The sequence below is a fragment of the Massilia aquatica genome (assembly GCF_011682045.1).
Classification (GTDB): domain Bacteria; phylum Pseudomonadota; class Gammaproteobacteria; order Burkholderiales; family Burkholderiaceae_D; genus Telluria_A; species Telluria_A aquatica.
In genome coordinates this window covers 1-113,074 of record NZ_VVIW01000005.1, presented here as the reverse complement: position 1 = coordinate 113,074, position 113,074 = coordinate 1, and the positions used below count along the sequence as shown (strand labels likewise).

110 protein-coding genes and 1 tRNA gene (1 of these 111 cut by a window edge) are annotated in these 113,074 nt (G+C 64.2%); 53 read left to right on the top strand and 58 right to left on the bottom strand.

Annotated elements, in window-relative coordinates; genetic code table 11:
- The 3 genes from F1609_RS11255 to F1609_RS11245 form a co-directional block, all read left to right on the top strand.
- Positions 1-547 carry the 3' portion of a cupin domain-containing protein gene (locus tag F1609_RS11255; RefSeq protein ID WP_167076529.1) on the top strand. It extends 575 nt beyond the left edge of the window, so 547 of the gene's 1,122 nt are visible here — the last part of the coding sequence; its start codon lies beyond the left edge, outside the window; it ends in the stop codon at positions 545-547.
- A gap of 51 nt (positions 548-598) precedes the next feature.
- On the top strand, positions 599-1,078 hold the full coding sequence (locus F1609_RS11250; protein WP_167076528.1) for a DUF7931 domain-containing protein: 480 nt from the start codon (positions 599-601) through the stop codon (positions 1,076-1,078).
- A gap of 317 nt (positions 1,079-1,395) precedes the next feature.
- Complete coding sequence (locus tag F1609_RS11245; protein ID WP_167076527.1) at positions 1,396-1,674, top strand: hypothetical protein; 279 nt, start codon at positions 1,396-1,398, stop codon at positions 1,672-1,674.
- 154 nt (positions 1,675-1,828) lie between these two features.
- Here the strand turns inward: F1609_RS11245 and bamC are convergent, their stop codons facing one another.
- The 11 genes from bamC to F1609_RS11190 form a co-directional block, all read right to left on the bottom strand.
- Entirely contained in the window at positions 1,829-2,998 is a 1,170-nt protein-coding gene (gene bamC, locus F1609_RS11240) for an NlpB/DapX family lipoprotein (protein ID WP_229421825.1), read from the bottom strand.
- 61 nt (positions 2,999-3,059) lie between these two features.
- The gene (gene dapA / locus F1609_RS11235) at positions 3,060-3,944 is read right to left on the bottom strand and encodes a 4-hydroxy-tetrahydrodipicolinate synthase (protein WP_167076526.1); all 885 of its coding nucleotides are present in this window, start codon (positions 3,942-3,944) and stop codon (positions 3,060-3,062) included.
- Between the two features lie 71 nt (positions 3,945-4,015).
- Positions 4,016-4,603: a class I SAM-dependent methyltransferase gene (locus F1609_RS11230; protein WP_167076525.1), complete on the bottom strand. Its 588-nt coding sequence runs from the start codon at positions 4,601-4,603 to the stop codon at positions 4,016-4,018.
- 13 nt (positions 4,604-4,616) lie between these two features.
- Positions 4,617-5,360 carry a site-2 protease family protein gene (locus F1609_RS11225; protein ID WP_167076524.1) on the bottom strand — a complete coding sequence of 248 codons (744 nt, stop codon included), beginning with the start codon at positions 5,358-5,360 and terminating at the stop codon, positions 4,617-4,619.
- A 31-nt stretch (positions 5,361-5,391) separates the two neighbouring features.
- Positions 5,392-6,027: an L-threonylcarbamoyladenylate synthase gene (locus F1609_RS11220; protein WP_167076523.1), complete on the bottom strand. Its 636-nt coding sequence runs from the start codon at positions 6,025-6,027 to the stop codon at positions 5,392-5,394.
- Complete coding sequence (gene htpX, locus F1609_RS11215) at positions 6,024-6,917, bottom strand: protease HtpX (protein ID WP_167076522.1); 894 nt, start codon at positions 6,915-6,917, stop codon at positions 6,024-6,026. Before htpX ends, F1609_RS11220 begins: the two co-directional genes overlap by 4 nt.
- A gap of 140 nt (positions 6,918-7,057) precedes the next feature.
- Complete coding sequence (locus F1609_RS11210) at positions 7,058-7,891, bottom strand: 3',5'-nucleoside bisphosphate phosphatase (RefSeq protein WP_167076521.1); 834 nt, start codon at positions 7,889-7,891, stop codon at positions 7,058-7,060.
- A 98-nt stretch (positions 7,892-7,989) separates the two neighbouring features.
- Positions 7,990-8,865, bottom strand: coding sequence for an alpha/beta fold hydrolase (locus F1609_RS11205; RefSeq protein WP_167076520.1), 876 nt, complete (start codon positions 8,863-8,865; stop codon positions 7,990-7,992).
- Positions 8,866-9,017: 152 nt separating this feature from the next.
- Complete coding sequence (locus F1609_RS11200; RefSeq protein ID WP_167076519.1) at positions 9,018-9,365, bottom strand: type II toxin-antitoxin system ChpB family toxin; 348 nt, start codon at positions 9,363-9,365, stop codon at positions 9,018-9,020.
- A complete protein-coding gene (locus F1609_RS11195; protein ID WP_167076518.1) occupies positions 9,359-9,610 on the bottom strand; it encodes an AbrB/MazE/SpoVT family DNA-binding domain-containing protein in 252 nt (83 codons plus the stop codon). Before F1609_RS11195 ends, F1609_RS11200 begins: the two co-directional genes overlap by 7 nt.
- A gap of 250 nt (positions 9,611-9,860) precedes the next feature.
- Positions 9,861-10,079, bottom strand: coding sequence for a hypothetical protein (locus F1609_RS11190; RefSeq protein WP_167076517.1), 219 nt, complete (start codon positions 10,077-10,079; stop codon positions 9,861-9,863).
- Between the two features lie 82 nt (positions 10,080-10,161).
- Here F1609_RS11190 and F1609_RS11185 point away from each other — a divergent pair, with 82 nt between their 5' ends.
- Positions 10,162-10,548 (top strand): hypothetical protein, encoded by a 387-nt coding sequence (locus tag F1609_RS11185; protein ID WP_167076516.1) that lies wholly within the window; start codon positions 10,162-10,164, stop codon positions 10,546-10,548.
- 96 nt (positions 10,549-10,644) lie between these two features.
- On the opposite strand, the gene F1609_RS11180 is transcribed toward F1609_RS11185, so the two are convergent.
- Positions 10,645-11,805 (bottom strand): hypothetical protein, encoded by a 1,161-nt coding sequence (locus F1609_RS11180; protein WP_167076515.1) that lies wholly within the window; start codon positions 11,803-11,805, stop codon positions 10,645-10,647.
- Between the two features lie 192 nt (positions 11,806-11,997).
- On the opposite strand from F1609_RS11180, the gene F1609_RS11175 reads away from it, so the two are divergent.
- The 4 genes from F1609_RS11175 to F1609_RS11160 are packed head-to-tail and all read left to right on the top strand — an operon-like array spanning position 11,998 to position 14,457.
- On the top strand, positions 11,998-12,522 hold the full coding sequence (locus tag F1609_RS11175) for a gamma carbonic anhydrase family protein (protein WP_167076514.1): 525 nt from the start codon (positions 11,998-12,000) through the stop codon (positions 12,520-12,522).
- Between the two features lie 3 nt (positions 12,523-12,525).
- The gene (gene hslO, locus F1609_RS11170) at positions 12,526-13,482 is read left to right on the top strand and encodes an Hsp33 family molecular chaperone HslO (RefSeq protein WP_167076513.1); all 957 of its coding nucleotides are present in this window, start codon (positions 12,526-12,528) and stop codon (positions 13,480-13,482) included.
- Position 13,483: 1 nt separating this feature from the next.
- Entirely contained in the window at positions 13,484-13,927 is a 444-nt protein-coding gene (locus tag F1609_RS11165; protein WP_167076512.1) for an acyl-CoA thioesterase, read from the top strand.
- The gene (locus F1609_RS11160) at positions 13,924-14,457 is read left to right on the top strand and encodes a GNAT family N-acetyltransferase (RefSeq protein ID WP_229421824.1); all 534 of its coding nucleotides are present in this window, start codon (positions 13,924-13,926) and stop codon (positions 14,455-14,457) included. The genes F1609_RS11165 and F1609_RS11160 overlap by 4 nt, the downstream gene beginning before the upstream one ends.
- Positions 14,458-14,462: 5 nt before the next feature.
- Here F1609_RS11160 and F1609_RS11155 read toward each other — a convergent pair whose 3' ends face one another.
- Positions 14,463-14,630 carry a hypothetical protein gene (locus F1609_RS11155; protein WP_167076511.1) on the bottom strand — a complete coding sequence of 56 codons (168 nt, stop codon included), beginning with the start codon at positions 14,628-14,630 and terminating at the stop codon, positions 14,463-14,465.
- 83 nt (positions 14,631-14,713) lie between these two features.
- Here F1609_RS11155 and F1609_RS11150 point away from each other — a divergent pair, with 83 nt between their 5' ends.
- On the top strand, positions 14,714-15,274 hold the full coding sequence (locus F1609_RS11150) for a putative metalloprotease CJM1_0395 family protein (protein WP_167076510.1): 561 nt from the start codon (positions 14,714-14,716) through the stop codon (positions 15,272-15,274).
- Between the two features lie 29 nt (positions 15,275-15,303).
- Here F1609_RS11150 and F1609_RS11145 read toward each other — a convergent pair whose 3' ends face one another.
- Positions 15,304-16,305, bottom strand: coding sequence for an aldo/keto reductase (locus tag F1609_RS11145; protein WP_370661617.1), 1,002 nt, complete (start codon positions 16,303-16,305; stop codon positions 15,304-15,306).
- 104 nt (positions 16,306-16,409) lie between these two features.
- On the opposite strand from F1609_RS11145, the gene F1609_RS11140 reads away from it, so the two are divergent.
- Positions 16,410-17,288 carry a LysR family transcriptional regulator gene (locus tag F1609_RS11140; protein ID WP_167076509.1) on the top strand — a complete coding sequence of 293 codons (879 nt, stop codon included), beginning with the start codon at positions 16,410-16,412 and terminating at the stop codon, positions 17,286-17,288.
- On the opposite strand, the gene F1609_RS11135 is transcribed toward F1609_RS11140, so the two are convergent.
- Positions 17,285-17,761 carry a DUF3224 domain-containing protein gene (locus F1609_RS11135; protein WP_229421822.1) on the bottom strand — a complete coding sequence of 159 codons (477 nt, stop codon included), beginning with the start codon at positions 17,759-17,761 and terminating at the stop codon, positions 17,285-17,287. The two genes, F1609_RS11140 and F1609_RS11135, sit on opposite strands and share 4 nt — an antisense overlap.
- A gap of 103 nt (positions 17,762-17,864) precedes the next feature.
- On the opposite strand from F1609_RS11135, the gene F1609_RS11130 reads away from it, so the two are divergent.
- Positions 17,865-18,695 carry a helix-turn-helix transcriptional regulator gene (locus F1609_RS11130; RefSeq protein ID WP_229421820.1) on the top strand — a complete coding sequence of 277 codons (831 nt, stop codon included), beginning with the start codon at positions 17,865-17,867 and terminating at the stop codon, positions 18,693-18,695.
- Here F1609_RS11130 and F1609_RS11125 read toward each other — a convergent pair.
- Positions 18,680-19,186, bottom strand: coding sequence for a MepB family protein (locus F1609_RS11125; protein WP_167076508.1), 507 nt, complete (start codon positions 19,184-19,186; stop codon positions 18,680-18,682). The two genes, F1609_RS11130 and F1609_RS11125, sit on opposite strands and share 16 nt — an antisense overlap.
- A 62-nt stretch (positions 19,187-19,248) precedes the next feature.
- A complete protein-coding gene (locus F1609_RS11120) occupies positions 19,249-19,689 on the bottom strand; it encodes an RcnB family protein (RefSeq protein ID WP_167076507.1) in 441 nt (146 codons plus the stop codon).
- 282 nt (positions 19,690-19,971) lie between these two features.
- On the opposite strand from F1609_RS11120, the gene F1609_RS11115 reads away from it, so the two are divergent.
- The 4 genes from F1609_RS11115 to F1609_RS11100 all read left to right on the top strand — a co-directional run bounded on the left by F1609_RS11115 (position 19,972) and on the right by F1609_RS11100 (position 23,639).
- Positions 19,972-20,979, top strand: a complete 1,008-nt coding sequence (locus F1609_RS11115; RefSeq protein ID WP_167076506.1) for a formylglycine-generating enzyme family protein — start codon at positions 19,972-19,974, stop codon at positions 20,977-20,979.
- Between the two features lie 71 nt (positions 20,980-21,050).
- Positions 21,051-22,145 (top strand): sensor histidine kinase, encoded by a 1,095-nt coding sequence (locus F1609_RS11110; protein WP_167076505.1) that lies wholly within the window; start codon positions 21,051-21,053, stop codon positions 22,143-22,145.
- 5 nt (positions 22,146-22,150) lie between these two features.
- The gene (locus F1609_RS11105) at positions 22,151-22,855 is read left to right on the top strand and encodes a LytR/AlgR family response regulator transcription factor (protein ID WP_229421819.1); all 705 of its coding nucleotides are present in this window, start codon (positions 22,151-22,153) and stop codon (positions 22,853-22,855) included.
- A gap of 19 nt (positions 22,856-22,874) precedes the next feature.
- Positions 22,875-23,639 (top strand): DUF3108 domain-containing protein, encoded by a 765-nt coding sequence (locus F1609_RS11100; protein WP_167076503.1) that lies wholly within the window; start codon positions 22,875-22,877, stop codon positions 23,637-23,639.
- A gap of 3 nt (positions 23,640-23,642) precedes the next feature.
- Here F1609_RS11100 and F1609_RS11095 read toward each other — a convergent pair whose 3' ends face one another.
- The 9 genes from F1609_RS11095 to pyrG form a co-directional block, all read right to left on the bottom strand.
- Complete coding sequence (locus F1609_RS11095; RefSeq protein WP_167076502.1) at positions 23,643-25,088, bottom strand: TIGR01777 family oxidoreductase; 1,446 nt, start codon at positions 25,086-25,088, stop codon at positions 23,643-23,645.
- On the bottom strand, positions 25,085-25,702 hold the full coding sequence (locus tag F1609_RS11090; RefSeq protein WP_167076501.1) for a DUF4166 domain-containing protein: 618 nt from the start codon (positions 25,700-25,702) through the stop codon (positions 25,085-25,087). The genes F1609_RS11095 and F1609_RS11090 overlap by 4 nt, the downstream gene beginning before the upstream one ends.
- Positions 25,699-26,151: a cell division protein gene (locus F1609_RS34535; protein WP_229421817.1), complete on the bottom strand. Its 453-nt coding sequence runs from the start codon at positions 26,149-26,151 to the stop codon at positions 25,699-25,701. The genes F1609_RS11090 and F1609_RS34535 overlap by 4 nt, the downstream gene beginning before the upstream one ends.
- Before the next feature lie 8 nt (positions 26,152-26,159).
- On the bottom strand, positions 26,160-26,579 hold the full coding sequence (locus tag F1609_RS34530) for a thiol-disulfide oxidoreductase DCC family protein (RefSeq protein WP_229421815.1): 420 nt from the start codon (positions 26,577-26,579) through the stop codon (positions 26,160-26,162).
- Positions 26,576-27,118 carry a GbsR/MarR family transcriptional regulator gene (locus F1609_RS11080; protein ID WP_167076500.1) on the bottom strand — a complete coding sequence of 181 codons (543 nt, stop codon included), beginning with the start codon at positions 27,116-27,118 and terminating at the stop codon, positions 26,576-26,578. Before F1609_RS11080 ends, F1609_RS34530 begins: the two co-directional genes overlap by 4 nt.
- Positions 27,119-27,351: 233 nt before the next feature.
- A complete protein-coding gene (ftsB, locus tag F1609_RS11075; protein WP_167076499.1) occupies positions 27,352-27,690 on the bottom strand; it encodes a cell division protein FtsB in 339 nt (112 codons plus the stop codon).
- Between the two features lie 49 nt (positions 27,691-27,739).
- Entirely contained in the window at positions 27,740-29,023 is a 1,284-nt protein-coding gene (gene eno, locus F1609_RS11070; protein WP_167076498.1) for a phosphopyruvate hydratase, read from the bottom strand.
- Positions 29,024-29,136: 113 nt separating this feature from the next.
- Positions 29,137-29,991 (bottom strand): 3-deoxy-8-phosphooctulonate synthase, encoded by an 855-nt coding sequence (gene kdsA, locus F1609_RS11065; RefSeq protein WP_167076497.1) that lies wholly within the window; start codon positions 29,989-29,991, stop codon positions 29,137-29,139.
- Complete coding sequence (gene pyrG, locus F1609_RS11060; RefSeq protein ID WP_167076496.1) at positions 29,988-31,667, bottom strand: CTP synthase; 1,680 nt, start codon at positions 31,665-31,667, stop codon at positions 29,988-29,990. Before pyrG ends, kdsA begins: the two co-directional genes overlap by 4 nt.
- A 230-nt stretch (positions 31,668-31,897) precedes the next feature.
- Here pyrG and F1609_RS11055 point away from each other — a divergent pair, with 230 nt between their 5' ends.
- Positions 31,898-32,299, top strand: coding sequence for a PRC-barrel domain-containing protein (locus F1609_RS11055; protein WP_167076495.1), 402 nt, complete (start codon positions 31,898-31,900; stop codon positions 32,297-32,299).
- Between the two features lie 392 nt (positions 32,300-32,691).
- Here the strand turns inward: F1609_RS11055 and F1609_RS11050 are convergent, their stop codons facing one another.
- Positions 32,692-35,853, bottom strand: coding sequence for an error-prone DNA polymerase (locus F1609_RS11050; protein WP_167076494.1), 3,162 nt, complete (start codon positions 35,851-35,853; stop codon positions 32,692-32,694).
- A 90-nt stretch (positions 35,854-35,943) separates the two neighbouring features.
- On the opposite strand from F1609_RS11050, the gene F1609_RS11045 reads away from it, so the two are divergent.
- The 3 genes from F1609_RS11045 to F1609_RS11035 all read left to right on the top strand — a co-directional run bounded on the left by F1609_RS11045 (position 35,944) and on the right by F1609_RS11035 (position 39,894).
- Positions 35,944-36,741 carry a PhzF family phenazine biosynthesis protein gene (locus F1609_RS11045; RefSeq protein ID WP_167076493.1) on the top strand — a complete coding sequence of 266 codons (798 nt, stop codon included), beginning with the start codon at positions 35,944-35,946 and terminating at the stop codon, positions 36,739-36,741.
- Positions 36,742-36,835: 94 nt separating this feature from the next.
- The gene (locus F1609_RS11040) at positions 36,836-39,220 is read left to right on the top strand and encodes a TonB-dependent receptor plug domain-containing protein (RefSeq protein ID WP_167076492.1); all 2,385 of its coding nucleotides are present in this window, start codon (positions 36,836-36,838) and stop codon (positions 39,218-39,220) included.
- 122 nt (positions 39,221-39,342) lie between these two features.
- Positions 39,343-39,894, top strand: a complete 552-nt coding sequence (locus tag F1609_RS11035; RefSeq protein ID WP_167076491.1) for a hypothetical protein — start codon at positions 39,343-39,345, stop codon at positions 39,892-39,894.
- Between the two features lie 77 nt (positions 39,895-39,971).
- Here the strand turns inward: F1609_RS11035 and F1609_RS11030 are convergent, their stop codons facing one another.
- From F1609_RS11030 to F1609_RS11015, 4 genes are all read right to left on the bottom strand, one after another.
- Positions 39,972-41,354, bottom strand: coding sequence for an ATP-binding protein (locus F1609_RS11030; protein ID WP_167076490.1), 1,383 nt, complete (start codon positions 41,352-41,354; stop codon positions 39,972-39,974).
- Positions 41,351-42,013, bottom strand: a complete 663-nt coding sequence (locus F1609_RS11025) for a response regulator (RefSeq protein WP_167076489.1) — start codon at positions 42,011-42,013, stop codon at positions 41,351-41,353. Before F1609_RS11025 ends, F1609_RS11030 begins: the two co-directional genes overlap by 4 nt.
- Before the next feature lie 42 nt (positions 42,014-42,055).
- Complete coding sequence (locus tag F1609_RS11020) at positions 42,056-43,612, bottom strand: DegQ family serine endoprotease (RefSeq protein ID WP_167076488.1); 1,557 nt, start codon at positions 43,610-43,612, stop codon at positions 42,056-42,058.
- A gap of 253 nt (positions 43,613-43,865) precedes the next feature.
- Complete coding sequence (locus tag F1609_RS11015) at positions 43,866-44,321, bottom strand: Hsp20 family protein (protein WP_167076487.1); 456 nt, start codon at positions 44,319-44,321, stop codon at positions 43,866-43,868.
- A 627-nt stretch (positions 44,322-44,948) separates the two neighbouring features.
- Between F1609_RS11015 and F1609_RS11010 the strand changes: the two genes are divergently transcribed.
- Both F1609_RS11010 and F1609_RS11005 read left to right on the top strand, forming a co-directional pair.
- Complete coding sequence (locus tag F1609_RS11010) at positions 44,949-46,871, top strand: M61 family metallopeptidase (protein WP_167076486.1); 1,923 nt, start codon at positions 44,949-44,951, stop codon at positions 46,869-46,871.
- 133 nt (positions 46,872-47,004) lie between these two features.
- The gene (locus tag F1609_RS11005; RefSeq protein ID WP_166882241.1) at positions 47,005-47,355 is read left to right on the top strand and encodes a hypothetical protein; all 351 of its coding nucleotides are present in this window, start codon (positions 47,005-47,007) and stop codon (positions 47,353-47,355) included.
- A gap of 115 nt (positions 47,356-47,470) precedes the next feature.
- On the opposite strand, the gene F1609_RS11000 is transcribed toward F1609_RS11005, so the two are convergent.
- From F1609_RS11000 to F1609_RS35055, 8 genes are all read right to left on the bottom strand, one after another.
- Positions 47,471-48,232: an alpha/beta hydrolase family protein gene (locus tag F1609_RS11000; protein WP_167076485.1), complete on the bottom strand. Its 762-nt coding sequence runs from the start codon at positions 48,230-48,232 to the stop codon at positions 47,471-47,473.
- Between the two features lie 64 nt (positions 48,233-48,296).
- Positions 48,297-49,793 carry a Y-family DNA polymerase gene (locus F1609_RS10995; RefSeq protein WP_167076484.1) on the bottom strand — a complete coding sequence of 499 codons (1,497 nt, stop codon included), beginning with the start codon at positions 49,791-49,793 and terminating at the stop codon, positions 48,297-48,299.
- Positions 49,723-50,430, bottom strand: coding sequence for a translesion DNA synthesis-associated protein ImuA (gene imuA / locus F1609_RS10990; protein ID WP_167076483.1), 708 nt, complete (start codon positions 50,428-50,430; stop codon positions 49,723-49,725). The genes F1609_RS10995 and imuA overlap by 71 nt, the downstream gene beginning before the upstream one ends.
- A gap of 152 nt (positions 50,431-50,582) precedes the next feature.
- Positions 50,583-51,191: a hypothetical protein gene (locus tag F1609_RS10985; RefSeq protein ID WP_167076482.1), complete on the bottom strand. Its 609-nt coding sequence runs from the start codon at positions 51,189-51,191 to the stop codon at positions 50,583-50,585.
- Between the two features lie 61 nt (positions 51,192-51,252).
- Positions 51,253-51,879, bottom strand: coding sequence for a hypothetical protein (locus tag F1609_RS10980; RefSeq protein WP_196785427.1), 627 nt, complete (start codon positions 51,877-51,879; stop codon positions 51,253-51,255).
- Positions 51,880-51,942: 63 nt separating this feature from the next.
- The gene (locus F1609_RS10975) at positions 51,943-52,290 is read right to left on the bottom strand and encodes a hypothetical protein (protein WP_167076481.1); all 348 of its coding nucleotides are present in this window, start codon (positions 52,288-52,290) and stop codon (positions 51,943-51,945) included.
- A gap of 58 nt (positions 52,291-52,348) precedes the next feature.
- The gene (locus F1609_RS10970) at positions 52,349-53,467 is read right to left on the bottom strand and encodes an extracellular catalytic domain type 1 short-chain-length polyhydroxyalkanoate depolymerase (protein ID WP_229421813.1); all 1,119 of its coding nucleotides are present in this window, start codon (positions 53,465-53,467) and stop codon (positions 52,349-52,351) included.
- Between the two features lie 29 nt (positions 53,468-53,496).
- On the bottom strand, positions 53,497-53,619 hold the full coding sequence (locus F1609_RS35055; protein ID WP_267876784.1) for a hypothetical protein: 123 nt from the start codon (positions 53,617-53,619) through the stop codon (positions 53,497-53,499).
- A gap of 223 nt (positions 53,620-53,842) precedes the next feature.
- On the opposite strand from F1609_RS35055, the gene F1609_RS10965 reads away from it, so the two are divergent.
- Positions 53,843-54,346 carry a PRC-barrel domain-containing protein gene (locus tag F1609_RS10965; protein ID WP_167076479.1) on the top strand — a complete coding sequence of 168 codons (504 nt, stop codon included), beginning with the start codon at positions 53,843-53,845 and terminating at the stop codon, positions 54,344-54,346.
- A gap of 89 nt (positions 54,347-54,435) precedes the next feature.
- Here F1609_RS10965 and hrpA read toward each other — a convergent pair whose 3' ends face one another.
- On the bottom strand, positions 54,436-58,791 hold the full coding sequence (hrpA, locus tag F1609_RS10960; RefSeq protein WP_229421811.1) for an ATP-dependent RNA helicase HrpA: 4,356 nt from the start codon (positions 58,789-58,791) through the stop codon (positions 54,436-54,438).
- Positions 58,792-58,845: 54 nt separating this feature from the next.
- Here hrpA and argA point away from each other — a divergent pair, with 54 nt between their 5' ends.
- Complete coding sequence (gene argA, locus F1609_RS10955) at positions 58,846-60,156, top strand: amino-acid N-acetyltransferase (RefSeq protein WP_167076478.1); 1,311 nt, start codon at positions 58,846-58,848, stop codon at positions 60,154-60,156.
- Positions 60,157-60,189: 33 nt separating this feature from the next.
- The gene (locus F1609_RS10950; RefSeq protein ID WP_126074017.1) at positions 60,190-60,462 is read left to right on the top strand and encodes an oxidative damage protection protein; all 273 of its coding nucleotides are present in this window, start codon (positions 60,190-60,192) and stop codon (positions 60,460-60,462) included.
- Positions 60,463-60,512: 50 nt separating this feature from the next.
- Here F1609_RS10950 and F1609_RS10945 read toward each other — a convergent pair whose 3' ends face one another.
- Both F1609_RS10945 and rpiA read right to left on the bottom strand, forming a co-directional pair.
- Positions 60,513-60,854: a hypothetical protein gene (locus F1609_RS10945; protein WP_167076477.1), complete on the bottom strand. Its 342-nt coding sequence runs from the start codon at positions 60,852-60,854 to the stop codon at positions 60,513-60,515.
- A gap of 75 nt (positions 60,855-60,929) precedes the next feature.
- Positions 60,930-61,607: a ribose-5-phosphate isomerase RpiA gene (gene rpiA / locus F1609_RS10940; RefSeq protein ID WP_167076476.1), complete on the bottom strand. Its 678-nt coding sequence runs from the start codon at positions 61,605-61,607 to the stop codon at positions 60,930-60,932.
- Positions 61,608-61,804: 197 nt separating this feature from the next.
- On the opposite strand from rpiA, the gene F1609_RS10935 reads away from it, so the two are divergent.
- Genes F1609_RS10935 through F1609_RS10925 form a run of 3 tightly spaced genes read left to right on the top strand, consistent with a single transcriptional unit; the run spans position 61,805 to position 63,760 of the window.
- On the top strand, positions 61,805-62,170 hold the full coding sequence (locus F1609_RS10935) for a response regulator (protein WP_167076475.1): 366 nt from the start codon (positions 61,805-61,807) through the stop codon (positions 62,168-62,170).
- Positions 62,167-62,793, top strand: a complete 627-nt coding sequence (locus tag F1609_RS10930) for a chemotaxis protein CheC (protein ID WP_167076474.1) — start codon at positions 62,167-62,169, stop codon at positions 62,791-62,793. The genes F1609_RS10935 and F1609_RS10930 overlap by 4 nt, the downstream gene beginning before the upstream one ends.
- A gap of 1 nt (position 62,794) precedes the next feature.
- Positions 62,795-63,760 (top strand): sensor domain-containing diguanylate cyclase, encoded by a 966-nt coding sequence (locus F1609_RS10925; RefSeq protein WP_229421810.1) that lies wholly within the window; start codon positions 62,795-62,797, stop codon positions 63,758-63,760.
- A 4-nt stretch (positions 63,761-63,764) separates the two neighbouring features.
- Here the strand turns inward: F1609_RS10925 and F1609_RS10920 are convergent, their stop codons facing one another.
- Entirely contained in the window at positions 63,765-64,232 is a 468-nt protein-coding gene (locus tag F1609_RS10920) for an Lrp/AsnC family transcriptional regulator (RefSeq protein ID WP_167076473.1), read from the bottom strand.
- A 128-nt stretch (positions 64,233-64,360) separates the two neighbouring features.
- On the opposite strand from F1609_RS10920, the gene F1609_RS10915 reads away from it, so the two are divergent.
- Genes F1609_RS10915 through F1609_RS10895 form a run of 5 tightly spaced genes read left to right on the top strand, consistent with a single transcriptional unit; the run spans position 64,361 to position 68,640 of the window.
- Positions 64,361-64,633 (top strand): hypothetical protein, encoded by a 273-nt coding sequence (locus F1609_RS10915; RefSeq protein ID WP_167076472.1) that lies wholly within the window; start codon positions 64,361-64,363, stop codon positions 64,631-64,633.
- Between the two features lie 58 nt (positions 64,634-64,691).
- Complete coding sequence (locus F1609_RS10910; protein WP_167076471.1) at positions 64,692-65,900, top strand: efflux RND transporter periplasmic adaptor subunit; 1,209 nt, start codon at positions 64,692-64,694, stop codon at positions 65,898-65,900.
- Positions 65,900-66,670 (top strand): ABC transporter ATP-binding protein, encoded by a 771-nt coding sequence (locus F1609_RS10905; protein ID WP_308609365.1) that lies wholly within the window; start codon positions 65,900-65,902, stop codon positions 66,668-66,670. Before F1609_RS10910 ends, F1609_RS10905 begins: the two co-directional genes overlap by 1 nt.
- Complete coding sequence (locus F1609_RS10900; RefSeq protein WP_229421809.1) at positions 66,667-67,890, top strand: ABC transporter permease; 1,224 nt, start codon at positions 66,667-66,669, stop codon at positions 67,888-67,890. Before F1609_RS10905 ends, F1609_RS10900 begins: the two co-directional genes overlap by 4 nt.
- A gap of 6 nt (positions 67,891-67,896) precedes the next feature.
- Positions 67,897-68,640 (top strand): hypothetical protein, encoded by a 744-nt coding sequence (locus tag F1609_RS10895; protein ID WP_167076470.1) that lies wholly within the window; start codon positions 67,897-67,899, stop codon positions 68,638-68,640.
- Between the two features lie 75 nt (positions 68,641-68,715).
- On the opposite strand, the gene F1609_RS10890 is transcribed toward F1609_RS10895, so the two are convergent.
- The 3 genes from F1609_RS10890 to F1609_RS10880 all read right to left on the bottom strand — a co-directional run bounded on the left by F1609_RS10890 (position 68,716) and on the right by F1609_RS10880 (position 70,444).
- A complete protein-coding gene (locus F1609_RS10890; protein ID WP_167076469.1) occupies positions 68,716-69,096 on the bottom strand; it encodes a hypothetical protein in 381 nt (126 codons plus the stop codon).
- Positions 69,087-69,443, bottom strand: a complete 357-nt coding sequence (locus F1609_RS10885; RefSeq protein WP_167076468.1) for a hypothetical protein — start codon at positions 69,441-69,443, stop codon at positions 69,087-69,089. The genes F1609_RS10890 and F1609_RS10885 overlap by 10 nt, the downstream gene beginning before the upstream one ends.
- A gap of 533 nt (positions 69,444-69,976) precedes the next feature.
- The gene (locus F1609_RS10880; protein WP_167076467.1) at positions 69,977-70,444 is read right to left on the bottom strand and encodes a hypothetical protein; all 468 of its coding nucleotides are present in this window, start codon (positions 70,442-70,444) and stop codon (positions 69,977-69,979) included.
- 363 nt (positions 70,445-70,807) lie between these two features.
- Between F1609_RS10880 and F1609_RS10875 the strand changes: the two genes are divergently transcribed.
- Positions 70,808-71,353: a dihydrofolate reductase family protein gene (locus tag F1609_RS10875; protein WP_167076466.1), complete on the top strand. Its 546-nt coding sequence runs from the start codon at positions 70,808-70,810 to the stop codon at positions 71,351-71,353.
- Between the two features lie 58 nt (positions 71,354-71,411).
- Here F1609_RS10875 and F1609_RS10870 read toward each other — a convergent pair whose 3' ends face one another.
- From F1609_RS10870 to edd, 5 genes are all read right to left on the bottom strand, one after another.
- Positions 71,412-71,921, bottom strand: coding sequence for a GNAT family N-acetyltransferase (locus F1609_RS10870; protein WP_167076465.1), 510 nt, complete (start codon positions 71,919-71,921; stop codon positions 71,412-71,414).
- A 45-nt stretch (positions 71,922-71,966) separates the two neighbouring features.
- Positions 71,967-72,452, bottom strand: a complete 486-nt coding sequence (locus tag F1609_RS10865) for a Rhs element Vgr protein (RefSeq protein ID WP_167076464.1) — start codon at positions 72,450-72,452, stop codon at positions 71,967-71,969.
- A 262-nt stretch (positions 72,453-72,714) separates the two neighbouring features.
- A complete protein-coding gene (locus F1609_RS10860; protein WP_167076463.1) occupies positions 72,715-72,912 on the bottom strand; it encodes a hypothetical protein in 198 nt (65 codons plus the stop codon).
- A 184-nt stretch (positions 72,913-73,096) separates the two neighbouring features.
- Positions 73,097-73,720 (bottom strand): bifunctional 4-hydroxy-2-oxoglutarate aldolase/2-dehydro-3-deoxy-phosphogluconate aldolase, encoded by a 624-nt coding sequence (gene eda / locus F1609_RS10855; RefSeq protein ID WP_167076462.1) that lies wholly within the window; start codon positions 73,718-73,720, stop codon positions 73,097-73,099.
- On the bottom strand, positions 73,717-75,633 hold the full coding sequence (gene edd, locus F1609_RS10850) for a phosphogluconate dehydratase (protein ID WP_167076461.1): 1,917 nt from the start codon (positions 75,631-75,633) through the stop codon (positions 73,717-73,719). Before edd ends, eda begins: the two co-directional genes overlap by 4 nt.
- 275 nt (positions 75,634-75,908) lie before the next feature.
- Here edd and pgi point away from each other — a divergent pair, with 275 nt between their 5' ends.
- Together pgi and F1609_RS10840 are read left to right on the top strand one after the other, a co-directional pair.
- Entirely contained in the window at positions 75,909-77,552 is a 1,644-nt protein-coding gene (gene pgi, locus F1609_RS10845; RefSeq protein ID WP_167076460.1) for a glucose-6-phosphate isomerase, read from the top strand.
- Positions 77,552-78,460 (top strand): SMP-30/gluconolactonase/LRE family protein, encoded by a 909-nt coding sequence (locus F1609_RS10840; protein ID WP_229421807.1) that lies wholly within the window; start codon positions 77,552-77,554, stop codon positions 78,458-78,460. Before pgi ends, F1609_RS10840 begins: the two co-directional genes overlap by 1 nt.
- A gap of 218 nt (positions 78,461-78,678) precedes the next feature.
- Here F1609_RS10840 and F1609_RS10835 read toward each other — a convergent pair whose 3' ends face one another.
- The gene (locus F1609_RS10835) at positions 78,679-79,422 is read right to left on the bottom strand and encodes a hypothetical protein (RefSeq protein WP_167076459.1); all 744 of its coding nucleotides are present in this window, start codon (positions 79,420-79,422) and stop codon (positions 78,679-78,681) included.
- 169 nt (positions 79,423-79,591) lie between these two features.
- On the opposite strand from F1609_RS10835, the gene F1609_RS10830 reads away from it, so the two are divergent.
- Positions 79,592-81,148, top strand: coding sequence for an ATPase domain-containing protein (locus F1609_RS10830; RefSeq protein ID WP_167076458.1), 1,557 nt, complete (start codon positions 79,592-79,594; stop codon positions 81,146-81,148).
- Complete coding sequence (locus F1609_RS10825) at positions 81,145-82,368, top strand: sensor histidine kinase (protein WP_167076457.1); 1,224 nt, start codon at positions 81,145-81,147, stop codon at positions 82,366-82,368. Before F1609_RS10830 ends, F1609_RS10825 begins: the two co-directional genes overlap by 4 nt.
- 24 nt (positions 82,369-82,392) lie before the next feature.
- On the opposite strand, the gene F1609_RS10820 is transcribed toward F1609_RS10825, so the two are convergent.
- Positions 82,393-83,427, bottom strand: a complete 1,035-nt coding sequence (locus F1609_RS10820) for a hypothetical protein (RefSeq protein WP_167076456.1) — start codon at positions 83,425-83,427, stop codon at positions 82,393-82,395.
- Between the two features lie 381 nt (positions 83,428-83,808).
- Between F1609_RS10820 and zwf the strand changes: the two genes are divergently transcribed.
- The 3 genes from zwf to tal all read left to right on the top strand — a co-directional run bounded on the left by zwf (position 83,809) and on the right by tal (position 87,226).
- Positions 83,809-85,275 carry a glucose-6-phosphate dehydrogenase gene (gene zwf / locus F1609_RS10815; RefSeq protein WP_167076455.1) on the top strand — a complete coding sequence of 489 codons (1,467 nt, stop codon included), beginning with the start codon at positions 83,809-83,811 and terminating at the stop codon, positions 85,273-85,275.
- Between the two features lie 106 nt (positions 85,276-85,381).
- Entirely contained in the window at positions 85,382-86,236 is an 855-nt protein-coding gene (locus F1609_RS10810) for an SIS domain-containing protein (RefSeq protein WP_167076454.1), read from the top strand.
- 57 nt (positions 86,237-86,293) lie between these two features.
- Entirely contained in the window at positions 86,294-87,226 is a 933-nt protein-coding gene (gene tal / locus F1609_RS10805; protein WP_167076453.1) for a transaldolase, read from the top strand.
- Between the two features lie 47 nt (positions 87,227-87,273).
- Here the strand turns inward: tal and F1609_RS10800 are convergent, their stop codons facing one another.
- A complete protein-coding gene (locus F1609_RS10800; protein ID WP_167076452.1) occupies positions 87,274-87,885 on the bottom strand; it encodes a TetR family transcriptional regulator in 612 nt (203 codons plus the stop codon).
- A gap of 150 nt (positions 87,886-88,035) precedes the next feature.
- Here F1609_RS10800 and F1609_RS10795 point away from each other — a divergent pair, with 150 nt between their 5' ends.
- From F1609_RS10795 to F1609_RS10775, 5 genes are all read left to right on the top strand, one after another.
- The gene (locus tag F1609_RS10795; protein ID WP_167076451.1) at positions 88,036-89,283 is read left to right on the top strand and encodes an efflux RND transporter periplasmic adaptor subunit; all 1,248 of its coding nucleotides are present in this window, start codon (positions 88,036-88,038) and stop codon (positions 89,281-89,283) included.
- A gap of 21 nt (positions 89,284-89,304) precedes the next feature.
- Positions 89,305-92,466, top strand: coding sequence for an efflux RND transporter permease subunit (locus F1609_RS10790; protein ID WP_167076450.1), 3,162 nt, complete (start codon positions 89,305-89,307; stop codon positions 92,464-92,466).
- The gene (locus tag F1609_RS10785; protein ID WP_229421806.1) at positions 92,459-93,868 is read left to right on the top strand and encodes an efflux transporter outer membrane subunit; all 1,410 of its coding nucleotides are present in this window, start codon (positions 92,459-92,461) and stop codon (positions 93,866-93,868) included. The genes F1609_RS10790 and F1609_RS10785 overlap by 8 nt, the downstream gene beginning before the upstream one ends.
- A gap of 54 nt (positions 93,869-93,922) precedes the next feature.
- On the top strand, positions 93,923-94,879 hold the full coding sequence (locus F1609_RS10780; protein ID WP_167076449.1) for a M28 family peptidase: 957 nt from the start codon (positions 93,923-93,925) through the stop codon (positions 94,877-94,879).
- Positions 94,880-94,976: 97 nt separating this feature from the next.
- The gene (locus F1609_RS10775; protein ID WP_167076448.1) at positions 94,977-95,771 is read left to right on the top strand and encodes a substrate-binding periplasmic protein; all 795 of its coding nucleotides are present in this window, start codon (positions 94,977-94,979) and stop codon (positions 95,769-95,771) included.
- Here F1609_RS10775 and F1609_RS10770 read toward each other — a convergent pair.
- Positions 95,761-98,313, bottom strand: a complete 2,553-nt coding sequence (locus F1609_RS10770; protein ID WP_167076447.1) for a GGDEF/EAL domain-containing response regulator — start codon at positions 98,311-98,313, stop codon at positions 95,761-95,763. The two genes, F1609_RS10775 and F1609_RS10770, sit on opposite strands and share 11 nt — an antisense overlap.
- Positions 98,310-101,432, bottom strand: coding sequence for a response regulator (locus F1609_RS10765; protein ID WP_167076446.1), 3,123 nt, complete (start codon positions 101,430-101,432; stop codon positions 98,310-98,312). Before F1609_RS10765 ends, F1609_RS10770 begins: the two co-directional genes overlap by 4 nt.
- Positions 101,433-101,810: 378 nt before the next feature.
- On the opposite strand from F1609_RS10765, the gene F1609_RS10760 reads away from it, so the two are divergent.
- The 3 genes from F1609_RS10760 (at position 101,811) to F1609_RS10750 (ending at position 105,860) form a co-directional block, all read left to right on the top strand.
- Positions 101,811-102,224, top strand: coding sequence for an MCP four helix bundle domain-containing protein (locus tag F1609_RS10760; RefSeq protein ID WP_167076438.1), 414 nt, complete (start codon positions 101,811-101,813; stop codon positions 102,222-102,224).
- 242 nt (positions 102,225-102,466) lie between these two features.
- Positions 102,467-104,086 carry a methyl-accepting chemotaxis protein gene (locus F1609_RS10755; RefSeq protein ID WP_167076445.1) on the top strand — a complete coding sequence of 540 codons (1,620 nt, stop codon included), beginning with the start codon at positions 102,467-102,469 and terminating at the stop codon, positions 104,084-104,086.
- A gap of 175 nt (positions 104,087-104,261) precedes the next feature.
- Complete coding sequence (locus F1609_RS10750; RefSeq protein WP_167076444.1) at positions 104,262-105,860, top strand: methyl-accepting chemotaxis protein; 1,599 nt, start codon at positions 104,262-104,264, stop codon at positions 105,858-105,860.
- Positions 105,861-106,006: 146 nt separating this feature from the next.
- On the opposite strand, the gene hemW is transcribed toward F1609_RS10750, so the two are convergent.
- Together hemW and rdgB are read right to left on the bottom strand one after the other, a co-directional pair.
- The gene (gene hemW, locus F1609_RS10745; RefSeq protein ID WP_167076443.1) at positions 106,007-107,245 is read right to left on the bottom strand and encodes a radical SAM family heme chaperone HemW; all 1,239 of its coding nucleotides are present in this window, start codon (positions 107,243-107,245) and stop codon (positions 106,007-106,009) included.
- Positions 107,242-107,826, bottom strand: a complete 585-nt coding sequence (gene rdgB / locus F1609_RS10740; RefSeq protein WP_167076442.1) for an RdgB/HAM1 family non-canonical purine NTP pyrophosphatase — start codon at positions 107,824-107,826, stop codon at positions 107,242-107,244. Before rdgB ends, hemW begins: the two co-directional genes overlap by 4 nt.
- A gap of 220 nt (positions 107,827-108,046) precedes the next feature.
- On the opposite strand from rdgB, the gene F1609_RS10735 reads away from it, so the two are divergent.
- The 5 genes from F1609_RS10735 to F1609_RS10715 all read left to right on the top strand — a co-directional run bounded on the left by F1609_RS10735 (position 108,047) and on the right by F1609_RS10715 (position 112,754).
- Positions 108,047-109,069: a transporter gene (locus F1609_RS10735; protein WP_167076732.1), complete on the top strand. Its 1,023-nt coding sequence runs from the start codon at positions 108,047-108,049 to the stop codon at positions 109,067-109,069.
- A gap of 38 nt (positions 109,070-109,107) precedes the next feature.
- Positions 109,108-110,061 carry a DUF3616 domain-containing protein gene (locus F1609_RS35050; RefSeq protein ID WP_167076441.1) on the top strand — a complete coding sequence of 318 codons (954 nt, stop codon included), beginning with the start codon at positions 109,108-109,110 and terminating at the stop codon, positions 110,059-110,061.
- Between the two features lie 66 nt (positions 110,062-110,127).
- Positions 110,128-110,198: transfer RNA gene (locus tag F1609_RS10725), tRNA-Gly, on the top strand.
- 41 nt (positions 110,199-110,239) lie between these two features.
- Entirely contained in the window at positions 110,240-111,559 is a 1,320-nt protein-coding gene (locus F1609_RS10720) for an SDR family NAD(P)-dependent oxidoreductase (RefSeq protein ID WP_167076440.1), read from the top strand.
- Positions 111,549-112,754: a leucine-rich repeat domain-containing protein gene (locus tag F1609_RS10715; protein WP_167076439.1), complete on the top strand. Its 1,206-nt coding sequence runs from the start codon at positions 111,549-111,551 to the stop codon at positions 112,752-112,754. The genes F1609_RS10720 and F1609_RS10715 overlap by 11 nt, the downstream gene beginning before the upstream one ends.
- Positions 112,755-113,074: the final 320 nt, after the last annotated feature.

Below are 113,074 nucleotides of genomic sequence, written 5' to 3'. Positions count from 1 at the left end.
GGCCGAGGGCGAGTGCATGACGTACTCGATCGGTTTCCGCTCGCCGTCCTACCAGGAACTGGGCGAAGCGTTCCTGCAGTTCATGGCCGACTCGATCGACCTGCCGGGCCGCTACGCCGATCCGGACCTGGACGTGTCCAGGAACCCGGCTGAAATCCCGCGCAACATGCTCGAAGCCATCACCGAAGAAATGAACAAGGTGCGCTTCACCGAGGAAGACATCACCATTTTCGTCGGCGAGCACATGTCGGAGCCGAAGCACAATGTGTTCTTCACCGGCCCGGCCAAGCTGCTGGCCATGGGGCGCTTTACCGAGACCGCCGCCAAGCGCGGCGTGGTGCTCTCGCTCAAGTCGCAGATGCTATATCGTGGCAAGCACGTGTTCATCAACGGCGAATCGTTCGCGGTCGGCCGCGCCGACAAGGCCGTGCTGGACGTGCTGGCCAACGAACGCGCGCTGCCCGGCGCGGCCGTGGCCGGCGCCTCCGACGATGTGATCGATGCGCTGTACACCTGGTACCAGGATGGATGGATCGAACTCGCCTGATCCTGAAGCCTGCTCCTGACGCCTGATCTTGACGCTAACAAGGACACTGCCATGACCGACGCCGCCGTTCACAAGTTTAACTCGCACGCCGAATTCGAGGCGCAGTTGCGCGACTGCGTGGGGCGCGCGCGCCTGACGCTGAAGATGTTCGATCCGGACTTTTCGGTGTTCCCTCTGGGCAGCACCGAGACCGATGCCGCCCTGCGCGGTTTTCTCGCCGGCGGCGGCGCCCTGCAGCTGGCCATGCATCACAGCGCCCATATCGAGCGCCACTACCCGCGCTTCGTGCGCCTGCTGCGCGACTTCAACCACAAGATTGAGGTGCGGGCCACCGCGCGTTCGCTGCATCACCTGACCGATTCCTTCTGTATCGCCGACGGCTCGCATATCGTGCGCCGCTTTCACAGCGACCACATGCGCGGGGAAGCGGCCTTCGATGCGCCGGCCGCTACCGAGCTCAGCCAGGAAAGATTCTCGGCAATCTGGCTTGAGGCGGTGTCCACGTTACATCCGACCACGACTGGTTTGTAAGGGTTTGTAAGGCCCAAAACAGGCTGATCAGAATATAAATCGGAGATGCAGCAATTTAGCCGATGAAATGAGCATAAAGATGCCTTTTATCGCAACATGAATGTTGCCAGTTCGCAAAAAGCTTCCATAAAAGCATCATGGTGCTATTGCGAAGCACCAAATTTAGCTATAATATCGGGTTAGGAAGTTTCCGTTGTCTGTCAAGCACCATTACAGGTACGAAAGCTAACGAGAATTCCCTAACGAGCGATAATTACCGGTAATTATTCATCGCAATATACGTTGTCATCATTTAGTGCATTAACTAAGGAAAACCCATGAAAAAATCTTTGCTGATCGTCTCCCTGCTGGCCGTAGCCCTGGCTGCTTGCACCAAAAAAGAAGAAACCCCAGTTGCTCCAGTTACCCCAGCTGTTGAAGCTCCAGCTGTTGTTACCCCACCACCAGCAGCTGACGTTCCAGCAGCTCCAGTAGCTGAAGCTGCTGCTGCAGCCGCCGCCGCATCGTCGGCTGCTTCCGTAGCGGCTGACGCTGCTGCTGCTGCTTCGGCTGCCGCATCGACCGCAGCTTCGGCTGCTGCATCGGCTGCGCACTAATCAGCACGATCTGAAAAAGACCGGCCTGCGGGCCGGTTTTTTTTCGCCTGGAAATTGGTGAAGTAGCGCACTGCGCAGCAAGGTACTTGCCACTCTCCCGCACAGGACGTAAAAAAACCGGCCTCGGCCGGTTTTTTTACGCTTGCGCAAACGCTTACTTCAACTCGTCGCTCAGCAGTTTCAGGATCTTGGCGCCGGTGGCCGAGGTTTCCGGCTTGCCGTCGTTGCCCTGCACGGTCACCTTGCTCACCGTCGCACCCGTTTCCGACTTGACCGCCACGCGGAAACGCTGCGCTTCCTTGGCCTTGTCGGACGAGGCGCCGAAGCTGAACAGCTTGGTCAGGAAACCTTCCTTCTCGGCCAGATCCGGATCGACATAGCGCACGAAATACACGCCCTGCACCCGGTCGCGGTCTTCCACCGTGAAGCCGACCCGGTCCAGCGCCAGGCCGACACGGCGCCAGGCGCGGTCGAACCCTTCGGCCACTTCGACCGAATCGCCCAGCAGCTTGGCCGTTTGCGGCGCTTGCGGCGCCGCCGCCACGGCCGCTTCGGCCGGCTTGATATCGGCCACGCCGGTCAGCTTGGCCAGCAAACGGCTCAGGAACTGCGCTTCCAGGCCCGGATCGTTCGGGCGCACGGTCCAGGTGGTCGAATCCTTTTGCGTACCGACCAGCACTTCTTCGGCGCCGCGATGGCTGATGTAGATTTCGGTGCCGTTCGGGGTGCGCTCGAGGCGCGTGCGGAACTTGTCGCGCTCACCGGTCGAGTACAGCGAATCGAAGACCTTGCCGATCGACTGGCGGATGAAGTCTTGCGGAATCTTGGCGCGGTTCTCGGCCCAGTCGGTTTCCATGGTGCCGGTGGTGGCCGACTCGCTGATCACGGTAAAGCCCGAATCGGCCCAGAACTGCTTGAGCTGCGGCCACAGTTGCTCCGGGGTCTGGTTGACCACCAGCCAGCGCTGGTTGCCGCTGCGCTCGACGCGCACGGCCTCGGTACCGGCCACGGCGACCACTTGGCCGCCGGCGACGGGTGCCGCCGTGGTGCCCTTCGGCTGCTGGTAGGTCGAGGCCGACGCCACGCCGCGCCCTTCGGGGATCGCGTAGCGGTTGTCGCGCTCGAGCTGGGTCAGGTCGGGCGGAACGTCCAGCGAGGCGGCCTTCTTGGCGCCACGGTAGTCGAGCTTGTCTTGTTGTATGACGGAACTGATCATGCCGCAGCCGGACAGGCTGACCATCAGCGCCGACAGCACCAGGCCGCGCGTCGCTGCAGGAGAAAATGCCGGGGCCTTGGCCATTGTTAATGTATTGCGAATAGTCATGTCGTTACTGAATGAGAAGCTGAAAGGCAGCTGGTGTCTGGGATGATCCGACCCTTGCGGGTCAGGGCTGTGGTAGGACGCCGGCTTCGCGCAGGGCGCCGCGCACCGCGTCGTGGCAGTCTTGCCCGAGCGGCGCCAGGGGCAGGCGTATGCCGGCAGGCATCAGGCCCATTTCCGCCAGGGCCCATTTGACCGGGACCGGATTCGGCTCGATAAACAGTTTCTGGTGCAACGGCATGACGGTATTGTTGATCTCGACGGCGCGGGCGATGTCGCCGCCCATGGCTGCCACGCACAGCTCGTGCATGGCGCGCGGCGCCACGTTGGCGGTGACCGAAATATTGCCGGCGCCACCACACAGCATGAGCGCGATCGCGGTCGGATCGTCGCCCGAGTACACGGCGAACGACTTGTCGACATTGCGCAGCAGTTCCAGCCCGCGGCCGATGTTGCCGGTCGCATCTTTAATGCCGACGATGTTCGGAATGGTTGACAGGCGCACCACGGTGTCGTTGCTCATGTCGGCCACGGTACGGCCCGGCACGTTGTACAGGATGATCGGCAGGTCGACCGCTTCGGCGATGGCCTTGAAGTGGAGGTACATGCCTTCCTGGGTCGGACGGTTGTAGTACGGAACCACCACCAGTGCGGCATCGGCCCCGACTTCCTTGGCATACTCGGTCAGCTTGATCGCTTCGGAGGTCGAATTGCCACCGGTGCCGGCAATGATCGGAATCCGGCCACGGGTGTGCTCGACGGCCAGCTTGACCAGTTCGCAGTGTTCCTCGACGCTGACGGTGGCCGATTCGCCCGTGGTGCCGACGATCACGATGCCGTCGGTGCCCTCGGCGATGTGCCAGTCGATCAGCTTGCGCAGGCCCGGATGGTCCAGACTGCCGTCTGCATGCATCGGGGTGACGATTGCTACTATGCTGCCCTTGATCATATGTAGGTAACTATGCTGGTAGATAAAACCCCGATTGTAGCGGATCGCCCGCCCGAATGGTTCATTGTTGACTAGAATCGCGCCTCGGTCGCCGCCGCGCCCCCGTCAAGCTGCGCGTCCTCCCTGGCAAAATCGGCCCCGCAGGCGCACAGGCGCTGCACCATGGCCGCCTTCGGCAGGCTGGTAAAACCGTCTTCGAAGGCCAGCACGCGCAGCTGATGGGCCGCCGCCTGGCGCAGCAGTTCGCCTTCGTGCAGCAAGAACGCCGGATTGCTCGGGCGGCCGAAGGCTTCGTTGCCGCCTGCAAAGGTCTCGTAAATCAGCAGGCCGCCCGGCGCCAGGCTGCGCACCAGCGCCGGAATCAGGGGCCGGTGCAGGTAATTGGTGACGACGATGACGGCAAAGCGCCCTTCCTCGAACGGCCAGGGCACGGTGCCGTCCTCCAGGTCGAACTCCATGGTGGTGATGCCGGGGCCGGCGGCGGCGGCCAGCGCTTCCGGGTCGCGGTCGAGCGCGACCACCGGGTGGCCGAGCGCGGCCAGCAGGCGCGCGTGGCGGCCCGTGCCGCAGGCCAGGTCAAGCGCCTCGCCGCGCCGCGCCAGCGGGGCGAAACGGGCGATCCAGGGGGAAGCGTCGGCGGCGAGGAGGGCGTCGGTCATCGGAAATCCTTTATCAATGCAGAAGAAATGAAATCGGCGAGGCGATCAGCGAAAACAGCGAGCTTACCATCTGGGTCGCCTTGAGCATGAAGCTGTCGAGCACATGCAGCTTGATCAGCACGATGAGGGTGCAGAACAGCAGCACGCCGCCGACGTCGGTCCAGGTCAGCCAGTTGGCCAGCCGCAGCGGCAACAAACCCGGCAAGACCGGCACCTCGTCCCTGGGAAAGCTCGGCAGCGCCCGCATCACCCGCTCGGGCAGCAGGCCGGCCACGACATTGCTGCCGTCGAGCGGGGGGATCGGCAGCATGTTCACAACGATCATGACCGCGTTGAACGACACCCCGACCTGCACCATGCCGCGCAAAAAGCTGTTGTGCATGCCGCTCGCGCTCAGCAGCAGGCCGGCGATGGCCCAGGCCACGCCCATCGCCAGGTTGGCGGCCGGCCCGGCCAGCCCGACCCAGGCCATGCTTTTTATCTTCGGTTCGCGCAGGCTGTCGTACTCGATCATCACCGGTTTGGCGTAGCCGAACGGCAGCGCGATCAGCCAGTACATCAGCATCGGCAGCAGGATGGTGCCGAAGGGGTCGATATGGCGCAGCGGATTGAGGCTGAGGCGCCCCTCCTTTGCCGAAGAGTCGTCGCCGAGATAGCGCGCCATGTAGCCATGCGCCGCTTCGTGCAGCGCCAGCGCATACAGCACCGGGATCCCGAACATGAGCGCGTTGCGCACGAGCGCGTCGGGGCTGTTCATGGCGCGCCGCTAAGGGAGCCGGCGGGCGCGTTCAGAGTCCGAACGCGGCGGCATCGCCGCGGCCCTGGCGCACCAGCACCACGTCGTCGCCGGTCAGGTCGATCACGGTGGTCGGCTCCAGCGAACAGGCGCCGCCGTCGATGATCAGGTCAACCTGCTTGTCGATGCGCTCGCGGATCGTGTCGGCGTCGGTCAGCAATTCATCGCCCTCGCCCTCCCGGTCGGGCAGGATCAGGGTGGTGCCCAGCAGCGGCTGGCCCAATTCTTCCAGCAGGGCCTGGGCGATGGCGTTTTCGGGCACGCGCAGGCCGATGGTCTTGCGCGACGGGTGCGACAGGCGGCGCGGCACCACGCGGGTCGCTTCCAGGATCACCGTGTACGGCCCCGGGGTGGCGGCCTTGAGCAGGCGGAACTGGCGGTTGTCGACCCGCGCATACACCGCGATTTCGGACAGGTCGCGGCACAGCAGGGTCAGGTGGTGCTTTTCATCGATGCCGCGGATGCGGCGCAGCTTGTCCACCGCCGCCTTGTCGTCGAGGTGGCAGACCAGCGCGTAGCACGAGTCGGTCGGCAGCGCGACGATGCCGCCGGCGTGGATGATCTGGGCGGCCTGCTTGATCAGGCGCGCCTGCGGATTGTCGGGATGGATGGCGAAAAATTGGCTCATGCGGGAGGCAGGTTCGCTGGCAGGTTATTAAGGGCGGCGATGCGTTCTTCCATCGGCGGGTGGGTTGAGAACAGCGCGCCCCAGCCCTTGCCGCCGCCGGCAATGCCGAAGGCTTGCATTTGCGACGGCAGGGCGCCGGGCGCCAGGCCGCCGAGGCGGGCCAGGGCTTGCTGCATCGGGCGCGGGCTGCCCAGCAGCCTGGCGGAACCGGCGTCGGCGCGGAATTCGCGCTGGCGCGAGAACCAGGCGACGATCATCGAGGCCACCAGGCCGAACAGCAGTTCGCAGACGAACACGGTGGCCATGTAGCCGATGCCGGGGCCGCGATCGTTGTTGCGCAGCACGACCTTGTCGACCACGTAGCCGACCACGCGCGCCAGGAACACCACGAAGGTATTGACCACGCCCTGGATCAGGGTGAGCGTGACCATGTCGCCGTTGGCGACGTGGGCGATTTCGTGGCCCAGCACGGCTTCGACTTCATCCCGGTCCATGCTCTCGAGCAAGCCCGTGGAGACCGCGACCAGGGCCGAATTTTTAAAGGCGCCGGTGGCGAAGGCGTTCGGCGCGCCATCGTAGACGGCAACCTCGGGCATGCCGATGCCGGCCCGCTCGGCCAGCTTGCGCACCGTGTTCACCAGCCACAACTCGCCGGCGCCGGAGGGTTGTTCGATCACGCGCGCGCCGGTCGACCATTTGGCCATGGTTTTACTCATCAGCAAGGAAATGATGGCGCCGGTAAAGCCGACCACGGCCGAAAACACCAGCAGCTGGCCGATGTTGATGCCCGACGCATTGACCCCGCGCCCGATGCCGAACAGGTTCAGCACCACGGTCAGGACCAGGATCACGGCAAGGTTAGTGGCAAGGAACAGTAAAACGCGCTTCATGGCAAGCCTCCCGGCTTCGGCATTGGTGGACAGGAGAATAAGATAAGGCTGGTGCGTGACAAATACAAGAGCCGCGCCGCCTTTGCCATGGCAGGGACGGCGCTGTTCAGGACCGCTTAAGCCGGCTGCCTTACAAGCCGTTAAAACCAGTCGTGCCAGACCGGCTTGACGCTGCGCGGCAACGGCGGCAAGGCGGCAAAATCGACGCGCGACTCGCCCGGCGCATGGAAATCGGTGCCGCGCGAAGCCAGGAAACCGTAGCGCCGCGCTTCTTCAGCGTACAAGGGATACTGGTCCGGCGTATGGCTGCCGGTAACCACCTCGATCGCGGTGCCGCCGAGCTGCTTGAATTCATCGAACAAGGCGCCCTGCCCGACAATGCCGAGCTTGTAGCGGCCCGGATGGGCGATCACGGCAACGCCGCCCGCGCCGTGGATCCAGCCGAGCGCCTGCGCCAGGGTGGCCCAGCGGTGTGGCACGTAGCCGGGTTTGCCTTCGACCAGATATTTACGGAATACTTCGGGGATGTTGGCGCACACGCCCGACTCGACCAGATGGCGCGCGAAATGGGTGCGCGAGATCAGGTCGGGATTGTCGACGAACCTGAGCGCGCCCTCGTAGGCGCCGGGAATGCCGGCGCGGGCCAGCTGGGCGGCCATCTCGCGCCCGCGCGCATCGCGTCCGCTGCGGGTGGCGGCCAGGCCCTGCACCAGGCCGGGATTGTTCTCGTCGATCTGCAGGCCGACGATATGCACGGTCTGGTTGGCCCAGGTGATCGAGATTTCGACGCCGGACACAAAGCGCATGCCCAGCGCGCCGGCGGCCTCGCGCGCGGCGGCCACGCCGCCGACTTCGTCGTGGTCGGTCAGGGCCCAGACGTCCACCCCCGCTTTATGGGCGTAGGCGGCAACGGCGGCGGGCGCCAGGACACCGTCGGACACGGTCGAGTGACAATGGAGATCTACATTTTGCATACGCAGGCAAGGCTCGGGATCGGCAACGGGTTGGGTCAGGCTTTATTGTACGCTCACTGAGCGATTGACGCGGCGCGTGGCCGCTTGCCCCATCCCGGCTACGCCAAAAACGCTTCCACCATCGTCGCCAGCTGCTCCGGCTGGTCGTGATGCAGCATATGGCCGGCGTCCTTCATCATGCGCGAAGTGACCGTCTTCAGGTGCCCCAGGCGGCGGTCGACCTCGATGCGCGCTTCTTCGCGCGGCCCCATCCACTGCCACATATTGGTATCCTCGGCCTCGACCCACAGCACCGGCGCGCTGATGGCCGACCAGCAGGCCATCACTTCTTCCACCTGGTAGCCGAGCGGGGTCGGCTTTTTGTGGTTCGGGTCGCCCAGGATTTCCCACTCGCCGGCGTCGTTTTGCGCCGCCCAGTGCTGCGCCAGGAACTGCGCGCGCGCATCAAGCAGGCGCGGATTGGTCTTTTGCAGGCGCGCCGCCACCGCCGCCTGGCTCGGATAGGTGCGCAGCGACGGCGGCGCGCGCATCTCGTCGAGCCACTTGGCATAGCGCGCCGGCGCCTTTTCCGGCCTGGAGGCGGGCATGCCGAAGCCTTCCAGGTTGATCAGGCGGCGCACCCGGTCGGGTCTGGCGCCAGCGTAAATACCAACCACATTGCCGCCCATGCTGTGACCGAGCAGGTTGACCGCCTGGCCCGGCGCGTAATGGTCGAGCATGGCGTCGAGGTCGGCCACGTAGTCGGGGAACCAATAGGTGTCGGAGTGGCTGCGTTCGGACAGCCCGAAGCCGCGCCAGTCGGGCGCAATCACATGCCAGTCTTGCTGGAGGCAATCGACCACGAACTGGAACGAGGCCGACACATCCATCCAGCCATGCACCATGAACAGCTTGGGCGCGCCCTCCCTGCCCCAGTGGCGCACGTGGGTGCGCAAGCCGCGCACGGTCAGGAATTCGGAACGGGAAGGTTTCATGGGAGGACTCGGGAATAAAAAAGAACGACCGTTCGAATTATACCGGAGAACCTTTTATGCGTTGCGGCTGCGTCAATCGATCGGGAGCAACCGATGCCACGATAAAACCGCAAGCGGGCTTGAGGTCAAGCGCTGCGGCTGGGCATCGTCGCTTAATCGATGATGGCGCGCAGGCGTGCCAGCGCATCATCAACGACAAACTCCGGCGCTGTTTCCACCCGCTTGGCGCCGCGCGCTTCCAGGTCGAGCATACGCACCTGATTAACCAAGGCAGTACCTTGGGTTGTCGTGCCGGATCCACTCAAGGGCGCAGCGAAACCAGCATGCCGCGCAAAGTCTCCTTCTTGCGTGATCGGCGCTACCAGAGCGAGGCCCAAGGCGTTAAATACGCTGGTCGACAGTACCAGCGCAGGTCGCATCCCTTTTTGTTCATGGCCTGCGGTCGGGTCCAGATTGACCATGACAATATCACCGCGCCCGAATTTGACGCGTTTTACCACGCCTCGCGCCCGACAGGCTTGATATTGCTCCAGGCGGCGAGATCGGGTGGCTCGGGTGCCGAGAGGTCGCACTGGGCCACCAGATCGGCCAGCGCATAGACAGGCCGTTTTACTTTCAGCAACACCCCGTCCTCTTGCACGTTGACGGTCAGCTTGTCACCCAGAGTCACCTTGAGCACGCTCAATAACTCGGTCGGTAAGCGCACTGCGGCGCTGTTACCCCACTTCTGCACGGATAATTCCATTTTTACCACACTATGTATCTACATTGTAGATACCGTATTTGACTAGTCAAGCAGAGGTTGGTCATGCGCTCTGTCCTTCCCGCTTCATTCAGGCGGATGCAAGCGGGTGTCGAGTGTGCCTGGGTCATTAACTCGGCAAAATTCCACGCTTTGCTGCTTTGCTCGCTGGTCAGAAGCTTGTGCACACCATTCTTGCGCGGCGACGGGCGTCTGCTTATACCCACCGTTTTTGAAGGAATTCCGGATTCCGTCATTCCGGGATGTTCTGCACCAGATACGTCATGACTGCATCGGGAAATCCTTCCATGATGAGTGCATGAACGTCGAGTTTGGTCTCGATTTTCCGCTTCATTACCTCCTCGCCGCCCAGGAACATGACGGTTTGAGGGAATTTGGCCGACTCGTTGGTCGCAGTCGATGATTGAAGCGGGATGCCCATTGGCGTCGTTCGCGTTACTGCTGGTTTCATTGCCCGCTGTCAACAACGGCATCTCTCGTGTCACAGTATGCACGTGTCACGCAGAAGTCAACCGAACCGAGACGGAAAGCCGTTGAATATCAAATCCAACGTAGGCACCAACACAGTCAGGATCGGACATTGTGATGGGCAACGGGATCAGACAGCCCCCGCAGTCGGCCAGCGCTGCATGATCGTCCGTTTCGATTTCCACAATCTGGCCAAGGGCTCGGTACGACCACAGCCCTGTGCGGTGAAGACGCTTTTCCGCGCCAGGATTTCCAGCGAACAGGGATCTCCAGTCCACATGCCCGGACCCATCGAACAGGCAGGAAAAGGCCGGCTCGAACTGCGATCCGGCCGTGGGCCCGACGGCACCATTGTTACCTTGCCAAAGGCAATTCATGGCCGCTATTTCAACGCCATCGATCAGCATTGTCACGACGCCTGTTTCGTCATCGTCATCGTCCACAGTCAATAACTGTACTGTCATAGCCCATTTCACCAATCAATTCCTTGCATGACAATGCGACATGGTTGCCTGGTAAAGAGGCAGGCCATGACCCAATCCGTCATCTCAGTTAGTCCAGTACAAATACCGCAAAAATCCCATGCCCGTATCGGTGCTCGCGGCCTGCTCGGCCATCTGCGGCAGCGGCGACAGCGGATGCGCCTTGTCGATACGCTGGCAACTGCCCGCCGGCAGCCTGGTATTGTGGAAGCTGTAGACGCTACCTGCCGCCGGCGGATGCAGATACAACTTAGCCAAGTTCAGCCCGCTCCCCTCGGGACACAAAGGCGCCATGACCGCCAGCATCCCGCGCCCGCCCTGCGTGGCCGGCAGCAAGGTACGCCCCTGCCACAGTGCCGACATCTCCTTGAGCATCCTCCCCCAGCTGGCAAAGTCGGCCGCGTCGAGCGGCAGCGGGAACACGCTGCCCGCCTGCTTCGGATTGCCGATCCACTCCTCATCGTCATCGGTCTCGGCCAGCACTTCCTGGCGCATTTTCCCCGATAATACAAAGCCGTCGCCGATCAACTTGTGCGCCGCTTTCAGCAATGCCGGACGCGCCAGGATCAGGCCGTCGAATTTGTCGTCCAGCTCGAAGGCACGCAGATTGGTCAGCATGCCCTCGATGAAATGATGGTACGAGAGCGACCATAGAATATCGCTCTGGTCGACGCGGATGACCGCGCCCAGCTTATATTCGCTGTCGTAGTAGGCCTGCTCGTTGCTCGGCGCCGTCACGCGGAAACCCTGCTGACCGCGCTTGGGCAGGGCAAACAGGTATTTCTCCCACAGCTTGACGGTGCCATCGCCGTCGATATCGCGCGCCCACTGCGCCGGCGCCAGCCGCAGCGACTTGCGCTTGCCCAGCTTGATCTGGGCCAGCAACTTGCGCGTGGCGCCGAGTTCGGCGATCACGTAGTCGATCTCCTTCCTCACCTCGACCACGATGGATTCCTCGGGCTTGCGCTGCTTGTCCATCCGCTTCATGCCTTCGCTGGCCCAGGTCACGATCTGGCTGACCAGCGCCGTGTCGCGGCAGATGACGGCGGCCACGCGCGCATCGTCATCCCTGGGAACGGCCCCGCGCGCTACTTCGCGGCAAGCGTCGGCATAGCCAGCGGTGGTGGTGAAATCAGCCGCGCCAGCCGCCGGTGCCGCCAGCGCGCCGCAGATGGCCAGTGACGTGGCCAGCGCGACGGCCAGGCGCGCAACAGCGAACAATCGCATGATGCCTCCAAGGTAATTGTGTCAGAAAAGAAAACAATCCTACGCGAAACAAATACGTTTGCGCCGCCCCGCCTTGTGATTAGAAGAAAACGCCCAACATCATCCCCTCGACGCGGCTGGAAATAGCCAGGCCGCGTCGAAAGCGCCGGGGCGGCGTAAAATAGCGCCATTCCAACGCTTCCAGACACCAATATGGCTATCTACCAACTGGGCGAGCACGCGCCCGAGATTCACGAGTCCGCCTACGTCGCCGATTCGGCCAGCCTGATCGGCAAAGTGACGCTGGAGGCCAATACCTCGGTCTGGTCCGGCGCCGTGCTGCGCGGCGACAACGAGCGCATCACCATCGGCGCCGGCAGCAATGTGCAGGAAGGCACGGTCATGCACACCGACATAGGCTTTCCGCTCACCATCGGCAGCAAGGTGACCATCGGCCACCAGGCCATGCTGCACGGTTGCACCGTGGGCGATGGCACGCTGATCGGCATCCAGGCCGTGATCCTGAACGGCGCGAAGATCGGCAAGGGTTGCCTGGTCGGCGCCGGTGCCCTGGTAACCGAAGGCAAACAATTCCCGGACTACTCGCTGATCATCGGCGCCCCGGCCAAGGCCGTGCGCACCCTGGACGAAGACGACATCGCGCGCCTCGAAGGCAGCGCCGCCAGCTACGTGGCGCGTGCCCAGCTGTTCAAGACGCAACTGAAAAAGATTGGATAAACAATGACTACAGACAATAACAAAGATACCCTGCAAAAATTCATCTTCGACAACGCCGCCGTGCGCGGCGAATTCGTCGAAATCTCAAGCACCTGGCACGAGATCCTGCAGCGCCACAGCTACCCGCCGGCGGTCAAGACGGTGCTCGGCGAAATGCTCGCCGCGGCGGCCCTGCTCTCGGCCAACCTCAAGTTCAACGGCGCCATCGTCATGCAGATCCACGGCGACGGGCCGGTGCGCCTGCTGGTGGTCGAATGCGATTCCGGGCTGCGCATGCGTGCCACCGCCAAGGTGGCCGATGGCGTCAGCGTGGCCGACGACGCCAGCCTGACCGACCTGCTCAACCCGGGCGGCAAGGCGCGCTTCGTCATCACGCTCGACCCGGCCGACAAGATGCCGGGCCAGCAGCCCTACCAGGGCATCGTGCCGCTCGACGGCGACGACATGGCGACCGTCATCGAAAACTACATGCTGCGTTCCGAGCAACTCGACACGCGCCTGTGGCTGGCGGCGGACGACAACGTCGCGCGCGGCCTGCTGCTGCAAAAGCTGCCGCGCCACAGCGGCAAGGACGACCAGATCAAGCAAGAGAGCGAAGCCGACGAACTCGAGACCTGGAACCGCGCCGTCATGCTGGCCTCGACCCTGAAGCAGGAAGAACTGCTCTCGACCGACATCCAGACCCTGATGAACCGCCTGTTCTGGGAAGAGACGATCCGCGTGTTCGACCCGGCCCATCCGCAGTTCCATTGCAGCTGCACGCGCGAAAAAGTCGGCAACATGCTCAAGATGCTGGGACGCGAAGAAGTCGACGGCGCCCTCGATGAACTGGGCCAGCTGGCGATCGACTGCGACTTCTGCGGCAAGCACTACGCATTCGACAAGGTCGATTGCGCGCAGCTGTTCGTCGGCGACACGCCGGTCGAAGTGCTCATTGCCGCCAGCGACGTAAAGCACTGACATGCGCGACTCGCCCCGCTCCGCGTTCCCGCATTTCCTGGCCATTCCCACGCGCTGGATGGACAACGACGCCTACCAGCACGTTAACAACGTCGTCTACTACAGCTTCTTCGACACCGCCGTGAACCAGTTCCTGATCGCGCGCGGCGTGCTCGATATCCACGCCGACAGCGTGGTCGGGCTGGTGGTCGACACGGGATGCTCGTATTTCAGCTCGATCGCTTTTCCGGACACGGTGCATGTGGGCGTGCGCGTGGCCAAGCTGGGCAACTCCAGCGTGCGCTACGAGCTGGCGCTGTACCGCAACGACGACGCGCTGCCGGCGGCGGCAGGGCATTTCGTGCATGTCTACGTCGACCGCGCCAGCAACCGTTCGGTCCCCGTGCCGGACGCGGTGCGCGCCGTGCTGGCCAGCATCGCCAGCGCAGCGCCGGCATCGGCATGACAGGCGCCTGCGCCCACACCATGCGCCTCCTCGCGCAGGGTGACGCCGAGGCCCTGCTGACGTTTGAACTGGCCAACCGCGCCTGGTTCGAACGCCACGTGGAAGCGCGCGAGCCGGGCTTCTATTCGCCCGGCGGCGTGGCGCGCCACATTGCGCAGTACCTGCAAGGCCATGCCAGCGGCGCCTGGCATCCGTGCGTGCTGCTCGATGAGAACGGGCGCATCGTCGGCCGCGCCAACCTGAAGGGCATCGACCGCGCCGAGGGATCGGCCGAAGTGGGCTACCGCATCGCGCGCGACCAGACCGGCAAGGGCCTGGCCACGTTCGCCCTGCGCAATCTGGTCGGGCTGGCGCGCACGGTTTGGCAACTGAAAGAACTGCGCGCCGAGATCACGCACGCCAACGGGGGATCGGCGGCGGTGCTGCGCAAATGCGGCTTCGTGCACGCGCGCGACTTGCCCAATCTTGCCGTCGTCGACGGCGCGCAGGTCGACGGCGCGCTGTACCTGCTCGACCTGGCGCCGGCCTGACGCCCTTATGCGGGCATGGGCTGCAAGCCTGAGCGCTTGTCCTTGAAGAAGGCCCACGCCTCTTCGGCCACCGCCACACCGGCATTCCGGGCACCGGGGAATTTGCTGAACAGCCCCGGATAGCGTTTCAACTTGCCCGGTTCGGCATGGCAGCCGCCCTCGATCCTGATCATGCCACGCCGGCGCGCAGGCGACGTATGCACAGCCCATCAATTTGTTATCATCAAGGCATCCGCAACTCCACACGCGCCCCATCATGAGCAGCGTCGCCGCCAGCGCCAGCGCAGTTTCCGCCGCCACCAGCGCGCGGCCGGCCCCTGCGCGCACCGGACTGACGCCCGAGGCGCTGGCCCAGGTCGACAAGCTCAAGTCGCGCGATGCCGAAGTACGCCAGCACGAGCAGGCCCACCTGGCCGCCGCCGGTGGCTTGGCACTCTCCGGCGCCAGCTATACCTACCAGCGCGGACCGAATGGCGTCAACTACGCCATCGGCGGCGAAGTACAGATCGATACCTCGCCCGGCGCCACACCGCAGGAGACCATCGCTCGCTCGCGCGCCATCGCGGCGGCCGCGCTGGCGCCGGCCGATCCGTCGGGCGCGGACCGCGCCGTCGCCGCCCAGGCCGCGCAAATGGAACAACAGGCACGCGCCGGACTGGCCGCCGAACCAGGCACGCAAACGCCATCGGCCGCCAGTGTGGACAGCGCCGCGCCGGACAGCGCCGCGCCGGACAGCGCCGACCCGCGCCGCCTGGCGCTGCAACGCGCCTACGACAGCGCACCCCGGGCGGCGCCGTCGCTCATGGCAGTCGCCTGACGCCTGCCGGCACCGGCCGCGCCGAGGTCTTACAGCCCGACCATGCCCATCTCTTTCTGGTTGTAGCGCGCGCCCTGCACCGCGCCGCGCGGCACGGCCTCGCCAATCGCCGCCACGTCGGCCGCGCTCAGCACCAGCTGCGCAGCGCCCACGTTCTGCTCCAGGTTGGCCAGCCGGCGCACGCCCGGAATCGGCACGATGTACTCACCCTGCGCCAGCAGCCAGGCCAGCGCCAGCTGGGCCGCGCTGGCCCCGCGTGCGGCAGCCAGTTGTTCCAGGCGCGCCACCAGCGCCGCGTTGGCGCGCAGCGCCTCGTCCTGGAAGCGCGGCAGGCCGCGCCGGTAATCGTCCGCCGCCAGCGCCTCGGTTGACCCCAGCTGCCCGGTCAGGAAGCCCCGTCCCAGCGGGCTGTAAGGCACAAAGCCCACGCCCAGTTCACGGCAGGCCGGCAGCACCTCGTCCTCCACCTCGCGGCTCCACAGCGAATACTCCGACTGCAGCGCGGCGATCGGATGCACCGCGCACGCGCGCCGCAAGGTGTCGGCCGAGGCTTCCGACAAACCCAGATGCAGCACCTTGCCTTCGCGGACCAGATCGGCCATGACGCCGACCACTTCCTCGATCGGCACCGCCGGATCGACGCGGTGCTGGTACAGCAGGTCGATCTTTTCCACGCCGAGCCGCGCCAGCGAGCCCTCGACCGCCGCGCGCACATGTTGCGGGCGGCTGTCCACCCCCGTCACCCGCTCCATGCCCTGCCCCTGCGCGCCGATCTTGAATCCGAATTTGGTGGCGATGGTCAGCTTGCCGCGCAGCTGGCGAAAAGCGCGCGCCAGCAGCTCCTCGTTGGCGTAGGGTCCGTAGACTTCCGCCGTATCGAACATCGTCACCCCCAGGTCGACGGCGCGGTGCAGGGTGCGGATCGACTCCGCCTCCTCGGCGCCGCCATAGGCGAAGCTCATGCCCATGCAACCGATGCCGATGGCCGACACCGACAAGCCGGTCGTTCCCAATGTACGCGTTTTGATCACAGCTAACTCCTCGTGGTTTGAATGAGCGGCCAGTATGCGCGGCCTGGTTTGATCGGATAAGATGCCTTATTGCGCATGCACTACTGAGAAAATTTCATCAATTTATGATCGACCTGCATGAACTTGACGCCTTCGCCGCCGTGGCGCGCCTGCGCAGCTTCCGCAAGGCCGCCGCCGAACGCGGCGTCTCCCCTTCCGCGCTGAGCCACACCCTGCGCGCGCTGGAAGAACGCCTCGGCGTGCGCCTGCTTAACCGCACCACCCGCAGCGTGACCCCGACCGAAGCCGGCGCGCGCTTGCTGGCGCGCCTCGCGCCCGCCATCGGCGAGATCGCCGACGCCCTGGCGGAACTGGACAGCCTGCAGGACGTGCCGGCCGGCGCCCTGCGCATCAACCTGCCGCGCTCCGCCGCCCGCCTGCTGCTCGCCCCCATGCTGGGGTCCTTCGCGGCCACCTATCCGCGCGTGCAGTTAGAGGCCGTCACCGACGACGGCCTGCTCGACATCGTCGGCGCCGGCTTCGACGCCGGCGTGCGCTTCGGCGAGCGGCTGGCCGCCGACATGATCGCCATTCCCTTCGGCCCGCCGCAGCGCTTCGTGGTGGTCGCCTCCCCCGCCTACCTGGCGGCGAACGGGGCGCCGGCCACGCCGCGCGAGCTGGAACGGCACGGCTGCATCGGCCGCCGCTTCCCCAGCGGCAGCCGCTACGCCTGGGAGTTTGCGCAGGACGGACGCAGCTACTCGGTCGCCGTCAACGGCGCGCTGGTGTTCGACGACGACGAGCTCATTCTCCGCGCGGCGCTCGACGGCGCCGGCCTGGCGTATATCTACCACGCCGATGCGGCGGCCCACATCGACGCCGGCCGCTTGCAGGTGCTGCTGGCCGGGTTCGAGGCGGCGCCGTCCCAGTACTTCCTGTACTACCCCAGCCGCCGCCAGATGCCGCCCGCGCTGCGCGCCTTTGTCGATGCCGTGCGCGGCTAGTTATCCAGCGTGTATTCGAGCGCGTAAAAGTGTTTGCCGTCGACCACGCTGAGCGCCAGGCTGCCGCTGATCCCGCTCAACTCCCCGGTGCCCGAATCGGGAACGATGGTAATCGTGGCCTGGCTGGTCCCGCCGCGCATGGTGCCCGCATGCTGGAGCACGAAACTGCCCGTACGTCCCGCCAGCGTGCCGCTGACCCGCTCGATGGCGACGTAGGCGGCAGAACCTTTGACATCGCTCACCGCCGTGAGCATGGTGCCCTCGCCGCTGGCGGCCAGCTCACCCGCGTAGCGCTTGTCGAGCGCCATGCGGGCGGTGGCGGTGCGGCCTTCCTTCTCGGGCGTGCCAGCGGGTATGATCGTGATCTCGAACGGCCCGCTGGCGTGAAGCAGAACGGGCGCCGCCTGGGCGCTGGCTGTTGGCAAGGCGGCTAGAAGGGACAGCGCGGCTGCGCTGGAATGGATCATGGACATGGCAGACTTTCGGATTCAAGTAAGTGCAAGGATGGACGGCGCCGCATTGACACGCGCGGTTGCTCGCAGAACCACCACAGTAAGCGCGAGGACGACAAACATCTTGGATAAACCCGACACCGCCCCATCGACGCCGAAAGGCATCGTCGATCCGCTCGGCATGGCGCGCCGCATCCGCCTGGCCACCTATCCGCCGGCGGCGCCGCTGGCGCTGTTTGTCGACTACTACTGGATCGTCGAATGGAACATGGGCGAGCGCGCGCCCGAGATCCAGCGCGTGCTGCCCTACCCGAACGCGCACCTGGTGTTCGACCGTGGCCGGAGCGCCATCCATGGCGTGGTGCGCGGCGCGTTCGAACGCAGCGTGGCCGGCGCCGGCCGCGTGCTGGGGGTGCGCTTCAAGCCGGGTGGCCTGCGTCCTTTCATCGATCATCCGTTATCAACCCTGGCCGACCGCACCATGCCGGTCGACGAGGTGTTGCGCGTGCCGGGGGTCGAGGCCGAACAGCGCGTGTTCGCTGCCGCCGGCGACGCCGGCATGGTCGGCGCGGCCGAAGCGATGCTGCTCGCGGTGCTGCCGGCGCCGGACCCGCGCGCCCTCCTCGCCGCACAAGCGGTGGCCGCCGCCGCAGCCGTCGATGGCCCGGCCAGCGTGGCCGCGCTGTGCGCGCAGGTCGGCATCGAAGAACGCGCGCTGCAAAGGCTGTTCAGCAATTATGTGGGAGTGTCGCCCAAGTGGGTCATCCAGCGCTACCGGCTGCAGGAGGCGAGCTGGCGCCTGGCCAGGCCGGGAGCGCCGGACCTGGCCGACCTGGCAAGCCAGCTGGGGTTTTTCGACCAGGCCCACTTCACGCGCGACTTCACGAAACTGGTGGGGACGTCGCCGCTGGAGTACTGGAAGTCGCAGCAGGCGCCAGGTCAGGGCGGTGCATAGAGCCTGCGCATGCCTGGCGCATCGGCGCCGGCCGCGACAAAATAAGGGCGCTGCCAGCGCTGCGTGGCCTGCGCCTGCTTGCTGGTCGTGACAACCCATGGCGGATACACGCGGATCGCGCGCTTGCCGCCCTGCCCGCCGCGCGCCACCACATCGCGCGCGCCCAGCAGCGCCGTCGGGAAAACGAACTGCCCGAGCCGTTCGCCGTCGCGGGTGCTGACCACGAACAGGTCGACCGGGTCGCTGTCGTCGAACGGCTGGATCGGGCCGGCGCCGATGCGTTTCCACAGCGTGACGAACTGCCCCACCTTGGTTGGCGTGATTTTGGCAACCCGGAAGCGCACCCTCAGGCCGGCAACCTCGAAGACCGCCGCCGCATAGTCGGCGCTTTCGGCCTCGTGCCGGGGCACGCTCCATGCCAGGCCATGCGCGTCGTATGCCTGCTGGAGCGCGAGCAGGTCGGGATGAAAGGGCTTGTCGTTCAGTGTCATGGAAAACCAGGCAGCATGGCCGGAGCAAAAGCGGCATTCTAGCCGCCGCCCCGGCATCGCCGCTATTGGTTCAACAGTACCTGCGTAATCAGGCCCGTGGCAATCGCCACCAGCGCGTAGTCGCCGTTGTCCTGCACCCAGTGCGATCCACGCGGCGGCGCGCTCAGGCGACGGCTGCGCCAGTCGCTCACCACGTAGCTGCTGCCCCGATAGCGCTGATCCAGGTAGGCGCCGCGACGGAAGTGGTGACGCTGCGCCGGACGATACTCGTGTCCCTGGTAGCCGCCGCGCGGGCCGTCGTAACGGTCGCCGCGGCGATTGTCGTGACGGTCATGACGGTCGTCGCGGTCATGCCGCTCATAGCGGTCATGGCGGTCATTGCGTTCATTGTGCTCGCTGCGCTGACCGTCGTCGCCGCGATAGTCGCGCGATTGGGCGAAAGCTGCGCTGCCGGTGCCCATGCAAACAGCCATGAGGGCGATGATGAGGGCTTTCTTGTGCATATGAACTCCTGTCGTCAATACTGCGTGCAGCAAATGGGCCGCCTGAACATACCGTCTCTTCGGGGACCAGGGCGACTACTGCGTGTCGTCCATGTACCCATTACACCGCGATTGGCTCCTTGCAACCAGCATGCACCGGTAAGAAGTGTTACGGGACGTATCTGCCGGTCCGCAGCGCCGCTCATCCCCGCATAGCGCCGGTCGGCACCTTTTTGCCAAAAGGACAGCACGCTCGCCCAGAATGCGCTTCATTCTCACCACCCCACTTGATGAAGGCACGACATGCAAAGCACCCTCCTGTTCTCCCTGGCCCTGATGGCGTCAAACGGCGCGGCAGCCGCCTCCGGCAGTGGCGCCGGAAACGTCACCGAACCGCCGATGGCCGCCATCAAAGGCGGCACGTTCGCGATGGGCGGCCCGGTCCCGGGCCCGGACAAGGACTATCCGACCGACCAGCCGGTGCACGAGGTGCGCGTGCCCGCCTTCCAGATGGCCAAATATGAAGTCACCGTCGGCCAGTTCCGCCAGTTCGTCGAAGCGACCGGCCACAAGACCCAGGACCAGTGCTGGAAGTTCTCCAGCGCCGAGTGGGGCATGGACATGGGTCCCGGCGCCTGGAACACGCCCGCTTACGCGCCGGGCGACTACCATCCGGTCATGTGCGTCACGTGGCAGGACGCCACCGCCTACGCCAAATGGCTGTCGGCGCAGACCGGCAAGCCATACCGCCTGCCGTCGGAAGCCGAATGGGAATACGCCGCGCGCGCCGGCAGCAAGGGCGACTACTACTTCGGCAACGATGCCACCGAGGTGTGCCGCCATGCGAACATCCGCGATGTCACGGGCAGCAAGGCGATCGCCGCCATCATCGGCCGCACCGGCAAACCGGCCACCTGCGAAGATGGCGCTGCGTTTACCACCGTGGTCGGCATGTACCAGCCGAACGCCTTCGGCCTGTACGACATGATCGGCAATGTGGGTGAATACGTAGCCGATTGCGAACACCTGAACTACGAGGGCGCGCCGGCCGATGGCTCGGCATGGACCACCAACTGCAGCAAGCGCCAGTCGCCGATGATGATGCACCGCGGCGGCAGCTTCTCGTCGCGCGATGTGCGCACGGTGGTGCGCGGCCACGCGGGGGACGATAACGCGAGCAGCATCGGCGAAGGCTTCCGCCTGGCGCTGGGCGGACCGGTGCAGGCGCAGGCCGCGTCGGCGGCGCGCTTCGAGGCGGAACTGGTCACGGCGCGCGCGGCCGAACGCGAACGGCGCAAAGCGGCCAAGTAAGCGGCAACCAGGCCGCACCCGCTGTCTTGCTAGAATGCGCTCTTAGATCATCCACTGGATAAGCCGACCGCATGCCACTTCACTTCTTCCCGCGCCAGCGCGACTTCTGGCTCTACCACTTCAGCGCGGTGGCGGTCGGGCTGATGGCCAGCATTGCCATCGCCGTGGTGTGGGGTTTCATGGTCAGGCTGCAGGTCTACACCAGCCTGACGTGGATTCCGTTCTACACGCTGGCGGTGCTGGTGCTGCGCTGGCTGTACAAGCGGCGCGGCGGCGACACGGTACCAATCGCCAGGCTGATTGCCATCGTGGTGATCTACAGCGCAGTGGCAGGCATGGTGATCGGCGCCTGCGTCACCGCCGTGGTCACGCCGATGTTCTTGAAAGCCATCAGCGCCAAATACAAAGCGCTCAAGATACCGGTGATCCCGTCCGAACTCATACTGAACAAATTCATGGACGAAGCCCCCAAGAGCCAGCTGTTCGTGGCGGTATGGGGCTTCATCTACATCAGCGTAAGCAGCAGCCGGCGCATCAAGAACGCCGAACTGTTCAACCTGCGCCTGCAGAACAACCTCAAGGAAGCGCAGTTGAGCAGCCTGTCGAACCAGCTCAATCCGCACTTCCTGTTCAATTCACTCAATAACATCCGCTTCATGATCCATGAAGATGCGCAGCGCGCCGACGCCATGATTACCTCGTTTTCCGACATCCTGCGCTACTCGCTCGAAAGCAGCCGGCACGAAAAAGTCAGCCTGCATCATGAAGTGGGCATCATCACCAAGTACCTCGCCATCGTCAAGACGCAGCTGGAAGAACGGCTCGACTTCTCCCTTCGCATCGCGCCCGGCCTCGATGACGCGCTGATGCCGCCGATGGTCTTGCAGATGCTGGTGGAGAACGCCATCAAGCATGGCCTCGACCAGCTCCAGGGCGGCGGGGTCCTGAGCGTGGCCGCCAGCCAGCATGGCCAGTGCCTGCTGCTGGAAGTGCGCAACGACGCCCCGGACGCGCCCATGCAGAAGCCCGGCTGCACCGGCATCGGCCTGCTCAATATCGAACAGCGCCTGCATCTGCTGTATGGCGAATCGGCCAGCCTGAAGGCGGCGCACGCCGATGGGGTGTTCAAGGTCACTGTCACGCTGCCGCTGGAGCGCGCGGCATGAGGGTGATGGTGATTGAAGACTCGCGCCTGGCGCGCGAGGGCCTGGTGCGCATGCTCGGCCAGTTCGACGGGGTCGAGGTGGTCGGCCAGGCGGACCACCCGGCAACGGCGGCGCCGCTGATCGCCGAACTACGGCCGGATGTGCTGTTCCTCGACATCCACATGCCCGGCGCCAGCGGCTTCGACCTGCTGGAGTTGCTCGACTACCTGCCGCGCATTGTCTTTACGACAGCGTATTCGGAATACGCGATCCGCTCGTTCGACTACAACACCGTCGACTACCTGCTCAAGCCGGTCAGCCACGAACGGCTGGCCACTGCGATTGCCAAGCTGGCTGCGGCCGATGCCGCGCCGCCCGCACTGGCAAGGCCGCCGCTCGACATCAACAGCAAAATCTTCGTCAAGGATGGCGAGCGCTGCCACCTGGTGAGCCTGGAGACAATCCGCTATATTGAAAGCTGCAAGAACTACGTGCGCATTTTCTTCGGCAGCGAGAAAGCCTACGTCAAAAAATCGCTGAACAGCATCGAAGAGCGCTTGCCGGTCAAGTTCTTCTTCCGCGCCAACCGCCAGTGCATCATCAACCTGCAGGAAATCCGCGCCATCGAAGAATCGATCTCGATGGGTTATGAGGTGACCATGAGCGATGGTAAAGTGCTGGAAATCTCGCGCCGCAATGCCCAGGAATTGAAAGACCTGTTGAGTTTTTAACCTACCGGAGATCGTCGATATGCGCATACCCCGACGGGCATTGCCCGCCCTGATCATGGCCGCCACCCTTGCCCCTTGCAGCTATGCCGCCGTCACCAGCGTCGATGTCGGCCCCGCCCTGCCGCGCGCCGCACTGGTGAAAGAAGGCGTGCACCACTACCTGCGCTACCTGCACAACGGCGACGCCAGGATCCCGCTGGACATCATCACCCGCGAAATCCGATTTTCCACCGAAGATGGCCAGCAGCGCATGCGCATCACGCAACGCTACGACGCGGCGGCGGCGGCGCCGTCGCTGAAAACGGTGACCTCTTGGTTCGATGCCGGCTCGTTCCGGCCACGCACCCACGAGCGCATCGCGGAAAAGGACGGCAAGCGCGTGGTCGAAGGCTTTGTCTTTGCGCCTGATAAAATCACCGGCATGAAGGACCTTGCGGACAGCGTCAACAAGGACCTGGTGGTCGCATCGCCAGAGCCGACCTTCAACTTCGAGACCGACATCGAGACGCTGCAAGCCTTGCCGCTGGCGGACGGCTTCGAGGCGCGCATCAACTTCTACCACCCGGGCAGCCAGCAAGGGCCCGCGCGCTACCTGTTCAAGGTGACCGGATCGGCCAGCCTGCCCGGCCCGGGCGGCATGATCGACTGCTGGGTCGTGACCACCGACTACAACCGCCCCGGCACCATATCGACCTTCTGGTTTGCCAAGGGCAGCCAGCTGATGGTGCGCCAGGACAGCCCGGTGGGCGAAGGCAAGGTCGCCGTCAAGATCCTGATCGACTAAGCGTCATAACAGATTCGCCAGCGCCCCGGCCAGGGCCGGATGGCGGAACGCGAAACCGCTGGCCTGCAGCCTGGCCGGCGCCACGCGCTGGCCTTCGAGCAGCAGGTCGGCCTGTTCGCCCAGCGCCAGGCGCATCGGCCAGCCGGGCGTCGGCAGCCAGTAGGGGCGCTTCAACACGGTGGCCGCCACCTTGTTGAAGTCAGCCTGCGACAGATTTTGCGGCGCGGTGAAGTTCCAGGCCCCGCCCTCGCCCCCGGTCCACAGATGGGCCATGCCGGCGATCAGGTCGTCCACATGGATCCACGACAGCCACTGGCGCCCGCCGCCGAGCGGGCCGCCCATGCCCAGTTTGACCGGCAACAGCATCATCGGCAGCGCGCCCTGGGTGCCCAGCACCAGCCCAAAACGCATGCACGCCACGCGCACGCCATGCGCCGCGGCCGCGTAAGCGGCTTCTTCCCACTCGCGGCACAGGTCCGACATGAACATCGCCTGCGGTCCATCGCGCTCGGTGAGCACCGTATCAACCCCCTGCGCCTGGATGCCGTAGTAACCGATGGCCGACGCCGACAGCATCAGCGCCGGCTTGTGATGGGCCGCCGCAATCCAGGCGACCACCTTGCGCGTGGTGCCGATGCGGCTGGCGCGCAAGGCCGCGCGGCGCGCTTCGCTCCAGCGCCAGCCGAGAATACGGGCACCGGCCAGGTTGACCACCACGTCGATGCGGCGCGCCGGCGGCAAGGCGCCCATGTCGCCGATGCACTCGACGCGGGCGTCGAACATCCAGGCGGCTGCGCGCGGCTGGCGCGTGAGTACTGTGACGCGATGGCCGTCGGCGAGCAGTGCGCGCACCAGTTTCTGGCCGATGAACCCCGTAGCGCCGGTCACCAGCACCGCGCATTCGGCGTCGCCAAAACGCAAGGCGGGTGCGTCCGCCCGTGCCGCCTGGCGCGCAAGCGCGCGCGCCGCGAACGCATCGCGGATGCCGGACAAGCCGACCCCGAGGCCGCACACGAACAGGAAGAGACTCAGGGCGCCGTGCGGCTCCCACACCAGCGCGGTCGGCAGCGCCAGCGCTTCGCCGGCGTTCAGCGCCAGCAAGGCGATGAAGGCGCCGCCGTTCATGGCCAGCACCGTATGCGTGACGCGTTCGGTGGCCGGCAGCAGGCGGGTCTTGTCCTCGACCACGAAGTCCCACAAGGTCAGCACGATTTCGACCGCGAACACGACCAGCAGAACCACTGCCCACAGGCCATTGAAGCGCCAGCACGACAGGCCGATGAACATGGCGCTGTAAATGAGGGCGCGCACGGCATGGATCGACAATTCCAGCCTGGCGCTGGCGCGGCCCGGGAGCGCCTCGGTCAGTTCATGGTGATACAGGGTGTCGAAGGCGCCCAGGCAGCCTTGGCACGCCATTAACTGCAATGCCAATACATGGGTATTCATGCTCGCACCTCGCGAAACACGCCCGCCTGCGTGAAGGTTGTACCGAACAGCGCGTGGCGGATCTCGATACGGATATCGAACTGCGCGCTGTTGTTATTGCGGTGGCACAGATAGGTCTTGCCCGGCGTGAGCCAGGCCGGCACGGGAATGCGCACGCCCGCTATCTGCCAGAAGTAGCCGTCGCTCTCGAAATGCAGGTTCCCATCGCGCACCGCCAGCACCAGCTTCATTCCCATGCCCATGCCGACGTATTCGAGCACTTCGCCGCGCGCGCTCTCGAGCATGTAGGACGTGAACTGCACCGGCTTGCGTCCGTTGAGGCGATAGATGCGCTGCTTGAAAATGGCCACACTGCCCTCTTTCGAATAGACCTCGATATCGACCGGGAAATCGGCATCGTTGTACGGCATCAGCGCGCCCTGGATCAGCGGCATGGTCAGGTAGCCGAGCACGCGGCCGACTTTCGAGCAGGTCAGCTCCGTCATGCGGCCGGTGTAGTACAAGGGTTTGCCGGGCATCGGGTTATGGTCGAAGCGCGCCTGGATGTCGGGATGCAGGCCGCCCCACGCGGGACCGAGGATCTTTTTGAATAACTCGCCTTCGGACGGATTCACGCGCGCACCGCCTGCGCGCGGTCGACCCAGAACAGGTACGCCAGCGGCGGCAGCATCGTCACCAGGGCAAAGGTATCGATCCAGATGTTGTCCCAGCAGCCGGCGCGCAGCGACACCAGCATGTCCTGCGGGGCCCACAACAGCATGCCGGCGATCAGCGCGCCCCAGGCAAAGGCGCTGCGCTGGCGCGCACCGATCCAGGCCAGGGCGCCCATCCACAGCGCCGCGCTTTGCACGGTGGGGCCGAACAGCGAGATCCACCAGATCTGCTGCGCGTGGGCCTGGGGCGGCACGTTCGCGCCCCAGAAGGCGGTTTCGATGCCGCGATGGTAGCCGCTGAAGATCGCAGCGTCGGCGAACCACGGCAGCAGCATGCCGACCACCAGGTGCGCGACGATGGCGGCAGCCATCCAGCGGATGGCCCAGAGGCGTAAAGAGGACGATTGCATAGTCGCTTTCAGCGTTTGAAGAAGGGATTGGGGCGTTCGCACACGCCGTCGGCGCAAGCCGGTGTGCTGTAGCCCAGCACGCGCGACATCAGGTAGCGGTGGCGCGCGAACAGGCGATACGACCAGCTGCACGCGGCGCGCAGGCCGGGTACGCGCAGCGGCAGCACGCGCCAGGCCTGGCCTGCCAGCGTGTAGGAGCGCAGCAGGCTGTCCACGCCGACCAGGACGCGGCCGTCGCGCGTGCGGCTGTGCAGCTCGCGATTGAGGGCGGCCATGTCGACGCCCAGGTGGGCCGGATCGAAGCCGGGGGCGGTGATATCGACAAACGCCAGGCGTCCGGCGCGGTCCCAGCGCGCCAGCTGGTCCATGCCGGCGCGGCAGAACGGGCACTGGCCGTCGAAGTAGAGCGTCAGTTCGGCGCCGTTCATGATGGGGCCTTGTCGTCCGGTCCGAGAAAGCGCGCCACTTTGCCGCCCATCTTCAGGAAGCGCTGCAAGGTCGCCGGCGGCAGGTGCTTGTAATCGTCGTAGGTGGTGCCGAGCATGTCGAGGAAAGTGAGCACCTCGTTCATGCGCGCCAGCGAGGCTGGTTCGAGCGCGCTGTCGGTATCGCCCTCGATGGCGCATTCGCGCAGCACGGTCAGGGTCGGATCGATCTCGCGCCGTTTGCGCTCCTCGACGATGACGCGGAAGATCTCCCACACATCCTGCAGGGCGACGAAGTGATCGCGGCGGTCGCCCATCAGATGGGTAACGCGGATCAGGTTCCAGCTTTGCAGCTCCTTGAGGCTGTTGCTCACGTTCGAGCGCGCGACCGACAAGGCCTCGGCGATATCCTCGGCGGCCAGCGGGCGGTTGGCGAGGAACAGCAGCGCGTGAATCTGCGCCACGGTGCGGTTCACGCCCCAGCGCGTACCCATCTCGCCCCAGTGCAGGACGAATTTCTGTTCGGTTGGTCCCAGTGCCATCATTTCTCCAATTTCATTCATTTCTGTCGTTACAGAAATTAAATACCGATTGAGCGGGCTTGTCAATGTAAATTGTTGAAATGAAGGGGACCGGTGACGGGAAGCGGGCCGCGCGGATGGGAGGACCGAGGCACCGCCGCTTAGCAAAGATGCCTTGGATTCCCGCCTGCGCGCGAATGACGGCGCTTAAGTTAACAGCTTTGGCGGCTTTGGCGGCTGTCCTGGTTTTGCAACTATGGGGTAGTCCTGGCGTCGGGCTTGACCGGCGGGAGCGGGGTGGCCGATTCTTTGGGGTGGCCGTTGGCATCGAGGATCTGGATGAAGATCTCGTTCTTCTTGATCATGCCGAGCTCGAAGCGCGCGCGTTCTTCCACCGCGCCCGTGCCGTTGGTCAGGTCGTGCACTTCGGAGTCGAGCTTGGCGTTGCGCGCCTTCAGTTCGACCGTCTTGCGCTGCGCGACCATCACCTGGTTTTCCAGTTCGCCCACGCGCAGCCAGCCGCCCTTGCCCAGCCAGAGCGGCAGTTGAATCAGGATCAGGAGGGTGGCAAGAACGAGCGTAATGAGGCGCATGGCGGGGAGGATGGCACCGGCCGGCGCGTGGCCAGCCGATGCGGTCGGCTTACTTCAGGTTGTAGAAAGCGCTACGGCCAGGGTAGCTGGCGATGTCGCCCAGGTCTTCTTCGATGCGCAGCAGCTGGTTGTACTTGGCCATGCGGTCCGAACGCGACATCGAGCCGGTCTTGATCTGCAGGGCATTGGTGCCAACGGCGATGTCGGCGATCGTCGAGTCTTCGGTCTCGCCGGAACGGTGCGAGATGACGGCAGTATAACCGGCGCGCTTGGCCATTTCGATGGCGGCGAAGGTTTCGGTCAGAGTGCCGATCTGGTTGATCTTGATCAGGATCGAGTTGGCGATGCCCTTTTCGATGCCTTCTTTCAGGATCTTGGTGTTGGTGACGTACAGGTCGTCGCCCACCAGCTGCACCTTCTTGCCCAGCGCTTCGGTCAGGATCTTCCAGCCATCCCAGTCGTTTTCCGCCATCGCGTCTTCGATCGAGATGATCGGGTACTTGTCGCACCAGGTCGCGAGCATGTTGGTGAACTCGGTCGCGGTCAGCTGCATGCCTTCGCCTTCAAGGTGGTATTTGCCATCCTTGTAGAATTCGGACGCGGCGCAATCGAGGCCGAGGCAGATCTGCGTGCCCGGCTCGTAGCCGGCCTGCTCGATCGCTTGCATGATCAGCTTGATGGCTTCTTCGTGGTTGGCCACGTTCGGCGCGAAACCGCCTTCGTCGCCGACCGAGGTCGCCAGCTTTTTCTCGTGCAGGATCTTTTTGAGCGTGTGGAAGATCTCGGCGCCGTAGCGGATCGCTTCCTTGAAGCTCGGTGCGCCGACCGGGATGATCATGAATTCCTGGATGTCCAGGTTGTTGTCGGCGTGCGCGCCGCCGTTGATGACGTTCATCATCGGCACCGGCATTTGCATCGCGCCCGAACCGCCGAAATAACGGTACAGCGGCAGGCCGGCTTCTTCAGCGGCGGCCTTGGCCACGGCCATCGACACGGCCAGCATGGCGTTGGCGCCCAGGCGGCTCTTGTTCTCGGTGCCATCGAGGTCGATCAGGGTGCGGTCGAGGAAGGCTTGTTCGTTCGCGTCCAGGCCCATGATGGCTTCGGAGATTTCGGTATTGATGTTTTCGCAGGCTTGCAGCACGCCCTTGCCGAAGTAACGCTTCATGTCGCCGTCGCGCAGTTCGATCGCTTCGCGCGAACCGGTCGAGGCGCCCGACGGTACCGCCGCGCGGCCCATCACGCCCGACTCCAGAAGCACGTCGCATTCGACGGTTGGATTGCCGCGCGAATCGATAATTTCGCGGCCGATAATGTCAACGATAGCACTCATATTTCAATCTCCAAAGGGTAAGAAAAAGGTGGGCGGACCGCGAACGGTCCGCCTGCATCTGTCAGGGCGATCGGGACGGCGGCGCCTGCCGCACTACGTAAAGCGACGCAAACCTACGCAAAGCTCGCTTCGAGGAAGCCGGCTTTCTTGACCACGCGGTCGAGTTCGACGAGGGTGGTGAGCAGTTCCTTCATGCGGCCGAGCGGCACGGCGTTGGGGCCGTCCGACAGCGCCTGGGCGGGGTTCGGGTGCGTTTCCATGAACAGGCCGGCGATACCGGCTGCCACGGCTGCGCGCGAGAGCACGGGAATGTGCTCGCGCTGGCCACCGGATGAGGTGCCCTGTCCGCCCGGCAGTTGTACCGAGTGGGTCGCGTCGAACACGACCGGGCAGTTCGATTCGCGCATGATCGCCAGCGAGCGCATGTCGGAAACGAGGTTGTTGTAGCCGAACGAGGCGCCGCGTTCGCAGGCCATGAAGTTGTCTTCATTCAGGCCCGCGTCGCGCGCGGCCTGGCGCGCCTTGTCCATCACGTTCTTCATGTCGCCGGGCGCGAGGAACTGGCCCTTCTTGATGTTGACCGGCTTGCCCGACTGGGCGCAGGCGATGATGAAGTCGGTCTGGCGGCACAAAAAGGCCGGCGTCTGCAGCACGTCGACCACGCTCGAGACGGCGGCAATTTCTTCGATCGAGTGGATGTCGGTCAGGACCGGCACGCCGATTTCACGGCGCACGTCGGCCAGGATCTCGAGGCCCTTGTCCATGCCGGGTCCGCGGAACGAGGTGCCCGAGGAGCGGTTGGCCTTATCAAAAGAAGACTTGTAGATGAACGGGATGCCAAGCGCCGAGGTGATCTCTTTCAAGGTACCGGCGGTGTCCATCGCCATCTGGCGCGATTCGATCACGCAGGTGCCGGCGATGAGGAAGATCGGGTGCTCGAGGCCGACGTCAAAACCGCAAAGCTTCATGCTGCATCTCCTGTGGGTGCGACCGGCACTGCCTGGCCGTTGGCGGCCTGGTGCGCCAGCGCGGCCTTGATGAACGACGTAAACAGCGGATGGCCGGTACGCGGGGTCGATTTGAACTCGGGATGGTACTGCACGCCCATGTACCACGGGTGCGCATTTTCTCCGGTGCGCGGCAGTTCCATGATCTCGCACAAGTCTTCGGTCGGGGTGCGTGCCGACACGATCATGCCGGCCGCTTCGACGCGCGACAGGTAGTGATTGTTCGCTTCGTAGCGGTGGCGATGGCGCTCGGTGACCACGCTGCCGTAGATTTCGGCGGCCAGGGTGCCCGGATTGACCGCGCAGGTTTGCGCGCCGAGGCGCATGGTGCCGCCCAGGTCGGATTTTTCGTCGCGCTTTTCGACCTTGCCGTCATGGTTCTGCCACTCGTTGATGAGGGCCACGACCGGCTGGTCGGTGTCGGTGTCGAATTCGGTCGAGTTGGCGTTGGTCAGGCCGGCCATGTGGCGCGCGTATTCGATCAGCGCCACTTGCATGCCGAGGCAAATGCCGAGATACGGGATCTTTTTTTCGCGGGCATAGCGCGCCGCCATGATCTTGCCTTCCACGCCGCGCTTGCCGAAGCCGCCCGGCACCAGGATGGCGTCGTACTTGGCCAGGTGCTCGCAACCCTTGGTCTCGATGTCTTCCGAGTCCAGGTATTCGATGTTGACCCGGCTTTCGGTATGGATGCCGGCGTGGCGCAGCGCTTCGGTGAGCGACTTGTAGGACTCGGTCAGGTCGACGTACTTGCCGACCATGCCGATGGTGACGGCCGCTTTCGGGTTTTCCAGCGCGTAGATCAACTTGGTCCACATCGACAGGTCGGCCGGCGGTGCTTCCAGGCCGAGCGCCTCCAGGATGATGGCGTCGAGGCCCTGGTCGTGCAGCATCTGCGGTACTTTGTAGATGGTGTCGGCGTCCCACACGGAGATGACGGCCTGCTCTTCGACGTTCGAGAACAGCGAAATCTTGGCGCGTTCGTCGTCGGGAATCGGGCGGTCGGCGCGGCACAGCAGCGCGGTCGGGGTGATGCCGATTTCGCGCAGCTTTTGCACGCTGTGCTGGGTTGGTTTGGTTTTCAGTTCGCCGGCCGAGGCGATGTACGGCACCAGGGTCAGGTGGACAAACGCGGCCGACTTGCGGCCGGCGCGCAGCGACAGCTGGCGCGCCGCTTCCAGGAACGGCAGCGATTCGATGTCGCCCACGGTACCGCCGATTTCGACCAGCGCCACGTCCACGCCTTCGGCGCCGCGGTAGATGTAATCCTGGATCTCGTTGGTGATGTGCGGGATCACCTGCACGGTCTTGCCGAGGTACTCGCCGCGGCGTTCCTTGCGGATCACCGATTCGTAGATCTGGCCGGTGGTGAAGTTGTTGACCTTGCGCATGCGGGTGCTGATGAAGCGCTCGTAGTGGCCCAGGTCGAGGTCGGTTTCGGCGCCGTCGTCGGTGACAAAGACTTCGCCGTGCTGCATCGGGCTCATCGTGCCGGGATCGACGTTGATGTACGGGTCGAGCTTGAGCATGGTGACTTTAAGGCCGCGCGATTCGAGGATCGCGGCGAGGGAGGCGGCGGCAATCCCTTTTCCAAGGGAAGACACAACGCCACCGGTGACGAAGACAAATTTGGTCATTGCAGATGGTGCCGAACGGCACGTGCGGGAAATTGAAATTATACCTTAAACCGGCCAATGCTTCCGCAAAACAAGGTAAAAAACAGCAACAACGGCAGAGCGGACGGCTACCTCCGGCATTCCAAATTAATCAATTTGAAAGATTGTCGATGATTCATTCGGTGTGCGCCAGCGAACAGACATGACCTTGCTCAAGCCTCAGTATTGAACTTTTACCACAGGAGGTCAAAATGTCCTACGAAGAACGCGATGCTTATGGCATGTATGTCGACAAAGGCTCGAAAGGCCCCGGTCCGGAACTGATGGGCGCGGATACGCTGATCGGCGACCACGTGCACAATCTGAAAAACGAGCACCTCGGTGAAATCAAGGAAATCATGCTCGACATGCGTACTGGCAAGATTGCGTATGCAGTCATGTCGAGCGGTGGCGTGCTGACCATTGGTGAAAAATTGTTCGCGGTGCCTTGGGCTGCCTTGACGCTCGACACGGCCAACAAGCGCTTCACGCTGGACATCGAAAAAGAGCGCATCGACAATGCGCCAGGTTTCGATACCGATCACTGGCCGGACATGGCCAACCAGCAATGGTCGAGCCAGATTCACAGCTACTACGGCACCAACGCGCTGTAAAACTTGCAGAACCGGGGTCTGTCGCTAATGCCGCTAAGTTAAGCTCCGTCATTCCCGCCTGCGCGGGAAGTCTTTTCTGCCAGTGGCAGGAAGTCTTTTCTGCCAGTGGCAGGAAGTCTTTTCTGCCAGTGGCAGGAAGTCTTTTCTGCCAGTGGCAGGAAGTCTTTTCTGCCAGTGGCAGGAAGTCTTTTCTGCCAGTGACAGGAAGTCTTTTCTGCCAGTGGCAGGAAGTCTTTTCTGCCAGTGGCAGGAAGTCTTTTCTGCCAGTGGCAGGAAAGACGGTTTTGAGATTTGTGGTCAGGGGCATCAGGGGTCTGTCCCCGGTTTTGCAACTAGTTGCGAATTAAAGCTCTGACCCCGGTTGTGGGACTTTGCTGCTTTTTCTTGTAGGATCAGCAGAAATCGCGGCTGCTGGTGTCAAGCCGGCCCATCAGGTGGCTCATGTCCACCAGGCGCTTGGCCACCAGGTGCCGCACTTCCCCTTCCCGCTGCCACACGCCGTACACGCCCAGCAAACTCGCTCCCAGCACTTCACGCCGCTGTTGTTCCACCAGGGTCGGCCAGACAATCACGTTCACATTGCCGGTTTCGTCTTCGATGGTGACGAACAGTACGCCCTTGGCGGTGGCCGGACGTTGCCGTACCGTGACGATGCCGCAGGCGCGCGCCAGTTGCCCTTGCTTGAATTCGTTCAGTTGCGACGCCGGTAAAAAACGCTGGTCGAGCAAACGCGCGCGCAGTAGCGCCAGCGGGTGCCGCCCCAAGGTCAATCCCTGCGACCGGTAGTCGCCGACAATTTCTTCGCCTTCGCTCGGGGCGTCGAGCAGCGGTGCGTCCTCAATCGGCGTGGTGGGACGCAGCAAGTCCTTGTCGGGGACCGCGCCCACCGCTTGCCACAGCGCCTGGCGCCGGTTGCCCGACAAGCCGTGCAGCGCATTGGCGCCCGCCAGTACTTGCAGGTCGTGCCGGTCCAGCGCGGCCCGGCGCGCCAGGTCGGCCACGCTCTCGAAGGCCTGCACGGCGCGCGCTTCTTCGATGCGCGCCGCCGCGTCGGGACGCATCCCGCGCTGTAGCGACAGCCCCAGCCGCACGGCGGGCTGGCTGCCCTGCCCCACTTCCAGGCTGGAATCCCAGCCGCTGATGGCCACGTCCACCGCGCGCACTTCGATGCCGTGGCGGCGCGCATCCTGCACCAGTTGCGAGGGGCTGTAGAAGCCCATCGGCTGGCTGTTGAGCAAGGCGCACAGGAAGGCGGCCGGTTCGTGGCACTTGAGCCAGGAACTGGCGTAGGCCAGCAGCGCGAAGCTGGCCGCGTGCGATTCGGGAAAGCCGTATTCGCCGAAACCCTTGATCTGGTTGAAGATCGATTCGGCAAATTCCAGGGTGTAACCCTTGCCCAGCATGCCCTCGACGATCTTGCCATAGTATTTTTCCAGCCCGCCTTTGCGTTTCCAGGCGGCCATGGCACGCCGTAGCTGGTCGGCTTCACCCGCCGTGAAATCAGCCGCGATCATGGCCACCTGCATCACCTGCTCCTGGAAGATCGGCACGCCAAGGGTGCGTTCCAGCGCTTCCTTCAATTCCTCCTTGGGGTAGTCGGGTTTTTCCAGCCCCTGGCGCCGGCGCAGGTAGGGATGGACCATGCCGCCCTGAATCGGCCCCGGCCGCACCACCGCCACTTCGATCACCAGATCGTAAAAGGTGCGCGGCAGCATGCGCGGCAGCATGCTCATCTGCGCGCGCGATTCGATCTGGAAGACGCCCACCGTGTCGGCCGCGCAAATCATGTCGTAGGTGGCCGGGTCTTCGGCCGGAATGTCTTGCAGCGAAAACACCGTGCCGCGCAGCTCGCCCACCAGGTCGAGCGCGCGCCGCAGCGCCGAGAGCATGCCGAGCGCCAGCACATCGACTTTCAGCAAGCCGAGCTCTTCGAGGTCGTCCTTGTCCCACTGGATCACGCTGCGGTCAAGCATGGTGGCGTTTTCGATCGGCACCAGGCGCGAGAGCTTGCCGGCGGCAATCACAAAGCCGCCCGGATGCTGCGACAGGTGGCGCGGAAAGCCGAGCAGGCGCTGCGCCAGGGTGGCCCATTGCTGGGCCAGCGGCGAGTCCGGATCGAGCCCGCATTCGGCCAGGCGGCTGACCAGGTCGTCCTTGCTGTCGAACCAGTGGTGCGTCTTGGCGACTTTTTCGACGATGGCCAGGTCGACCCCGAGCGCCTTGCCGCTGTCGCGCAGGGCGCTCTTGGGGCGGTAGCTGATCACCACGGCGGCCAGGGCGGCGCGGGTGCGGCCGTATTTGTTGTAGATGTACTGGATCACTTCTTCGCGCCGCTGGTGTTCGAAGTCGACATCGATGTCGGGCGGCTCGTCCCGTTCCTTGGAAATGAAGCGTCCGAACAGCAAATTGCCGCGCGCGGGGTCGACTTCGGTAATGCCGAGGCAATAGCAGACGGCCGAGTTGGCGGCCGAGCCGCGCCCCTGGCACAAGATCCCGATCGAGCGCGCATGGCGCACGATGTCGTACACCGTCAAAAAGTAGGGTTCGTAGCGCAGTTCGCCAATCAGCTGGAGTTCGATTTCGAGCTGTTCCTGGACCTTGGCCGGTATGCCGAGAGGAAAGCGGTGGTGCGCGCCGATGTAGGTTTCGGCGCGCAGGTAGCCGGACGCAGTGTGGCCGGGCGGCACCAGTTCATCGGGATATTCGTAGCGCAGCTGGTCGAGCGAAAACGTGCACAGGTGCGCGATGCGCACCGTTTCGGCCAGCGCTTCGGGACTGTACAGATTGGCCAGGCGCAGGCGCGCGCGCAGGTGCTGTTCGGCGTTTTGCGCCAGCTCGTAGCCGCACTCGGCCACGGGCGTGTTGAGGCGGATCGCGCACAGGGTGTCGTGCAGCGGCTTGCGCGAGCGCACGTGCATGCAGACGTGGCCCAGCGCCACCACCGCCAGGCCGTGCTGCCAGGCGACTTCGTCAACCGTGGCGCGGTGCGCTTCGTCAAACGCGCGGTGCAGCAGGTTCAGGCCCAGCCAGGCGCGCCCGGGAAAGGTGGCGGCGATCCAGGCGGCCTGGGTATGCAGGCGGTCGAGGTCGGCCGGGTCATGGCCGGGATAGGCGGGCAGCAAGATCGCCAGGCAGTCGGGCATGCCGGCCAGGTGGGCACAGGCGGCGGGCGCGGCCAGATCGGCCGGCGTGAGCAGATAGGTGCCCTTGGCGCTGCGCGTGCGCGCCAGGGTGATCAACTCGGCCAGGTTGCCGTAGCCATTGCGGTTCTGGGCCAGCAGGATCAGCGACAGGGCCGCGCTGCCATCAGCGTTGCACAGGTGGAAGTGGGCGCCGATGATCAGGGGCAGCGCCGCCTTTTTGGCTTCGGCGTGGGCCCGCACCACCCCCGCCAGCGAACATTCGTCGGTAATCGCCAGCGCCGAGTACCCGAGCTGGACGGCGCGGGCCACCAGTTCTTCTGCATGGGAAGCGCCGTGAAGGAAGGAAAAGTTGGTCAAACAATACAACTCGGCGTAATCGGGCAGGCTGGGGGCGGGGGCGGCGGTACTCATGGAAAAATATTACAATCAAATTTATCAGGGAAACTACTGTATGGAAACACAGTATACCTCCGGCCATTTTCTTACCAATTGGGAATTACTATGCAGACTCATCTGGTGCGCTGTTTTGGTGCATCGCCCGGTCATGGCAACATGGCGCTGGTGATCGAGGGCGGGCCGGCCACGCCCGATGCGCGCCAGGCCTTGGCGCGCGCGCAGCCGTATCCGGCCTGCGTGTTTTTCGATGCCGGACCGGATGGGGCAGTCATCGCCGACTATTACTATCCGCATGCCAGGAGTCCCCTGTGCCTGCACGCCACCCTGGGCGCGGCGCAGGTGCTGTTCGGGCGCGCCGGGCAGGCGCCGCAGGAAATCGTGCTGAGCACGGCGATGCGCGGGCAAGCCCTGCTGCTGAGGCGCGAGGGAGAGGACTATTTTGTGGCGCTGCAAGCCCAGCCCGTCCCTGCGCTCGCGCTCGATGCCGCGCTGGCCGCGTGGCTGCTGGACCAGCCCGGCTTGATCCTGGCCAGCACGCCGGTGCTGGCCTCGGTCGGCAGTCCCAAGCTGCTGATCGAAGTGCCAGAGCGCGCCACCCTGCACGCCCTGCGCCCGCCGCTGGAGCGCATCGTCGCGTGGAGCCGCGAACACGGGGTCAACGGCTGCTACGTGCTGTGGCGCAGTGGCGAGCACACCTACGAAGGGCGCAACTTCAACCATCTCGATCCCGCCATGGAAGACCGCGCCACCGGCGTGGCGGCGGGCGCGCTGGCGGCCCATCTGGGCCGCACCATCACGGTGCATCAGGGTGGTGCACTGGGCGCGCCCTGCCTGATCCGCACCCGCTTCGAAGGAAATCTGATCCTGGTGGGCGGACGCGCCGAGGCCGTCAACGGGTATTGACAACGTTGTCATTGCGCCACAACGTGCTGGACGGCGGCCATGGAAATTGCATTAGAATCAATCTCCTTTCTAATAAAAACCCGGAGACCGTCGCGTGTTCACCCCCACCACTTTACGTAGGTCCGTCTTGCTCGCTTTGTATGGCAGTGCCGCTCTCGCCGTGTATGCCCCCGCCAGTTTCGCCCAGTCGGGCCAGCCAGCCGCCAAGGAAGAAGTCATCCCCAGCGTCAGCGTGGTGGGTTCACGCCGCGTCTCGGCCAACTCCGCCACCGATACGGCGGTCCCGGTCGACCTGATTCCCATGACCCGCCTGGCCGAGCAGGGCGGCCAGTTCGACCTGGCCCAGACGCTCACCTACATCTCGCCATCGTTCAACTCGACGCGCCAGAGCGGGGCCGACGGCGCCGACCTGGTCGACTCGGCCGCCCTGCGCGGCCTGGGCTCGGATCAAACCCTGGTGTTGATGAACGGCAAGCGCCGTCACAGCACCTCGCTGGTGAACATTTTCGGCGCGCGCAACCGCGGCAACACCGGCACCGACATGAATGCGATTCCGCTGCTGGCGGTGAAGAACATCCAGGTGCTGCGCGATGGCGCCGCCGCCCAGTACGGCTCGGACGCGATCGCCGGCGTCATCAATATCGACCTGAAAAAATCGCTGGGCTGCGAGAGCGTGCTCGGCGCGGGCCAGTATTCGGCCGGCGACGGCGAGAACTACCTGGCCTCGGCCTATTGCGGCGTGGCAGTCGCTGGCGGCGTGGTCGGCATCACGGCCGAATATCTGGACCGTGGCCGCTCGAACCGGGCCGACGCGGGCAGCCTGCGCACCATCGGCGACAGCAAGGTGAACAACCAGACCCTGTACCTGAACGGCGAGATTCCCATGGTCGACGGCAAGTTGTATTTCACGGCCGGCACCCAGAAGCGCGATGCGTCGTCGGCCGCGTTCGGCCGCGGTCCGGACCAGATTCCGGTGCGCAATGCGCAAGCCATGTATCCGAACGGTTTCGCACCGTACATCAATGCCGATATCGACGACCATTACGGCACGGTCGGCTATCGCGCCAAGCTGGGCGAGTGGAATGCGGACTTCTCGCAGACCTACGGCTACAACAAGATGCTTTACAACATCAGCAATACGCTGAATGCCTCGATTGCCAACGCCGACCTGCTCAAGGGCGGCAAGGGCGTGTCGGCTTCGCAATTCGATGCCGGCGGTTTTGCCGCCATGCAACTGACCACCAACGCCGATGCCAGCCGTTTCTTTCCGGGCATCTTAAGCGGCTTGAACCTGGCCTTCGGCGCCGAGTTCCGCAAGGAAAACTACGAAATCTTCGCCGGCGAAGCCGGTTCCTACAACGATGTCGACGGTCCCGGCTTCGGCGGCGACCCGGGCAGCCAGGGTTTCCCGGGCTTCCGCCCGAGCGACGCGACCGACCGCAGCCGCCATAGCATGGCGGCCTACATCGATGTCGAGACCGATGTCACCGAGCGCCTGAAAGTGCTGTCGGCCGTGCGTTACGAGAAATTCAGCGACTTCGGCAACAGCGTCACCGGCAAGCTGGCGGCGGCTTACAAGATCAGCGATGCGATCTTGCTGCGTGGCTCGGCCAGCACGGGTTTCCGCGCACCGTCGCTGCAACAGGCGTTTTTCTCGTCGACGTTCACCGAGTTCGTCAACGGCAATCCGGTCGATTCGGTGTTCGCGCCGAACGGCGGCAACGTCGCCAATGCGATCGGCATTCCCAAGCTGAAGGAAGAAGAGTCGGTCAGCTTCACCCTGGGCGGCACCTGGACGCCGACCCCGACCACCTCGGTCACGGCCGACCTGTACCGCATTGCGATCGACGACCGCATCGTGTTCTCGGGCCGTTTCGACGCCAACAACTACGCGCCGATCGTACCGCTGCTGAGCACCCTGGGCGTGGGCGCGGCCCAGTTCTTCGTCAACTCGATCGATACCAAGACGCAAGGCCTCGATCTGACGGTCTCGAACCGCAGCGAGCTGGCCGGCGGCAAGCTCAATACCTTCCTGGCCATGAACATCAGCAAGACCGAAGTGACCGGGGTGAATGCGCCGGCCGCCTTCAAGGGCTATGAAGACGTGCTGCTGTCCCAGCGCGAGCGCCTGTTCCTGGAACAGGGCGGACCGCGGCGCAAGGCGACCTTGGGCTTCGAGTATTCGCTGGGCAAGATCGGCACCGATTTCAAGGTGATCCACTTCGGCAAGCAAACCCTCGGCACCTGGTCCGGCCCTCCGACCCCGAACCAGGTGTACAAGGCCAAGACCTCGGCCGACCTGAGTTTTACGTATAATTTCAGCGACAAGACCAAGCTGACCGTGGGCGGCGCGAATATTTTCAATGTCAAGCCGACCGAGCAGGACCCGGACCAGACCGACAACGGCTTCAAGTACGAGTCGGTGCAGTTCGGCATGAACGGCGCCTCGTATTTCGCCCGCCTGTGGCATAAGTTTTAAGCGTAGCGCTCGCTAAAGGTGATGGGCAGGCCGGGTCGCGTCGACCTGGCCTGCCCTTTTGCATTATTGTGTCGGCTGGCCCGTTGACGGGCAGCCCTGTGACTGTTGAAAAGGATGAAGAAATGAAACGATCTTACGCGCTGACCCTGGCCGCACTGCTGGCCTGCGCGCCGCTTTCCCAGGCCGCGCCGGCCGCCGCGCCTGCCGCCACCCCGGGTGCGTCGGTGCCGGTGGCAACGCCCGATGCCGCCCGGGTCCAGGCGGTGCAAGCCATGCTGGAAGCCATGCAGTCGGAAAAAATGATGCGCTCGGTGGCCGGTGCGAGCCGGTATGTGAATGACCAACAGCGCGACAGTGTGTTCGCCAAGCTCGACAAGGTGACGCCGCAGGAGATTTACAAGCGCCTGGCGCTGCCGGTGGCGCGCGTCATCGGGACCGAGGCGGCCAATGAACTGACAGCGTTTTATGCGTCGGATTATGGCAAGCGTTTGTTGCAGCAGACGTATAACAGCCGGGCCAGCATGTTCCCGCCGGAACCGCCGGTGCCGAACGCGGCGGAAAAGAAGATGCTCAAAAAGCCGGCGCTGGTGCAGGCACGCAAGGAACTGGCGGCTGCCGATGCGGCGATCCGGCATGAGGCGTTTGCGTTGTTGCAGGCGATTATCAAGAAGTAGGCGTATGGCACCGTCTTCCCCGCGAGGGCGGGATCCATGGCACCGTTGATTAAAGGTAACACCGGGGTCAGACCCCTTTATCTCGACTCCGGTGACACCGGGGTCAGACCCCTCACTGAAAAACCGGGGTCTGACCCCTTGGGGAAGTCGATGCGCACGCTCAGGCCGCCCAGCTTGGCCGATTCGCCCAAGCTTAACCTGGCGCCATGCCGTTCGGCGATCGCTTTGATGATCGCCAGCCCCAGACCGCTGCCACTGGCCTCGCTGCCGGCGATGCGGTAGAAACGGTTGAATACCCGCTCCCTTTCGTCGGCTGGTATGCCCGGCCCGCTGTCTTCCACCACCAGCGCAGCTCCCTTGCCCTCCCCCGTCACGCTGATGTCGACCGTGCCGCCGGCCGGTGTGTATTTGAGGGCGTTGTCGATCAGGTTGCGCAGCATGATCATCAGCGCGTCGGGCTGGCCCGCCACCTGCACCGGATCGGCACGCGCCAGGCCCAGGTCGATGCCGCGCGTCTGCGCCGCGCCCGCCAGGTCGGCCAGGGCGCGTTTGGCCAGGTCGGCCAGCTCGACCGGCTGGGTTTTCACTCCACTGGCCGCGCTCGCTTCCTGGCGCGCCAGCACCAGCAATTGCTCGACCAGCCGGGTGGCGCGCTCGATGCCGGCCGTCAGCCTTCCCACCGCCACCCCGCGCGCTTCCGGACTGTCGGCCCGCTCCAGGCTCAGCACCTGGAGTTTGAGCGCCTGCAAGGGTGTGCGCAGCTCGTGCGCGGCGTCGGCCACGAAATGCTGCTGGGCGTCGAAGGCGGTTTTCACGCGCCCGAACAGGAGGTTCAATTCCTGCACCAGCGGCAGCACTTCGTCCGGCAAGTCCGCTTCCGACACCGGCGAGAGGTCGTCGGCCTGGCGCGCCGCCACCTGGGTGCGCACGCGCGAGACCGGTTGCAGCGAGCCGCTCACGACCCACCACACGACCAGCATCAGGATCGGCATCATCACCGCGATCGGGCCGACCGTGCGCAGGGCCAGGTTGCCGGCCATGTTGCGCCGCACCGCCATGTCCTGGGCGATCTGCAGGGTCTGGGTGCTGCTTTGCACCGAAAACACGCGGTAGGTGGTGTTGTTGGCCTTGACGTTGGAAAAGCCCAGCACCGCGTGCTGCGGCAAGTTGGTGCGCGAAACGGTGCGGAACACGCGCACCCCGTCCGGGGTCCAGACCTGCACCATCAGCTCGTTGTTCTCGGCGTCCGCTTCCACGGTCGCGGCGGTGTCGGTGTTGTTCGACAGCGGCGCGCTGGAGCGCAGCGACAGCGCCATCTGCTGCATGTGGTAATCGAAAATCTGGTCGGCGTCGGACAGCGCCGTGCGATAGGCGATCGACGCTTGCGCCACGGCGGCGATACTGATGGCCGCGAGCAAAAACCACAACAGACGGCCGCGCAGCGAGTGCGCCAGGTTCATAGTTTGGGCACCATGTAGCCGACCCCGCGCACGTTCTGGATCAGATCGCTGCCGAGCTTCTTGCGCAAGCCGTGGATGTACACTTCCACCGCGTTGCTGCTCACTTCATCGCGCCAGCTGTACAGCTTTTCTTCCAGCTGGGCCCGCGAAAGCACCACGCCGGGACGCGCAATCAAGGCTTCCAGGACCGCCCATTCGCGCGCCGACAAGGTCACCGGCACGCCGTCGACCTGCACTTCGCGGGTGGCCGGATTGATGCTGATGGCCTTGTATTCGAAGATCGGTTCGCCGCGTCCGGCGGCACGGCGCAGCAAGGCGCGGATGCGCGCCAGCAGTTCGTCGAGGTCGTAGGGTTTGAGGACATAATCGTCGGCCCCGGCGTCGAGGCCGGCGATGCGCTGCTCGACCGCGTCGCGCGCGGTCGCCACCAGCACCGGGGTGCGGTCCTTGCGCGTGCGCATGGCGCGCAGCACTTCCAGGCCATCCTTGCGCGGCAAGCCCAGGTCGAGCAGGACCAGGTCGTAGTTTTGCGACTGGCGCAAGGCCGTGTCGGCCATTTCGCCATCCTTGACCCAGTCGACCGCGTAGTGCTCGGCCCTGAGCAGGTCGAGCACCACTTCGCCAATCATCGTATCGTCTTCCACCAGCAACAGCCGCATCACATCCTTCTTTCTCGTACCCTGCGGGCGGAAGGGGCACGATTACCCGATCCGCACCGGAATGAAGATTCTGTCATTACCGCGCTGAATCAGCAAGGCCACCGACTTGCTGGCCTTGCCCACCACATCGCGCACCTGGTCGACCGAATTGACGGCACGGCCATTGACAGACAGTAAAACATCGCCCGGCTGGACCCCGGCCGAGGAGGCGGCACCGGCCGCGTCTTCGATCACCAGGCCCGAGGCAATGCCCGACTGGCGCTTTTCGTTGGGGTCGAGCGGACGCAGGGCCAGGCCGAGTTTCGCACTCTGGTCGGCGCCGCCGGCGGCCGGTTCGCGCTCATCGAGCGCCACCTTGTCGCTGGCATTGGCCAGGCGCGCATCGATGCGCACGATCTTGCCGTCGCGCCAGACGTCCATGCTGACCTTGTCGCCCGGCTGGGACACGCTGAGCATGGCCGGCAAGTCGCCCGAGGCAATGATCGGCTGGCCGTTCAGCTTGCGGATGATGTCGCCGGTTTTGAGACCCGCCTTGTCGGCGGCGCCGCCTTTTTCCACGTTCGACACCAGTGCGCCTTCGGGCGAATCGAGCTTGAAGGAATCGGCGAAGCCCTGGTTCACTTCCTGGATCGATACACCCAGCTTGGCATGCTGCACCTTGCCGGTGGTAACGATCTGATCCTTGATGCGGTACGCCACATCGATCGGAATGGCGAACGACAAGCCCATGTAGCCGCCGGTCTGGCTGTAGATCTGCGAATTGATGCCGATCACTTCGCCCTTGGTATTGAACAGCGGGCCGCCCGAGTTGCCGGGATTGACCGCCACGTCGGTCTGGATGAACGGCACCTGGCTGTCGTCCTGCAGCGTGCGCCCCTTGGCGCTGACCACGCCGGCCGTGACCGTGCTTTCCAGGCCGAACGGCGAGCCGATCGCCAGCACCCATTCGCCTACCTTGAGATCGTTCGATTTGCCGATTGGCACCACCGGCAGATTCTTGGCGTCAATCTTGAGCACCGCCACATCGGTCTTGGGGTCGGAGCCGAGCACCTTGGCGCGGAATTCGCGCCGGTCATTGAGCTTGACCGTGACTTCGGTGGCGTCGCGCACCACGTGCGCATTGGTCAGGATGACACCGTCCGGGCTGATAATGAACCCGGAACCGGCGCCAAAAACGGGCGTGTCGCGTTGTTGTCCGCGGGGCATCTGCGGCCCCTGGAAGCGACGGAAAAATTCGAAAAACGGGTCATCCTCGTCGAACTGCGGAGGCATGCCGCGGCCGCGTTGAGGGCCCATGGCGGTCTTGGTGCTGCCCATGACCCGGATGTTGACCACGGCCGGGCCGTTGCGCGAAACAATCTGGGTAAAGTCGGGCAACACCACGCCAGCAGCCAGCGGCGCGGGGGCGCCTGGATTGACGGGGGTGGCCGATGGCGCGGCGGAGGGTGCCTGCGCGGCGAGCGCAACAGGAGCGGAGGCGACTGCGTTGTTATGGTTGACCGCGATCGCACCAACCGCTCCGCCAATGGCGCCCGCGGCGGCAAGGGCTAGCGTGAGACGCTTAGCGGTGATGACAGTGATGGCACCTTCGTTATGCATGGACGTACTCCTGGTTTGAAAGGATATGTTCGTAATGAACGCTTGTTGTTTGCTGTATTTCCTGGACCACTTGACGCCTGGCCGATGATGTAATGATGCGGCATCAGACTTAGGGTTGCCTTAATACTCTTGCCACTGGTAACGACAAGCCGGACTGCACGTGGAACGGGGCGCCCCTTGCTGCGGGCGCCCCGGTGTTTTAGCTCAGCTAGCTATCGCGAATTGCTGCGGATCGCGTGCTGGCTGGCCTTTGTCAGGCGGCCTGACGCTGCTCGAGCGCCTGCACGTTCTCGCCGCCGTCGATGACGATGCGGCGCGGCTTGAGGGCCTCGGGCACTTCACGCACCAGTTCGATGGTCAGCATGCCGTTGTCGAACGCGGCCGTGGTGACCTTGACGTGGTTGGCCAGCTGGAAGCGCTGCTCGAAATCACGCGCCGCGATGCCACGGTGCAGGAAGGTGCGCTGGGTGTCGTCTTTCTGCTTGCGGCCGGTGATGTGCAGGCTGTCGCGCTCGGTGATGATCTCGACTTCCGAACGGTCGAAGCCGGCCAGTGCCATCACGATGCGGTACTTGTCTTCGCTGACCAGTTCGATGTTATACGGTGGATAGCTGGGCTGCGCGTCGGTGCGCTGCGATTCCAGCAGGTGAGCCAGACGGTCGAAGCCGATAGCGGAACGATAGAGAGGAGCAAGGTCGAATGTACGCATGATAAGTATCCTTTTAGAAGTTAAGCGATAAGTTGACGGACCTCCGTGGAGCATCCGTTGAATCCAATCTAAAGGCGCTACCGAAGGTTTTCAAGGCCTTGAAAAATACGATTTTTTGCCCCATGCACCGAAAAATATGTTGAAAAGTTTTGCCCAAGGCAAAAACAATTCGGCAGGAAGGGCTCGCCATGAAGCGCGGTATGCGGTGCATGCAAGCGGGAAAATAAGCGGCCAGCGTTGTGCCCATTGCCCGATGGCCTACTGCGGCAAAGTATCTCGTTTGCGTGTCTCGTTTTGTCTCGTTCTGTCTCGTTCTGTCTCATTTGGAGAGCGGCGCCGGGCCCTGGTTGAAACGAGACTAAACGAGACAAAACGAGACAGAATAAGACAGCGAAACGAGACAGTTTGCCGCAGGGAGCTGGCCGGCAACAGGGGCAACGCTCCGCCGTTTGCATAACCATTTGAAACTCACAGCCGACTTCCCGGCACGCAGATCCTGATCTGCGACGCCATGCTGCTTGTCCAGCGGACACGGCAAGCAGCGGGGCCGCAACGCTTTTCGGTAGAATCGTGGTCGCCTGCGAATACCCGCAGAAAATTGCTGATCTTTACCGTATTGACGATCCCATGCCCCTTCCGCTTCGCCGCCGCCTGCTTTCATCCTCCTGTTCGACCGTTTGCTCCCTGGTCCTGCTGGCCACGCTGGCCCTGCCCGCCCGCGCCGACGTGCCCGCGCCGCGCGACCTGCCCTACCCCGGCACCATCGTGCTCAAGGTCGACGCCACCAACCTGGGACAACAGATTTTCCGCATCCGCGCCACCATCCCGGCCGCACCGGGTCCGCTGACCCTGCTCTATCCTCAGTGGGTGCCCGGCAACCACGGCCCCAGCGGACCGCTGAACCAGCTGGCCGGCCTGCGCCTGTCGGCCGGCGGCAAGACGCTGGCGTGGACGCGCGATCCGGTCCACGTGCACGCCTTCCACCTCACCGTGCCGGAAGGCGCCACGGCGGTCGAGGCCGAGTACCAGTTCCTCTCGCCGGTCGAGCCGGCCCAGGGCCGCATCACCATGACCAGCGAGATTCTCGGCGTGCAATGGCAAGCGATGACCCTGTATCCGGCCGGCTACTTCAGCCGCCGCATCCCGGTCCAGGCCTCGCTCAAGCTGCCCGACGGCTGGCAGTACGGCACCGCGCTGGAAACGGCCGGACGCAACGGCAACGACATCAGCTTCAAGCCGCTCGACCTGGAAACGCTGATCGATTCGCCCGTGTTCGCGGGCCGCCACTTCCGCCGCATCGACCTCGACCCGGGCGCCAGGGTGCCGGTGCACCTGAACATCGTGGCCGACAATCCCGAGAGCCTGGAAGCGAAGCCCGAACAGATCGCCGCGCACCGCGCGCTGGTGCAGCAGGCCGGCAAGCTGTTCGCCTCGCATCACTACAAGCATTACGATTTCCTGTTTGCGCTGTCGGACGAATTCGGCGGCATCGGGCGCGAGCACCACCAGTCGAGCGAAAACGGCGTCAAGCCCGGCTACTTCACCGACTGGGCCAAGACCGAACTCGGGCGCGACCTGCTGCCGCACGAGTACACCCACTCATGGAACGGCAAGTTCCGCCGTCCGGCCGACCAGGATGTGCCGAACTTCAACGTACCACTGCAAAACAGCCTGCTGTGGGTGTACGAAGGCCAGACCCAGTACTGGGGCAATGTGCTGGCGGCGCGCTCGGGACTGGTGTCGGCGGGCGGTATCCGCGACGCCATCGCCGCCTACGCCGCGCGCTACGACCACGTGCAGGGCCGCTCGTGGCGCGCCTTGCAGGACACGGTCAACGATCCGATCGTGCAGGCCCGCCGCGCGCTGGGCTGGAGCAACTGGCAGCGCAGCGAAGATTATTACGTCGAAGGCATGCTGATCTGGCTGGACGTCGATACCCGCATCCGCGAACTGTCCGGCGAGAAGCGTTCGCTCGATGATTTCGCGCGCACCTTTTATGGTGTCGACAATGGCAGCATCGGCCCGGCCTATTACCAGTTCGACGACGTGGTGCGCACCCTGGCATCGGTGCAGGCGTTCGACTGGGCGCCTTTCCTGCGCGCCAAGCTGGACGGCAATGGCGCCGGCGCGCCGCTCGACGGCCTGGCCCGTGCCGGCTGGAAGCTGGTCTACACCGATACGCCGACCGATGTCATCAAGGGTCAGGAAGAGCGCAGCAAGATGAGCGACTTCAGCTACTCGCTTGGTTTTTCCGTCAAGAACGACGGTGCGATCGAAGCGATCGAATGGGATGGCATTGGCTTTCGCGCCGGGCTGTCGGGCAACAGCACCATCGTGGCCGTCAACAACCGCACCTATAAGCCGGAAGTGCTGAAAGCGGCCGTGAAGGCGGCGCGCGACGGCAAGGCGCCGATTGAACTGCTGGTGCGCAAAGGCAGCAATTTCCGCACGGTGGCGCTCGATTACCACGGCGGCCTGCGCTATCCGCGCCTGGAACGCATTCCGGGTAGCAAGGACCGGCTCGACGCGATCCTGCAGCCGCGCCGCTGAACGCTGAACACGGTCGCTGGCCGGCCACGCCCGCCGGGCTGGTCCAGCATGCCGTTCATCAAGCCGGCATGGCACGCGCTTCAAACGCAGTGGCGCACAACCGGTTCGCGCCGATGGTGCTATGCTGCGTTGTATGACTACCGATACCGACATCCAGCTGAGCGGCCCGTTCAAGGCCAGCGACAGCAGCAGCCGTTCCCACGACGTCAAGGCGATCCGCATTTTCGACGAGGGTTACGGGATTATTGACGTATACGTTGACTTCGCCGCGCCGATCGAGGGTGGGCTGTACAAGGACAAAGTCCTCGTCGGCAACATCATCGACCGCCTGCGCGCGCTGGGCTACGTAGGGCCGAATTTTTCGCACAGCGACCCTGGCCTGCAAGACCGCAAACTGATCGTGCTCGAAGCGCCCGAAGAATTCAGCGCCTTCGCCAAGCTCAAGGGCTGGAAGAACCTGGCCGAAGAATTCGACGACGAATAAGCGCGTCGCTCATTTTATCTAGCAACGTTTTACTGCCGCTTGTTCAAAGCGGCAGCCTGCCTTTTCGTTTCTTCCCTTCCCGTTTCGTCCAGTCTCGTCCCGTTTCCCCGCCTCCTCAAGCGCTCACATAGCGCGCGCTCCACGCCGCAATCATGCCGGCCACCCACACCGCATCTTCCCTGCGCGTGAGCAAATGATCGGCATTATCGAGCGACACAAAACTCTTCGGATGCTTGGCCGCCTGGAAAATATGCAGCGCATTATCAATTCCCACGGTACGGTCGTGCGGCGAGTGCATGACCATCAAGGGGCGCTTGAGACCGGCCGTGCTGAGGTTCAGGTTCTGCTCGGCGGCATCGAGCAAAAACTGGCGCTTGATGGTGAACGGACGCCCCGCCAGCTGCACCTGCGCTTCGCCCTGGGCTTCGATCACGCCGAGTTGCTCGCCGAACAGGTTATTGACATGCGATGGATCGCTCGGCGCGCCCACGGTCACCACCGCGCGCACCTCGGCAATGCTGGCGGCCGCGGCCAGCACGGCGGCGCCACCCAGGCTGTGCCCGATCAAGATCTCGGGCGCCTTGAGCGAGGTGCGCATGAAGGCGGCCGCAGCCACCAGATCTTGCACATTCGATGAAAAATTGGTGTTCGCAAAATCGCCTTCGCTCGCGCCCAGCCCGGTGAAATCGAAGCGCAGCACGGCGATGCCATGCTCGGTCAGGGCCTGGGCGATGCGGCTGGCGGCGAACACGTCTTTACCGCAGGTAAAACAATGGGCAAACAGCGCGTAGGCGCGCGCCGGGCCGTCGGGGGCATCGAGACGGGCCGCCAGCTTGTGGCCATCGGCGCCGGGGAACTCCTGTTTTTCGCTGTGCATCCCTGCTCCTTATCAATAATGAATCCGACCATCTTAACCCGGGATGGCCGCCGTACCGGACGCCTCAGCCAAACAAGCCATGCAGGAACCAGCGCGGCGCGCGATCGCCATCGGTGCCGGCGATGCGTTCGCGATAGACCCAGTAATGGGCATGATCCTGCCCCTGCGCAATGAAATAGTCGCGCGTCTGCGACTGGCTCCACCAGCCCGCCTCGATGCGCTCTGGCGTGGACGCCATGCGCAAGGGCGAACCGTAAAACGGCCGGTGGTCGCGCATCAGCAGCGCCACCGGCTTGGCCAGCAGCCAGGCCGGACGCGGCAGGCTCAGCACGTCCGGCGGCAACTGCATCTGCGCCTGCTGCGCCGCCTGTTGCGCCTTGCCGCGCGCCTGCTGCACCGGCACCCAGCGGTTGGCCAGTTCGGGCCGGTAATCGGCGCGCGGTGCGGCCTGCAATACGTTCTCGGGTCCCAGGCGCGCCACCAGCAGTTCGAGCATGCGCCACTGGTCCTGCTCGTTACCGCCGGGCTCGGGAAACAACGACTCGCTCGGCATGGCCATGGCCTGCACCTCGGGCGCGTCGAGCACCAGGCCGATCACGTGCGCCTCCAGGGTCAGGCTGCCCAGGCGCTCGCGCAGCAGGCGCACCAGATGCTCGTCGCGCCAGGTGGGCTCGGCCAGAATGATGTCGAGCACGGTGGGCGCGCGCGCCACCCGCCCGCGCTCATGTTCGAGCAGCAGCACGATGCGCCCCACCGCCAGCTGGTGCGCGCACAGCCAGCCGGTCATTTGCAGCAGCAGGCTGTGGGCGCCGGCCAGCAGGGCGTCGGCCTGTTCGACCCGGTCGAACAATTCCAGCCGGGCCTGGAAGGTGGTGGGCGCGGCGATCCAGTCGAACAGCTCGGCCGTCATGCCGTAGGCCGCATCGAGCACGGCCAGCAAGTCGCCGCCGCAACGGCGCTGCAAACCCGGACGCGGCAGGCGCCGCAGCTGGCCCAGCGACAGGCAACCGATGCCCTCGAGCCAGGTGGCAAACGGGCGCGCCGGCAGCGGCAAGGCGGCCGGCAGGCGGTCCAGACGGCGCTTGAGCGAAACCATGCCGAGCGCATGCCCGGCTCCGCCGCGCGCCAGCAGCCAGGCCCCGCGCGCGGTCGGCGCGCAGCTCAGCTGGACGGCGTACCCGAGCGCGCGCAGGCTGGCGCGGATGCGCCGGCACAGCGCGCGCACCCCGCCGAACAGGCGCAGGCTGGCGCCCACGTCCATCAGCAAGGTGGCTTCTTCGGCCAGGGTGACCTGCGGCGTGTACTGCAGCAGCGCCATGGCCACCGCCTGCAGGGCGGCGGCTTCGCGCGCCGGCGCGCGCTCGTGCAGGCGGGCGTCGGGCAGCAGCATCAGCACGCCGCCACGGCGCATGCCCACGCGCGCCCCGCCCTCCAGCGCCAGCGCCGAGGCGGCCAGCACACGCTCGCTCTCCAGGACGACGCTGGCGGCCTCAGCCGACCAGTGCGGGCTGAACACGTCGAGCGGTAGCCGGGGCAAGTAAAGGCCGATCCAGAGTCGCATGGCGTTGAAGTAAAGAAGGATTCAGGGGAAGAAACAGGGGCGCGTCGCGCTGCGGCCCCCGGCGTTTGACGAAACCGATGTCGAGCCCGCCGAGAGCCGGACGCAGGCTCAGGCGCAGCGGCGCGGGTGAAGCATCCTGCGCCGCCGCGAGCGGGCGCAGCAGGAAGAACAGGGCTTCGCCGCCCTGGGCCGCCAGGTGCAGGCGGCGCAAGGACTCGGGACGGGCATGGCTGGCCCAGAACAGCAGCGCGCCGCAGCTGCCGCTGCGCAGCACCTGTTCGGCGGCCCACAGGGCATCGGCATTGCGCGTGCTGCGCACCCAGATCAGCTGGGAGGGCGGCAACCCGAGCGCGGCCAGCGCCAGCGCCTGCGGTGGATGGGGCGGCTGCAACAACACGATACGGCGTTCGGCCACCTTGGCCAGGGCCGGTCGCAGCAGGCGCAATTCGCCAATGCCGCTCTGCTGCAGCAGCAATTCGACCAGGCAGCCGCTCGGCCAGCCGCCGCCGGGCAGCTGGGGCGACAAGGTGGGATGGCCGCTGTCGACGCAGCGCGTGCCCGCGCGGGCCAGCTGGGAAGCGCGCCACAGGGCGGGATGCAAAGTCTCTGGCGCGGCAAGAAAATCGGGGGAATTCATGGTGGGGTCAACAAAGTACTGTATGTTTATACAGTACTCGCTGACTGCCAATTTGGCAAGTCTTATCGTGTGCAGCCTCCCCCTCTCATCCTGTGGAAGACCGACATTCCGACGCAAAACTGCAGCACTTTCCTACAACCGGGGTCAGAGCTTTAATTAGGAACATTTCCAGGAACGCATGTAGGCGCGGCCTTCAGGAGGTCCTTACGCATCCATCCGACAATAAAGCGCGGGCCGCTGACCACGATCGTGCCGTGGAGCTGGGCGATCGTTACGGTGCCCTCGTTCCAGCGCAAGATACGCGGCAGTTTTTGAAGGTAAACAACGCTTGCGCCAGTGCGCTGGTCTTTCACATATCCCAGGCGTGCCAGCGTAGCGAGCAGGCTGCGCATGCTTGCCGCATCAGCGTGCGCCACGGAAAACCGCGCCGGCAGGACCATGCACACCGACACCAGCGAGCCCAGCGCCGTGCCGCACAGAAGCCCCGCCAACGGCGGCGCCCCTTCCTGCCCCATCAGGAGCGCGTGCAGCGGCAAGGTGCTCGCCAGCACGATGATCAGCCATGATCCCAGTTGCGACCAGGATTGAAACAGCAGCAGATAACGCCAGAACGGCTGTGGGTAAGTGAGCGCTGACATAGCTTTATGGGAAGGAAGAGAGGGCATCAATGTCACTCCTGGCGGATGAGGATGGAAGGGCCGCAGTGCCCTGTCCAGCCGATCCTGGCGCACCGCGCGCAGGGGCATCTTGAAATCGCTCAAAGATTACTTTGAATCATAATTCCTCCCCTGCACCGGCCTGAGCGGCGCAGAGGAATGGTTATCACTCGTTGCCGGAAAAAAGCAATTGCCACGCAAGCCCATCATGCAAGGCGGCGCCCTGTCCGCCGCACACCAGCATTTTCTTGCCATCCGGCGAGACATCGATACAGTGGCTGATGCGCGCCACCGCATCGGGAACCGCATGTTTTTCCAACAGATGCGCGGCTACCATCCGATTATTTTCAAGGGCGCGCATGCCGTCATCATTGGCGCACCACAGCGTGTCCTGGAACCAGGCCGCATCGGCGTACGGAAGGGTTTGATGGCCTTGCTCGACCAGCTCCCAGGCGCCATGACATCCTTTCCATACCGTGCCCGTGATATCGGTGATATACACGCAGCCGTCGCCGCCACAGGTAACCGTGTACAGCTTGCGGTCGGAGGGGAACGGCAATTTCTCCCAAGCGGTCCCGTTGAAATGCCATACCGCCCCCGCATCGCCGACGGCATACAAGTCATTTCCGGAAAAGCCGCTCAGGTCATTGAATCCGCTATTGCCAATGGCCTTGGTAATGAGCTTATCGCTCCTGCTCCTCAATTCAGAGGGAATGGGGATGCCGGTGTGTTCCTTCCAGGTTTGCCGGGGAAGGCGTTCAAAGATGCGCAGCGGGCTTCCGAGCGCATACAATTTACTGCAAACCCGCACCAGTTTATTGACTCCCGAGCCAATCTGGCCGGCGGCGGCATATCCCTAGCCACGGCCATCGAAAGCAATCGCCTCTTCAAAATCGCGATAGGTTTTCGGCTTGTATGCCCAGACCTGGCGGGCCAGGTCGACCACCAGGAATTCCTCCTGCGATGGCGCCCAGGCCGACGCCAGGCTGGCAAAGGACAAATCGCTGGTTTCAAGAACGAAAAAACGCTCGCTCACCGGCGCATCCATGCGCACGCTCACGAAGCGCGTTCGCCAGCCGGCGTCGCGCTCGTCCGACATTTCCACCAGCATCAGGCCGATGCGTCCATCGGCAAAGCCAATGGTGCAGTCGCGCACCATGAAGCCCTGGCAAATGTCTTTCCAACTTTTCTTATCGAACAACATGCAAGCGCCCGGGCGCATGGATGACTTGTGCGCATCATTGCCCAGAAAGAAACCAGCGTCAACGCCGGTGTTTTCCGAAAAAATCGACCAGCATCTTGCTCGCATCCGGCCCCGCCGCCGAGTTGAACGACAGGCGCGCGTCGCCCCCGCTCCAGGCATGCTGCAACTGGGCGATCCGGGCCACCCGCAGCACCAATTTGCGGCCCCGGTAAACGTCATGCAGCTGGTAGGGCAAGCCGCTGCGCCCAGCGGCCTTGTGCGCCACCCGCACCGGCGTGGCCGCCGGCAAATCATTGACCAGCATCGCCTGGCGCCGCAAGTGCACCTGGTTAACCGGGCGCACCACGCGGTCGTCATCGCCCTGGATCAGGATGGTCGGCAGCGACGGAAACCCCGGACGCCGCTCGAGCACCTCGGCAATCGCACTGTCGACCCGCGCGCCGTTACCGTGCTGCATGACGCCCAACGCGCCGACCGTGCTGTGCCCGGCTCCGTACAGCGGCCCGGAATGCAGGCCCAGTCCGGCGAACAGCTCGGGATGGTTGAGCGCCACGATATTGGCCATGCCCGCCCCCGCCGACATACCGCAGATAAACACCCGCGCGCGGTCGAGGCCATCAGCGGCCAGCACTTGGCTGACCATGCCGACAATCACCGGCACATCGCCGCCGCCCTGCTGGGTGGCGCGGTCGTACCATTTCCAGCAACGGTGCGGATGGGCGCTCAGGGATTGTTGCGGATACAGCACCGCATAGCCAGCCTTCTGCGCCGTCTGGTTCATGCGCGTGCCCTGGGCGAACTGGGTGGCGCTCTGCTCGCAGCCGTGCAGCATGACAATCAGCGGCCAGCCCGCAGGCGGCGCGATGCCATCGGGCAGATACAGCCAGTAACTCATCTGTCGCAGCACCTGCCCGGCCTGGCCGGCGTAGCGCGCGGCGAGCCACTTGCCGGGCGCCGGAGCATCCTTGGCCAATGCCGCCGGCGCGGCACGCGCTGCCGGCCCCGGCTTGGGCACGGCTGTCGACGCGCTGCGGGGTTTCGGCGCCGGCTTGGGCGCGGCAGTGGAGGCCGGCTTGGGCTTTGGCTTGGCGCGCGCCTTGGCGGCCGGCTTGGGCGGCGCAAACAAGGCGGTCAGCAGGCGCGCCGCCGAACGTTGCTGCGTTTTGCCTACGCGCATCAGGCTACGCAGTAAGGGGGCGCTCGACTTTACCATCGCAAGCGCACCATCACGCGCCGATGCAGGCGGGCCCACAGGAACGCGCAGAACGAACGGGCGGGAATCGGCTTGCCGGGCGGGCCGGCGTGGATGCAGCGTGGGTTGAGGTCCATGATGAAGGGCTCCTTTCGGCCAGCATAGCGTGCGTGCGCGGCGCCGCTCCGTGCGTTGCGCCGCTTAGCGGTTGCGATGAACAAAAAAGCAACATCGACGCACGTGGCGCGCGCGCCGGCACCATTGAGGCAGATCAAAGAACGGCTTGCGCCAGCCCCTAGTCTGTTTGCATAACGGACCGCGAACGGCGAAGTCCGCACACCCAAAAAACAGGAGAACGATATGAGCTACATGGAGCGCGACAAATATGGGATGTACAAAAACAGCGCCGGCCCCGGCCCGGCCCTGATGGGCGCCGACACCCTGATCGGCGACAACGTGGTCAATTCCCAGGAGGACGACCTGGGCGAAATCAAGGAAATCATGCTCGACATGCGCAGCGGGCAAGTTGCCTACGCGGTACTGGCTTTCGGCGGCATGCTGGGACTGGGCGAAAAACTGTTCGCGGTGCCGTGGCAGGCACTGCACCTCGATACGGTCAACAAGCGCTTCGTGCTCAATGTGGAAAAAGAGCGCCTGAAAAACGCGCCTGGCTTCGACCCCGACGCCTGGCCGGACATGAGTGACATCGGCTGGGCCAACCAGGTGCATGGGTTTTACGGCACCGATGCCGGCGGCATGAGGGCGGGATCGCAATCGGGCATGGGCGGCGGTGCAGCGGCGGGCGGCATGGCCGGCAGTGACATGAGCGGCAGCGGCATGAGCGGCGGCACTGCGCCAAGTTAAGCTCCCCCGAAAGTAAGCCCTGTCATTCCGGCCATTGGCAGAAATGACTTCCCGCGCAGGCGGGAATGACGGAGCTTAAGTTAGCGGCATCAGCGCTGCATCGACTCCCACACCTTCTGCAGGCGCTTGGCCGAGACCGGCATTGGCGTGCGCAACTCCTGCGCATACAGCGACACGCGCAGTTCTTCGAGCATCCAGCGGAATTCCACCATCTTCGGATCGGTGTTCTTCCCCGCCAGACGGTCACGTGCGGCGCGCATGAAGTGGCTGGCGGACTGGGTCCACTCGGCCATGAGCTTGGCGTCGCGCGCGGGATCGGCGCGCAGCTTTTCCAGCCGCACATTGATCGCCTTCAGATAGCGCGGAAAATGCGCCAGCTGCGCGTAATCGTTGTCGATCAGGAAGCGCTTGTGCACCAGACTCTGCAACTGCGACTGCATGTCGGCCGCAGCCTGCGCCTGCACGCCCTGCAACTTCTTGGGCAAGCCGTGGAACTCGGTCAGCACCTGCGAAACCAGCCGTGCAATCTCGTTCACCAGCAAGGTCAGGCGCGACTTGCCCTCGTCCTTGCGCTTGTTGAACGAGGCCGCGTCGGTCGGCAATGGATCTTGCAGGCAGGCGATGTCGATCGCCTTCTGGATGATCTGGTCGCGCAACTCTTCCTGCGAGCCCATGGCCATGAACTGCATGCCCATCTGCTGCAGCCCAGGAATATTCTTCTCGATAAACTTGATCTGTTCCTTGAACTGCAGTGCGAACAGGCGGCGCAGCCCGATGCGGTGGGTGGCGGTGGCCACGGTCGGATCGTCGAACACTTCCAGGTCGCAGTGGGTCTGCTTGTCGACCAGCGCCGGAAAGCCGATCAGGGTCAGCTTGCCCTGCACGATTTCGAGCAGTTCGGGCAGTTCGCCGAAGGTCCACGAGGTCAGGCCGGTGTGCTGGCTGACCTTGGGCGCATTCGGCTGCGTGCCCGGGTCCGCGCTCTTCGATGACGCCGCCGGCGCAGCCGAGGTGGTGGCGGTGGCCTGCACCTTGCCCGGCGCGGCCGGAATCGACACCTCCGCCAGCTTCTGGAAGCTCTGGCGCGCCTGCCCGCCGAATTCGGCCTGCAAGGTCGCCAGGTTGCGGCCCATGTCGAGCTGGCGCCCGTGCTCGTCGATCACCTTGAAATTCATGAAGTGATGCGCCGGCAGCGTTTCGGGCTTGAAGTCGGTGGTCATCACCATCAGGCTCGTTTCCGAACGGATGTCGGCGATGATCGCATCGATCAAATCCCCGCGCCCGAACTTGCCCGCCTCGTGCACGCGCTCGCAAAAACGCGCCGCGAAATCGGGCAGCGGCACGCAATGGCGGCGCAGCTTTTGCGGCAGCGACTTGAGAAGCAAGTGCACCTTCTCCTTCAACATGCCCGGCACCAGCCAGTCGGCGCGTTCGCGCGGCAGCTGGTTCAGCGCAAACAGCGGCACCGCCAGGGTCACGCCATCGCGCAGGCTGCCCGGCTCGAAGTGGTAGGTCAGCTGCATCTCGATGCCGGTCACCGACATCGCCTTCGGGAACAACTCGGTGGTCACCCCGGCCGCCTCGTGCCGCATCAATTCGTCGCGGTTCAGGAACAGCAGCTTCGGTTCCTTGAAGGTGGCGTCCTTATGCCACTTCTCGAAACCGGCGCCGTTGACCACGTCCGATGGAATGAGCTTGTCGTAGAAGGCGGCGATCAGGTGGTCGTCCACCAGCACGTCGAGACGGCGCGACTTGTGCTCGAGGTTCTCGATCTCTTTGACCAGCTTGTGGTTATGCGCGAAGAACGGCGCGCGCGTGTCGTAGTCGCCCGCCACCAGCGCATCGCGAATGAAAATCTCGCGCGCTTCGCTTGGGTTGAACTGACCATAGTTGATGCGGCGCTGGCTGTAGATCACCAGCCCGTGCAAGGTCGCGCGTTCGGACGCGGTAACCTGCGCGGCGCGCTTTTCCCAGCGCGGCTCGCCCCAGGATTTTTTCAGCAGATGGCTGCCCACCCGCTCGATCCACTCCGGCGCGATGTTGGCCACGCAGCGCGCGTACAGGCGCGTGGTCTCCACCAGTTCGGCCGCCATGATCCACTTGCCCGGCTTTTTGATCAGGGAAGAACCCGGCCACACGTGGTACTTGATGCCGCGCGCGCCCAGGTAGCCGGCGCCCGGCTCGTCCTCGGACTTGAAGCCGATGTTCCCCAACAGGCCAGTGAGCAGCGCCGTATGCAGGTTCTCGTAGGTGGCAGGCAGCTCGTTCATGCGCCAGCCTTGCTCCTTGACGATGGTGAGCAGCTGCGAATGCACGTCGCGCCATTCGCGCAGGCGCACCTGCGACAGGAAATTGGTGCGGCAGGTTTCCATCAGCTGGCGGTTGGTTTTCTTGTGCTCGATGGCCGCTTCGAACCACGTCCAGATCTTGATATAGGTGAGGAATTCGGACTTCTCGTCGGCGAACTTCTTGTGCGCCTCGTCGGCCGCCTGCTGGTGCTCCATCGGGCGGTCGCGCGGGTCCTGCACCGACAATGCCGAGGCGATGATCAGCATCTCGGTCAGGCAGGCGTTTTCCAGCGCGGCCAGGATCATGCGCCCGACCCTCGGGTCGAGCGGCAGCTTGGCCAGCTTGTGGCCCAGCGGGGTCAGGTCGTTCGACTCGTCGACCGCGCCCACTTCCTGCAGCAGCTGGTAGCCGTCGGCAATCGCCCGGCCTTGCGGCGGCTCGATGAACGGGAACGTCTCCACGTCGGTCAGGTGCAGGGACTTCATGCGCAGGATGACCGCCGCCAGCGACGAGCGCAGGATTTCCGGCTCGGTGAACTTGGGGCGCTGCAGGTAATCGTTCTCTTCGTACAGGCGGATGCAGACGCCGTCGGCCACGCGGCCGCAGCGGCCGGCGCGCTGGTTGGCGGCCGACTGCGCGATCGGCTCGACCTGCAACTGCTCGACCTTGTTGCGGAAGCTGTAGCGCTTCACGCGCGCCAGGCCCGCGTCGACCACGTAGCGGATACCCGGCACCGTCAGCGAGGTTTCGGCCACGTTGGTGGCCAACACGATGCGGCGCGCATTGGTGATCTTGAAGACCTTCTCCTGCTCCTCCACCGACAGGCGGGCGAACAGCGGCAGGATCTCGACATGCGGCGGATGGTGCTTGCGCAGGGCCTCGGCGCAATCGCGGATCTCGCGCTCGCCCGGCAGGAACACCAGCACGTCGCCCGACCCGAGGCGGCACAATTCGTCGACGCCGTCGACCACCGCGTCCATCAGGTCGCGCTTGTCGCGCGCGGCCTGCGCCTTGGGCATCGGCTTGCCCGCCGCGGGAGGCGGCGTGGCCGTTACCGGATCGCGGTCGACCGGGCGATAGCGCACCTCCACCTTGTACAGGCGGCCCGACACTTCGATTACCGGCGCCAGCTTGTCGCCGTTGGCGAAGTGGCGCGCGAAGCGGTCGGCGTCGATGGTGGCCGAGGTGATGATCACTTTCAGGTCCGGACGGCGCGGCAGCAGCTGCTTCAGGTAGCCGAGCAAAAAGTCGATGTTCAGGCTGCGCTCGTGCGCTTCATCGATGATGATGGTGTCGTAGTTCTTCAGCAGCGGATCGGTCTGGGTTTCGGCCAGCAGGATCCCGTCCGTCATCAGCTTGACCGAGGCGCCCGGTTGCAGGGTGTCGGTAAAACGCACCTTGAAGCCCACGTGCACGCCCAGCGGCGTGCCCAGTTCCTGGGCGATGCGCTTGGCGGTGGACGACGCGGCGATCCGGCGCGGCTGCGTGTGGCCGATCAGGCCTTTCTGGCCGCGTCCCAGCTCCAGGCAAATCTTGGGCAGCTGGGTGGTCTTGCCGGAACCGGTTTCGCCGGAGACGATGATGACCTGGTTTTCCAGCAGCGCCCTGGCGATATCCTGGCGTCGTCCGGAGACCGGCAGATCCTCGGGAAAGGTAATCGGTGGCAGCGGCGTGCGGAACACTTCGCGCGGCGCGCGTGCCGGACGCTCACCGGCGGGCTGGCCTTCACGCGGCGGACGCGGAGCACGTGCCGGACGCTCTCCGGCTGGCTGACCTTCGCGCACCGGACGCTCTCCGGCTGGCTGACCTTCGCGCACCGGACGCTCACCGGCTGGCTGCCCATCGCGTGGCGCACGCGACGCTCGCGCCGGACGGTCACCGGCCGGCTGCCCTTCACGCGGCGCACGTGGCGCTTGCGCCTGACGTTCCCCGGCCAGCTGCCCTTCCCGTGGCGGACGTGGCGCACGCGCCGCGCGCTCACCGGTTTGCTGCCCTTCGCGCGGCGCGCGCTGGCCGCCCGCCTGGGTGTCGCGTGGCGGCCGTGGCGTGCGCGCCTGGTCCGGACGCGCGGCGGATTGACCGGCCTCGCTGGCGTTGCGGGGCGTGGCGACGGGTGGCGACGGCGGTGTGGAAGGCTTGTTACTCTGTTCTGACATTGTTTTTTACATGAATTTAGCGCGCAAGTCGCGCAGCGAATTATAATGCGCCAAATGGAAACCCCTAACCAATTCGTCCAATGGCTGCGCTCAGTCGCGCCGTACATCCACGCGTTCCGTGGCAAGACCTTCGTGGTCGCCTTTCCGGGTGAACTCGTCACCGCCGGCGCGCTGCCGGTGCTGGCCCAGGACTTGTCGCTGCTGGTCGCCCTCGATATCCGGGTGGTGATCGTGCACGGCTCGCGTCCCCAGGTCGCCGAACAGCTCGCGCTACGGAACGTGGAAGGCCGTTTTCACAACGGCATCCGCATCACCGACACCGCCGCCCTCGAATGCGCCAAAGAAGCGGCCGGCGAACTGCGGCTCGACATCGAAGCCGCCTTCAGCCAGGGTTTGCCCAACACGCCGATGGCGCACGCCGCGATCCGCATCATCTCAGGTAACTTCGTCACCGCGCGCCCGCTTGGCGTGATCGACGGCGTCGACCTCGAACTGACCGGCATGCCGCGCAAGATCGCCGCCGAGACCATCCACGCGATCCTGGCCACCGACAGCCCTGTGCTGCTCTCGCCGCTGGGTTTTTCGCCGACCGGCGAAGCGTTCAACCTGACCATGGAAGACGTGGCCGTGTCGGCCGCGATCGCCCTGCACGCCGACAAACTCGTATTCATCACCGAAACGCCGATGATGCTAGACGAAGGCGGCGCCGAAATCCGCGAACTGTCGTCGCACCAGGCAGAAGCCGTGCTGCAGGCGGGTTTTTTGCCGGCCGACGCCGCGTTCTACCTGCAGCACGCCATCAAGGCCTGCAACAGCGGCGTGCCGCGCGCCCACATCGTGCCGTTCGAAATGGACGGCTCGGCCCTGCTCGAACTGTTTACCCACGATGGCGTGGGCACCATGATCAGCCACGAGAACCTGGAAAGCCTGCGCCGCGCCACCATCGAAGACGTCGGCGGCATCATCAAGCTGATCGAGCCGCTCGAAGCGGACGGCACCCTGGTCAAGCGCGGGCGCGAACTGATCGAACGCGAGATCGACCAGTTCTCGGTCATCGAGCACGATGGCGTGATCTTCGGCTGCGCCGCCCTGTACCCGTTCCCGGAATCGAAAATGGGCGAAATGGCCTGCCTGACGGTCAATCCGGACGTGCAAGCCCAGGGCGACGGCGAGCGCATTCTCAAGCACGTGGAAAACCGCGCGCGCGCGGCCGGCCTGAAACAGCTGTTCGTGCTCACCACGCGCACCTCGCACTGGTTCCAGAAGCGCGGCTTCAAGCCGGCCACGGTGGACGCGCTGCCCAAGGACCGCCAGCATATGTATAACTGGCAGCGCAAATCCCAAGTGCTGATTAAGTCTTTATAATCACGCCTTTACTTATCCGCTTGAGGAGTACACATGGCCCGCACCGTCCATTGCGTCAAATTGAACAAGGAAGCCGAAGGACTCGACTTTCCACCTTACCCGGGCGAACTGGGCAAGAAAATCTGGGAAACCGTCTCGAAAGAAGCCTGGGCCGCCTGGCTCAAGCACCAGACCATGCTGGTCAATGAAAACCGCCTGAACCTGGCCGACCAGCGCGCGCGCAAGTACCTTGCCACGCAGATGGAAAAACACTTCTTCGGCGACGGCGCCGACGCGGCGCAAGGCTACGTGCCACCGGCAGACTGACACCCAAATCGGTGCCAGGTCTGACCTGGCACCGATGTTTTACCCGACGTTCAAATCGCCCTGCACTGGCGCAATTCGCACTTGGCCTGGTAAATCGTGCGGTTGTCGCACACCATGCGGTATACCTCGACCGGACCCGGCGGCGTCATCAGGCCGGCCCCCACACCGCCCGTGCAACCTTGCTTCTTGGCCATGTTTTCCACTGTCACCGATGAAATGCCCGGACGGAACGCGACATGCGCGACCGGCTGGCCCTTGGCGTCGAGCGCCGGCGCTTGCACGACGGCCAATTTCACCGGCGCCTGGCGCACCGCGACATTTTTTTTCCCGACCGACGCACAGCCGCCCAGCACCACCGCCACACACGTCACCGCCAAAAGCAATCGCTTCATGTTATCCCCGTCGTTGAACTATTTCTTAAACTGCATGTTTGATCGATGTCTTGCCGCATCGATGTCGTGGACCGATTAAAACGTCAGCGTCTTCACGCCTTCGCTTGTTCCCAGCAGGCATACATCTGCCCCGCGCTGGGCAAACAGGCCGACGGCGATGACGCCGACGATCTGGTTGATCTCTTGCTCCAGCGCCACCGGATCGGTGATCGACAGGCCGGCCACGTCGATGATCTCGCCGCCGTTATCGGTAATGAACGCTTGTTCGGTACCTGGCTTGAGGCGCAGGCGCGGCTGGCCGCCCAGGGCCGCCAGGCGCCGCATCACGGCCGTGCGCGCCATCGGCAGCACTTCGACCGGCAGCGCAAAGGCGCCCATGGTCTGCACCAGCTTGGAGCCGTCGGCGATGCAGACGAACTGGCGCGAGACGGAAGCGACGATTTTCTCGCGCGTCAGGGCCGCCCCGCCACCCTTGATCATGGCGCCGCTGGCGGTGATTTCGTCAGCCCCGTCGATGTAGACGGCAATCCCGGTCACGTCGTTCAGGTCGTACACGGCAATGCCGTGCCCGCGCAGGCGCGCCGCGGTCGCTTCGGACGAGGCGACGGTGCCCTTGATGCGGTCCTTGATGGTGGCCAGCTCATCGATGAAGAAATTGGCGGTGGAGCCGGTGCCGACGCCGATGATCTCGCCGTCAACCACATAGGCAATCGCGGCACGCGCCACGGCTTGTTTCAATTCGTCTTGAGTCATGTCAAAAAATAGGGGAGAAAATGGAAGAATGCTCTTATTTTAACGGATCGCACCCCGCCAATACACCTTTACCGCCCCTTTTTGTTGCCATGTCGCATGAACGTCACCTTGTTGGTGGCACGGCTGGGCCGTTTTACCTATACGGCGTGGGAAACTATGCGAAAATGCCCCAGTGCATAGATTCTCTGGGAAGTGACATGAACGAAACGAAAACGGTCCTCGTCATCGATGACAGTCGGGTATCGCGGCTGATGGCGCGCCAATTCATCCTCAGCCGCCAGCCCGGCTGGCAGGTGGAAGAGGCCGGCACCGGCGAAGAAGGCATCGAGAAGGTCAAGACCCTCTCCCCCGTGCTGATCCTGATCGACGTCAACATGCCCGGCATGGGCGGCCTGGCCGCCGCCGAGCATTTGCGCGCGGCTTGCCCAAGCGCGCATATTTCCCTTTGCACGGCCAACGTCCAGAACGCCACCCGCAACCGCGCCAACGAACTGGGCATCGGTTTCCTGGAAAAGCCGATCACCGAAGCGCGCATCCACGCCCTGATCGGCGCCCTGGAATGAACACGTTCAATCTCAGCGAACTGCAGCACGATGCGCTGGTCGAAATCTTCAACATCGGCGTCGGCCACGCGGCCAAGTCGATGAGCGAGATCGTCAATGAAGAAGTGACGATGTCGGTGCCGTCGATCAGCTTTTTGAACCGTGCGGATGCCGCTGAGATGCTCGGCAACAAGGACAGCGCCCGGGTGTGCGGCGTCAGCCAGCATTACGAAGGCGCCTTCAAGACCGAAGCGATCCTGATGTTCCCCGAGGACAAGAGCCTCGACATCGTGCGCCTGATGGTGGGCGAGTCGGTGCCGCTCAAGGAACTGACCGAGATGGAGCAGGAAGCGCTGAGCGAAATCGGCAATATCATCCTCAATTCCTGCGTCGGCACCCTGGCCAATATTTTCGCGCAAGAACTGAGCGGTTCCCTGCCCGAGTACCACGTCGGCACCAGCGAAGAAATCCTGAGCGCCACCGGCGGCCTGGGCGATACCGTGGTGCTGATGCTGCACATCGACTTCATCCTCGAAAAACACCAGATCCACGGCTATGTGGCCTTCATCCTCGACCTGACTGCGCTGCACGACCTGCAAGACCAGGTCGACCGCTACCTTGCCAAGATCATGGGTCCGGCCTGACATGGCGCTCGCCGCGGCACCTGGCCAGGGCATGCTTGAAAGCGTGCTCGGCGCGATCAATCTGGGTACCATCGTGCTCGACCACGCGCGCCGGGTGGTGGTGTGGAACCATTGGATGAGCCAGTACTCCGACTTGCCGGCCGACAGCGTCGTGGGGCAGGATTTTTTCGCGCTGTTCCCCGAGCTTAACGGCAAGCGCATCGACAGCGCGGTACGCCAGGCGCTGCGCGACAATTTCCCATCGGTGCTGTCGCAGACCTTGCACAAGGCCCCGTTCGCACTGTTTGCGAATGACGCCGCCCGTGCCGCGGGCGAGCGCATGCAGCAGGCCGTGGCGGTCACGCCGCTGGACGTGCCGGGGCTGGCGCGCCATTGCCTGATCCAGATTACCGATGTCAGCGTGGCGGTGACCCGCGAACGCCTGCTGCGCGACCAGGCGCTGGAATTGCGCTCGCAGACGTTCTCGGATGGCTTGACCGGGATCGCCAACCGGCGCCATTTCGATGTGGCGATGGAAAAGGAAATGCGCCGCGCCAAACGCTCGGGCACACCGCTCTCCTTATTAATGATCGATATCGATTCCTTCAAGCCGTACAACGACCATTACGGACACCAGCAGGGGGACGACACCCTGATCAAGGTGGCGCACGCGCTGGCCGCCATGCTGCAGCGTCCGGCCGATCTGATCGCGCGCTATGGCGGCGAAGAGTTCGCCGTGATCCTGCCCGAGATGACGCCCGACCACAGCCAGGTACTGGCTGAAAAGATGCGCGAGCGCATTGCCGCCCTGGGGATTCCACATGCCAAGGCCGAGCTGACCGGGTATGTCACGGTGAGCATTGGCCTGGCGACGCACGCGCTGGAGCATCCGAGCGATATTGCCGTGTTGCTGGGCGAAGCCGACCGGGCGCTGTACATGGCCAAAGGGGCCGGACGCAACCGGGTGGTGCGCTTCAGTGCGGTGTAGGCCCTTACGGTTCCGGCGAATAACTGCGCTTTAACACCCGCAACACAAAGGTCGACCTGCTGTGGCGCAAGCCCGGCAGTTTGTACAACCTGCGCCGTAAAAATTCCTCATACCCCGCCGTGCCCGCCACCGCCACCTTGATCAGGTAATCGTACTCCCCGGTCAACAGATACGCTTCCAGCACCTCCGGCATATCGGCCAGCGCCTGCCCGAAGCGCTCGAAGGTATCGTCGTCATGCCGGTCCAGGGTCACCTCGATCATCACCGTATCGGGCACGCCCAGCGCCTTCTGATTGAGCAGCACGGTGTAGCCCTCGATCACCCCGGCCTCCTCCATCTGCCGTACCCGGTTCCAGCATGGCGAGGCCGACAGCCCGATGCGCTCGGCCAACTGGGTATTCGCAATGCGGCCATCGCGACGCAGCTCGCGCAAGATCTTGCGGTCAATCTCGTCAAGTTCGGCAGCATTCATGGCTTTTCGTACCCCAAAGGAAGAAATCTGACGATAGCACATCTTTTACAGAAGATTCTTCCATTATCACCAAAACCAGCGGCCACTTCGAAAGCCTATTCCGCCACCCTGCGGATATCCTTTCAGGCATGAACGATAGCCACCTGCCCCTGCACTTTTCCGTTGCCAAGACGGCCACCCTGGACACCCTCGAAGCCGTGCTGGCCATTGCCCGCCGTGGCGGCCTGCACCTGGCAGCACTCGAACTCGACAGCAGCGCCGCCGACGATGTCATTTTCCTCGACCTGCGCGCCCAAGAGCCCGACCTGCTCGACCTGTTCATGACGCGCCTGCGCAACGTGATCGAGATCATCGACATTCTCCCCTTCCAGGAAAAAGTTGCACGTATGCATGTTGCTTAATAAGCATAAATGGCGGACACTACAACGTCGCGCAGCCGCGCCAGCCTTGTCGAAGCCCATGCCCATATTCACCCGGAAACGCGTAGCCATCCTGATCGCCGTGATCGCTGCCGGCGCCGCCGGCACTGCTTACCTGCAATCGAAAAAACCGCCCGTGATCCCGGAGTCGCGCTACCGCTCGGCCCTGGTCGACACCGGCACCATCACCCAGACCGTCACCGCCACCGGCACCATCAACCCGGTGGCGCTGATCAATGTGGGCTCGCAAGTGTCGGGCACCGTGGTCGAGCTCAAGGCCGACTTCAACGACCACGTGAAGAAGGGCCAGGTCTTGCTCAAACTCGACCCGACCATCTTCAACGCCCAGATCCGCCAGGTCGAAGCCGGCCTGGCCTCGGCCGAAGCCTCGATGCGCCTGGCGCAAGCGAACTTCGAACGCAACGAACGGCTGGTGGCGCAGAATTACGTCTCGAGCCTGACCCTGGACCAGTCGCGCCGCGAGCTCGACGTGGCCAAGGCCAACATCAAGCTGTCGCAGGCGCAACTGGCGCGCGCCCAGGCCGACCTCGACAACAGCGTGATCCGCGCCCCCATCGACGGCGTGGTCATCAAGCGCACCATCGACCTGGGCCAGACGGTGGCGGCCTCCTTCACCACGCCCAACCTGTTCCAGATCGCCAAGGATTTGACCAAGATGCAGATCGACACCAGCGTCTCGGAAGCCGACGTCGGCGCGCTGAAAGATGGCCAGCCGGCCCACTTCGTGGTCGACGCCTACCCCGACCGCGAATTTGCGGCCAGCATGCGCCAGTTCCGGCTGGCGGCCAACGTGGTGCAGAACGTGGTCACCTACAACGTCGTGCTCGACGTCGAAAACAAGGAAGAATTGCTCAAGCCCGGCATGACGGCCCAGGTGCGGCTGGTGGTCGGCAACCGCCCGAATGTGTTGCGCATTCCCACCGCCGCGCTGCGTTTCCGCCTCAGCGATGAAGAGCTGGAAAAGGAACAGAAGAAACAGAAAGCCAGCGGCAAGACGCCGGCCATGGTGCCGGCCCCAAGCGAGGAAGACGACATCGCCTTCCGCAGCAAGAGCGAAACGGCGCGCATCTTCAAGGTCTACAAGCTCGACGAGAAGAACGAAGCCAGGCCGGTCGACATCAAGATCGGCCTGTCCAACTTCCGCTACACCGAAGTGCTCGCGGGCGAGCTGAAAAAGGGCGACAAAGTCATTACGCGCGCCAACGCCAGCGCCAAGAGCGAGTTCTGATGCCGGCGCCAGACTCGGCGACGCCGCTGATCGATATCCGCCAGGTCACCAAAAGCTATTTTTCGGGCAGCATGGAAACGCAAGTGCTGTTCGGCATCGACCTGCTGGTGCCGCGTGGCGACTTTCTGGCGGTGATGGGGCAATCCGGCTCGGGCAAGTCGACCCTGATGAATATTTTCGGCTGCCTGGACCAGGCCACCGGCGGCACCTACCTGCTTAACGGCATCGACACGCTGACCCTGTCGCGCGCCGAACTGGCCACCGTGCGCAACCGGACCATTGGCTTCGTGTTCCAGAGCTTTAACCTGATCAAGCGCATGAGCGTGGCCGAAAACGTGGCCTTGCCGCTGATCTACGCCGGCGTGTCGCGCGCCAAAGCCCACGCCAAGGCGCTGGTCGAACTGGACCGGGTCGGCCTGGCCGATTACGCCAGGCGCACGCCTAATCAATTGTCGGGCGGCCAGCAGCAACGGGTGGCGATCGCGCGCGCGCTGGTGGGCGACCCGCCGCTGATCCTGGCGGACGAGCCGACCGGCAACCTCGATACCCAGACCAGCGTCGAGATCATGCGCTCCTTCCAGCAACTTAATACCGAACGCGGCATCACCATCCTGCTGGTCACGCACGAGAGCGACATTGCCGCCTACAGCAAGCGCCTGATGCGCCTGAAAGACGGACGCGTGCTGTACGACGGCCCCGCCGCCGAAGGCTTGCGCGAACTGGCCCTGAGCCACGAGCAGCAGGCGCTGGCGCATGGAGAGGCGCCATGAATGTCTTCCAGGTCGTGATCGAAGCGTTCCGCTCGATGAGCGCGAACCGCCTGCGCACCGCGCTGACCATGCTCGGCATCATCATCGGGATCACCTCGGTGGTGCTGCTGCTGGCCCTGGGCGACAGCATGCAGCGCTTCATCGGCAAGGAACTCGAAGCGCTGGGCACCAATATGCTGTTCATTTCGCCGGGCGGCAACCGCGCCGCGGCCCAGCGCATGCGCGCCGGCGCCGCGCCCGCCCTGACCCTGGCCGATGCGGCCGCCTTAAATACCCTGCCCAGCCTGGCGGGCGCCGCACCGGCCTTGCAGAGCGGCTTCAAGCTCGCGGTCGGCAACGAAACCTCGTCCAGCAGCGTCAGCGGCGTGACGCCCGCGATGTTCAAGATCCGCAACTGGAAGATGGAACTGGGCAGCGTATTCAGCGAAGCGGACGTGCGCGCCGCTTCGCGCAGCGTGATCATCGGACACAAGGTGGCCGACCAGTTCTTCTACAAGATGGACCCGTTGGGCAAATATATCCGCATCGAAAACGTCGCCTTCCAGGTGGTGGGCGTGCTGCACGGCGAAGGCAAGCAGATCGACGGGCCGGACTTGTCGGAACTGGTGCTGGTGCCGATCACCGCCGCCCGCGCCCACCTGATCCGCAACCCCTTTCCCGACAATGTGCATTACGTCGTGGCACAGGGCAAGTCGGACGGCAACTTGCAGGACGCCATCGAAGACATCAATGAAACCCTGCGCGACCGCCATCACATCAAATTCGAGGAGCCGGACGACTTCCGCATCGACAACCTGGCCTCGTTTGCCGAAACCGCCGGCAAGATCAGCGCCGGCATCGCCGCCCTGCTCGGCCTGATCGGCGCCATTTCGCTGGTGGTGGGCGGGATCGGCATCATGAACATCATGCTGGTGTCGGTGACCGAGCGCACGCGCGAGATCGGCATCCGCATGGCCATCGGCGCCAAGCCGCGCGATGTGCTGCTGCAATTTTTGACCGAAGCGGTGGTGATTTGCCTGGCCGGCGGCGTGGTCGGGATTGCCATAGCCATGGGACTGGCGGCGGCGATCACGGCCAGCGGCAAGTTCGACGTGGTCATCAGCCTGTCGGCGGTGATCGTGGCCTGCGGCTTTTCCAGCCTGGTGGGGGTGTTCTTTGGTTTTTATCCGGCGCGGCGCGCCTCGCGCCTGTTGCCGGTCGATTGTTTACGTTACGAATAGACTTTGATGACATTGACCTTACTGATTGCCATGATGCTGGCCGCTGGCCCCACGACCGCCCAGGACGCCGAGCCCGTGAAAGAGGCCGAGGCCGTGAGAGAAGTCGACACGGTGCAGATCAACGCGGTGCGCGATCCGGATTTCAAGACCTACAAGGCGTTTGTTGCCGGGCTCGATGCCTTCGACGCCAGGCACACGCTGGCGCCGGCAGCGCCCCTGCGCTTCCTGCTGCGCCCGAGCGCGCCGGACGCCAGCATCGAGGGCGTGACCATCCGCATCGCCGGCAACGACACCAGCATTGCCGTGCCGCTGGCGGCCGATGGCACGTTTGCCATGCCGCGCAACCAGGCGGCGCTGGACGAGGACGCCGAAATCATCCTCAACCGCAAGAAAGGCAGCTTCCGCTGGCGCCCGGACGTGCGCACGCCGGACGTGCCCGCCAATGCGCGCCGGCTGGGCGATCTGCGGCTCGAATGCGAGGTGCGCTGGGCGGTGGAGCGCAAGGAGATGGGTTTCGCCAAACGCACGATGATCAGTGCGCTCGGCGGGCCGTGCAAGACGGCGCGTGTGCATGTGATGCAAGCGGCGCCGCGCGCGCTTGCGGGGTATCGCATGGTGGCCGGGCAACGCAGCGAAACCGCGCCGCCCGGCGCGGTGAAGGACGACAAGATGACGTATGTGGCGCCGCTGTCAGATGCCAGTTGGCCCGATGATGCGCTGGTGGAGTTTGAATTCAGCGGGGAGAAGTGATGTCTGGCGCAGCGAGCGGGGCCTGGCCGAACTGCCGGCCTCGCGCCCGCGCCATTAAAACTCTCTACGCTGCGTTCATTCCTCAAAATCGGCAACCATGTACGACACACCATCGACCACGATTTCCTCGGAAATTTCCAGTGCCATTCCACAGGCCGTTATTCTGAATTCAGAAAATAGTTCCTGGAAGTCCAAGGGCAACAGCCCTTCACGCACTGGGTAGCTGAGCGGCAAATCCAGGTGCGGCACAGGCAGCCGGATCGTACCGTCGAGAACTCGCTTGCACATGGGAGCTACCCACAACCCTATCTCGTACTCATCATTATCGGGGTTGATATGCGTCTGTATATAGTCCAGCACTTCTCTTGCTAGGCGTTCAAGCCTGACCGTGTCCACCTCGGCATAAAACCCGGCCTCCGCCCCCATTCTGACAAGTCGCCTTTTGGTCAAGCGCATGGAAATGTCCCAATCAATACGGGAACGGAAAATGCGCTGCGATTAGTGATCATGGTTTGAGTCCCTCCACCAGATTGACGATATCCATTTTGTGTAGTGCCAGCAATCGTCGATGCGAATACCGTGATGGCGTGCTTCGCCGTGACCTCATAGATGTCAAAGCGGCGCGTTTGCTGACTCTCCAAAGGAAAGCCAATACGATCGCATAGTTGATCGAAGCTCATCCCTTTTAACATTGACATTTCGTCCGCCGTGGCAAAAAACGCGGAGTACTTTCCAGGTACAGCGCCTGCCGGCACCAATTTATATAAACAATCACCTGCCACCAGCGCGATTGCTTCAGGCATGTTCGATCCACTCGCCATCAATTCCGATGCTTTGTCCAGGGCCTCGAATGGACTCATCCCTTGAGAGGTATATGACGCAACCAGCCTGCGGCCGGCGTCACTATCAAAAGGGTTGCAAACAATCCCGTGGGTCTTGTACCCGTCCGGTCCTCCAAATCCATTTGCTGGCGGACGTACCCGCCGTGGCACAGGCCAACTGTAGATGCCAACACGTGCCGGCTGTGCATGGCTCGACCGTTGAACGATTCCCTTGGTGAGCGCATTGGCCCTTGGCAGCGGCCTGGATACTGCCTCACAGACAAGTGCGCCGGTGTCCATGATGCGCTGTCACAGACCAAGGCTTGCCGGGAAAGGCCTGTACGCCAGCTCAACGCTTTCAAGGATTTCAGACAACAAGATCGTCGACATGTCACCGTCCACTGTGCTGGGTTAAATTATTTCCACATGGAATCTTTAACCAACATTAGCTGAACGAATGAGACTCCCAATTGATCGGGCACAAAAAAATTCCCAAACGAAATAAGTGGTGATTTCTACCCAGCACAGCCAGCACGCCCCTTGCCATCAACCGCCCCGCCGTGAAGCGTGCGGAATTGTCCCGCCCCGCCCGCCTTTCCGCTCAGGCAAAACCTGGCGCGATAGGCCCGCGGCGCGCTCGTTAGCATGGGTGGCTTGATGTCGATCAGGGCCTCGTAGAGCTTGCCCGGCTGAAGCGGCAACGCTGTCGTTTTCGGCAACACGGGTAAGCGCCCCGCATACGGGATGCACAGGCGAAAGGTGACCAGAAAAGGCCGTTCCGGGGGGATCGTCATGGCCCACATCAATGCCTTTCCTCCAGCGCTCACCTCGTTCACGCTGATCGAACGAAATTCCGGCGCCCCGAAGCGGTGCTCGTCTTTCTGAAAGACCGTAAAGCACGGCATACCCCCGCTTCCCATCCGCACATCGAGCTCGCCAACCAGCGGCGCCGCTGATACATTCACGCACCACGTGACAGCCATGCCACTCCACCATATCAGCCGATTGGGTCGCATAAAAAGATTTCCCTAGAAAATATTTAGTAAGTAATTGCCAAGGGTAAAGAGGTTCCTGTGCGCAGTATTGACTGAGCACATACGGAAACGTCACGTGGGAGTTGACGCAGCATCAGGAAACTTGTCCGACCCAACAAGGCAGGCAGCGTCGACGCTCGGTCAGCACGGCGATCGGCCGTGATGAACTGACCGCGGCACGATCGGCCAGGTCCTGGGGACTGAGCGTCGAGCGTCGGGCGATAGGCTGTATAGTTGACGCTACGGGTGGGCGCGATCCGATTGCTCACCTGGCGCTGGCTCGGGACATCACACGTACAGCAAGGAGAAACCATGCGGCCACTGCGCTACTCCATCAACCTCACCCTGGATGGGTGCTACGACCACCGGGTCGGGATTGCCGATGCGGAACTGCATCGCCATGCGGCCGAGACCCTGGCCCGGGCCGATGCGCTGCTGTTCGGCCGCGTGATCTATCAAATGATGGAATCGGCATGGCGTACACCGGCGCCGCAGGGCGAGCGGCCCGACTGGACGGCGCCCTTTGCCCGCACCATCGGCGCGGCAAAAAAATATGTGGTGTCAAGCACCCTGGAGAGCGTCGACTGGAACGCGGAACTGGTGCGCGGCGACCTGCGCACCACCGTGGAAGCGCTCAAGCGCGAACCCGGCAATGGCTTGTATACGGGCGGGGTGAGCTTGCCGCGAGCGCTGGCCGAAATGGGATTGATCGACGAGTATGAATTCATCGTGCATCCCAGGGTGGCGGGCCACGGACCGAGCCTGTTCGCCGGCTTGCCGCGGATGCTGGACCTGGCCTTGGTCGGCCGGCGCGAGTTTGCCTCGGGCGCGGTGGCGCTGCGCTACGTGCCGCGCTGAGCCCTCCGTCAGTTGCCCCGAAGCGGAGATTGCCCCTCGAGCGTTCTGGCGGCCCTGCTTATACGTCAATGCTGACTTCAAAACTTTCCGGGACGAGGGCGACAGTAAAACGACGCAAGCCGGCGACCTCGTTCAGCGGGTGCGTCATTGTAAAAAATGCGTCATCCGCAGCCTCGACAACCCACCCCTCTCGCTCATAGAACCGTTTCGCCGCCCCATTGACACGAAACACGCGCAAGTGCAGCGGACGACCTGACTGATGAGTACATGCCAGGATTTTTTGCAGCACGGCAGCCCCAATCCCCATTGATCTGACCGTTGGCGTCAGAACAAGCATGCGCAGATGGACGTCGGTGTCATCGATGTCGAGCTGGATATAACCGCAAAGCTGCGTATCAAGCTCGACGATATAGCTTGCTGAAGCAGCAAATGCTTTGTTGAAGTCGTCTCGCTGCCAGACTCGATCCCATCCCCAGATGGATTCGATGTGCGCTCTCAGCGCGCTTTCGTAGAGCGTCCAGATGGTGTCCTTGTCCGTTGTGCAGGCCAGTCGCGTCGTGATTTTCATGGAGTATGCTTGGTTTTCAAACCGCCGCTCCTGGGCCGACAGCGGCTAGCGGCGCGCCCCAGGCAGATGATCGCGGCCTGCGGGATCCTGGCGGAAGCCGGCCAGCACGGTCTCGAACAGCGCCAGGCTGCGCGCGTAGCGCTGCTGCGCCATCGCATTGGAAGAACGCATGAACTTGAGCACGAAATAGTCGGCCAGCAGATCGCCCTGCGCTTCCATGTTGAAGTCGGCCAGCGACTTGTGCGCGGCCAGTTCATACACATAGCTCAAGCCGATGCGCACCGCGCCGCGCCAGCGCACGGGGTAACCCAGCTGGTGCTGCCACACATGTACCATCTCGTGCATGAACCAGTGGCGCATGTGCTCGTTAGCGGCCGAAAAATCAGGCAGGCAACGCGATTTGTCGAAGTACATGGCGCCATTGGGCGTCATGGCGCAGTTGATCGGCTGCAGCCCGAACGGCAGGTAGCGCCGGTTGTAGATGCGTACCTTGGCATAATCGATGGCGTGGCCGAACAGCAGTGTCGCCATAGCGATTTCGCCTGCGGCGAGGTGTCGCCAGCGATGCGAATGCAGGCAACGAAAAGGGACAGCATTCATTGTGTGGTTTGCAGGATTGAGAAGCTCGCCCATTCTAATTTAGATTGCTGAAAGACGGTTTCGAACAGCCTCGGAATATCACCACCGTATTCCAGTCGAGCCTGATGCAGACCAGCCGGTCCATCCCCTATCCCCAGAAGCAGGCGTTGAGCTCCCGCAAGAGCTCTAGTATCATTCCCATTACACATACTGCTTAGAGTAAAAACATGAACACCGTCGGCACAGCATTAATCACTCTCATGTTCGGCACTTTCGCCTGGGTGATGACGGTTGATATAGCAAGAGCGCTTCGCTCTGGCAGTGCCGTTTTCAGGATCGGCACATGGAGCGGTCCTTGGGAAAATCCAATCAGCAGGCTGACTTCGCCCTTTGCCTTCTGGAGTGCCGTCATCTGGACCGCTCTTTGGGTGATTCCGATTAGTATCTGTCTCGCTATCGCCGCCACGAATATGTACCAACTTCTTTGAGTCGATGGCGTCGCCCAACAAGGCCGACGCCATCCTGATTTCACCAGCCGTCATGGAACGCCCTGGCTAACCGCGCCAGCAAGGCCGCACGTGGGCGCGCCTTAAGCCTTAACGCAGCGCGGACGCCGCCCGGGCCAGCTCGGTGATGCGGGCCCAGTCGCCGGCCAGGATCGCGTCCTTTGGCGTCAGCCACGAGCCGCCCACGCAGGCTACGTTCTTGCACGCCAAAAACTGCGGCGCAGTCTCGATGGAGATGCCGCCGGTCGGGCAGAACGTCACGTCCGGCAGCGGGCCGCCGATCGCATTGAGCATGCCCACGCCGCCCGCCGGCACCGCCGGGAACAGCTTGAGCTGGCGGAAGCCCGCTTCGCGCGCGGCCATCACTTCCGAGGGCGTCATCACGCCCGGCAGCAGCGGCAGGCCGCTTTTGCGCGCCGCCTCAATCAAGGCCGGCGTGAGGCCCGGCGAAACACCGAACACCGCGCCGGCGTCGCGCGCCGCTGCAAACTCATCGGCCTGGGTCAATGTGCCGACGCCGACGATGGCGCCTTCCACCTGCGCCATGGCGCGGATCGCGCCCAGGCCGTGCGCAGTGCGCAAGGTCACTTCCAGCACGCGGATGCCGCCTGCAACGAGGGCCTTTGCCAGCGGCACGGCGTGCTCCGGATCGTCGATGGCAATCACGGGAATTACGCTCGCCGAGCGCATGATGTCGAGTAGGGTCATGGTCATTTTGGGTTCTTGATCAAAAAGTCTTCGTCGGAGCCAGGCAGGGTGTCGCCAATGTCGGCGGCGTCGTGCAGCTGCACGGTGGTGGGAATAGGCGATGGCAGCGGGAAGGTGGTGGCACCCTTCTCGGCTTCGCTGATAGCGTTGCGGAACATGGTAAACAGTTCGCGGCCCATGCCGATATGGCTGGACGACAGGTCGGCCGTGGCCTGCGAGCGCGCAGCCCACACCGCCGCCGGCACCAGCGCTTCGAGCGTGCCGGTGGTGGCGTCGAGGCGGATGATGTCGCCGTCGCGCACCAGCCCCAATGGGCCGCCGGCCAGGATCTCGGGCGAGACGTGGATCGCGGCCGGCACCTTGCCCGACGCGCCAGACATGCGCCCGTCGGTCACCAGCGCCACGTGGCGGCCGGCGTCCTGCAGGTTGGCCAGCGCCGGCGTGAGCGCGTGCAGTTCCGGCATGCCGTTGGCGCGCGGACCCTGGAAGCGCAGCACGGCCACGAAGTCGCGATCGAGCTTGCCCGCCGTGTAGGCGTGCATGAAGTCTTCCTGCGAATTGAAAGTCAGCGCCGGCGCTTCGACGATGCGGTGTTCTTCCTTGACCGCCGAGATTTTCATCACCGCGCGGCCCAGGTTACCGGCCACCAGGATCATGCCGCCATCGCGCGCGAACGGCGCCGCCGCCGGGCGCAGCACGCTGTCGTCGCCGGTGAGCGCAGGCAGTTCCTTCCAGATCGCCTTTGCGCCATCGAGGAAGGGTTCGGCACAGTGCGCGCGCAAGCCCTTGCCGAGGATGGTGGTCACGTCGTCGTGCAGCAAACCTGCGTCGAGCAGTTCGCGGATCACGAAACCGGGACCGCCGGCGGCCTGGAAGTGGTTCACGTCGGCGTCGCCGTTCGGGTAGATCCGGGTGAGCATCGGAATGACCGCCGACAGCTCGTTGAAGTCGTTCCAGTCGATCACGATGCCGGCCGCCTTGGCGATCGCCACCAGGTGCAGGGTGTGATTGGTCGAGCCGCCGGTGGCGAGCAGGCCGATCACCGCGTTGACGATGCACTTTTCATCGACGATCTGGCCGACCGGCGTGTAGCTGCCGCCCTGCTGCGAAATGGCGACCGCGCGCTGGGCCGCGGCGCGCGTGAGGCCGTCGCGCAGTTCCGTGCCCGGGGTGATGAAGGCGGCGCCCGGCATGTGCAGGCCCATGATCTCCATCAGCATCTGGTTGCTGTTGGCGGTGCCGTAGAAGGTGCAGGTGCCGGCGCCGTGGTACGACTGCGACTCGCATTCGAGCAGCTCGTCGCGCGTGGCCTTGCCCTGCGCGTACAGCTGGCGGATGCGCGCCTTTTCCTTGTTCGACATCCCGGTCGTCATCGGCCCGGCCGGCACGAATACCGCCGGCAGGTGGCCGAAGTGCAGCGCGCCGATCAACAGGCCCGGCACGATCTTGTCGCACACGCCCAGGTACACCGCCGTATCGAACATATTGTGCGACAGCGCGATGGCAGTCGCCATGGCGATCGCGTCGCGCGAAAACAGCGACAGTTCCATGCCCGGCTGGCCCTGCGTGACGCCGTCGCACATGGCGGGCACGCCGCCGGCGAACTGCGCCACCGCGCCGACTTCGCGCACCGCGTCCTTGATAATGGCCGGGAAGTGCTCGAATGGCTGGTGCGCCGACAGCATGTCGTTGTAGGCCGAGACGATCGCCACCGATGGCTTCTTGACCTGCTTGAGCAGCAGCTTGTCGTTGGCCGGGAAGGCCGCGAAGCCGTGCGCCAGGTTGGTGCACGAGAGCGCGCCGCGCTGCGGGCCTTCGATGCGCGCCGCATCGAGATGCGCCAGGTACGCGCCGCGCGACGGACGGCTGCGTTCGATGATGCGTTTGGTGACCGATTCAACTACGGGATGCAACGCCATGGTCGTTCCTTATGAATTTATTTCGTGAAATTTTACTACAAAATCTCCCGGAACCACACATCTTGGGTCCCGGACTTGCGCACTTTGCTCATCCGTTGCCAGGTAACAGTCGATGAAGATGCCTGGCAACATCTATAAGGCACGCGTTCGGTAAGTCGAGGCTGCCAGTTTTTTGTAGTGAATTTACGTGAATTTCTGTATTATTCGATAATCTTCTTCGATGCGCTGGCCGCGCGGCCGGCACCCGATTCTAACCAACCGAACAGCGAGTACCAATGCGCCAGCCTGCCCTCACCTCCACCGCCAGCTTCCAGGCCCTCGAAACGCACGCCATCGAGGCCGAAGACTGGGAACTGCGCGGCCTGTTTGCCGCCGACCCGCAACGCTTCCCGAAACTGACCGTCGATGCGGCGGGCTTGTTCCTAGACTATTCAAAAAACCGGCTTGACGGGCGCACGCTTGAACTGCTGATCGACCTGGCGCAGGAGCGCGGCGTCGAAACCCAGCGCGACGCCATGTTCGCCGGCGAGCGCATCAACCTCACCGAACGGCGCGCCGTGCTGCACACCGCCCTGCGCGCGCCGCGCGGCACGCCGCTGGTGGTCGACGGCCAGGACGTCAACGCCGACGTCCACGAAGTGCTCGACCGGATGCGCATTTTCACCGACGCCGTGCGCGCCGGCACCTGGCTTGGCCACAGCGGCAAACCGATCACCGACATCGTCAACATCGGCATCGGCGGTTCCGACCTGGGACCGAAGATGATCTGCCTGGCCCTGCGTCAATACGCGCACCCGCGCCTGACGATGCACTTCGTCTCCAACGTGGACGGCCACGACATGGACGCCGCGCTCGCCAAGGTCAATCCCGAAACGACCTTGTTCATCATCGCCTCGAAAACCTTCACCACCACCGAAACCATGATGAACGCGCAGACCGCGCGCACCTGGTTCCTGCAGCACGCGCCGGAAGACGCGCTGGCGCGCCATTTTGTCGCCGTCTCCACCAACACCGAAGCGATCAAGGCCTTCGGCATCGACCCGGCCAATATGTTCCCGTTCTGGGACTGGGTCGGCGGGCGTTATTCGGTGTGGTCGGCGATCGGCCTGTCGGTCGCGCTGGCGGTGGGTTTTGGCCACTTCAGCGACTTGCTGGCCGGCGCGCACGCGATGGACCAGCACTTCCAGCAAGCGCCCCTGGAAGCGAACATGCCGGTGCTGCTTGCGCTGGTGGGCTTCTGGAACCGCCAGTTCCTCGGTTGCGGCTCGGTCTCGATCGCGCCCTACCACCAGGACCTGAACCGCTTCCCGGCGTATTTGCAGCAGCTCGACATGGAAAGCAACGGCAAGCGCGTCACCAAGGGCGGCCAGCCGGTCGACACGCCGACCTGCCCGGTGATCTGGGGCGACTGCGGCACCAACGGCCAGCACGCCTACTTCCAGCTGCTGCACCAGGGTACCGACATCACCCCGATCGACTTCATCGCCGCGCTGCGCCCGGGCCACGAGCTGGAAAACCACCATGCCGCGCTGCTGGCGAACTGCTTCGCCCAGTCCGAAGCCTTCATGCGCGGCAAAACCATCGACGAAGTGCGCATCGACTTGCAGTCGCAGGGCCTGTCGCTGGCCGAAATCGAAGCGCTGGCGCCGCACAAGACCTTCCCCGGCAACCGTCCGAGCAATACCATCCTGATGGAGTACCTCAAGCCCTACACGCTCGGCGCCCTGATTGCGCTGTACGAGCACAAGACTTTTGTCCAGGGCGTGATCTGGGACGTGAACAGTTTCGACCAGTGGGGCGTTGAACTGGGCAAGGTGCTGGCCAAGAAGATCGAGGCGGAACTGACCGGCGAGCCCCAGCCCGAGCTGCACGACAGCTCCACCAATGGCCTGATCGCCATGGCGAAGGCGGCGGTGTAATGGGTACCGGCGCCGTGGTTGACAACATCGCCGTCGCGTACGACACCCCGATGCTGGTGGGCGAATGCCCGCTCTGGCATGCGGGCGAACAGACCTTGTACTGGGTCGACATCGGCGGCTTTACGGTACACGCGCTGCACCCGGCCAGTGGCGCGCACCGCGAGTGGCGCATGGCGAGCGAACCGGCGGCGCTGGCCATCCACGCCGGCGGCGGCCTGGTGGTGGCCACGCGCGCCGGCTTCGTGCACCTTGATACGAACAGCGGAATAGTAGCCGACATCGCCCCCGCGCCGTACGACACCGCCACCACGCGCTTTAACGATGGCCGGGTCGACGCGGCCGGGCGCTTCTGGGTCGGCACCATTTACGAGCCGCGCGACCAGCAGGCGGCGCAGATGTTCTGCCTGGAGAAAGACGTTGTCAGCCTCAAATGGTCGGGCGGGATGATGAACTCGAACGGACTCGGTTTCACGCCGGACGGGCAGGCGATGTACCACGCCGATACCGCGTCGCACCGGATCGACCGCTATCGCTTCGATGTGGCCAGCGGCGAAGCCAGGGCGCGCGAGACATTCCAGCTGTTTTCGGCCGATAAAAAGGCGATTGACTACGGTGGACGGCCAGACGGCGCCGCGGTCGACAGCGAAGGCGCGTACTGGTGCGCGATGTTCGAAGGCGCGCGCCTGCTGCGCTTTGCGGCGTCGGGGGAACTGCTGCGTGAAGTGAGACTGCCGGTCAAGTGCCCGACCATGATCGCCTTCGGCGGCGAGGATTTGCGGACTTTGTATGTGACCAGCGCCAGCCACGGGCGGCCGGAGGCGGAGCGCGCGAGCTATCCGCTCAATGGCTGCGTGCTGTCAATGAAGGTGGACGTGGCCGGGCGGGAGGAGTACGCGTACCAGCCGTAATATGATGGACCGCTCGCCTCAAAACCGTCTTCCCCGCGAAGGCGGGGATCCATAGCACCTTTGCTCAACGGTGCTATGGATCCCCGCCTTCGCGGGGAAGACGGTGCTCGGGTAAGCGATATGCGCTACTGCTACTGCTGCGAATGCTCCGGTACTACTACTGCTACTGCTACTGCTGCTCTGGTACTGCTACTGCTACTGCTACTGCTACGATACGCCTACAACTTCGGCGTCACCGTATACAAATTCTTGAACTCGTTCTCCGTCCCCGGCCCCTTTTCTTTCCCCTGCATCTCGCGCTTGAGCACCACCAGCCGGTTGTTCACCACCCCGAACGTGAATTCCTCCTTCGTGGTCTTCTCATACGACATGAACACCATCAGCTTGGCCTTGACCGTGTGCGTCGTCACTGCCCCCAGCGGCACCCCGTCGGGCCCGAGCCAGAAGCGCGCTTCGATCGTGTTTTCCTTGATGCTGACATTCTGGTTCACCTCTTCCTGCGGCGCCATCACCAGCTCCACCAGCCTGGCCGGCTTGCCCTGGTAGGTATCGGCGCGCTCCGACTTGAACTGCGCAATCGACAGCGACTGCAGCAAACGCGGCGCGTAATTCATCGCGACCGCCAGGCGCGGCGCCGAACTCGATCCCACCAGTTGCGACAAGGCCTGCTTGCGCCTGGCCCCCTTCGCCACGCTCGACTCGTCCGCCGCGCGCTTGAGCAGCCCGCGGTCCCAGCGGATTTCCAGCCCGCCCGGATCATCCTCCACCTGCGCCACCACCATCGCCGTTTCCGGCCCCTTGAGCGGCTTGGCGTCGAACTCCGTGTGCGTCTCGCGCGCCTCGTACGCCGCGCGCAAGGTCCCCTGGCCCTGCAACAGCGCGAGCGCGCTCTTCATGTCCTCAAACCCGCCCGCGCAAGCGGGACCGGCGGCCAGCAAACCCATCATTACCAAGTATTTCATCGCCATCCTGTCGTTTAGTCGCCATCGAAGTACCGATTCCGGCGAGTAATATACCTTCTAACAACGGTGCACGGCAAAATGCCAGTTGTGCAGAAACGATTCCATGCCCGGTGATAAACTAGCGTGCTATTGAGAATGCAAAAAATACACTGAAGGAAGTCACTTGAACATGCTGGTCAATACAGGCATCACCGGACTGGACGAAGTTCTGCTCGGGGGCATCCCGCGCGGCAACAACCTGATCGTGGAAGGCGCGCCCGGCACCGGCAAGACCACGTTCGGCCTGGGCTTCATCTATGCCGGCGCGGCCCTGTACGACGAACCGGGCGCCATCGTCTCGTTCGAACTCGATACGGCCAAGCTGCTGCGCGACGCCTCGGGTTTCAACTGGGACCTGCAAGGCCTGATCGACGCCGGCAAGATCAAGGTGATCCAGACCAGTCCCGCCGTGCTGCTCAGCGAGTTCCGCAACGCCGACGGCGCCTTTGCCGACGCCCTCAGGTCGATCGGCGCCAAGCGCCTGCTGATCGACGGCCTCACGCCCATGCGCCTGTACGCCGAAGTGCACGACAAGCCGTTCCGCGAAGACGTGCACCTGCTCATCGAAGGCCTGGCGCGCATGGGCGTGACCACCATGGTCACCGCCGAACGCGATGAAAGTCTCGGTTCGGTGCCGTCGCACGAGCGCTTCGTGTTCGATACCATCATCTCGCTCACGCGCGAAGAACACCGCCGCCGCGTCACCCGGCGCCTGACGGTGCTCAAGTCGCGCGGCCAGGACTTCATCGCTGGCAGCCACACCATGCGCATCGAAGCCGGGCGCGGGGTGCACGTCTACCGGCGCGCGCAGTCGCGCCCCATCAGCCTGATCGACCAGCAAACCTCCGACCAGCGCATCTCGACCGGCTCCAAAGCCATCGACGAGATGATGGACGGCGGTCTGTACGCCGGCTCGGTCACCATGGTCAGCGGCATCTCGGGCACCGGCAAGACCGTGTTCAGCGTGCAGTTCCTGACCGCCGCCGTGGGCACCGGCCACAAGACCTTGCTGGTGAGCCTGGACGAACACCCGCGCCAGTTGATCCGCAACGCCGCCACCCTCGGTTTCGACCTGGCCGGCCTGGTCGACAAGGGCGAGCTGTTCATCCACTACGAGTCGCCGCTCGAACTCGAACTCGATATCCACTTCGACCGCATCATCAAGCTGGTCGAGGAAAAAGGCATCGACTGCGTGGTGTTCGACTCGTGCGCGGTGTACGAAATGACCAGCCCGAGCGAGGTGGCCGACTACCTGTACGCGCTGGCCACTTTCTTCAAGAACCGGCTGGCGACCATCGTCTTCAATTACGAGAGCCCGGAGCTGCTGGGCATTTCGCAGATCAGCGAAGAGCTCAAGGGCTCGCACCTGGTCGACAACATCATCCTGCTCAACTACGTCGAAATCTCCACCGTGCTGCGGCGCGCGATCGCCGTGCCCAAGGTGCGCGGCAGCCGCAATCGCCAGATCACGCGCGAATACGTGATCGCCGAGGGCGGCTTGCAGCTGCTCGACGAAGAAGGCGGCTATGCCGATTCGGCCGGGGTGGTGCCGCAGCTGCCGTTTTCCTCGTATTACGGCCTGCTTTCGCGCTCGCCGTCGCGCCAGAGCCCCCTGGTCGAAGACGCGGTGGCGCGCGGAGCACCGCTGCCCGACTCGGTCGAACTGCCGACCGATAATCCGGCATGATCAACCTTGCCGTCGCCGGCGATGCCGGCATCGACTGGGATGAATGGGTCACGCCGCTGACCCAGTTTTCGCAGGCCAGCGGCCTGACGGTGTCGCTGTACGACGTGCGCGGCTGGCGCCAGCTGGGGCCGCTGGTGGCTTCCTCCACCGCGCGCGTGCTCGCCACGTCCTCCTTGTGGCGCGACGACGGTCCCGGCACGGCCCTGGAGAAGCGCATCGCCGCGCGCGTGTTCGCCGGCCAGAGCGCCGAAGAAAGCAGCTTTCACGGCATGCGCGTGTGCAGCCTGGCGCTGACCCAGTTCGGCCAGGTGTACGGTGTTCTGGTGTACGGCTGGCGCTTCAACGACTTCAGCTCGCCGATGGCGTGCGAGAGCATCGGCGCGCAAGTGGGCGTGTCGGGCAATGCGCTGTGGAGCGAGGTGCGGCTCGAGTCGCCCGTCTCCGAAGCGCGCCTGGCCACCTACGGCGCGCTGCTGCAAACGCTGGCCGGGTCGATCGACCGCCAGCGCGAAACCATCGAAGAACTCAATCGCGTCAACCGCGCGCGCGACCTGTTCCTGGCCACGGTGTCGCACGAGATGCGCACCCCGCTGTCGGCGCTGTCGATGCGCATCGAGGTGCTGCTCAAAACCGTGAGCGACCTGCCGCCCAAGGTGGAAACCGGCTTGATGGCGATGCGCGTGCACATCGGCCAGGAAGCGGCCATGATCGACGACCTGATCGACGCCGCGCGCACCCTGACCGGACAAATGTCGATCACGCGTACGCCGGTGATGCTGGGCCAGGTGCTGCGCGACGCCCTGTCGACGGTGGAAGGCAGCGCCAGCGAAAAGGGGATCATGCTGGCGGTCACGCCGGTCGACTACGGCGACCGCGTGCAGTTGGAGGCCGACGGGCGGCGCTTGCAGCAGGTGCTGTGGAACCTGCTGTTCAACGCCATCAAGTTCACGCCGCGCGGCGGCACCATCCGCGTGGCGATCAGCGAGGGCGCCGAGCAGGTTGATATCGCCGTCGCCGATTCGGGCCAGGGCATCACGGCGCACGACCTGCCCCACGTGTTCGGGGCCTTCAACCTGCAACGGCACGCCAATGCCGCCGGGCTGGGACTGGGCTTGTATATCGCGCGCCATCTGGTGGAGCTGCACGGCGGCTCGCTGTCGGTGGCCAGTGCGGGCAAGGACCAGGGGACCACGTTTACCATCCGCTTGCCGGTGAAGTAAGCGGGCCCTCCCCGCAGCGCGCCACTATTCTTGCTTCTGCTGCGTACAGAACGGCGCCACCTGGCCCAGTTCGCCGAGCCAGGCGCACATGGTCCCCCTGGCGAACGGATAGGCCGGATGCGGGTCCTGCGGATCGACGTTCGGTGTCGCCAGGCTACTTTCCAGCGGCGGGGAACCCGGTGCAAGATCCGGATGCGCGTGGGCAAAGGTGCCGCAGCGATTCAACTCGTAGATCCAGGCGTGCAGCATGTGAAATTGGGGCGTCCACTTGACGTCCGGTGCGACCGGCAAGCCTTTCGCGACGGCATTTCCCGGCAGGCACTGTTTCGGACTCAGCCCTTGCCGGAACGACAGTTTGCGCGCATCCAGGGTGGGATGTTCGTAGTTCAGCCCGGTAAAGCAAACGCCGTTGTGATGGTGCCAGACGTCCTGCTCGCCGGCAAATCCGTCCCCATACAAGTGCGCGAAGGGCACGAAACTGTCTCCCGGAGGATATTTTGTCCCATCCAGGCGGGTCGGCGAGGGCCCGGAATAGTAGAAAACAGCCCACAGGCGCCCTTTGGCATCGTAATTGAGCCCTTCCGGCGCGCCGGGGTCGAACGCGTAGCCGAGCGAGCCTTTTTCCGGGCGCTGCACCCAGTGCGCGCCGTGGCCGTGGAAGGATGGCGTCCAGGGAACGAAACCGGCGCGGATGGCGCTGCGGATGTTGCGGTAGGCCTTGGTTCGCGCGTAGGCGGCAGCCAGCTGGCGGTCGAGTTGCGTGCTTTGCGACCCGGCTTCGGCCGTCGCGATCGCGATATCCTTGCGGTCGAGCAGACGGTCGGCGTTGCGGTCGAAGAAGGCGATGTACTGGCCCGACCTGAGCTGCTGCCTGAGCAGGCGGATGTCGTTGCGCGTTACCGTCCCGTCGCCATCGAAATCGCTGGTGCTCAGGACGGGCGTCGGCTTGGTCGCCGGCGCGCAAAACTCCGCGTGTCCATGTTGTTCCTGGGCGAGCGCGGCGCCGGCGCTGGCCAGCAGGACGGCCAGGACGGCCCTGCGTTGGTGGATTGCTTGCATGATGGATCTCCGAAAGGTAAGGAGCATGTCGACGATTCGATTCGCTTCGATTCGGAAACATGCCGGTTGCACATACCTTGAAACGGCTGTGCTCCGGGGACGGGACAGGCAGGCCGTGCGGCCGCCCTACCCCGTCCGTTGCAATCAAGGTTATCAGCGCGGCGAGCGCCGGCTTTGCGGCATCCTTAGGTTTTCGGGAAGGCGCATCCAATCGGCGCGATCTGGAAACGCGTAGTAAAATTTCTTGCGAACCCCTTATATATGTAGTAAATTTACACAAACAGCTTCGCTACCCTTTCTGCTTGTGCTCCCTTGCGTGCGCCAGCCGGCGGCAACTAGCGGCATCATCATCCGGCCCCCTACTTTCTGCGATCACACACTATGGCTCTTACCGATTTTGACCTCGTTCTTTTTGGCGGCAGCGGCGACCTGTCGATGCGCAAGCTGCTTCCTGCGATGTACGCGCGCGATGTCGCCAACGACCTGCCGCAGACCGCGCGCATCATCTGCGTCGGCCGCAACGACATCTCGCAAGAAGAATTCCTGCAAACGGTCGACAGCACCTCCAAACCGCACGTGAAAAAGCTGGTCGAGGAAGGCTGGGCCAAGTTCGTCAAGCGCATCGTCTACGTCTCGCTCAACGCCACCGACGCCGCCACCTACCCGGCCCTGGTCGAAGCCCTGCGCAACGACGACAAGATCACCCGCGTCTACTACCTGGCCACGCCCCCGCACCTGTTTGCGCAAATCTGCGACAACCTGTCCAGCGCCGGTCTTGCCACCGCCAACTCGCGCGTGGTGCTCGAAAAGCCGCTCGGACGCGACCTCGAATCGGCCAAGCAGATCAACGCCGAAGTCGGCAAGGTCTTCGCCGAATCGCAGATCTACCGGATCGACCACTACCTCGGCAAAGAGACCGTGCAGAACCTGCTGGCCCTGCGCTTCGGGAACATCCTGTTCGAGCCGCTGTGGCGCCGCGAATGGATTTCGGACGTGCAGATCACCATCGCCGAAAAAATCGGCGTCGGCAACCGCATGGGTTATTACGATACCTCCGGCGCCCTGCGCGACATGCTGCAAAACCACCTGCTGCAACTGCTGTGCATCGTCGCCATGGAGCCGCCCACCTCGATCGCGCCCGACGCCGTGCGCGACGCCAAGCTGCAGGTACTGCGCTCGCTCAAGCGCTTTACCCCGACCACCCTGGCGCAGAACATCGTGCGCGGCCAGTACCGCGCCGGCCATGTCGATGGCAAGGCCGTGCCGAGCTACCGCGACGAACCGGATGCGCCGCAGCAGTCGCGCACCGAGACCTTTGTGGCCATCAAGGCCGAAATCGATACCTGGCGCTGGGCCGGCGTGCCGTTCTATCTGCGCACCGGCAAGCGCATGGCCGACGGCCTGGCCGAAATCGTGGTGCGCTTCAAGCAGATTCCGCACTCGATCTTCAACCAGCCGACCAGCAGCTTCCAGCCCAACAGCCTTGTGATCCGCCTGCAACCGGACGAAGGCCTGTCGCTGAACCTGATGGCCAAGACCCCGGGCGACAGCATGCGCCTGAAACAAGCCGAACTCGAACTCGATTTCCGCGAGCAGTTCAAGACCCCGCGCATGGACGCCTACGAGCGCCTGCTGCTGGACGTGCTGCGCGGCCAGCTGACCCTGTTCATGCGCGGCGACGAACTGGAAGCGGCGTGGGAATGGGTCGAACCGATCCTCGATCACTGGGACCAGGAAGACAGCGTGCCGATTCCGTACAGCGCCGGCACCTGGGGCCCTGCCGCAGCCAGCGCCTTGATCGGACGCGATGGCTTACAGTGGCGCGAAGAAGCGCTCCCTGAAGACTAATAATGGGAGCGCAAGGAGTCTTGCCATGCATGGCAAGACCGTTACGCAGGCGCGGTGCGGTGCACCGCGAAACCCCTGCTTCACCTCTCCCTGAAGACTAACGCCAGTGTTACTCGATTCCATCCGCACCCAGCTCGACTCGCTCTCCAAGTCCGAGAAAAAAGTCGCGCTGGCGGTGCTTGAACAACCGTCGGCCACGGTCAGCCAGAACATCACCGCGCTTGCCAGGAGCGCACAGGTGTCCGAGCCGACCGTAGTGCGCTTTTGCCGCACGCTCGGTTACGACGGCTGGCACGAGTTCAAGCTCAAACTGGCCCAGGGCCTGGCCCTGGCCCTGCCCGGCGCCAACGAGCAGCCGGCCCAGGACGACCTGGCGGCCGACCTGGTCAACAAAATCTGCAGCCGTTCCATCAACACCCTGCTCGACCTGCGCAACAACCTCAACCCGGAGGCGGTCCAGCGCGCGCTCGATATTTTGTCGCGCGCGAAAAAGATCGAGTTCTACGGCCAGGGTACGTCGGGCATCGTCGCCACCGACGCCCAGCACAAATTCTTCCGTTCCGGCGTGCCCACCGTGGCCTATGCCGACCCGGCCATCCACAGCATTGCCGCCTCGCTGCTGCATGCGGGCGACGCGGTGGTGGCCATTTCCCAGCGCGGCAACAACTCGGCGCTGGTGCGCTCGGCCAAGCTGGCGCGCCGTGGCGGGGCCGATGTGATCGTGCTGGCGCCTTCCGGCACCCCGCTGGCCGACATGGCCACGGTGCTGATCCCGATCGACCTGGTGTTCAACATCGACCCGTACACGCCGATTTCGGCGCGCCTGGCCTATCTGGTGGTGATCGACGTGCTGGCGGTGGGGCTGGCCCTGCAACGCGGGCCGGAGTTCAGGAAGAAGATGCAGAACGCGCAGAAAGCGTTGCAGGAATTCGACATGCAATTCGATTCCTTTATCGGATAGACAAGGCGGTACATGGTTGTACAATAAGGTTTGATCTACTTACCCGTTAGCGCAACCATGAACCAACTCGAACAACTCAAGCAATTCACCAAGGTCGTTGCCGACACCGGCGATTTTCAGTCGATCAAACAGTACACGCCGCGCGACGCCACCACCAATCCGTCGCTGATCCTCAAGGCGGTGCAAAAACCCGAATACAAACCCCTGCTCGAAAAAGCCGTGCGCGACTTCCCCGACCTGTCCACCGGCGACGTGATCGACCGCGTGCTGGTTGCCTTCGGCATGGAAATCCTCAAGATCATTCCAGGCCGCGTCTCCACCGAGATCGATGCGCGCCTGTCGTTCGATACCGAGGCGACCGTCGCCAAGGGCCGCGAGCTGATCGCCCTGTACGAAGAAGCCGGCGCCGGCCGCGAGCGCGTCCTGATCAAGATCGCCTCGACCTGGGAAGGCATCCGCGCCGCCGAGATTTTGCAGAAAGAAGGCATCCGCTGCAATATGACCCTGCTGTTTTCGCTGGCCCAGGCGATCGCCTGCGCCGAAGCGGGCGCGCAGCTCATTTCGCCGTTCGTCGGCCGCATCTACGACTGGTTCAAAAAGGCCAACGACCTTGAGTATACCGGCGCGGAAGACCCGGGCGTGCAGTCGGTCAAGCGCATTTATAACTACTACCGCAAGTTCGGCTACACCACCGAGGTGATGGGCGCGAGCTTTCGCAACACCTCGCAAATCCTCGAACTGGCCGGCTGCGACCTGCTGACCATCAGCCCGGAACTGCTGCAAAAACTGGCCGACAGCAATGAGCCGGTCGAGCGCAAGCTCACTGCGGGCGCGGGCACGGTATCGATCGAGAAGGTGGCGATCGACGAGAAGACCTTCCGCTTCATGATGAATGAAGATGCGATGGCGACCGAGAAGCTGGCCGAAGGGATTCGCGCGTTCTGCGCCGATTCGGGCAAGCTGAAACAGATCATTACCGGGATGCGTTAATCACTACCGCCACGTCGTCCGCGCACTGCCGGACGACGTGGCGCCTTTCAGGCGCGGAGAGAATCAAGATGCGTATCGACGATTTCCGCACCCAGCTGCTGCAGATCGAAATCCGCCTTGGTCAGCCATCCCCGCACCAGTCCCTCGATCAGGATGAACAACCCCAGCGCCGCCGCTTTCGGCTTGACCGTGTCTTTTAAGCGGCCATGCGCGATCCCTTCCTTCACGATCCGTTCGGCGCTCGCCAGGAAATGCTCGCGATGCTGCATGCGCCGCTCGCGCAAAACCTCCAGCTCGCCCACATACTCCAGCTTGAGGGTAATGATCTCCAGCACCCGGCGCGCCCGTGGATCGTCGACGACCAGGTCGAACACGCACAGCCCATAGCTGCGCAAATGCTCCAGCGGGTCCTCGCCGGCAGCGGCATCGAGCATGCGCATCGCCGCTTCGAGCGGCATGGTGGCGCGCTCCTTCATGGCGTTGAACAGCGCGCCCTTGTCTTCAAAATGCCAGTAAATCGCACCGCGCGTCACGCCGGCCGCGCTGGCGATATGCTGCAAGCTCGTTCCCGACACACCCCGCTCGATGAACAGCAGCTCGGCCGCGTCCATGATGCTGTCGCGCGTTGCCAGCGCGTCTTCCTTTGTCCTGCGGACCATGCAACTAATCCCTTTCAGGGGCTGTCAAACGTTAAACATACAGTCATGTTAGTATATTCCAAAATCAAGAAGCCCGCGATGAACGTTGTAATTACACCCCTACGGCGGGTGTAAGGACGGCTTGTCGCCTACTTAAAGGATGCACACGTAATGCGCCACACCCTCCCCCCTTCCCCGTCCGCGTCCCCGTCGCTGCGCCGGATCGCCGCCTGCACCCTCGCTGCGCTGGCTTTGTTATCGGCCTGCGGCGACAAGAAAGACGCAGCGCCAGGCGCCGGCGCCCAGCGCCCGCCGCCGGAAGTGGGTGTGGTCACGGCCAAATTCGAGCCGGTCGCCCTGCAAACCGAATTGCCGGGCCGGGTCGAACCGATCCGCGTGGCCCAGGTGCGCGCGCGCGTGAACGGCGTGGTGCTCAAGCGCTTGTTTACAGAGGGTAGCGAAGTCAAAGCCGGCCAGGAACTGTTCCAGATCGACCCGGCCTCGTACGCCGCCTCGCTGCTTTCCGCCCAGGCCACCCTCGGCAAGGCCCAGGCCAACCTGACCCAGGCCGCCGCCCAGGCCGGGCGCTACAAGCCGCTGGTGGAAGCGAACGCGGTCAGCAAGCAGGAATACATCAACGTCGTCGCCACCCAGAAGCAGGCCGAGGCCGACGTGGCGGCCGCCAGGGCGGCGGTGCAGATCGCCCAGATCAACAACGGCTACACCAAGGTCACCGCGCCGATTTCCGGGCGCATCGGCCGCGCCCTGGTCACGGAAGGCGCGCTGGTCAGCGCCACCGAAGCGACCCAGCTGGCCCTGATCCAGCAAACCAATAACGTCTACGTCAACTTCACCCAGTCGGCCACCGACCTGCAACGCCTGCGCAAATCGGCCAACCTCAAGGTGCGCAACGCCGAATCACTGCCGGTGTCGATCATCATGGAAGACGGCTCCGAACTGCCGAACAAGGGCAAGCTGCTGTTCTCCGACGTGAGCGTCGATCCGACCTCGGGCCAGGTCACCCTGCGCGCCGAAGTGGGCAACCAGGATGGCATGCTGCTGCCGGGCCAGTATGTGCGGGTACGCCTGTCACAGGCCGAACTGCCGGCCGGGATGCTCATTCCCCAGCAAGCCGTCACGCGCGGCAGCCAGGGCGACACGGTCATCATCGTCGGCCCGGACGGCAAACCGGGTCCGCGTCCGATCAAGGTGGCGTCGCAGCAGAACGGCAAATGGATCGTCCTCGAAGGCATCAAGCCGGGCGAGCAGGTCGTCGTCGACGGCTTCCAGAAAATGCAGATGCCCGGCATGACGGTCAAGCCGGTGCCGTGGACGCCTACCGCTACGCCAGCGCCAGGCGCCGCGCCGGCTGCCGCCGCTGCGCCCGCGGCCAGCGCCGCGCCGGCCGCCGGACGTTAAACATATAATCAGGACTACTTCATGGCTCGTTTCTTTATTGACCGCCCCATTTTTGCGTGGGTGATCGCATTATTCATCATGGTTGTCGGCGCGGTGGCGATCACCCAGCTGCCGATCGCCCAGTACCCGACCGTCGCGCCGCCGGCGATCGTGGTCACCACCGCCTACCCGGGCGCGTCGGCCCAGACCCTGGAGGACAGCGTCATCAGCGTGATCGAACGCGAGATGAACGGTTCGCCCGGCCTGATCTACATGGAATCGAACAGCCAGGCCAACGGCACCGGCACCATCACCTTGAGCTTCGAGACCGGCACCAATGCCGACCTGGCCCAGGTCGACGTGCAGAACCGCCTTGGCCGCGCCACCCCGCGCCTGCCGCAGGCGGTGGTGCAGCAGGGCGTGCGCGTCGATAAAGCGCGTTCCAACTTCCTGCTGTTTACCATCCTCTCGTCGGACGATCCGAAATGGGACCCGATCGCGCTCGGCGACTACGCCTCGCGCACCGTGCTCCCTGAAATCCAGCGTATCCGCGGGGTCGGCCAGGCCCAGTTGTTCGGTACCGAAAAAGCCATGCGCATCTGGATCGATCCGGCCAAGCTGGTCGGCTTCAACCTGTCGCCGGCCGATGTCAACAACGCCATCCGCACCCAGAACGCGCAAGTCGCCTCGGGCACCATTGGCGACCTGCCGAACATCGGCGGGCAAGCCATTACCGCCACCGTGGTCGTCACCGGCCAGCTGGCCAACGTCGAACAGTTCGGCAATATCGTCCTGCGCGCCAATCCGGACGGCTCCACCGTGCGCCTGAAGGAAGTGGCGCGCATCGAAATCGGCGGCCAGAGCTACTCCACGTCGGCCCGTTTGAACGGCAAGCCGTCGACCGGTATCGGCATCCAGCTGGCCCCGAGCGGCAACGCGCTGGAAACGGCCAAGCTGGTACGCGCGCGCATGACCGAACTGTCCAAGTATTTCCCGCCCGGGATGAAATACGCGGTGCCGTTCGACAGCTCGGCCTTCGTCGAGATCTCGATCAAACAAGTGCTGGAAACCCTGGTCGAAGCGGTGGTGCTGGTGTTCCTGGTGATGTACCTGTTCCTGCAAAACTTCCGCTACACCCTCATTCCCACCATCGTGGTGCCGGTGGCGCTGCTTGGGTCGCTGGCCTGCCTGCTGGCGATGGGCTTTTCGATCAACGTGCTGACCATGTTCGGCATGGTGCTGGTGATCGGTATCGTGGTCGATGACGCCATCGTGGTGGTCGAAAACGTCGAGCGCATCATGAGCGAAGAAGGCTTGCCGCCGCTGGAAGCGACGCGCAAGGCGATGGGCCAGATTTCGGGCGCCATCATCGGCGTGACCGTGGTGCTGGTGTCGGTGTTCGTGCCGCTGGCCTTCTTTGCCGGCGCGGTCGGTAACATCTACCGCCAGTTCTCGGCGGTGATGGTCACCTCGATCATCTTCTCGGCCTTCATGGCGCTCTCGCTCACGCCGGCCATGTGCGCCCACTTCCTGCAACCGGTGGAAGCCGGCCACCATCACGCCAAGACCGGTTTCTTCGGCTGGTTCAACCGTGGTTTCACGCGCACCGCCAAAAAATACGAAGGCTGGGTCGCCACCACCTTGCGCCACACCGGCCGCTCGATGATCGTGTTCGTGGCGCTGGTCGCCGTGGTGGGCCTCTTGTTCGTGCGCCTGCCGAACTCCTTCCTGCCGAACGAAGACCAGGGCTACATCATCGCCAACTTCCAGCTGCCGCCTGGCGCCACGCTGGAGCGCACCGGCAAGGCGCTGCGCGAAGCCGAAGACTTCATCCTCGCGCAGCCGGAAGTGGCCAGCATGGTCGGCGTGCAGGGTTTCAGCTTCTCGGGTTCGGGCCAGAACATGGCACTCGGCTTCATCACGCTCAAGAACTGGAAAGAGCGCGGCGGCGCCGGCCACAGCGCCAGCGACGTGGCCGGCCGCATCTCGGGCCGCATGAGTAAAGTGCGCGACGCCTTCATCTTCGCCATCAGCCCGCCGCCGATTCCTGAACTGGGCAGCAGCACCGGCTTCTCGTTCCGCCTGCAGGACCGTGGCGGACTGGGACGCGAAGCGCTGCTGGCGGCGCGCGGCCAGGTGCTCGGCGCGGCCAGCAAGAGCCCGATTCTCGCCGGCGTGCGTCCGGAAGGCCTGGAAGACGCGCCGCAAGTGCAGCTCGAAATCGACCGCGACAAGGCCAATGCGCAGGGCGTCACTTTCGACGCCATCAACACCGCCATTTCGACCTCGCTCGGTTCCTCGTACGTGAACGACTTCCCGAACGCCGGCCGCCTGCAACGCGTGGTGGTGCAAGCCGACGCCAAGGACCGCATGCAGCCGGAAGACCTGCTCAAACTGAACGCCGTCAACAACAAGGGCCAGCAAGTGCCGCTGTCGTCGTTCGCCACGACGCGCTGGATCACCGGCCCGATGCAGACGGTGCGCTACAACGGTTACCCGACCATGCGTATCGCGGGCGACGCCGCGCCGGGCCGCAGCACCGGTGAAGCGCTGGCCGAAATGGAACGCATCGCCTCCGAACTGCCGGCCGGCTTCGGCTTCGAATGGACCGGCCAGTCGCGCGAAGAACAGCTCTCCGGTTCGACCGTGTTCATCCTGCTCGGCTTCGCCCTGCTGGCGGTATTTCTGGCCCTGGCGGCGCTGTACGAAAGCTGGTCGATTCCGGTGTCGGTGCTGCTGGTGGTGCCGCTCGGCGTGCTGGGCGCGCTGCTGGCGGCGGGCAGCCGGGGCTTTCCGAATGACGTGTACTTCAAGGTCGGCCTGATTACCATTATCGGCCTGGGCGCGAAGAACGCGGTCTTGATTATCGAATTCGCCAAGGACCTGCAAGCGCAGGGCAAACCGCTGGTGGAAGCGGCCATCGAAGCGTGCCACCTGCGCTTCCGTCCGATCCTGATGACCTCCTTCGCCTTCATCCTCGGCGTGATGCCGCTGGTGATCGCCAGCGGTGCGGGTTCGGCCAGCCAGCGCGCCATCGGTACCGGCGTGGCCGGCGGCATGATCACCGCGACCGCACTGGGCGTGTTCTTCATCCCCGTGTTCTTCGTGGTGGTGCGCAAACTATTCAAGGGCAGCGAGCGCCAGCGCATGAAATACGCGCACGAAGACGGCGCCGCGCCGATCGCAGAGGTAAAACATGACTGATTTGATGACCCGATTGACTCCCCTGGCGCTCGCGCTGGCCTTGGCCGGCTGCGCCTCGATGGCGCCCAAGTACGAGCGGCCGGCGGCACCCGTCGCTCCCGCCTTCCCGGCGAGCGCCTTCGGGCAGGCGCCGCCGCTGGCCGGCGCCAGCAGCGAAGCGGCGTCCAGTATCGCCTGGCAGCGCTTCTTTGCCGACGCGCGCCTGAAGCAGTTGATCGAACTGGCGCTGACCAACAACCGCGACTTGCGCGTGGCGATCCTGAACATCGAACAGGCGCGCGCGCAGTACCAGATCCGCCGCGCCGACCGCCTGCCGTCGCTCAACCTGAGCGTGGCCGGCAGCCGCTCGCCGGGACCGGACGACAGCATCAGCAGCGTCTACACGGCCGGCATTGGCGTGAGCTCGTTCGAGCTCGACCTGTTCGGCCGCGTGCGCAGCCTGAGCGACGCCGGCCTGGCGCAGTACCTGGCCAGCGAAGAAGCGCGCAAGAGCACCCATATCAGCCTGGTGGCCTCGGTCGCGAATGCGTATCTGAGTTTGCTGGCCGATGAAGAACTGCTGGGCCTCACCCAAAAAACCTTGTCCGCGCGCGAAGAGTCGCTCAAGCTGATCCAGCTCAAATACGACAATGGCGTGGTCTCCAAGCTCGACCTGCAGCAGGGATTGTCGCTGGTCGACAGCGCCCGCGTGGTACTGGCGCAGCAACAGCGCCAGCGCGCGCAGGATCTGAATCTGCTCACGCTGCTGGTCGGCCAGAGCCTGCCGGCGGGGCCCGATACCAGCACCACCCTGGCGGCGATGTCGCTGAGCGAACTGCCGGCCGGGCTGCCGTCGGACCTGCTGACGGTGCGCCCGGACATCCGCGCCGCCGAGCAGCAGCTGATCGCCGCCAACGCCAACATTGGCGCTGCGCGCGCGGCATTTTTCCCGCGCATTACGCTGACCGGCAATGCGGGCAGCGCCAGCAACGAGTTGAGCGGCTTGTTCAAGGGCGGCTCGTACGGCTGGACCTTTGCGCCGCAGATGGTGCTGCCGATCTTCGACTACGGCCGCAACAGCGCCAACCTGGGCAGCGCCAAGGCCGGGCGCGAGATCGCTGTGGCGCAGTACGAAAAATCGGTGCAGACTGCCTTCCGCGAAGTATCCGACGCGCTGGCGGGCCAGGCCACGTTCGGCGAGCAGGTGCGGGCGCAGCGCGCGGTGGCCGAAGCCGAGGCCGAGCGTTTCAAGCTGTCGGACCTGCGCTACCGCAGCGGCGCGTCGAGCTACCTCGACCTGCTCGACGCCCAGCGCTCTGTGTTTTCGGCCGAACAGGCGGCGGTGCAGGCGAATTTGCAGCGCCTGCAAAACCAGGTCACCCTGTACCGCGTGCTCGGCGGCGGCTGGACCGTGCCGCAATAAACTCCCCCGCCGGTGCCAGGTCTGACACCGGCGGGGGGTATTCATGGAAACCACATGTGTACGCTATTTAATACAACCGTCATCGCCGCCGCGTGCTTGCTTTCCGCCAGCGCCAGCGCGGGCGCCGCCCAGCAAGCCGACTTGCCGGCACGCCTGGCCAGCCACGTGCGCGCCATCGCTTCCACCGAGCACAACACCGGTACGCCCGCCGAACTCGAAAAAGCCGCCCTGTATATCGAATCGACCCTCGCCGCCCAGGGCTACACGGTGCGCCGCGACGAGTATGTTTTCGATGGCCACAAGGTGCGCAACCTAGAGGTGTCGATATCGAACACCGCTCCGGGCAAGCAGCCTGAACGCATCTATATTGTCGGCGCCCACTACGATTCCGCACCCGGCACCCCCGGCGCCAACGATAACGGCAGCGGCACCGCCGCCGTGCTGGAACTGGCACGCTTGCTCAAGGGCCTGGTGCCGGCTGCCGGCAAGGAACTCAAATTCGTCCTGTTCGTAAACGAAGAACCACCCTACTACAACGGCCCGGGCATGGGCAGCCGCCGCCATGCGCGCGCACTCAAGGCGCGCGCGGCGAACGTGGAAGCGGCACTCATCCTGGAAACCATCGGTTACTATTCCAACGCCAGCAACAGCCAGCGCTACCCGCCCGGCATCGGCGCGTTTTATCCCGACCAGGGCAATTTCATCGGCTTCGTCAGCACCCTCGGTTCGATGGGACTGGTGCGCAGGACCGTGTCGGCCTTCCGCGATGCCTCGTCCTTTCCCGCCCAGGCGCTGGCGGCGCCGTCGTTCGTGCGCGGCGTTACCTGGTCCGATCACACCTCCTACAACCTCGAGGGCTACAGCGCGATCATGATCACCGATACCGCGACCATGCGCTACCCGCACTACCACACCAGCGCCGATACGCCCGATAAACTCGATTACGCCAGCATGTCCAGGGTGGTCGAGGGCATGTCGAGCGTGATCGGGACGATGCTGCAAGGGCGCTGACGCCCCCGGCGCGGCCTGCGCGCCGCACGCAGCACCTTGGATCAACGCCGGTTTCGCGGTATGCTATGCCTCAAGATCCTCCTTACGCGGGTACACGGTGAGCCACTTTCGAACGCTGCTGACGTCTTCCCTGCTGGTCTTGTGCATGGCGTTCTGCACGGCCAGTGCACAGGCGCGCATCAAGGTCGTGGTCGCCACCGATTCGTGGGCCCAGCTGATGTACCTGGACAGCCGCAACGTGCCCGCAGGCGACCTGGCCGATTTCATCAACCGCATGAACGAGGTGCAGGATACCTTCCAGTTCGACCTGGTCATCTACCCGCGCCTGCGCGTCGACCGCGTCTTCATCGACAAGGAGGCCGACGTGTATCCTTTGCGTACCACCTTGTGGACCCGGCCGGAGCTCAACCTGCTGCCCACCAAAACCATCTTCACCAGCGGCGATATCTATTTCGCGCGCCGCGCCAACCGCTTCGGCGGCCACAAGGTGTTCGACGACCTGGCGACGAAAACCGTGGCCGGCGTGCGCGGCTACCATTACCAGCTATTTAACAATAACACCGACGAATCCTATATCTGGAAACACTTCAACGCCTATCTGTTCAGCTCCAACGAAGGGGTGATCCGCTTCGTGCGGGCTGGCCGGGCCGATGTCGGCATCGTGCCCGAAGTGATCATGGCGAAGTACATGAACGACCCCGGCGTGCGCCAGCAACTGATCGTCGCCGAGCGCTACGATTCGCAAGTCGCGCTGTCGAACCTGGTCAGGAAAGACGGCCCCATCTCGGTGGAACAAATGAACGCCATCGTCGACCTGCTGATCAAATCGGGCGATGTGCAGAAACTCAAGGCCAGGCTGAGCATTCAAGCGGTGCGTCCGTCTAAAAAGTGAGCGTGCTTTTGCCGGCGCCGGCGAGGAAGGTGGTGGCGTCTTCGCCGGTCAGCGGACGGCTGAACAGGTAGCCCTGCATCACGTCGCAGCCCAGTTCGCGCAAGTGACGTGCCTGCGCGGCCTGTTCCACGCCTTCGGCGATCACTTCCAGTCCCAGGCTTTGTCCGAGCGCGATCACGGCCCGCACGATGGCCGCATTGCCGCTGTTGTTCATCATGTCGCGCACGAAGGACATGTCGATCTTGAGCTTGTGGACCTTCAGCTGCTGCAGATAGGCGAGCGAAGAATAACCGGTACCGAAATCATCGATCGACAGGCGCACCCCGAGCGCGCGCAGGTCGGCCAGCGACTGGAACGACAGTTCGCGTTCGAGCATGACGAAACTTTCGGTGATTTCGAGTTCCAGCTGTTCGGGCGCGATGCCCGCTTCGTCGAGCGCGCACCTGACCGAGTCGAGCAGGCGCCCGCGGCTCAGCTGCACCGCCGAGATATTCACCGCCGTGTGACGCGGCGCCAGCCCGGCGTCGCTCCAGCGGCGGATCTGGCGGCAGGCGGTCCGCAGGACCCAGTCGCCCAGCTCGACGATCAGGCCGCATTCCTCGGCCAGCGGGATGAAGGCGACCGGCGCCACGTTCCCGCGCACCGGATGGGTCCAGCGGATCAGCGCTTCCAGGCCGGCCAGCTCGCCGCTGCGCAAGTCCATCTGGGGCTGGTAGTGCAGCGAGAACTCGCGCCGTTCGAGCGCACCGCGCAAGTCCGCCTCCAGCGCCAGCCGCTCCCTGGCGCGCCCGCTCATCTCCGGCGAGAAAAAGCGCAAGCCCCCCGGCCCCTTGGCCTTGGCCTGGTGCAGGGCGGCGGCGGCGTTGCTTTGCAAGGTTTCCAGATCGGCGCCGTCGGCCGGATACAGCGCAATACCGATGCTGGCGCCGACGTAGGCGCTGGTGCCGTCGAGCTGGTACGGCAGCGACAGGGCGTCGATGATGCGCTGGGCCAGCAGGTCGGCGCCAGGCGCGTTCGCTTCGTGCTCGAGCACGATATTGAACTCGTCGCCGCCCACGCGCGCGATCGCTTCCACCCCGGGCAGCAGCGCGCGCAGGCGCGCGGCCACCTCGACCAGCAAGCGGTCGCCGGCGCTGTGCCCCAGGCTTTCGTTGATCGTCATGAAGTTGTCGAGGTTGATGAACAGCAGGGCGAACTCCGATTGCGCATGCCCGGCCTGCTTGACGGCGTGCGCCAGCAATTCGCCGAACAAGGCGCGGTTCGACAGGCCGGTCAGGGCGTCGCGGTGGATGGCGATATCGAGCTGCTGTTCGGCCTGGCGCCGCTGCGTGATGTTGGCGTACGAACCGCGCCAGCCGCGCGCCTGGCCGGCGGCGTCGCGCACCCGCCTGGCCACATGCTCGACCCAGCGCTCGCTGCCATCGGCGGCGCGGATGCGGCACGCGAACGGCGCGCTTTCGGCCTGGCCGCAGTCCGGCCAGCACTCTTTCCAGGCCGCCAGGTCGGCCGGCTCGACGATTTTTTCCATCAAGCCGGGATCGGCGAAAAAGTCAGCCGGCGCATACCCGGACACGGCGCTGCAGGCCGGCGAGACGTACAGGTAGCTGCCGTCCTCGGCCAGCCAGTATTCCCAGTTCGGCGAGTAGTCGGCCAGGATGCGGTATTTTTCTTCGCTTTTCTGGAGCAAGGCGGTGCGCTGGGCCACCTGCCGTTCGAGGTGGCGCCGCAGCCGGCTCAGTTCGAGGTGGGTGCGCATCCGTGCGCGCACTTCCTCGATATCGAACGGCTTGGTGATGTAATCGGCCGCGCCCAGCGCGAAGCCTTTGAGCTTGTCTTGCGCCTGGTTGGCCACGGTGACGAAAATGATCGGGATGCGGTGGTGCTCCGGCAAGGACTTGAGGTACTGGCATACCTCGTGGCCGCCCATGCCGGGCATCCTGATGTCGAGCAAAATCAGGTCGGGCGGCGCCGCGCCCTGCACCAGCGCGATGGCCCTGGCGCCCGAATCGGCCAGCATGATGCGGTACTCGTCGCGCAAGCCTTCCAGCAGGCCGTGCAGGTTTTGCGGCACGTCGTCGACCAGCAGCACGCTCGGCACGGCGGCCGGCTCGGCGCCGGGTTCCTCCTCGAACTGGGCCGTATCGGCGCGGTAGCGTTGCAAGGCCAGTTGGGTATTGACGCGCAAGAGCAGCCATTCCGGGTCGACCGGCTTGGTGATGTAGTCCGCCACGCCCAGTTCGAGGCCGCCGGCCACGTCGGCCGCGTCGTCCAGCGCGGAGACGAAAATGACCGGGATATGGCTGGTCGCAGGGTCCGATTTCAGGCTCGACAGGACGGCGTAGCCATCCATGCCCGGCATCCTGATGTCGAGCAGGATCAATTCCGGCTGCGGCGTGCGGCGCGCCAGTTCCAGCGCCTTCTGGCCCGAGGTGGCGGCCGTCAGGGTGTGGGTCGCCCCCAGGATATTCATCAGCAGGTGCAGGTTGTCGTGGACATCGTCGACAATCAGGATGCGTGGGCGATGTTGGCTGAAACGATTCATGGCGTAGTTCCGGATGACAGCGGGAAGGGGATGGCGGCGCGGCGCGGCGGTTCGGGATCGGGCTGGCCGGCCTGGCTCAGTTGCTGGCGCAGGGCGCGGGTCAGGGCCACGGCTTGTTCAATGTCGAAGGCGTCGGCGCAGTCGGCGATCGCGGCGATCGCGGCGGCGGTGCCGGTGCCGGCCGCACTGGCGCGCAATTGCGCCAGCAAGAAGACGGCCCGCCCCAGGTCGTAATTGAGTGCGTCGCTCAGCTGGTCAAGCAGGCCAAGCAGGGGCGCGCCCGCCAGCGCCGGCCCGGCGGCGCTGGCGGGGCTGGCGGCGGGCGCCAGGCTGTCGATGTCGGCCAGCAGCGCGGCATGCAGTTGGTGCAGCGACGCCAGCGCGGCCGCGTCGGGGGCCGTATCGTGCTTGAGATTGGCACTGATGGCGGCCAGCCGGGCAAACAGGGCGCCCGCGCCCAGGTTGCCGGTCACGCCGAGCAGGGTATGGCAAAACGCGTCGGCGCTGTCATGGTCGGGCGCGGCCAGCATGGCCGCCAGGCGCGCGGCGGCGTCGCCGTAGTGCTCGCGAAAGCGCAGCAGCTGGCGGCGGTAGGCGGCGGCCTTGCCGCCGATGCGGCGGATGCCTTCGCGCGCGTCCAGGCTGGCCAGCGCCAGCAAATCGGCGGGGAAATCGGACGCCGCCGGCGCCGGCGGCGGCCCCGCTTGCGACTCCGCTTGCGCCCCCGCTTGCGCCCCCGCTTGCGGCGCGCTGCGTACCCAGCGGCCCAGGGTGGCCATCAGGCGCTCGGGCGCGATCGGCTTGGTCACATGGTCGTTCATGCCGGCCGCGCGGCTCTGCTCGGCGTCATGGGCCATCGCCAGCGCGGTCATGGCGATGATCGGCAGTGCGGCGAAGCGCGCCCCGTCGGCGCCGGCGGCCATGGCGCGGATCCGGCGCGCCGCCTCGAGTCCGTCCATCACCGGCATCTGGACATCCATCAGCACGCCGTCGTAGCTGCCGTTGCGGACCATCTCGACGGCTTGCCGGCCGTTGGCCGCCTCGTCCACCAGGATGCCTTCGCTTCGCAACAGCTCGCTTGCAAACTCGCGGTTGATATCGTTGTCCTCGACCAGCAACAGGCGTACGCCGGAAAAGCAGGAGGCGAGCGCGCGCAAGGCCGGCGGGCGGCTTCCATGGTTGTCCAGGAGGCGCTTGCGGCCCAGCACCGACAGCATCGCATCGAGCAGGGTCGAGGGCGAGACCGGCTTGATGAGAAAACCATCCACGCCCGCCTGCTGCGCCAGCCGGAACACATCTTCGCGGCCATACGCGGTCAGCATGACCACCTTGGGCGGCGCCACGATGCGCGGATCGGCGCGCAGCAGGCGGGTCACTTCATCGCCGTTCATGCCGGGCATGCGCCAATCCATCAGGACCAGGTCGAACGGTTGCGCGCCGGCGGCGGCCAGCGCGCACAGCGCCTCGGCGCCATCGGCGGCCACGGCCACGTCGAGCTGCAGGAAGCGCAGCATGTCGGCCATGATCTCGCGCGCGGGCTGGCTGTCGTCGACCACCATCACCCGGATACCCTTGAGCAAGGGGCCGACCGGATCGACCAGCAGCGCCGGCGCCGGCGCCGCCGGCCCCGGGCGCGCCAGGGTCAGTTCGAAGCACAGGGTGCTGCCCTGCCCCGGCGCCGAGTGCGCAATCCAGATGCGCCCGCCCATCAGTTCGACCAGTTCCTTGCTGATCGCCAAGCCAAGTCCGGTACCGCCGAAGCGCCGCGTGGTGCTCTGGTCGGCCTGGGTAAACTTGGCAAACAAGGCGCCCTGCACCTGGGCCGACATGCCGATGCCGGTGTCGCGCACCGCCATGTCGATGGTGATCTCGCTGTCGCTGCCGGACACGGCGCGAAAACTCAGTTCGACTTCGCCCTGCTCGGTAAACTTGATCGCATTGCCGCACAGGTTGAGCAGGATCTGGCCCAGGCGCAAAGGGTCGCCCAGCAGGACCAAGGGGATGGCCGGATCGTAGCGGATCAGGAACTCGACCCCTTTCTGCCCGGCCTGGTATGCAAGCGTGTCGGTCAGTTGTTGCAGCACATCGTCGAGGCTGAACGGGATGATGTCGATGTCGAGTTTGCCGGCTTCGATCTTGGCGAAGTCGAGGATGTCGTTGATGATGCCAAGCAACGACAGCGCCGCGCTTTGCGCCTTGCCCAGGTAATTCCGGAGTGCCGGGGCCGGCTCGGTTTTCAGCGCCAGGTAAAGCATGCCCAGGATCGCGTTCATCGGCGTGCGGATTTCATGGCTCATATTGGCCAGGAATTGCCCCTTGGCCAGATTGGCCGCTTCGGCGGCGTCCTTGGCCTGCTGCAATTCGAAGGTGCGTTCGGCCACCAGGTGCTCGAGGTTCTGGTTGACGCCCTTGAGCTCCTGCACCAGTTCGAACAGCTGCGCATGGCTATCGTTGAGGGCGCCGACCAGCTGGCCCAGTTCGTCCTGGTAGGGGTAGGCGATGTTGTCCGGCCGGCGCTCGCCGTGCGCGGCGCGCCACTGCGCCACCCCGCGCGCGACCGCGGTTACGCTGCGCGAGAGGCGATAGCTGATGGTCCAGGATACGATCAGCCACAACAGCGTACTGCCGAGCACGGAATTGAACAGCACCACGAAGAAGCTGTACTTGGTGCGATCCCACAACACGTCGCCATTGGCATACAGTTCCAGATGACCGATCAGGCGCTGCTGGTTATCGCGCTCCGTGTAGCGCAAGGCCACCTCTTCCTGCTGGTAGCGCGGCAATGCCGAACCCGCCGCGCCGGAGCGCACAGCGGGACGGTCGCCGTCGCCAACGAGCTCCTGGCCGTCGACATTCCTGATCCGCACCCCGGTGACAATCGCATTCTGGCGCACGCCGCGCACCACGGCCCGCAGGCGGGCGGTATCGAGCTCCCACAACGCTTGCGCCGCGCCCGGTTCCACAGTGCGGCCGAGCGAGGCCAGGTCGCTGGCGATGGCGCGGCTGACCGAGAAATACTGGATTCCGAGTTGCAGCACCGTCATGCTCACCGACAGCAGCAGGTACCACGGCAGCATGGTGTAGAGAAGGCGGCTGGCAAGCGTTTGCGTGCTGAACATCGACCCTCCGGTCAAGGGACATCCCCGGCTCGCAGGCTGTGCATGCGCCCGCAATGTCCTTGATATGGCGCAATAGTTTGCCCGACGCGCCATGTTAGCGCCCAGTGATTCATTCTAGTCGGATGGGATGCCAGCGTGCAAGCGTCAGGTGCCGCCGGGATGGCGCCAGGCCCACGGTCCGGCTGGCAGGCGTTGTCACGGTTCAACAACAACCGACGCCATGTCCATTGAATATTTTCCAGATATCAACGAACCGGGACAGCGTTACGGGCGGATAATCGGGGCTCGCCGTCGCTCGCCGTCCATTGGAAGGAAAACATCCTGTTCTCTGCTATCCGCATCGGTTCACGCCTCGCACTCAGTTTTGCCATTGTTCTGTTGCTCTCCCTGGTATCGACCGCATACGCCATCATGGCCGCGCGCGGCAACGCACTCGCCACCGAGCGCATGATGGCCGAGCCGCTGGCCAAGGAGCGCCTGATGTCCGATTGGTATGGCAATACCTACGCGGCAATCGCGCGCACCGCGCTGATCGCCCGCAGTAGCGACAATACCCTGTCGAGCACCGTCGCGGCGCCCATCTCCGACAGCGTCAAGCGCACCACGGAGTTGATCAAGAAACTCGAACCGCTGCTGGCCAGCGCCGAAGAAGCGGCGGCGGCGGCCGGCAGCCTGGAAGAACAGGCGGCGCGCCTGGCCGATGTGGCCGCGGGCTTCAAGCTGGGAACCACGGCGGCAAAACCACGCCCACACCCCGCAGTCGCGACGCCACGCTTGAAGCTGGCGGCATGACAGGCCGGCCATTGCATAAATACATAGCAAAACGCCCATAGGTAATAATCATCAGCCAAGTATCTTGACTGAAAATCAGCAAACCAGCCCCGGAAAATCGACCGATCGTGCTTTTGTCGTTGCCGCTAAACAACATTGTGATTTGTAATTGACCATTTGGACACGTTTGCTGGAAGTCTTTCCTGTAGAAGAGGATAATTGCCGCTCGGAATTATTAACTCATCAACTGTCAGGAAAACATCATGTTCCCCAATGTACGCATCGGTTCGCGTCTAGCGATCGGTTTCGCCATCGTGCTGGTTCTGTCGATTCTCTCCACCGGCTACGCCATGCTCGCCGCACGCGACAACGCCAGCGCCACGGAACGCATGATGGCGAACCCGCTGGCCAAGGAACGCATGATGTCGGACTGGTATGTGATGACCTATTCGGCCATCGTGCGCACCAGCCTGATCGCGCGCAGCAGCGACGAAACCCTCTCGACCACGTTCGCGGCCGCCATCGCCGACAGCGTCAAGCGCAACACCGAGATCATGAAGCAGATCGAACCCCTCCTGACCACGGACGAGGAAAAGGCGACCGTCAAGGCCATCCAGGCCAACCGCGCCGTCTATCAAAAGGCCAAGGAAGCGGTCATGGCGGCCAAGAAGGCGGGCGACAGCGCCGCCACCGAACAGGCTTTCAACGGCACCTTCCTGCCGGCGGCGACCGCGTACCAGAACAGCATCCAGGCCATGCTCGCGATGCAGCGCAAGGAGATCGACAGCACCGCCGCGCAGATCGAACAAGCCAGCGGCCGCACCATCACGCTGCTGTTCGTGCTCGGCGCCCTGGCGGTGTTGACCGGCGCCGTCTGCGCCTTCCTGATCACGCGCTCGATTACCAGGCCGTTGCGCGCCGCCGTGGCGGTAGCCGGCACGGTCGCCGGCGGCGACCTGACCACCGAATTCGGCGCCACCACGCGCGATGAAATCGGTGACCTGATGCGCGCCCTGCACGCCATGAACGATTCGCTCACGCGGGTGGTGTCGGAAGTGCAGAGCGGGACCAACGCGATCGCCATCGGCTCGACCGAGATCGCCGCCGGCAACCTGGATCTGTCGGCGCGCACCGAACAGCAAGCGAGCTCGCTGGAAGAAACCGCCGCCTCGATGGAAGAACTGACGTCGACCGTGCGCCAGAACGCCGACAACGCGCAGCAGGCCAACCAGCTCGCGCTGGCCGCCTCGCAGGTGGCGCGCAAGGGTGGCGCGATCGTCAGCCAGGTGGTCGACACCATGGAGTCGATCGAAGCGTCGTCGCGCAAGATCGTCGACATCATCGGCGTGATCGACAGCATCGCCTTCCAGACCAATATCCTGGCCTTGAATGCGGCGGTGGAAGCGGCGCGCGCCGGCGAGCAGGGTCGCGGCTTTGCGGTGGTGGCATCGGAAGTGCGCACCCTGGCGCAGCGCTCGGCCGGTGCGGCCAAGGAAATCAAGGGCCTGATCGGCGACTCGGTGGCGCAGGTGAGCAACGGCACGCGCCTGGTGCAGGAGGCGGGTACCACGATCGGCGAAGTGGTCGACAGCGTGGCCCGCGTGACCGACATCATGTCCGAAATTACGGCCGCCAGTAACGAGCAGCGCGTGGGCATCGACCAGGTCAACGAGGCGATTGCGCAGATGGACCAGGTCACGCAGCAGAATGCGGCGCTGGTGGAAGAAGCGGCGGCTGCGGCGGGCAGCCTGGAAGAACAGGCGGCGCGCCTGGCCGACGTGGCGGCCGGCTTCAAGCTGACCGCAAGATCGTCCTCGTCCGCGTCGTCGTCGTCGCGCCCGCAGCGTGCCCCGGCCAGGGCCGCACTGAAGTTGGCGGCCTGACAAGCGTGCCATTCATACACAGCTTTGTTAAACAAAGTCCGTGCAAATGTTGAATAGAAACAACAATCCAGCCGGAATTGCCATGTAGAAAGTTCATGGACTGGCCCGTCTTGCCGGGAGAGGAGGATAATTGCCGATCGGCACCTATACCTCTTCACCTGTCAGGAAAAACACCATGTTCCCCAACGTCCGCATCGGCTCACGCCTTGCCATCGCTTTCGCGATTGTGCTGGTACTGTCCATTGTCTCCACGGCTTACGCCATCATCGCAGCGCGCGACAACGCGCGCGCGACGGAATTGATGATGGCCCAGCCCCTGAGCAAGGAACGCCTGGTGTCGGACTGGTACGTGATGGTGTTTGCCGCCGTCGGCCGCACCGCCCTGATCGCGCGCAGCAGCGACGACGCCCTCTCGACTACGTTTGCCAGCACCATCAGCGAAGGCGTCAAGCGCAGCACGGGGCTGATCAAGGAAATCGAGCCGCTGCTCACCAGCGACGAAGAAAAAGCCATGATGAAGTCGATCCAGGCCCTGCGCGCCACCTTCCAGGCGGCCAAGGAGCAGGTCATGGCATCGAAAAAAGCGGGCGACCCGGCCGTCACCGAGCAGCTGTTCAACAGCACCTTTACGCCGGCCGCCGCGGCCTACGAGAGCGGCATCCAGGACATGCTGGCGATGCAGCGCAAGGCCATCGACGATACCGCGCTGGCGATCGACAAGGCCAACACCCGCACCATTCAACTGCTGCTGGTGCTCGGCACCCTGGCGGTGCTGACCGGCGCCGTCTGCGCTTTTCTCATCACCCGTTCGATCACGGTGCCGCTGAAAGCGGCCGTGGCGGTGGCCGGCACGGTCGCCAGCGGCGACCTGACCACCGAATTCGGCCCGGCCTCGCGCGACGAAATCGGTGACCTGATGCGCGCCCTGCACGCCATGAACGACTCGCTCACGCGGGTGGTGTCGGAAGTGCAGAGCGGGACCAACGCGATCGCCATCGGCTCGACCGAAATCGCCGCCGGCAACCTGGACCTGTCGGCGCGCACCGAACAGCAAGCCAGCTCGCTGGAAGAAACCGCCGCCTCGATGGAAGAACTGACGTCCACCGTGCGCCAGAACGCCGACAACGCGCGGCAGGCCAACCAGCTCGCGCTGGCCGCCTCGCAGGTGGCGCGCAAGGGCGGCGCCATTGTCGGCCAGGTGGTCGACACCATGGGCTCGATCGAAGCGTCGTCGCGCAAGATCGTCGACATCATCGGCGTGATCGACTCGATCGCGTTCCAGACCAATATCCTGGCCTTGAATGCGGCGGTGGAAGCGGCGCGCGCCGGCGAGCAGGGTCGCGGCTTTGCGGTGGTGGCGTCGGAAGTGCGCACCCTGGCGCAGCGCTCGGCGGGTGCGGCGAAAGAAATCAAAAGCCTGATCGGCGACTCGGTGGCGCAGGTGAGCAACGGCACGCGCCTGGTGCAGGAAGCCGGTACCACGATCGGCGAAGTGGTCGACAGCGTGGCGCGCGTGACCGACATCATGTCGGAGATCACGGCTGCCAGTAACGAGCAGCGCGTCGGCATCGATCAGGTGAACGAAGCGATTGCGCAGATGGACCAGGTGACGCAGCAGAACGCGGCGCTGGTGGAAGAAGCGGCGGCTGCGGCGGGCAGCCTGGAAGAACAGGCGGCGCGCCTGGCCGATGTGGCGGGCGGGTTCAAGCTGGCGGCGACGGCGGGACGGCCGCAGCGGGTGGCGGGAAAAGCGCCGTTGAAACTCGCGGCTTAACGCCAGCGTTCGCCCACTAGCTGCAAAACCGTCTTCCCCGCGTAGGCGGGGATCCATAGCACCGCCGAATATCGAATGTGCTATGGATCCCCGCCTTCGCGGGGAAGACGGATATGAGAGGAGTGGCATTAATAACTGAACGCTTCTCAAGCCCCCAAAAACATCTCCTGCAAATCATTCAAAAAGCGCTGCCCCAATTCGGTCGGCCGAATGATCTTGTGATCGCGGTAAATCAAGCCCTTGGCCTCGGCCGCATTGAGCGTCTGCTCGATTGCATTGATCCCCATCCCGGTGCGTTCCCCGAACAGGTTCGGTGAAAAGCCCCCGGTCAGGCGCAGGGTGTTGAGCATGAACTCGAAACCCATATCCGCGCGTCCGATCTCGCGCTCTTCCTGCACCGGATTACCCGCCCGCGCCGCCTCGATGAACGCCTTCGGCTGCTTGTAGCGCGCCTGGCGCAACACCCGGTGCGGGAACGAGATCTTGGAATGCGCGCCAGCGCCTATGCCCAGGTAATCGCCGAACTCCCAGTAATTCACATTGTGCTTCGCGCGCCGGCCCGGCTGCGCGTACGCCGACACTTCGTAATGTCCGTACCCCGCCGCCGCCGTCCCGAGCGCGATCATGTCCTGCATGTCGGCGCTGGCGTCGTCATCAGGCAGCGCCGGCGGATACTTGGCGAACAGCGTGTTCGGCTCCATCGTCAGGTGGTACAGCGACAAATGCGGCGGCGCGAACGACAGCGCCGTCTCCAGGTCGAGCCGCGCCTCTTCCAGGGTCTGGGTCGGCAAGGCGTACATCAGGTCCAGGTTGAAGTTGTCGAAATTCGCATGCGCGATCTCGACCGCCCGCCTGGCCTCGTTGTCGTCATGGATGCGGCCCAGCGCCTTGAGGTGCTTGCCATTAAAGCTCTGGATGCCGATCGACAGGCGGTTGATGCCGCTGGCCCGGAACGACTTGAACTTCTCCGCTTCGAAGGTGCCCGGATTGGCTTCCATGGTCACTTCGGCGTCCACGTCCAGCGGCAGCAAGGTGCGCACGTCGGACATGAGCCGGTCCAGGCCCTTGGCCGACATCAGACTCGGCGTGCCGCCACCAATGAAGATGGTGTAGATCTTGCGGCCCCAGATCAGCGGCAGCGACTGCTCCAGGTCGAGCCGCAGCGCGTCCAGGTATTCTTCTTCCGGCAGCTCGCCGCGCGCCTCGTGCGAGTTGAAGTCGCAGTAAGGGCACTTCTTCACGCACCACGGGTAATGAATGTACAGCGACAGCGGCGGCAGCGCAGCCAGGTTCAGGGCGCCCGGTTGCAGGTATTGCAGCGCGCTGGCGGCCGGCGAGCGCGGTTCGGTCTTGACGGCGCTGCCCGCGACTTTGATCGGAATCATTTCAGCTTCTCTACCAGCGCGCGCAGGGCCTGGCCGCGGTGCGACAGCGCGTTCTTTTCCAGCGGCGTCAGTTCGGCGGTGCACTTGCCGAGCGAAGGGATGAAGAAATGCGGATCGTAGCCAAACCCGCCGGTGCCGCGCGCTTCGGCCACGATTTCGCCATTCCAGCGGCCGTCGGCGATGACCGGCTGCGGGTCGTCGGCGTGGCGTACATACACCAGCACGCAGTAGTAGTAGGCCGATTTGTCGGCGTGCGCTTCCAGGTCGGCGATCAGCTTCTGGTTGTTGCGCGCATCCGACTTCGGTTCGCCGGCAAAACGCGCCGACCACACACCGGGCGCGCCGCCCAGGGCATTGACGCACACCCCGGAGTCGTCGGCCAGGGCCGGCAAACCGGTCAGGCGCGAAGCGTGGCGGGCTTTTTCGAGCGCGTTTTCCACAAACGTGGCGAACGGTTCCTCGGCTTCAGGGACGTCGAATTCGCCCTGCGCGTGCAGGGTAAAGCCCAGGGGTGCGAGGATGTCGCCAAACTCCTTGAGTTTGCCGGCGTTGTTGGAAGCGAGGATGAGGCGTTGGGTCATAAGAGTCTGGTCTGGCCGGTGATGGATGCCAGCGGCATCCGCAAAGGCGTATTTTAGCGCCATTGCGGGCCGCACCAATCCCGGCACCGCTTTTGCGGGATTTTGCGGGGCAAACACTGTACTATATCGGCATCTTAAATTGACGGTGGAAATCCGATGGCGACAGCAGCGCAACTTAACCTTGACGCAAACATGCGCCCCGGGGGCTGCCTTGCTTGAGGTGGAAAAAGCCGGACAAAGCTATGGCTCCGACCCTTCGGGGCTGGTGTGGGGCTATCTGTTCGGCGTCACGCCGGAAGCGCTGGCGGTCGATTCGGCCGCGGCGCTGGCCTGGATGCGCGACCACGCGGCCAACAATCCATCGCAGTTCATCTGGCTGCACTTCAACCTGTCGAACGCCGCCAGCGAAAAGTGGCTGACCACGCACGCCAACCTGGCCGACGAATTCTACGAAACGCTGCACACCGGCTCGCGCTCGACCCGCATCGAACTGGCCGAAGACACCCTGATCGCGGTGGTCAACGATGTGCTGCACAATTTTTCGTTCGAAGAATCCGACATTTCCACCCTGTGGGTCAGCGTGGCGCGCAATGTCGTCGTCAGCGCCCGCCGCAAGCCCTTGCAGTCGATCGAGCGCGTGCGCCAGGCGGTGCGCCAGGGCGAGCCGGTACGTTCCTCGGTCGAACTGCTGATCCACCTGCTGCGCGACCAGGCCGACGTGCTGGTGAAAATCGTGCGCGAGGCCGTCGAACGGGTCGACGACATCGAAGACAAGCTGCTGGCCGACCGCCCCACCGCCAGGCGCGAAGACCTGGGCGCCATGCGGCGCGTGCTGGTGCGCCTGCAACGCCTGCTGGCGCCGGAACCGGCCGCCCTGTTCCGGCTCCTGCAACGCCCGCCCTCGTGGATGGCCGATCTCGATACCCAGGAGCTGCGCGAAGCGACCGAGGAATTCTCGGTGGTGCTGAGCGACATGTCGTCGCTGCAGGAACGCATCAAGCTGCTGCAGGAAGAAATCGCCGCCCGCGTCAGCGAGGAGACCGGCCGCAGCCTGTTTATCCTGACCATCGTGACGGTACTGGCGCTGCCCATTAATATCATCGCGGGCATGCTGGGCATGAACGTGGGCGGCATTCCGCTGTCGCACCACCCGGCCGGATTCTGGATCATCGCCGGCATCATTGCGACGTTTACGGTGGTGGCGGGCTGGCTGGTCACGCGTGCGGCGCGGCGCCTGCGTTAGCCTCTATGATGGCGTTTTGACAAACGCCGGAGAATGACGTGACACAGCACAAAGAAGGCACCAGCGCCACCCTGATCGCGGACGCGCTGCACGCCAGACTGGAAGACCATTTTACCTATCGCGGCATGTGCGACGCCTCGGCCGCCGCCGCGCTCGGGGAAGACCTGTTCGTGGTCGCCAACGACGAACGCAACCAGCTCAAAATCTACCAGCGCGGCGTGGCTGATGCGGTGGAGGTGGTCGACCTGTCGGAATTTTTGGGCACCAGGAAGAACAAGGAATCGGACCTGGAAGGCGCGGCCACCATCGGTGAGCGGATTTACTGGATTACCTCGCACGGCCGCAACAAGAAGGGCGAGGTGCAGGAACGCCGTTTCCGGTTTTTTGCGACCGAGGCGGGCAAGGCGAATGGTAAAGAAAAGGCGCGCCTGCAACCGGTCGGCAAGGCCTACAGCGGCCTGCTGGACGATATGATCGCGTCCGTGCAGTTGAAAAAATATCCGCTTGCACAGGCCTCCGGAATGACGCCGGAAGCCGATGGCGCTTTCAATATCGAGGGGCTGGCGGCCACGCCGGAAGGCACGCTGCTCATCGGCTTACGCAATCCGGCGCCCGAAGGCAAGGCGCTGGTGGTGCATTTGCTGAACCCGGAAAAGGTGGTCGAGGGCGAGCGGGCCGCGTTTGGCGAGGCGTTCGAACTCGATCTGGGCGGGATGGCGATTCGCAGCATGGAGCTGGTGGGACTGGCCTACATGATCGTGGCGGGACCGCCGGCAGATCATGGGGAGTTTGCGCTGTATCGGTGGTCGGGCAAGGCCGGGGACGCGCCGGAGCAGCTGGTGCACGAGGATTTTGACGATGTGCGGCCGGAAGCGCTGTTTGCCATTCCCGGGACGCGCAAGGTGCAGATCCTGAGCGACGATGGCGGGCCGCATGTGAAGGAGATGGCGGAGCAAGAGCAAACCTTCCGCAGCATCACGGTCGTTCTTTAGCGCTGCGGGCCGATGCAACGCCTGGTCCAGCCGCCGCAATTGCCGAAAATGCTACAATGACAGCGGAAAGTCGTGGCGTAATGGAAGCGTGTTTGCATGCCATGCAAAAGGTGCCGGTTCGACCCCGGTCGGCTTTCCCCGCCATGGTTCGATGGCCGTTTTTTCTACAGACTTTGCGATGACTTTCACAAACGAGGACCTTGCCACCACGCTGCGTGTACTGCAAGCCATCGCGGACCAGCCGTCGCGGATGAACGCGCATCCGCGTTTCAAGGCGCTGATTGCCAAAATACAAAAAACGGCCAAGCGCGAGCAGCGCCAGGCGCGCACGGAATTATCCACGGCGCAGTTTCACCAGGCCCGCCTGCAAACCGGCATGGTGCAGGCACAGCAAGCAACACCAGCGCTGTTGCTGTTGCCGCCGCCGCAGCACGGCGGCAGCACCTTGCGTTCCCAGCGCTGCTATGTCTGCAAGCAGACCTATCACGAACTGCACCACTTTTATCACCTGCTGTGCCCCGTATGCGCAGCGAAGAACTGGGCCAAGCGCGAGCAACGCGCCGACCTGGGCGGCTATGTGGCGCTGGTGACAGGCGGGCGCATCAAAATCGGCTTCGAAACGGCATTGCGCCTGCTGCGCGACGGCGCCCGCGTGATCGTCACCACGCGTTTCCCGCGCGACGCCGAGCGGCGCTTCCTGGGCGAACCGGATGCCGCCGCATGGCGCGACCGGCTGACCTTGGAAGCACTGGACCTGCGCAATATCGCGTCGGTCGAGGCCCTGGCCGACACCCTGTGCCGCGACCTGCCCCACCTCGACATCATCATCAACAACGCGGCGCAGACCATCAAGCGCCCGCGCGAATTCTACGCCGCCCTGATGGCCGCCGAGCCCACCCCGTGGCTGCTGGAGGCAAGCAGCCAGTACCTCGGGCAGCTGCCGGGCTACGAAAACTTCTTCTTGCGCAACGAGCAGGACAGCTATGGGCAGGCGCTCGACAAGCGGCCCAGCAATTCATGGTCGCAGCGGCTGCACGATGTATCCACCTTGGAACTGGTGGAAGTGCAAGTGGTCAATGCGATCGCGCCCTTCCTGCTGACCTCGCGCCTTCGTCCCGCGCTGCTGCGCTCGCCTAACCAGCGGCGCTTCGTGGTCCAGGCGTCGGCCATGGAAGGGCAGTTCAACCGGCAGGACAAGACCGCGTTCCATCCGCATACCAACATGGCCAAGGCCGCGTTGAACATGCTGGTGCGCACCAGCGCCCAGGATTGGGCGCGCGACGGCATCTACATGAACGCCGTGGACACGGGCTGGATTACCGACGAAAATCCCTATCCCAAGGCCGAACGGATGCGGCAGGAACAGCACTTCTACCCGCCGCTCGACGTCATCGACGGCATGGCGCGCCTGATCGATCCGATCATGCGCGGCATCAACGAGCCCGACACGCCCCTGTTCGGCCATTTCCTCAAGGATTACGAACCCTATGCCTGGTGAACCCTCGCTGCCGCCGCGCCAGCCCGGCGCCGCTCCGGATGCCCAAGACGCCAGCGCCGTGCAATGCCCGGTCCATCGCGTCGAGATCACGCCGTGCGACGCAGCCGAGCTGGCGCCCTTGCTGGCCTACCTGAGCGCCAATCAAGCGCTGCAAGGCAGCCAGTACTTTCCCCGTGGCGCCGTGCTGGACGATGGCCGGCTGGACCTCTGCAAGCAAAGCCTGGGCACCGACAACTGCCTGCGGATCGCGCAGGCGCTGGAGGGCAACACCCAGGTGCGCAGCCTCATGCTGGGCACCGACGCGATTGGCGATAGCGGGGCGCACGCGGTGGCCCAGTTGCTGGACAAGAACGCCCATCTGCAGGTGCTCTACCTGGGCTGCAACAACATTGGCCCCGTGGGAGCGCGCGGTCTTGGCGCAGCGCTGGCACAGAACGCGCAGCTTACCGGCCTGTGGTTGAAGCGCAATCCGCTGGGACCGGAGGGCGCTGCCAGCATCGCGCAGATGCTGCGCAGCAATCGGCACCTGGGCGTGCTCGACCTCGTCAATACCGATCTGCGCACTGCGGGCCTGGACGCCATCGTCGATGCCTTGTGCACCGATAACCGCACCATGCACACCCTGTACCTGAGCGGCAACGGCCTGGGGCCGGGCGCCGCCGCAGCCTTGTCCCGGCTGCTGCGCGAAGCGCCGCACGTCACCGCGCTCTACCTGAGCGTCAATCGCCTGGGGGACGAAGGCGCGGCCATGCTGGCCGAAGCGCTGCATGTGAACCGTAGTGTGCGGACACTGGAACTGGCCAGCAACGGCATCGGCCCGGAGGGCGCCAGGGCCTTGTTCCAGGCGCTGCGGGGGCATCCCGCCATCGAAAGCCTCAGCCTGGGCTATGCGCCTTCCACCAGGGTGCTGGGGTCGTCGGCCAATCGCATCGGCGATCAAGGGGTCGGGTACGCGCTGGACATGCTGTCGGCATCGCGCACCTTGCGCAGCCTGGATTTGACGCGCAACGGCGTGACGGCTCAAGGGCTGGAAGCGCTGGACAAAGCCTTGTGCGGCAACCGGCATCTGGGCCGCCTGCTGGTCGATGGCAGCCTGCCCGAGGCGCTGGCCGAGCGCCTGGCGCGCAACCGGGTGGAGCTTGGCGATCTTCCGGTTTCACCGGACCGGGCGTTGATCAGGAGTGTGTATCGCTGAAGGGCGGTTCGGGCGGGAGATGGCGGAGGAAGAGCAGACGTTCAGGTGTATTACGGTAGTGTTATAGCCGCAGCTGCCGATCTGCAGCGCTAACCCGAAAACGTCGTCCCCGCGAAGGCGCTACTGTGTACCCACATTTCTGCAACCTTCGTCGTTGGCGTATGTCGAAGCGATAATGTCAGATTGTGGAGGCGGCGATGGAGGCGACAATGTTGGTAGCCGATGCTCCTTGCATCGGGGAGTTCGGTGATAAGCGGCTTTGCAAGACCGGATCACTGCTCTATAGTCGAATGATCGAACGTGGCACGGTGTGTTTGCGG

Coding starts and splice junctions, on each gene's coding strand:
- F1609_RS10915 (WP_167076472.1), top strand. CDS start 64,361: ATGAACGATAGCCACCTGCCCCTGCACTTTTCCGTTGCCAAGACGGCC.
- F1609_RS11010 (WP_167076486.1), top strand. CDS start 44,949: ATGCCCCTTCCGCTTCGCCGCCGCCTGCTTTCATCCTCCTGTTCGACC.
- F1609_RS10840 (WP_229421807.1), top strand. CDS start 77,552: ATGGGTACCGGCGCCGTGGTTGACAACATCGCCGTCGCGTACGACACC.
- F1609_RS10785 (WP_229421806.1), top strand. CDS start 92,459: ATGACTGATTTGATGACCCGATTGACTCCCCTGGCGCTCGCGCTGGCC.
- dapA (WP_167076526.1), bottom strand. CDS start 3,944: ATGATCAAGGGCAGCATAGTAGCAATCGTCACCCCGATGCATGCAGAC.
- F1609_RS11015 (WP_167076487.1), bottom strand. CDS start 44,321: ATGCGTACATTCGACCTTGCTCCTCTCTATCGTTCCGCTATCGGCTTC.
- F1609_RS10995 (WP_167076484.1), bottom strand. CDS start 49,793: ATGCGACTCTGGATCGGCCTTTACTTGCCCCGGCTACCGCTCGACGTG.
- F1609_RS11140 (WP_167076509.1), top strand. CDS start 16,410: ATGATCGACCTGCATGAACTTGACGCCTTCGCCGCCGTGGCGCGCCTG.
- F1609_RS11195 (WP_167076518.1), bottom strand. CDS start 9,610: ATGGAATTATCCGTGCAGAAGTGGGGTAACAGCGCCGCAGTGCGCTTA.
- zwf (WP_167076455.1), top strand. CDS start 83,809: ATGGCTCTTACCGATTTTGACCTCGTTCTTTTTGGCGGCAGCGGCGAC.
- F1609_RS10865 (WP_167076464.1), bottom strand. CDS start 72,452: ATGGCGACACTGCTGTTCGGCCACGCCATCGATTATGCCAAGGTACGC.
- F1609_RS11020 (WP_167076488.1), bottom strand. CDS start 43,612: ATGCATAACGAAGGTGCCATCACTGTCATCACCGCTAAGCGTCTCACG.
- eno (WP_167076498.1), bottom strand. CDS start 29,023: ATGAGTGCTATCGTTGACATTATCGGCCGCGAAATTATCGATTCGCGC.
- F1609_RS11165 (WP_167076512.1), top strand. CDS start 13,484: ATGCGCGACTCGCCCCGCTCCGCGTTCCCGCATTTCCTGGCCATTCCC.
- F1609_RS11000 (WP_167076485.1), bottom strand. CDS start 48,232: ATGCACAGCGAAAAACAGGAGTTCCCCGGCGCCGATGGCCACAAGCTG.
- F1609_RS11030 (WP_167076490.1), bottom strand. CDS start 41,354: ATGAACCTGGCGCACTCGCTGCGCGGCCGTCTGTTGTGGTTTTTGCTC.
- F1609_RS11220 (WP_167076523.1), bottom strand. CDS start 6,027: ATGAGCCAATTTTTCGCCATCCATCCCGACAATCCGCAGGCGCGCCTG.
- F1609_RS10885 (WP_167076468.1), bottom strand. CDS start 69,443: ATGCCTGAAGCAATCGCGCTGGTGGCAGGTGATTGTTTATATAAATTG.
- F1609_RS11050 (WP_167076494.1), bottom strand. CDS start 35,853: ATGAGTACCGCCGCCCCCGCCCCCAGCCTGCCCGATTACGCCGAGTTG.
- F1609_RS11045 (WP_167076493.1), top strand. CDS start 35,944: ATGCAGACTCATCTGGTGCGCTGTTTTGGTGCATCGCCCGGTCATGGC.
- F1609_RS11100 (WP_167076503.1), top strand. CDS start 22,875: ATGCGCATACCCCGACGGGCATTGCCCGCCCTGATCATGGCCGCCACC.
- F1609_RS10945 (WP_167076477.1), bottom strand. CDS start 60,854: ATGAAGCGATTGCTTTTGGCGGTGACGTGTGTGGCGGTGGTGCTGGGC.
- F1609_RS10870 (WP_167076465.1), bottom strand. CDS start 71,921: ATGAAAATCACGACGCGACTGGCCTGCACAACGGACAAGGACACCATC.
- F1609_RS11190 (WP_167076517.1), bottom strand. CDS start 10,079: ATGAAACCAGCAGTAACGCGAACGACGCCAATGGGCATCCCGCTTCAA.
- F1609_RS11160 (WP_229421824.1), top strand. CDS start 13,924: ATGACAGGCGCCTGCGCCCACACCATGCGCCTCCTCGCGCAGGGTGAC.
- F1609_RS10790 (WP_167076450.1), top strand. CDS start 89,305: ATGGCTCGTTTCTTTATTGACCGCCCCATTTTTGCGTGGGTGATCGCA.
- htpX (WP_167076522.1), bottom strand. CDS start 6,917: ATGAAGCGCGTTTTACTGTTCCTTGCCACTAACCTTGCCGTGATCCTG.
- hemW (WP_167076443.1), bottom strand. CDS start 107,245: ATGATTCCGATCAAAGTCGCGGGCAGCGCCGTCAAGACCGAACCGCGC.
- F1609_RS10900 (WP_229421809.1), top strand. CDS start 66,667: ATGAATGTCTTCCAGGTCGTGATCGAAGCGTTCCGCTCGATGAGCGCG.
- F1609_RS10720 (WP_167076440.1), top strand. CDS start 110,240: ATGACTTTCACAAACGAGGACCTTGCCACCACGCTGCGTGTACTGCAA.
- F1609_RS35055 (WP_267876784.1), bottom strand. CDS start 53,619: ATGGACCTCAACCCACGCTGCATCCACGCCGGCCCGCCCGGCAAGCCG.
- F1609_RS11110 (WP_167076505.1), top strand. CDS start 21,051: ATGCCACTTCACTTCTTCCCGCGCCAGCGCGACTTCTGGCTCTACCAC.
- F1609_RS10975 (WP_167076481.1), bottom strand. CDS start 52,290: ATGTTGTTCGATAAGAAAAGTTGGAAAGACATTTGCCAGGGCTTCATG.
- F1609_RS11150 (WP_167076510.1), top strand. CDS start 14,714: ATGAGCAGCGTCGCCGCCAGCGCCAGCGCAGTTTCCGCCGCCACCAGC.
- F1609_RS11120 (WP_167076507.1), bottom strand. CDS start 19,689: ATGCACAAGAAAGCCCTCATCATCGCCCTCATGGCTGTTTGCATGGGC.
- F1609_RS10860 (WP_167076463.1), bottom strand. CDS start 72,912: ATGACGGCACTCCAGAAGGCAAAGGGCGAAGTCAGCCTGCTGATTGGA.
- F1609_RS10965 (WP_167076479.1), top strand. CDS start 53,843: ATGAGCTACATGGAGCGCGACAAATATGGGATGTACAAAAACAGCGCC.
- imuA (WP_167076483.1), bottom strand. CDS start 50,430: ATGAATTCCCCCGATTTTCTTGCCGCGCCAGAGACTTTGCATCCCGCC.
- argA (WP_167076478.1), top strand. CDS start 58,846: ATGGAAACCCCTAACCAATTCGTCCAATGGCTGCGCTCAGTCGCGCCG.
- F1609_RS10875 (WP_167076466.1), top strand. CDS start 70,808: ATGCGGCCACTGCGCTACTCCATCAACCTCACCCTGGATGGGTGCTAC.
- F1609_RS10820 (WP_167076456.1), bottom strand. CDS start 83,427: ATGCAAGCAATCCACCAACGCAGGGCCGTCCTGGCCGTCCTGCTGGCC.
- pgi (WP_167076460.1), top strand. CDS start 75,909: ATGCGCCAGCCTGCCCTCACCTCCACCGCCAGCTTCCAGGCCCTCGAA.
- F1609_RS10920 (WP_167076473.1), bottom strand. CDS start 64,232: ATGAATGCTGCCGAACTTGACGAGATTGACCGCAAGATCTTGCGCGAG.
- F1609_RS11115 (WP_167076506.1), top strand. CDS start 19,972: ATGCAAAGCACCCTCCTGTTCTCCCTGGCCCTGATGGCGTCAAACGGC.
- pyrG (WP_167076496.1), bottom strand. CDS start 31,667: ATGACCAAATTTGTCTTCGTCACCGGTGGCGTTGTGTCTTCCCTTGGA.
- hrpA (WP_229421811.1), bottom strand. CDS start 58,791: ATGTCAGAACAGAGTAACAAGCCTTCCACACCGCCGTCGCCACCCGTC.
- F1609_RS10795 (WP_167076451.1), top strand. CDS start 88,036: ATGCGCCACACCCTCCCCCCTTCCCCGTCCGCGTCCCCGTCGCTGCGC.
- tal (WP_167076453.1), top strand. CDS start 86,294: ATGAACCAACTCGAACAACTCAAGCAATTCACCAAGGTCGTTGCCGAC.
- F1609_RS10765 (WP_167076446.1), bottom strand. CDS start 101,432: ATGTTCAGCACGCAAACGCTTGCCAGCCGCCTTCTCTACACCATGCTG.
- F1609_RS10835 (WP_167076459.1), bottom strand. CDS start 79,422: ATGAAATACTTGGTAATGATGGGTTTGCTGGCCGCCGGTCCCGCTTGC.
- F1609_RS11005 (WP_166882241.1), top strand. CDS start 47,005: ATGACTACCGATACCGACATCCAGCTGAGCGGCCCGTTCAAGGCCAGC.
- F1609_RS10970 (WP_229421813.1), bottom strand. CDS start 53,467: ATGCGCGTAGGCAAAACGCAGCAACGTTCGGCGGCGCGCCTGCTGACC.
- F1609_RS11135 (WP_229421822.1), bottom strand. CDS start 17,761: ATGTCCATGATCCATTCCAGCGCAGCCGCGCTGTCCCTTCTAGCCGCC.
- F1609_RS11105 (WP_229421819.1), top strand. CDS start 22,151: ATGGTGATTGAAGACTCGCGCCTGGCGCGCGAGGGCCTGGTGCGCATG.
- F1609_RS10935 (WP_167076475.1), top strand. CDS start 61,805: ATGAACGAAACGAAAACGGTCCTCGTCATCGATGACAGTCGGGTATCG.
- F1609_RS11080 (WP_167076500.1), bottom strand. CDS start 27,118: ATGGCACTGGGACCAACCGAACAGAAATTCGTCCTGCACTGGGGCGAG.
- F1609_RS10750 (WP_167076444.1), top strand. CDS start 104,262: ATGTTCCCCAACGTCCGCATCGGCTCACGCCTTGCCATCGCTTTCGCG.
- F1609_RS11125 (WP_167076508.1), bottom strand. CDS start 19,186: ATGACACTGAACGACAAGCCCTTTCATCCCGACCTGCTCGCGCTCCAG.
- F1609_RS11230 (WP_167076525.1), bottom strand. CDS start 4,603: ATGACCGACGCCCTCCTCGCCGCCGACGCTTCCCCCTGGATCGCCCGT.
- F1609_RS11245 (WP_167076527.1), top strand. CDS start 1,396: ATGAAAAAATCTTTGCTGATCGTCTCCCTGCTGGCCGTAGCCCTGGCT.
- F1609_RS10755 (WP_167076445.1), top strand. CDS start 102,467: ATGTTCCCCAATGTACGCATCGGTTCGCGTCTAGCGATCGGTTTCGCC.
- F1609_RS11175 (WP_167076514.1), top strand. CDS start 11,998: ATGGCTATCTACCAACTGGGCGAGCACGCGCCCGAGATTCACGAGTCC.
- rpiA (WP_167076476.1), bottom strand. CDS start 61,607: ATGACTCAAGACGAATTGAAACAAGCCGTGGCGCGTGCCGCGATTGCC.
- F1609_RS34530 (WP_229421815.1), bottom strand. CDS start 26,579: ATGAACGGCGCCGAACTGACGCTCTACTTCGACGGCCAGTGCCCGTTC.
- F1609_RS11035 (WP_167076491.1), top strand. CDS start 39,343: ATGAAACGATCTTACGCGCTGACCCTGGCCGCACTGCTGGCCTGCGCG.
- F1609_RS10770 (WP_167076447.1), bottom strand. CDS start 98,313: ATGAATCGTTTCAGCCAACATCGCCCACGCATCCTGATTGTCGACGAT.
- F1609_RS10925 (WP_229421810.1), top strand. CDS start 62,795: ATGGCGCTCGCCGCGGCACCTGGCCAGGGCATGCTTGAAAGCGTGCTC.
- F1609_RS10830 (WP_167076458.1), top strand. CDS start 79,592: ATGCTGGTCAATACAGGCATCACCGGACTGGACGAAGTTCTGCTCGGG.
- F1609_RS10800 (WP_167076452.1), bottom strand. CDS start 87,885: ATGGTCCGCAGGACAAAGGAAGACGCGCTGGCAACGCGCGACAGCATC.
- F1609_RS11180 (WP_167076515.1), bottom strand. CDS start 11,805: ATGCGATTGTTCGCTGTTGCGCGCCTGGCCGTCGCGCTGGCCACGTCA.
- F1609_RS10715 (WP_167076439.1), top strand. CDS start 111,549: ATGCCTGGTGAACCCTCGCTGCCGCCGCGCCAGCCCGGCGCCGCTCCG.
- F1609_RS10890 (WP_167076469.1), bottom strand. CDS start 69,096: ATGCGCTTGACCAAAAGGCGACTTGTCAGAATGGGGGCGGAGGCCGGG.
- hslO (WP_167076513.1), top strand. CDS start 12,526: ATGACTACAGACAATAACAAAGATACCCTGCAAAAATTCATCTTCGAC.
- edd (WP_167076461.1), bottom strand. CDS start 75,633: ATGGCGTTGCATCCCGTAGTTGAATCGGTCACCAAACGCATCATCGAA.
- F1609_RS10930 (WP_167076474.1), top strand. CDS start 62,167: ATGAACACGTTCAATCTCAGCGAACTGCAGCACGATGCGCTGGTCGAA.
- F1609_RS10880 (WP_167076467.1), bottom strand. CDS start 70,444: ATGGCTGTCACGTGGTGCGTGAATGTATCAGCGGCGCCGCTGGTTGGC.
- F1609_RS11025 (WP_167076489.1), bottom strand. CDS start 42,013: ATGCGGCTGTTGCTGGTGGAAGACGATACGATGATTGGCGAAGTGGTG.
- F1609_RS10905 (WP_308609365.1), top strand. CDS start 65,900: ATGCCGGCGCCAGACTCGGCGACGCCGCTGATCGATATCCGCCAGGTC.
- F1609_RS10780 (WP_167076449.1), top strand. CDS start 93,923: ATGTGTACGCTATTTAATACAACCGTCATCGCCGCCGCGTGCTTGCTT.
- F1609_RS11095 (WP_167076502.1), bottom strand. CDS start 25,088: ATGAATACCCATGTATTGGCATTGCAGTTAATGGCGTGCCAAGGCTGC.
- ftsB (WP_167076499.1), bottom strand. CDS start 27,690: ATGCGCCTCATTACGCTCGTTCTTGCCACCCTCCTGATCCTGATTCAA.
- F1609_RS11210 (WP_167076521.1), bottom strand. CDS start 7,891: ATGCAAAATGTAGATCTCCATTGTCACTCGACCGTGTCCGACGGTGTC.
- F1609_RS10910 (WP_167076471.1), top strand. CDS start 64,692: ATGCCCATATTCACCCGGAAACGCGTAGCCATCCTGATCGCCGTGATC.
- F1609_RS11205 (WP_167076520.1), bottom strand. CDS start 8,865: ATGAAACCTTCCCGTTCCGAATTCCTGACCGTGCGCGGCTTGCGCACC.
- F1609_RS11155 (WP_167076511.1), bottom strand. CDS start 14,630: ATGATCAGGATCGAGGGCGGCTGCCATGCCGAACCGGGCAAGTTGAAA.
- F1609_RS10825 (WP_167076457.1), top strand. CDS start 81,145: ATGATCAACCTTGCCGTCGCCGGCGATGCCGGCATCGACTGGGATGAA.
- rdgB (WP_167076442.1), bottom strand. CDS start 107,826: ATGACCCAACGCCTCATCCTCGCTTCCAACAACGCCGGCAAACTCAAG.
- F1609_RS10950 (WP_126074017.1), top strand. CDS start 60,190: ATGGCCCGCACCGTCCATTGCGTCAAATTGAACAAGGAAGCCGAAGGA.
- F1609_RS11225 (WP_167076524.1), bottom strand. CDS start 5,360: ATGAACAGCCCCGACGCGCTCGTGCGCAACGCGCTCATGTTCGGGATC.
- bamC (WP_229421825.1), bottom strand. CDS start 2,998: ATGACTATTCGCAATACATTAACAATGGCCAAGGCCCCGGCATTTTCT.
- F1609_RS34535 (WP_229421817.1), bottom strand. CDS start 26,151: ATGCAATCGTCCTCTTTACGCCTCTGGGCCATCCGCTGGATGGCTGCC.
- kdsA (WP_167076497.1), bottom strand. CDS start 29,991: ATGAAGCTTTGCGGTTTTGACGTCGGCCTCGAGCACCCGATCTTCCTC.
- F1609_RS11250 (WP_167076528.1), top strand. CDS start 599: ATGACCGACGCCGCCGTTCACAAGTTTAACTCGCACGCCGAATTCGAG.
- eda (WP_167076462.1), bottom strand. CDS start 73,720: ATGACCATGACCCTACTCGACATCATGCGCTCGGCGAGCGTAATTCCC.
- F1609_RS11055 (WP_167076495.1), top strand. CDS start 31,898: ATGTCCTACGAAGAACGCGATGCTTATGGCATGTATGTCGACAAAGGC.
- F1609_RS10895 (WP_167076470.1), top strand. CDS start 67,897: ATGACATTGACCTTACTGATTGCCATGATGCTGGCCGCTGGCCCCACG.